This window comes from Methylorubrum suomiense, from assembly GCF_022179765.1.
In the GTDB taxonomy this organism is placed as follows: domain Bacteria; phylum Pseudomonadota; class Alphaproteobacteria; order Rhizobiales; family Beijerinckiaceae; genus Methylobacterium; species Methylobacterium suomiense.
Genome location: NZ_BPRE01000018.1, coordinates 1 through 102,569 on the forward strand (window position 1 = coordinate 1; position 102,569 = coordinate 102,569).

The window sequence follows — 102,569 nt, forward strand, 5'->3', positions numbered from 1 at the left end:
CGGCGCCAACATCCTTAACGGCGGCGGCGGCGCCGACACGATGATCGGCGGGGCCGGCTCAGACACCTTTGTGTTCTCGACGGCGCTGGGCGCGGGCAACGTCGATCGCATCACCGACTTTTCGGCTGCCGACGACACGATCCACCTCAGCAAGGGCGTGTTCACCGCGCTTTCGGGTGGAACGCTCGCGGCGAGTGTGTTCAAGGACCTAAGCGTCAGCGGCGCGACCGTCGATGCCGACGACCGAATCCTCTACAACAAGACCACGGGTACGCTGTCCTACGATGCCGACGGCAGCGGATCGGGGGCGGCGGTACAGTTTACCATTGTCGACACGAAGGTGACGCTGACCTACGTCGACTTTCTCGTAGCGTGAGCCTCTCATTAGTCTAGGCGGTGATCACCATCGCCTCGGCTGACCAGATAACGGTTCTTAAGGGTATACCCTGGAGGAACAGCGTAGCTGAAACGATGATAGCTGCCCCGGCTACGCTGTCGCTCACGCGACGAAAAAGTTGGCATTTGGCACGACGGCCAGGGGCCCCCTCTACACGAAACTGCAATCTCAGCTGGCACGCTCGACCTGATCCGCCCCCACTGAAGTGGTCCGCCCTGAGGTATGGCCTGCGGGCCAGGACGAGGACGCACAGATGGGAACGAAGCGGCACAGGCCGGAGGATGTGGTCGCCAAGCTGCGGCAGGCAGACGTGCTGATCGCGCAGGGCCAGAGCGGGGCCGACGTGATCCGATCTCTCGGTGTGACCGAGGTGACCTACTACCGTTGGCGCAAGGAGTTCGGCGGCCTGAAGACGGATCAGGTCCGGCTGATGAAGGGTCTGGAGGTCGAGAACCAGCGGCTGCGCAAGGCGATTGCCGACCTGACGCTCGACAAGCCGATCCTGCAGGAGGCGGCTCGGGGAAACTTTTGAGCTCTGCGCGCCGACGTGCCTGTGTCGAGCACATCGTGGAGAGGATGAAGGTATCCGAGCGCCGGGCCTGCCGGGCGCTCGGCCAACATCCCTCATCCTGAGCCTGTCGAAGGATCGACACAGCGCAAGGTGCCGCGGGGCAGAGACGACGAGGCCACGTTAACCGGCGATCTCGTCGCGTTGGCTGAGAAGTACAGCCGCTACGGCTATCGGAAAATCAGCGCGTTGCTGAAGGCGGCCGGCTGGTTGGTCAACGACAAGCGCGTGGAGCGGATCTGGCGGCAGGAAGGCCTGAAAGTCCCTGCCAGGCAGCCCAAGCGCAGCCGCATCTGGGACGGAGACGGTTCCTGCCTGCAACTGCGAGCGGAGCACCGGGATCACGTCTGGTCCTACGACTTCGTCGATGCGCGCATCCATGACGGGCACAAGTTCCAGATGCTCAAAGTCGTTGATGAGTTCAGCCGCGAGTGCCTGGCGATCCGGGTCGCGCGCAAACTCAAGGCGGCGGACGTGATCGACGTGTTGTCCGACCTGTTCATCCTGCGCGGCGTGCCTGGCCACATCCGCTCGGACAATGGTCCAGAGCTCATCGCCAAGTCGGTACAGACCTGGATCGCCGGTGTCGGTGCGAAGACCGCCTACATCGCACCCAGCTCACCATGGGAGAACGGCTACGTTGAGAGCTTCAACGCACGGCTATGAGACGAGCTGTTGGACGGTGAGATCTTCTACACACTCAAGGAGGCGCAGATCGTGATCGAGAGTTGGCGACGACACGACAACAGTGTGCGCCCGCATTCCTCGCTCGGCTACCGACCACCGGCCCCAGAGGTGTTCGTGCCTGCTTTGTCAGCTTGGCCGGCTGCGCTCAACCGACCGGCTCAGCCGGCCAAGCTAACCGTGGCGCAGAGGCCGACACTGCACTAACTTTGAACTTGGACCACCGCATGGGGGCCGATCAGATCAAAACGCCGTCCGGATCGAAATGGAGCGGGCGCGGCCGCCCATCGGGGCCGATGACCATGATCGTAGGGGTGCCCGCAGGGACATGCTGGTTCACGGCGACGACTTTTCTCTGAGGCGGTCAGCCGGGCTATCCCCGGCACAGGGTACGCAACGGAGGGGGGATCAGCGCCGCGTCGGCAGGCGCTTGAAGCTGCTTTGACGCTCGACCTTCGGGGCCGGCGTGGTGCGCGCGAGGTCACGTGCAAAATGTGGGAACAGCGCCAGCGCCTCGCGCAGGTGATCGACCTTGACCGTGCGGCTGCCCGCGGCATCTGCGAGCGCGCGAGCGGTGGGTAGCACCTTGCCGATGCCATCCGCGTGGCGGACTTCCGCCAGCGCGCGGCACAGCCGGAATGCCTCCGGGCCCTCGACGTCGTACTGGCCGGCGATCAGGTCCGCGTCGGCGTCGAGGATGCAGTCGATCTCCTCCCGGACCGGCAGGCGCCGGGCGATCTGCTGGATGGCGGCCTTCTGCGAATTGACGAGCTTGAGCGCTTCGTCGTTGCCGAGGAACAGCATCTGAACGCGGGCCTGCTCGCTGATCGCCAGCAGGTCGCGCGCCGCGCGCAGGCTGAGGTTCTGCGCCTCGTCGAACAGCAGGATAGGCGGGAAGGGACCGGCATCGCTGCACAGACGCTTAAGCGTCGCGGCTACGCCGTAGACCGTGGGGACACCCAGGTGTGGAGCCACCTCCTCCAGCAGCGCCATGGTCGAGTTACCCATGACGCCGGTGACGGTCACGAGGCCGACGGGAGGCCCTTCCATCGTCCCGGAGCGGCGCACGGCCTCCTCCAGCGCGCGCGTCTTGCCGACGCCGGGCGCCCCGACCACAAGCCCGTTGTGGCCGAACCGCTGACACCGGTCGATCGCAGCGAACACGACGCTTGCTGCCGAGGTCATGACGAACGGGGTGTCCCGGCTGGCCTGCATTTGGCAGCGGGCCTCGAGCGCCGCCTTCCTGGCGGCTTCGGTCTCTCGCTTGGCGGCAAGTTCGGCGCGCCTCTGCACGACCCGCTCCTGATAAGCCTGTTCGGCGCGCTCCTCCTCCAGGCGCTCCAACTCGCGCTCGTGAATGCTGCGCTGCATGTAGAGGGGGAGGTGGGCGTATCTGGGATCGAGCGTAGGGGTGAGATCCTTCACAGCAAACCTCTAGTACGTTTGGCGCGATCCAGGGCGGCCCTGAGCTTGGCCTCCTTGGCCTCGCGCTCACGGTCGCGCCGCGCGGTCGGGTTTTCCACGATGCGGCGGCCTATCTCGGCGCGATCCCCGCCCAGCTCGATCGTGCCCTTGCTCCCCGGCATCGGCGGCGCGGGCTGACGACGGCCGGAGGCGATCATCTCCGCCTTTACGTCGATGGAGTTGAGGTCGGCCGCCTCGGCCCGGATCGCATCCCGGGCCACGCCCTTGCGGCGGGCGGCCTCCTCGGCTCCGGCTGGATCGAGGCGGGAATAGACCCGGTCGGGGAGGGCGATGCCGATAAGCGCGCCCTTCGCCGTCAGCACCGGCACCGCCTGCCAGCAATGATACTTCGGCAGGTGGACGCTGACGCGCTCGCCGGTGTGGCGGGCCAGCTCGTCGCAGTGGAACAGCTCACCGCCGACGCTGATCTTGCCGTCTACTACCTTCCGGCTGGCCTCGGTCGAGAACGCCGTCATCAGCGCCAGCTGATCCACGTCTGTGCGCTGCCATCCGGCCTCGACGGCCACGGCGTAAGCCTGTTCGGGTGAGCGGCTGGCAAGGTCGCCCATCTGCCGCTTGGTGTTGTAGAAGGTGAGCAACCCGCGGAAGTCGTTGGCGAAGTCCTCGAACGTGCCATCGAATGGGGAGGGCGCTTGGCCGAAATTGGCCGAGCGGGCGTTCATCCGGTCACCGCCGATGTAGCCCTTGAGGGGCGAGAGGATCAGCTGTTCGATCGTGCGGAACGCGCCCTCCAGGATGCCTTGGCGGCGGCATTGTAGGGGGTGGCGCGGATCAGCGGCTTGCCGCGGTCGAAGGCCTCACAGTCGAGGCCCGCGAGCTTAAGGGCGTCGGGTAGGAACTCGGCGAAGCGGTACTCGGACCCGTTGTCGAGGTAGAGCATCGCCGGCATGCCCCAATGCGGGTCCTGCGTCAGGGCGATGAAGCTGTCGATCAGGTCCGCGTTGCGGATCGCCGTGCCGGGCTCGCACAGCACGAGGTCGATCCGTACTCGGCGGGTGGCGGCGTCGAGCCAAGCAATGCCCTTCGGGGTCGCGAGCGAGCCGTCCGAGCGCGCCACATAGACGTCGAAGTGATGCACGTCGCCGAACACGAGCTGCATCGGCGCGAGCCCGGAAGAGGTGAGGCGGGTGCGGGTGCGCTTGTCGTCCCACGCCTTGCGGTCGGTGCGGTACTCGTGGACGCGGCGGGCACTCCGGCCAGCTTCGACGACGGCCTTGGGTAGCTCACAGGCCGGCATGATCGTGGCGAAGTCGCCGCCGATCCCGGCCTTCAACGTCAGTTCGGCAAGGTGCTCCCCGGCTAGGCGCTGGACGACGCTGTAGGCCGCGCCGCCGCCCCACAGGTCGCGGATGCGCTGGCGGACCCGGCGGGCGATCGCCTCGCGGGCGTCGTCGTCCAAGGCGGTGGTGGCCGCGTCCCACCGGCGGGTGAGGATCGGCAGGCTTTCCGCCCTCACCTCGCGACGCTTACGCATCAGGCCGCGGATGCCGTTGATTGTGGCCTTGCTGACCTTGCGCTCAATGTCCCGCATGCTCGGGGTGAACGGCCGTCCGTTCGGCCCCATCGTCTCGACGCCGGCCAGCGCCTTCATCGCGGCGACGCGTTCGCGCGATCCCTTGGGGCAGGCGAGGGGGGTGCGAAGAAAATAGGTCCACCACTCGGCGCGTCGCTTGTCCCCTATTTCTCCACGTGCCGGTGGTTGAATTCGGGACACTGCCCAATAGCGGGTAGGAGGGGTTACGGCCTCCCGCCGGTACCCTAGAAACTTTCCGGCCAGACTCTCAGCGCCCGGTTGAGATCGCGTCGCCCAATTTCTATTCATTTGAGTGTCGGTGGACGAAATCGGGGCACTGCCCAAAAGCGGGTAAGAGGGGTCACGTCCTCTCGCCGACACACCATTGTGACGAAACACCTTTACTCTCGAGCGGCCCCACAGGCCCCATTAGGCTGCATCTGTCTCGATTTCGCCGCGCACTCCTAGAAATTCAGAGATAGTAATTCACCTTCGCGGGACAGCTCTGCAGGCTTTGAACCGTGGTCGAAGCACACGTAGCAGATCAGCTCATGAATTTTGCAAAAAACGGCTTTTCACACAACAGTTCTAGCCACGTTTTTTCTTCACGCAAACGGTGCCGTCTCCGATGCTGGGGGAGGAGGCTTGCACCCATGTGCGGAAACTGGTCGTTTTCCGCACATCCCTTTTAGATGGAGAGCGCCCGAGTTGAGTAGGAAACGGGCTTTGGCGCTGCTGCTGAAACAAGGCGTTCGAGCCGGTAGAGATCGGTCCAGTTTGAATGCGCTCGTAGCCAACCAAGCGCGGGCTGGCATCGACCGTCCACGTGGCACGAACGGCGCTGACGCCACTTCCGATCGAGGAACGTGGGGCGTGGTATGCTCCTGATTCCACGCAGGAGCGTCTATAGCGGCCAGCGCAGGAATCCACCCGCCAGCCCTCAAGCGATGGCACGCGCCGCGTCCCGCACCTGTCGCGTGGCCATGTCGACCCGCCCGCTGGCTGCCGCAATCCTATCTATCCCGGCAGCGATCCCCGCTGCACCTTGCGAGGCAGTCTGCATGCTTCCCGACATCTCACGGGTCACAGCGGACTGCTCCTCGACCGCCACCGCGATCGCCGTCGACACCTCGTCCAGCGCCCGGATCGTGCCCTGGATCGAGCCGATCGCCTCGACCGCTTCCTGCGTTGCAGTCTGCGTGGCGCCGATCTGTCCGCGGATCTGATCCGTCGCCCGGGCCGTCTGTTCGGCCAGTGCCTTCACCTCCGCCGCCACGACCGCGAAGCCCTTGCCCGTTGCTCCGGCCCGCGCCGCTTCGATCGTCGCATTCAGCGCCAGCAGGTTCGTCTGGCTCGCGATGTTCTGAATCATCGCCACCACCTCCCCGATCTGGGCGGCCTGTCCGCTCAGACCGGCGACGATGCTCCCGGTGCGCTGCGCCTGCTCCACCGCCTCGCCGGCCATCCGAGCGGCGTTGCTTACCTGCTGGCTGATCTCGCCCACCGAGGCCGACAATTCCTCGGCCCCGGCCGCCACAGCATGGATGTCGCCGGACACTCGGCCAACCATGGTGGCCGCGTCGGCCGTCTGCCGCGTCACATTCTCGACCTCCTGCCCGATCGCATCAAGATCGATGCCAATCGCCCGCTGTGCCTTGGCGCGCCGTCGCCGCTCCAGCACCTGTGCGGTCACGTCGGTGGCGAACTTCACCACCTTGACCACGCGCCCGTCCTCGTCAGTGATCGGATTATAGGTTCCCTGGATGAACACCGCGCGCCCACCCTTGGCGAGGCGGTGAAACTCGGCCGTCTGGAACTCGCCGCGGGCGAGCGCTTCCCAAAAGCCGCGGTAGCCGGCACTCGCTCGCTCGGCCTCGTCCACGAACATGCTGTGATGCCGACCCCGCAACTCGTCGAGGCCATAGCCCATCACGGCGAGGAAGTTGGTATTGGCGTCGAGGATGCTTCCGTTGGGATCGAAGGAGATGACGGCCTGCGAACGGTGGAGCGCCGCGATCTGGCCGGCGAGGTCGAGATCGAGCGCCTTCTGCACGGTGACATCGATGGCGACCTTGACGATCCTGACCACGCGCCCGTTCCGGTCGCGCACCGGATTGTAGCTCCCCTGGATCCATACCACGCGCCCGCCCTTGGCGATCCTCTTGAATTCGGCGGCCTGGTAGGTGCCGCTGCGCAGGGCATCCCAGAAGGCGCGATACTCCAGACTGGCGCGGTAAGCCGGCTCTACGAACACGCTGTGGTGCTGCCCCTGTACCTCCTTCAGCGTGTATCCCAGAAGGGTCAGGAAATTGCCGTTGGCATTCAGGATCGTGCCGTCAGGGCGAAACGCGATGACGGCTTGAGAGTCGCTGATCGACCCAAAATTTGCAGCTGCACCAGATGACACAAAATCGAGCATCTTCGGTTCCTGTGCGAGGATCTACAGGTTCATGTCACTTAAATACACATCGTTAAATAACATTAAACGGCCCTATCAATTGATAGTTGGGCGGTGGCTCGTACGGTCCACATCGAAGCGAATGACCGTTTCCATTTGCAAAATACACCCATTGGGGGTCAGGGTTGTATGGGCGGGATTTAGGCTTGATTCTCCAATAAATCAGCTCCGACCACTCTCGCCGATGCGATTTGGATGTACCCCCCGGCGCACCATCGGCCTTGGTCTGTGTTGGATATCGGCCAGGACCATGCAAAGCGAACCATTCACAGGGAACTGGTCTTGTGGGAGGGCCTTAAAGCGGACATCGTAAGGGTCCGCATAGGGTCGAAAGCAGCGGTTCAAGCCGGCGCGTCGAGAGTTGGCTTCTAGCGCAAAACGGTCGCGTGCCTCCGAATTTGATTTCCTTACAGCGGTTCTGCACGCATCTAAGTGGCTGGAGAACGGTCGTTTTCTGTATACAGGCTAATTTCACGATCTGGTGCGCTTCGCGACCCGGCGGAACGGATGTTGCCCGGTGCAGTCGCACATCGACCGCTGCATGGAGAGCCGCCATGAGCAGCAGAACGGACAAGATCAAGGGTCTGGACAATGAGGCCGCTGGCAACATCGAGCAGGGTATCGGTAAGACAACCTGCAATGAGAATCTGCAGGCCGAGGGTCAGGCGCTTAATTACAGTAAGTGACGGGTTGACCCGCTGCGGATCGATCAGCTCCTCGGCGCCTGCTAACTTACTTGCAGGCGCCGGAAGAGCGTCAGGCGAAGTGGAAGTCGCTGGCCGACAGTGACTTTAGTGCCACGTTCTGCAGGGTGAGACTATCGTCGATGCCCGCCGTGATCACGACGTCGGCGCCTACTTGCATGGCCTTACTCCGGACCTCGGCGAAGTTGGCAAACACCGCATCGTCGAATTGGATCTCATCGGCGCGTGCCCGGAAGTCGCTGACCACGTCGTGGCCGAAGCCCTTGTTGAACACGAACGTGTCCGAGCCCAACCCGCCGGTGAGTATGTCATCGCCCGCCCCGCCGATTAGCACGTCCTTGCTATTGCCGCCCCGCAGGACGTCGTCGCCATTGCCACCGGCCAGGATCATCGCGTCGTTGATCCCGAACACCTTGCCCAGAACCGTCTTGCTCGTGGTGAAGCTCAACGTATCGTTGCCCTCGCCGCCCTGGACGTAATTCTGCAGGCCCGTGGCCACGACTGTGGCGGTCAATTGGCTCTTGGCCGTGCCGCCGTGTCCGTCGCTCACCGTGTAAGTGAAGCTGTCCTGCGGCACGAGCCCAGGATCGAGCAACTGCTTGATCGTGCCTTTGATAGTCGAGGCGTAGCTGTAGCTGCCGTCCGTGCCGATGCTCAGAGTGCCGTATTCGCCTTGGATCACCCCTGCCTTGCCCGACGTGAGCGAGACGCTCTTGCCCTCGAACTCGACCGCTGTAACCGCCAGCTTGAACGAGGAATCGATGGCGGTGTCGTTTGCCAGAACCCCGCGGGCGGCCTCGACCGTCGTCTTGCCAAGCAAGCCGACGCCAACGAGATCGGCCTGGACGGTGGGCGGGTTGGCGATGCCGGTCAGATCGACGGACAGCGTTTGCTGGCTCTGGTTGCCGGCGAGATCGGCCACGGCGTAGGTGAACACGTCGCTGGCCTTCTGGCCTGCATCGAGCCGATCATAGCCGCGGCCGAGCGTGTAGCTGTAGCTGCCGTCGGCGTTGAGCGAGAGGCTACCCTGCTGGCCCAGCAGCACCAGCGGTGTGCCGGCGGAGATGGCCTGGAGGCCGGCAGTGGTCGCGATCCCGGCTTTGGCACCGACGAGCGTCAGGCCGGCGCTCGGCGTGAGGTTGTCGCTGTCATTGCCCAGAACGCTGCTCGCACCCTTGATCACGGCACCTGCGACTTGGCCAGCCTTGGCCCCGACTGTCAGCGCGTCGGCCACCGCCGTGGGGCCTTGCGTGTCGACGACGAGGATGCCGGCCGGGTTGATCCCGCCCGAGGGCAGCGCGGTGGGCTCCTGACTGCCGACGTCGAGGATGGTCCCACCGTTGAGGCTGAGGCCGGTCACAGTAAGGTCGGCCGCATTCTGGCCGGCCAGGACCGTGTGCGTGAAGACCAGCGTGTTCGTGCCCGACCCGGAGAGGTAGACGGCCGTGCCCCCGCTGTTGAGCGTAAGGCCGGGCGTGCCGGTGATTGTCACAGGTTCGCTCAGGCTGACGAGCAGCTCGACACTCTCGCCGGCCTTGAGCGTGCTGTCGTTGGTACCGTAGGCGATGCCGGTGACGACCGGGATCAGATCGACGGCTGCGGAGACGGTTTTGGCATCGGAGGCGAGGCTACCGTCGCCGACGCTGACGGTGAAGCCGGCCGTGCCCGCCCGGGTACCGTCCTGGCGGAAGCCGACGGCGCCACTCGCAAGCTGTGCCTGGGTGAAGCTGGTGACGACAGCATCGTTCACCACTACGTCGCCGTGGCTGGTGCCGGTCACGGCGTAGACTAGGCTCGCGTCGGGACTGTCGATGTCGGTCGCGGTCAGGTCCGCGCCCGTCAACATCACGGTCCCGCCCTGCAGGACCGCGATGGCGCCATCTCCGGACAGCGTGGGTGCGTCGTTGACCGGCGTCACGACGAGTTCGAACGTGTCGGAGGTCGAGAGCGAACCGTCCGAGGCCGTGATGCGGACGGTCAGGCTGCCACTCCAATCCTGCGGCGGCGTGCCCGAGAGCGTACCGGTCTTGGCGTCGAACGCGACCCAGTCCGGCAGGGGCGAACCGTCGGGGAACGTGGCTACCAACGACAGCGCGTCGCCATCGAGATCCGTGAACGTGCCGGCTGGCACGGTGAAGCGGAAGTGCGTGTCCTCCGGGCTTCTGAAATCCTCGAGCGGGATCGCCACGACCGGCGCATCGTTTCCGGGCGTGACCGTGACGGCGATGCCGGGCGCAACCCCGGTGTAGGTGCGCAGTGTACCGTCGTGCGCACCGACGACGAGGTCGAGCCGTCCGTCGCCGTCGAGGTCGACGAAAGTCGGGACGCTATAGGAGCCGACGTCGATGCCGGCGAAGGGGTTGGCCGCATCCGTGGCCTGCGTGTAACGGCCGTCTGTGTCGCGCAGGTAGGTGCGCAACGTACCGTCGTACGCCCCGACGACGAGGTCGAGCTGCCCGTCGCCATCGAGGTCGACGAAAGCCGGGGCGCTATAGTTTCCGACGTTAATGCCGGCAAAGGGGTCGGCCGCGCCGGAGGCACGCGTGAAGCGGCCGTCTGAATCGCGCAGGAAGGTGTGGAGCCTGCCGCCCTCTGCCCCAACGATGAGGTCGAGCCGCCCGTCGCCGTTCACATCGGCAAAGGCCGGAGCGCTTTCCGTAGGAGTTCTGATGTTGGCGAAGGGATTGGCCGTATCGGAGACTTTGGTGAAGGTGCCTTTCTCGCTCCCCAAGAAGGCGCGCAGGAAGCCGTCGAACTCCCCGAGCACGAGGTCGAGCCGCCCGTCGCCGTCTATGTCGGTAAAGGTTGGCCTGCTGAGCCTCCCGGCGTTGATGTTCGGAAAGGGGTCGTCAGCTGCACCAAGGGCTTGGGTGAAGGCGCCGCCTTCGTCGCTCAGATAGGTGCGCAGGTTCGAACTGTAGAAGCCTCCGAGAATGAGGTCGAGCCGTCCGTCACCGTTAATGTCGGCGAACGTTGGAAGGCTGTGATTACCGACGCCGATATGGCCGAAGGGGTTGTTTGCGTCGGATGTCGGGCTAAAATTAGATATGGCCCGCGCTCCGGCGGCGTCGACGACCTCGATGCTGAGTGTGCGGGTCTGGGTCGGCGTGTCGGAGACGTTGGCGTAGGTCAGGTGCTCAATTACTGCCTCGACCGCCGCCGCCGTCGCCGTACTGTTGAACGCGACAGAGAGGGCGCTGCCCAGGCCGCCGGCGACAGTGCCGATCACGGTGCCCTGATAGAGCACGTTCGTGCCCGACAGGCCGATGACGTCGTCTATGGCTAGTCCGACGCGGTCCTCGGCGAGCAGACCGGAGACGGTCAGCTTGCCGCCAGCGAAGTCGGCATCCGCGAAGCTGACGTCGACGTCGAGCCGCTGCGGCGCAGCGTTGACCGTGTTCTCAGCAAACGTAGCCGTTGCGTTCAGCCCGCGCAGCACTCGTGCGTCGTTCTCGGGCGTGATGGTGACGACGATGTCGGATTGCACGTGCCCATTGGCTGCGTCGACGATGTCGAGGGTAAGCGTACGCGTCGAGGTTGGCGTGTCCGAGATGTTAGAGTAGGTCAGGCGCTCGATCAGCGCCTCGACCGCGAGTGCGGTGGCTGCGGAGTTGAAAGAAACGGTGAGGGGCCTGCCTTGGCCGCCATCGAGCTTGGCGATTTCAGTGCCGTTGTAGAGAATGGTGCTGCCCGAGAGCCTGATGGAACTGCCCGTGGCGATGCCGATACTGTCCTCGGCAAGCAGGCCGCTGACGGTCAGGGTGCCACCGCCGAAATTCACGTCGATGAAGCTGATATCGGTGTCGAGCCGCTGCGGCGCGGCGTTGACCGTGTTCTCGACGAAGGCCACAGCGGGGGTGAGCCCGGTAAGCATAGGTGCCTCGTTCTCGGGCGTTACCGTTACGCCGATGTCGAGCCCAGCTGCGGTGTAGCTCCGCAGCGTGCCGTCATACGCCCCGACAACGAGATCGAGGCGGCCGTCGCCGTTAAGGTCGATTGGAGCGGCCGGAGCACTGTATATACCGACGTCGATGACGGCGAAGGGGTCGGCGGCGCCGGTGGCTCGGGTGAACGTGCCGTCCGCGTTGCCAAGGTAGGTCTGTAGGGTGCCAAAAGTGCTACCGACGATGATGTCGAGGCGACCGTCACCATTCACGTCGGATAGGACAGGTGCCATATTGGGACCTGTGCCGAGGGAGGGATTAGCAACGCCGGTGGCTCGGGTGAACGTGCCGTCCGCGTTGCCAAGGTAGGTCTGCATCGCACCCAGAGACTCCCCGACGACGAGGTCGAGGCGGCCGTCGCCGTTCAGGTCGCCTAGAGCCGGCGCACTAGCAGCGCCGACATCGATGAAGGCGAAGGGGTCGGCGGCGCCGGTGGCCTGCGTGAACGTGCCGTCCGCATTGCGCAGGTAACTGCGCAGCATGCCGTCGAAGCCCCCAACGACAAGGTCGAGGCGGCCGTCGCCATTCAGGTCGGCAAACGCTGGGCTACTGATAGAGCCCACGTCGATGCCAGCGAAGGGGTCGGCAGCGCCGATGGCCTGCGTGAACGTGCCGTCCACATTGCGCAGGTAACTGCGCAGCATGCCGTCTTGGTCCCCAACGACAAGGTCGAGGTGGCCGTCGCCGTTCAGGTCGGCAAACGCCGGTTTGCTTTTAAGGCCAACGTCAATGCCGGCGAACGGGCTGGGCGCGTCGTATATCGTGTTGACGCCGTCGGACGTCATGTTGAAGCCGTCGGATGATCTGATGAAGCCGGCGAGCGCGCGCCCGCCTAAGGCATCGACCACGTCGAGGGTGAGTGTGCGGGTGGGCGTCGGCGCGTCAGAGTGGTTGGCGTAGGTCAGGTGCTCGATCACCGCCTCGACCGCCGGGGTGGTGGCTGCGGCGTTGAAGAGCACGGTGAGGGTGTTACCTTGACCGCCGGTGAGTTGGCCAATGACGGTACCGTTGTAGCGTATAGCGGTGCCCGACAGGCTGATGACGTCATCCGTGGCAATGCCGACGCGGTCCTCGGCAAGTAGACCGGAGACGGTCAGCGTGCCGCCGCCGAAGTCCACGTCGATCAAGCTGACATCGGTGTCGAGGCGCTGGGGCGTGGCGTTGACCGTATTCTCGGCGAACGTCACGTCACGGCTCAAGCCGATCAGACGCGGGGTGTCGTTGGCCATGTCGCGTTTATCCCCCTCAGCATCCGTCGGATCTGCCTATCGCCTGCCGCCCGTGTAACCAGGATTTGAGCAGACGCGCGTTCTCCGATCTCAGGCTTGGCGTCATAAGGCAGTTCCGCTGGATCGCGATGCCGTCAGCGTCCCAAGACTGTCGCCAGCGTCCCAATCGTGCGGCCGATCGGGAACCCAGTCCTCGCTGCATCTCAAGGTGCTCGACCTCCGATATGACTGCGCTGCCTTTCCTGACCCTCGACACCCGCCTGTTGCCGCCCGCGCAACGGCTCGCCGCGTGGCGAGCCGCCATCCCGAACTACGACGCCCATCCGATCGAGGGGGCCGAGGCGGCGTTCGGCGTCTTTGCCCGGGCATGGCTTCTGGGCGACATCATCGTCACCCACACCACCGTGTCGGCCGTCTGCTTCTCACGCAGCACCGAGCGACTGCGCGCGGACGGGGCCGACACCTACAATCTTCACATCCTTCTGCAGGGGTCGGGGTCGGGCGATGTCGACGGGCGGGCGCTGAGCGTCGGACCGGGCCAGCTCGTCGGCTTCGATCTGAGCCGGCCCTTCACGGTCCTGAGCGAACCGAGCGAGAGCGTCTCGATCGTCATCGGGCGAGCGACCCTCCAGGACGCCGCGCGAGCCGAACCCGACCTGCACGGCCACGTTTTCGAGGGCGCCGCCGGCCTTCTGCTGGCCGACCATTGCCTCGCGCTCACCCGCCATCTTCCCGCCGCGACCACGAACGATGCGGCGCCGATCGTGCGAGCCACCCTGGCCCATGTGGTCGCCGCGCTCCCGGCAGCCCGATCGCGCCCGACGACCGGCGAGGCCGGCGCCACGCGCATCCGGCACGAAGTGCGCCGCTACATCGATCGCCACATCGGGTCGGACGACCTGAGCCCGGAAACCATCGGACAGTCGCTCGATCTCTCGCGGACGAGCCTCTATCGGAGCTTCCAGCCGGTCGGCGGCATCGCCGCCTTCATCCTGAGGCGACGCCTCCAGGCCGTGCGCACGCTCCTGCTCCATCCGAGCGAAACCCGCCCGATCAGCGACATCGCCCGCTCGCTCGGGTTCACCTCCAACTCCCATTTCGCGGCTGCATTCCGCAAGGAATACGGTTGCTCCCCCCGCGACGTGCGCGCTCATCAACGCATCCCCATCGATCCCGGTGAGACGCATGGGGACGTCAGCAGCCAGTTCCAATCGTGGATGGTGCGTTGAGACTGCTTGCGTTGATCAGATCTGCTTGGCCACAGCACGCTCTGTAATGTGCCCTTGTGCGGACGCCTCCGCGGATTTCGGGGCCGTTCTACGTTGAGAGATGTGCGAAACTCTTGATTTGTGATTTTAAGCTATGGGGTAATAATGGTTGTTTGCTTCCGTTGGTCCTGGTCCCATTCGTACAACTGATTTCCTGCATTCAATTCGCGCTGAATCAGGGCTAGGATCTCTGTCTGCCGGCAACTTGATAGCGTCACCTATTACAACCCCATCAAAGCCGGATGTCGGGCGCTTCTGCTTCGGGGCGGCTCTCGAAACCGGTCCAAAGGTCGGCGACGTAGCCAATGTCAATGGCGATCCCACCCTGCAGTTTGATGTCGAGGGCATAGCACTTTCCCAAAAAGCCGGCGGCGACGAAATAGACGTCCCCCTGTCTTACATTCCTCAAATCTGCCCGGATCCGGTCGTAAGCCTCGAACAGATGCCCGTCCCGCCGCATCTCACCTTCCCGCTCCTCTGGATCGCTTGCCGGGGGAGGGATGGTATACGCCTTGGCCACCGTGACCCCGAGTTTGACTGCCAGCAGCTTGGCCAGATCGGTGCGGCTCGTGATGAGATAGATTGTTCCGGCCTGCTGGGCGATCTGTGACAGGATCCTCCTTTCCTCCATTCGGATGCAGATACTGACATCCACCTTGGGAATACGTCCCTGCGGATCGCTTTCTCGAACGGCATGAACCGCTTCGAGGCAATTGACGTAGGTCCGGATGTTTCGGCATTTCATTTCGTCGACGATCCAGTGCCACGGGGGAACGCCCAGAAGATCGCTTTGTACAAGATCCCTTTTGATGTCGGCGGCGATCTCCATAACCCGGTTGAGCGCCGCGGCGTCATCTCGGCCGAACCAGCGTTTCACGAAGTAAGACATATGGCCGCTGCACAAGGATTCGGCATCATCGCGAATGTTCTGGAAGATGGTGACCTTGCCCCTTGTTTACCCCTGTTAATAACCAGTGTCCGTTCTGGTTCTGGTCCTGCTTGGACCGGGCTGCAAACGCGTTCGGGGTGAGCCCGCCGAGGCTCGTGTGAGGGCGGCAGGTTGGCCTGCTGCCAGTTTGGTGGACACCGTTCTAGCGTCCGGACTCATAACCAGTAGCTGACGGTCGCGGCGAGACAGATGGCGGCGAGGTAGTTGGTCGCCGAGCGGTCGTAGCGGGTGGCGATCCGGCGGAAGTCTTTCAGGCGACCGAACATCCGTTCGATAGCGTTGCGGCCCCGATAAAGCACGGGTGAGAAGCACGGCTTCCAGCGCCGGTTGATCTTGGGCGGGATGTTGGGCGCAGCTCCAGCCGCCTCGATCTGTCGGCGGATGGCATCGCTATCGTAGCCTTTGTCGGCCAGCACGATGCGGCAGGCGGGCAGGCGCTCCAGCAACACCGCGCCGGCCGAGCAATCGGCGGCCTGCCCGCCGGTCAGCAGGAAGGCGAGCGGGCGGCAGGCGCGGTCGGTGAGCGCGTGGATCTTGGTCGTGCGTCCACCCCGCGAGCGGCCGATGGCCTGACTTTGCTCCCCCCTTTACCCCCGGCGGCGCAGCGGTGCGCCCTCACGGCAGTGGAGTCGATCAGCACCTGGGAGGAGGGTCCACCGGCCTGGGCCAGCGTCTCGAACAGTCCGACTCAGATCCCCTTGGCCGCCCAACGAACGAAGCGGTTGTAGAGCGTCTTCTTCGGCCCGTAGACGTCCCGTGGCGCATCCGTCCAACGTCCGCCGGACTTCAGTACGTGGACGATGCCACTGATCACCCGCCGGTCGTCCACGCGCTCCTTGCCCCGCGTGTCAGTCGGCAGGTGCGGTGCGATCTTCGCAAACTGCTCGTCCGTCAGCCAGAACTGATCCATCGGCTCCTCCTGGGGACCCGTGAATCACACCCGCGCCATCCGCGCCACCGTTATGGGTCCGGACGCTAGAGCTGTTGCCGATCAGGTTGGATCGAAGTTGTCGTAACCGGCTGCAGCGAGGCAGCTTCGGCAGGCTTTTGGTGTGAGGCTGTCGAAGGCTGAGTGGATGGCCGCCTTCAAGTCTGATCCGCCCCCCTGTGAGTGGTCCGCCCTGAGGTATGGCATGCGGGCCAGGACGAGGACGGACAGATGGGAACGAAGCGGCACAAGCCGGAGGATGTCGTCGCCAAGCTACGGCAAGCGGACGTGCTGATCGCGCAGGGCCAGAGCGTAGCCGATGCGATCCGAGCTCTCGGCGTGACGGAGGTGACCTACTACCGCTGGCGCAAGGAGTTCGGCGGCCTGAAGACGGATCAGGTCCGGCGGATGAAGGACCTGGAGCTCGAGAACCAGCGGCTGCGCAAGGCGATCGCCGATCTCACGCTCGACAAGCTGATCCTGCAGGAGGCGGCAAAGGGAAACTTCTGAGCCCCGCGCGCCGACGTGCCTGTGTCGAGCACATCGTGGCGACGATGGACGTGTCCGAGCGTCGGGCTTGCCGGGCGCTTGGGCAGCATCGCTCGACACAGCGCAAGGTGCCGCGGGGGAGAGACGACGAGGCGGCACTGACCGCCGATCTCGTGGCGTTGGCCGAGACGTACGGCCGCTACGGCTATCGGAAGATCAGCGCCTTGCTGAAGGCGGCGGGTTGGCTGGTCAACGACAAGCGCGTGGATCCTTCGACAGGCTCAGGATGAGGGGATCTGGCGACGCGAGGGGCTGAAGGTGCCGGCCCGGCAGCCCAAGCGCGGCCGCATCTGGGACGGGGACGGCTCGTGCTTACGGCTGCGGGCGGAGCATCGCAATCACGTCTGGTCCTACGACTTCGTCGAGGCGCGCACCCATGACGGGCGCAAGTTCCGGATGCTCAACGTGGTCGACGAGTTCACCCGGGAGTGCCTGGCGATCCAGGTCGCGCGCAAGCTCAAGGCGGCGGATGTGATCGACGTGCTGTCCGACTTGTTCATCCTGCGCGGCGTGCCCGGCCACATCCGCTCGGACAACGGTCCGGAGTTCATCGCCAAGTCCGTGCAGGCCTGGATCACCGGCGTCGGCGCCAAGACCGCCTACATCGCGCCGGGCTCGCCGTGGGAGAACGGCTATGTCGAGAGCTTCAACGCACGACTACGGGACGAGCTGTTGAACGGTGAGATCTTCTACACGCTCAAGGAGGCACATATCGTGATCGAGAGCTGGCGACGACACTATAACGGCGTGCGCCCGCATGCCACACTTGGCTATCGACCGCCGGCCCCGGAGGTGTTCGTGCCAGCCATGTCCGCTTGGCCGGCTGCGCTCACCCGACCGGCTCCGCCGGCCAAGCTACCCGTGGTGGAGCGGCCCACCGTGCACTAACTTGGACCTTGGACCACTGCGTGGGGGCCGATCATGTGTCGCTTCGTTCCCATCTGTCCGTCCTCGTCCTGGCTCGAAAGCCATACCTCAGGGCGGACCACTTCAATGGGGGCGGATCAGAGCGGATAGCGCTCGCCGTTCGGACCGATCTTCATGATCGGCTGCGCGTGCGCTCCGGCATTCGACGGGACGGGGAGGGGAGATGCCTGTGCTGCCATGATGCCTGCCTCACGAGAGAGATGGAAAGCTGGCCGGGTTGGCCCCGGCTCGGGGTACGCAACGAAGGGGGATCAGCGCCGTGTCGGCAGGCGCTTGAGGCTGCTTTGGCGTGCGATCTTCGGAGCCGCCTTGGCTCCCGCCAGATCGCGCACGAAATGCGGGAAGAGAGACAGCGCCTCATGCAGGTGTTCGGCCTTCACCGTCCGGCTGCCAGCGGCCTCGGCGACGGCACGCGCGATCGGCAGGACCTTTCCGATACCGTCCGCGTGTCGGGCCTTGGCCAAGGCACGGCACAGCAGAAGAGCCTCCGGCCCTTGCACGTCGAACTGAGCAGCCAGCAGATCCGCATCCTCGTCGAAGATGCAGTCGATTTCCTCCCGCACCGGCAGACGTCGGGCGATCTGCTGCATGGCGGGCTTCTGCGAGTTGACGAACTTCAGCGCCTCGTTGTTGCCGAGGAACAGCATCTGGACGTTGGCCTGCTCGCTGATCGCCAGCAGATCGCGTAATATCAGTAGGCTGAGGTTCTGCGCTTCGTCGAACAGCAGTACGGGGCAGGAACTGGCCAGCGTGCAGAGAAGCTTGTGCGTCTGAGCGACGCCGTAGACCGTGCGCACGCCCAGGTGAGGAGCGACGGCCTCAAGGACCGCCATCTCCGCTTTGCCCATGACACCCGTGACGGTCACGAGGCCTACGGGCGGCCCATCCATCGCGTTGGAGCGGCGCACAGCCTCTTCCAGCGCGCGCGTCTTGCCGACGCCGGGCGCGCCGATCACGAGCCCGTTGTGGCCGAACCGCAGACACTGATCGATCGCGCCCAGCACGATGCTGGCCGCCGAGGTCATGACGAACGGGGTGTCCCGAGCTTCCTGCGCTTGGCGGCGGGCCTTGAATGCCGCCTTCTGAGCAGCCTCGGCCTCGCGCTTGGCGGTAGCCTCCGCGCGCATCTGCGCGATGCGCTCCTGACACCTGCGCTCTTCGCGCTCTTGCTCTTCCTGCGCCAACTGGTGCCGGATGATGTTGCCCTGCATGTAGCGGGAGAGGTGGGCGTACTTCGGATCGATGTTGGCGAGGCGTTCGCCGTACTCGCGAGCCCGGCGCTTGTCCTGCTCGAACTCGTCCTGGCGCTTGAGGACGTTGCGCTGCATCTGCGGCGTGCGGTCAGAGAGGTCGGTCACAGCAGGCCTCGCATGCGCTCGCGGCGTTCGACGGTGGCCCTGAGCCTGGCCTGCTTCGCCGCGTGCTCGCGGTCGTGTTGGGCGCCGGGGGCTTCCCGCACGGCCCGCCCGATCTCGGCGTCTTCCTCGCGCAGGGTGATGTTCGCGCCGATCGGCGCCGGCTTGGGCGCGCCGGCCCGCTCGGCCGAGCGCCGCATGCGCTCGCCAAGGTCGAGGGGTCGCGCCGTCGCAGCCAGGGCCTTGACGGTCGCCTTCGCCGCCCGTTCGCGCTCCGATGCCTCGACGGCGCCGTCTCTCGACAGGAAGGGGAACGCGGCGTCCTCTTGGGCGACCCCGATCAGCGTGTTGTCCATGGTGAACACCGGGACGGCGTTCCACGTGGTGTACTTCGGCAGGCGGATGGTGACGCGCTCGCCCTCGTGCCGGAACAGCTCGGGGCAGTAGAACACACCGCCCTTGGCCTCGATCTTCCCTTGGCGGACGATGCGGGTCTCGGCGGTGGAGAACGCCATGAACAGGGCGTTCTCGTCGGCGGTGGTCCGCGTCCAGCCGTCCCGTACCGCGCTGTGGTAGGCATCGTTGGGGGAGAGGCCCTTGAGGCCGCCCGACTGGGGCCGGCTGTTGTAGTAGCCAAGGCGGCCGTTCACTTCGTCTCGGTAAGCGTCGATCCCGAGGCCGTAGGGGGTCGGCGCCCGGCCGACGTTGGCCGTCTTCGACTTCATGCGGTCGCCGCCGATGTAGCCGGGCAACGAGGCGAACAGGGTCCGCTCGATGATGCCGAAGGCTCCCTCGATCAGGCCTTTGGCCTGGGCGTTGTAGGGGCGGGCCTTCACGATCGGCGAGCCGTGGTCCAGCAGCTCGCCGCGGAACCCCGTGAGTTGCATCGCGTCCTTCAGGAACTCGGCGAACAGGTATTCGGACCCGTTGTCGAGGTAGAGCATGGCCGACATGCCCCAGGCCGGGTCACGGACCATGTTGAGGAAGCTGGCGATCAGGTCGGCGTTGCGGATGCTGGTGCCAGCATCGCACAACACCACGTCCCAGCGGACGCGGCGGGTGCCAACATCCTTCCACGCGATCAGCTTCGGCGTGGCCGTAGTGCCGTCAGCCCGCTCGATCAGCGTGTCGGTGTGGTGCACATCGCCGAGCACGAGCCCCATGGGCGGGATGCCGGCGGTGCTCCGGCGGATGCGGGGCCGGGCATCCTCGAACGCCTTGCGGTCGTGCTTGAATTCGTAGCCGCGCCGCACCCGCTTGTCCCGTTCCACGAAGGGGCGGGGGAGGGCGCAGGCTTCGACAAGGGCTGTCGCGGTGCCGGCGAAGCCAGCGGCGGCGGTGAGGTCCTGAAGCCGCTCGGAGGCGAGGCGCATCACGTCGCCGAGGCTGGCGTTGCTCGCCCACAGGTCGCGCACGTCCTGCCGTACCTCGGCGGCGATCCGCTCACGGGTCTCCGGGTCGAGGTGCGCCGTGGCTTGATCCCATTTCCTGGTCAGGATGAGCTTCGGGGCGGTGCCGGTGCGCTTGCTCCGGCCCAAGGCGGCCATGTCGCCGTCACCGTAGCGCTCGATCCACCGCTGGATCGTGCGCTCAGGGACGCGCTCGCGGCGCTGGTGGACAGGGTGATAGTGCTCGCGCCCGGCGATCTCGCGGACGGCCGAGGCACGCTCCGATGTTCCGGCCTTGGCCGCGAGGGCAGGGCGGATCACGCTGAAGCGCCATTCGCGCAGCTCCAGAGCGGCATCGGTGCGCAGAGGCTCGGGCTTCAAGCGCTGTTGAAGCTCCTGCCAGCGGTGTTGAAGGTCGAGAGGGAGACTGTCGAGGCGGACCTCGTATATACGCCCCGCTCTGCCGCCACGGCCATGCTGTTCAACAACACATAGACGGCAGCCGCGCCATTTGTAGGCATCGCGCCGCAAGCTTGCCTGAAGCACTTCGTGTGCGCTCTGTCTGCCGATATGAGCACAGTTGGCAAGTTCCTGAGTGGTAAGCCAATGTTTCATGGGCGGTATCCTGCCAATCGGACCGCCAAATCTCTGCGAAGCTCATCGATGAGCGCAGCTTGCATCTTGTCGCCAAGTGAAGAAACTTTTATAATAAATACGCCAGTAGGTTTTAAATCGTGGTTATAGAATTGAGAAAATCGAAGCCGCCTGCCGTGCCATTTGTAGCGGCGTGACTTGGCTGTTCTGGCCATTGCACGGCGAACTGCGCGGACACCTATCCCGGCTGCAAAGGCCACATCTTCGACCTCTACGCTAAAGTCGATCATGAGGCCGGTCGCAGGATTGATGGGTGTCAGCACCATCAGGCAGCCGTGCTCAATACTTCGGTCAATATCCTGGCGCGAAGTTCTCGGGCTTTTTTGCCCTGAGACTGACCACGCAAAGCACTGTAGGCCAGTTGACGACTGATGCCCCGCGACTTGAGCCAAGCGTTCAGCGATGTTCCTTCGGCGATCAGCGCGCCACGGACACGGTTGTACTCACCTTCGTAGGCCAGCAGGCTGTCGTGCGGCACAACGTCCATGGTAGGCTCCAACAACATGTCACGACATGGTGGATGACACTTTTTGCAATGTCACGCAATACGGCAAATGAGGCTGATGCCGAAATTGATCGGCTCAAGCGCGAGCTGAACGTTGAGCTCGATCGCGAGCTGGCAGAGGAACTGGGCTTGGACCCTTCCACGGTCGCCGGTTGGCGCCGCCGGGGCAGCGTCCCAGAACGATACCGCATGCGCGTACTCCGCATGGCGGATCAAAGCGCAGGCAGAGCTACCAAGCTGTCGTCTGCTATCTCTCTTCGGGAGGCATATATTTTTGCCCTAATAAGGCACGCGGTATTCGCCTACCCAGATGCCGGGTTCGGTTTGGCAAATTATGAGGCGACATATTTCGGCTTTAGATTAGCAAATCTTCATTATTATTTGAAAAGGCGATTTGGATTGGAGGCTGATCCAGACAAGTTGCGGGCCCTTTACGAAGGGCTTCTCCGTGAGGTCGAGGAAGCGGACATACCGGTCTGGCTGGAAACCATCGGCTCCTGACTCTTACCCTACCAATCACCCTACCAATTGCGGAGCCTTGAAACTGCGCCCGACCAAAACACCAAATCGCATCAGTAAGTTGTCGATAAATGGCGCTGGTACGCCCCGGGGCAGGGCCTTACCAATTGGGTACCTGCCGAATATTATCTAAGTCTCTGATTTGTGTATGACTTTCTATAAGCTGACGCCATTTTGCGATAGCAGCCCAGCGCCACTTTTCGATTTCGCCCCCATCAGATCTCCGCCCCAACGGCCACCAAAGGCGTTCGCATAAGATATATTATGGAACATGATGTCGAGGGCAGGGTCGCCCGGCGCCGTATGGTCAAGATCATTAACCATGATTCCCTCGCATTTGAGCGAAGATTGCGAGGGAATCGGATCGGTTCGATCCGATGATGCCTCACGGTCGGAGAGCGACATTGCATGAAATTGCAGATTGGCAACTCCAGGTCGGCACTTGTGGCATGATCATGCATAACGTATTCAATTTGGGCGGTAGGCGCGGCGCACTCTCGCAATCGTCACAATTCCCGGGCAACACGGCCAGACCGATGATCGCGATCAAGCGCTTCACCCCGTTTCACGCCGAGCCTCGCTCCATGCCGCTCCGCCCGCTCCTCGGCTTGATGCCGCTCGCCGCGCTGGCCATCGCCGGCATCGGCCCGGCCCTCGCCCAGCCCGACGCGCCGCCGGTCACGGGGCAGGCGCCGACCGAGCGCGTGGCCGAGCGGGTGCCGGCCAAGCTCGCCCGCCTCGCCTCGATGCTCGGGCAGGATGGCGACGTGCGGATCGTGGCGTTCGGCTCGTCCTCCACGGAAGGGGCGGGCGCGTCCTCGCCGGCCATGGCCTACCCTGCCCTGCTGGAGCGCGACCTCGAGGAGCGGCTGCAGATCGGTGCGTCGAGCCGGCGCTCGATCACCGTGATCAACCGCGGCAAGGGCGGCGACACCTCCGAGGAGATGGCGAAGCGCCTGGAGCGCGACGTGCTGGCCGAGCGGCCCGACCTCGTGATCTGGCAGACCGGCAGCAACGATCCCTTGCGCGGCGTGCCGGTGGAGCGTTTCGTCGAACTGACCCGCGCCGGCATCCAGGCGATCCGGGCCACCGGCGCCGACGTGGTGCTGATGGACCAGCAATGGTGCCGCAAGCTCTCCGGCGTCGACGGCGCCGAGCGCTACGGCGAGGCCCTGCACGCCCTCGCCGCCGAACTGAACGTCCCGGTGATCCGCCGCCGCGCCCTGATGCAGTCCTGGGTCACGCACGGCCTGATGACGCCGGCCCAGATGATCGGCCCCGACGGCCTCCACATGACCGATGCGGGCTATCGCCAGCTCGCCAAGGCGGCCGCCGCCCAGATCCTCGTCGGCGCCGGCCTGATCCAGCCCACGCTGGCCCGGAACTGAACCGGAGGAGGGACCTCTTTCCAAGAGGTCCCGAAGCCCCCTCCCCGCACACCATGCCCCACACCGAGCTGACCGAGGCGGCGCTCGCCGCCTTCCTCGACGCGTTCTACGGCAAGGTCCGCCGCGATCCGCTGATCGGGCCTGTCTTCGCCGGCCGGATTCCGGACGCGGATTGGCCGCATCACATGGCCCGGGTGACCGATTTCTGGTCCTCGGTGCTGCTGAAGACCGGCCGCTACAAGGGCAACCCGTTCGGCCGCCATCTCGGCATCGGCGGGCTCGCCCCGGACCACTTCGCCCGCTGGCTCGGCCTGTTCGAGGAAACTGCGGCGGAGTTTTTCGACGCTCCTCTTGCCGGGGACATCGCCGGGCGGGCGCACCGGATCGGCGACAGCCTCAAAGCGGGTTTGTTCTTCCGGCCCGATCTCGCGGGCGTACGGTGAGACGCCGTCCCCCCAGTCGCTCCGACCCGCGCCCGCATCCTGAGGTGCCGCGTCAGCGGCCTCGAAGGAGGGCTCCCGCTCGCACGCGAGCCCTGGAGCCCTCCTTCGAGGCTGCGCTTCGCTCCGCCTCTCGGGGTGAGGCGGTCGGGTGTGAGAAACCGGGCAGGCCGACGCTCTACAGATCCACCGCGACGCTCAACCCGTCATGCGCCGGCACCACCCCCGGCGGCAGCTTCCTGGCCAGCGTCGCGTAGTCGAGATCGGTGTGGAGATTCGTCAGGATCGCCCGCCGGGGCGCGACCTCCTCGATCAGGGCGAGGGCGTCCGAGACCGAGTAATGCGACGGGTGAGGGATCTCGCGCAGGGCGTCGATGATGAGCAGGTCGAGGTTGCGCAACTCCGCCTTGGCGGCCTCCGGCATCAGGCTCACGTCCGGGGCGTAGGCTGCCGGGCCGAAGCGGAAGCCGTGGGCGGCCTCGTTGCCGTGCTCCATCCAGAAGGCCACCGCTTCGATCGTGCCGCCGGCACCGTCGATCGTCACGGGCTCGCCCGCGCGCAACTCGTGCAGGTCGAGGATTGGCGGATAGGCGCTGCCCGGCGGCGTCTCGAAGGCGTAGCCGAACCGGGCCGTCAGCAGCGTGCGGGTGAGGGGATCGGCATGGACCGGGATGCGCCGGCGCATCTGAATCACGAGGGGGCGGACGTCGTCGATACCGTGGGTGTGGTCGGCATGCGCGTGGGTGTAGAGCAGGGCGTCGAGGCTGGTCACGCCCGCATCGATCAGTTGCTCGCGCAGGTCCGGCGAGGTGTCGACCAGGACCGTCGTCGGTGCCCCCTCCCCTCGCGCTTCCCCTTGCCGCTCGCGACGCTCGACCAGCAGCGAGCAGCGGCGGCGGCGGTTGCGCGGGTCGGACGGGTCGCAGGCGCCCCAGCCGGAGCCGACCCGCGGGACGCCGCCCGACGAGCCGCAGCCGAGGATGCGGAGCGTCAGGCTCGCCATGGGCCCTCCCCGATCGTCATGCGGACACGCCCTCAAGGGCCGCCGCCTTCGTGAACAGCCGGTAGAAATTGCCCGTGGTGAGCGCGGCGAAATCCTCGAATGGCAGGTCGAGGGCCCGTGCCAGCACGCGCGCGGTGTCGGCGGTGTAGGCGGGCTCGCAGCGCTTTCCCCGATGCGGCTCCGGCGCCAGGAACGGCGCGTCGGTCTCGACCAGGATGCGGTCGCGCGGGACGCGGCGGGCGATGTCGCGCAGCGCGTCCGAGCGGCGGAAGGTGACGATGCCGGAGAACGACACGAACAGCCCCAGTTCGACCCCGACCTCGGCCAGCCGCGCGCCCGACGAGAAGCAGTGCAGCACCGCCTTGAACGGGGCGCGGGCCATCTCGTCGGTCAGCACCGCCTCCATCTGCGCGTCGGCGTCGCGGGAATGGATCACCAGCGGCAGGCCGGCGCGGCGGGCGGCCTCGATATGGGCGCGCAGCACCCGCTCCTGCACGGCCTCCGGTGCGGCATCCTCGTAATGATAGTCGAGCCCGGCCTCGCCGATGCCGACGCAGCGCGGGGCCTCGGCCAAGGCCGCGATCGTGTCGGCGGGCACGTCCGGTTCCTCGGCCGCGCCGTGCGGGTGGGTGCCGACCGTGTACCAGACGGCGGGGTTGGCCTCGCTGATCGCCCGGTAGCTGTCCGCCTTGGCGACCCGGGTCGAGATGGTGACGAGCCGCGTCACCCCCGCGGCCGCCGCGCGGGCGACGACGCCGGGGATGTCCTCGGCGAAATCGGGGAAATCGAGATGGCAGTGGCTGTCGACCAGCATGGATTCTTTTGAGCGGGGAGGGCGTGAGGGAGACGGAGGCCGTCAGGCCGCTGCCTCCGGTTTCTCGAAACGCGGGAAGATCGGCGCCGGTGCCGGAAGCGCCGTGCCGGGCGTCAGGCGATGGGCCTCGTCGGCGAAGGCGAAGCTCCGCGCGTCGGCCGGCACCGCCAGGAGATCCAGGAGCGCCGCGCCCGCCGTCGGCACGAAGGGCTGCACCATGATCCCGACTCGGCGCAGGGTCTCGACGGTGACGTAGAGCACCGTCTCCATGCGGGCCGGATCGGACTTGCGTAAGCGCCACGGCTCTTCCGACGCGAAGTAGCGGTTGGCGTCGGCCACCACGGTCCAGATTTCGGACAGGATCGTGTGCAGCGCCAGATCGCGCATCAATCCCCTCGCCTTCTCCGGCAGGGCCGCGGCGGCGGCGAGCAAGCGGGTATCCGCTTCGCTGAGGGCGCCCGGCTGCGGCACGGCGCCGGACAGGTTCTTGGCGATCATCGAGAGCGAGCGCTGGGCGAGATTGCCGAGATCGTTGGCGAGATCCGCGTTGATGCGGTTGATGATCGCCTCGTGGCTGTAATTGCCGTCGCCGCCGAACGGCACCTCGCGCAGCACGAAGTAGCGCAGGGCATCGACCCCGTAGGTCTCGGCCAGATCCATCGGATCGACGACGTTGCCGAGCGATTTCGACATCTTCTCGCCCTTGGAGAGCAGGAAGCCGTGGCCGAAGACGCGGGCCGGCACCGGCAGCCCCGCCGACATCAGGAAGGCCGGCCAGTAGACCGCGTGGAAGCGGACGATGTCCTTGCCGATCACGTGCACGTCGGCCGGCCAGAAGCGGAAGCGCGGATCGCTCTCGTCGGGGAAGCCGCAGACCGTGAGGTAGTTCGTCAGGGCATCGACCCAGACATACATGACGTGGGCCGGATGCCCCGGCACCGGCACGCCCCAATCGAAGGTGGTGCGGCTGATCGAGAGGTCCTTGAGCCCCGAGCGCACGAAGCTGGCGACCTCGTTGAGGCGCGTCTCCGGGCTCAGGAAATCGGGGCGCTCGGCGTAGAGCGCGAGCAGGCGATCCTGATACTTCGACAGGCGGAAGAGGAAGTTCTCCTCCTCCATCCACTCGACCGGGGTGTCGGTCTTGATCGAGCGGCGGCTTCCGTCGGGGCCCACGACGGTCTCGGCCTCGTCGTAATAGGCCTCGTCGCGCACCGAGTACCAGCCGGCATATTTGGCGAGATAGATGTCGCCATTGGCCTCCATGCGCCGCCACAGCTCCTGGGCGGCGGCGTAATGGTCGGCCTCCGTGGTGCGGATGAAGCGGTCGTAGGCGCAGTTCAGCCGGTCGGCCATGGCCTTGAAGCGCCCGGCCATGTCGTCGACGAAGGCCCGCGGGCTGATCCCGGCCCTGGCCGCCGTCTGCTGGATCTTGAGACCGTGCTCGTCGGTGCCGGTGGAGAACAGCACCTCGCGCCCGTCGAGGCGCTGGAAGCGCGCGATCGCGTCCGTGGCGATCACCTCGTAGGCGTGGCCGATATGCGGCGCGCCGTTGGGGTAGGAGATCGCCGTGGTGATGAGGAAGGGCTGCCTCGCCGTCTCGCTCACGTATGATGTCCCGGCTGGTTCGAACATGGACCGAGGGGCCTTGTGGCGCGCCGCGTCCCGCGACGCAACCGAGGCGAGGCGGAGCGCGGTGCTGTCAGAGCGCCGGACGCACGCTGGCGGCGGAAAACCGCCCGATTCCTGGTGGACGGGGGATCCGAAGCGCACGGGGACACGCCGCCCCGGACCGTCCCCGAGACCCCTGCCATGATCACCCGCCTCGTCAGAGGATTGTCGTCCCGCTCCGCGGTGCCGCTCGTCGCGACGGGCCGCGCCCCGGCGGCGCCCGTCGCCGTCGGTACCCGCGCGGCGGGCCTCTCCAACATCCAGGTCCTGCGCGGGCTCGCGGCGAGCGCCGTGCTCGTCCACCATACGGCCCACTACGCCGAGGCCCTGCGCGGCGCCGGGCGGCCGATGCGGGCCCTCGACGCCATGCTCGGGCTGTGGGGCGTGGCCCTGTTCTTCGCGATCTCCGGCTTCCTGATGGCCGGGCTCGTCCTGCGCGACCGCCCCCTCGCCTTCCTGTCCCACCGGATCGCGCGGATCTTCCCGACCTATCTCGCCGTGGTCGCCCTGTTCGCCGGGCTGTTCGCCGCCCTTGGCCTCGGCTTCGGCAATCTCACGCCGCTGACATTGTCGCTCGCGCCGGCCGGCCCGCGCGCCTACCCCCTCACCGTCGAGTGGACGCTGGTCTTCGAGACGAGCTTCTATGCCGGCCTGTTCCTCGTGGCGCTGGCCGGCCTCGCCCGCCGGATCGTGCCGCTGGCGCTCGGCTGGCTCGGGCTCATGGCCGCCGCCTTCGTGATGCTGCCGCAGGGCGCGGTCGACCTTACCCTGCCGCCGCTCTACCTGCTGCCGCTGTCCGGCGCCTGCATCCCCTTCGCGGGCGGCCTGCTCCTGCCGCGCCTCATCACGTCCGGTCGGCTGCGGCCCGCCGCGGGTCTGCTGGCGCTGCCGCTGGCGGCGGCCTGCCTGCTGGTGGAGATCGACGCGGCGCGCTGGCTCGGCGGGGCCGCCGCAGTGCTGCTCGTGGGCGCCGCCGCGACCGGACCGCAAATTCGGGGCGAGGGGCCCCTGTCCCGGGCGGCGCTGGCCCTCGGGGATGGGAGCTACGTCCTCTACCTCGTCCACGTCCCGGTGCTGTGGCTCACGGCCCAGGCCCTGCCCGCGTCCTGGCCCGGATTCGCCTATGGGCTCGTCGGAATTGCCGCGGCGCTCGGCCTCGCCGCCCTGCTCGGCCCCCTCGACGGAGCGCTCTACCGGCACCTGCGCCGCCGCATCGATGCGGCCTCCCCCCGGAGCCTGCGGTGGGGCCTCACCCTCTACCTCCTGCTGTTCTTCGGTTGTGCCGCCTGGGGCAGCATCGAGACCGCCCGCAACGATCTGCGCGAGAGCCGGGCACGGGCCGCCCTCGCCGGGCTTCCCCCGGAGGCGTGGTCCGGCCGCGAATCGGCCGAGGCCGCGCTCACGGGCCGCGACCTCGGCCTGCCGGCCACCCTGCGGGGCGCGCTCGAAGCGATCGAGCCGGTCTCGCCGACGGAGGCGATCGTGAGCGGCTTCGCCTACGATCCGGCGCGGCCGGAGCGCGGGATGATACTCGCCCTCTATTGCGGCGGGCGGCTCGCGGGGCTCGACCGGCCGCGGCGCCTGCGCGCGGATCTCACTGCCCGCCCCGGCTTCGAGGGCGCCGGACGACAGCGGATCGGCTACCGGATGCGCATCCCGCGCGCGGCCTGTCCGGGCGATGCCGTCCCGCTCGCCATTGTCGTCGACGAGGACGGGCGCATGGCCGCGCTGCCCGGGACGGCCGGCCGGTGATGCGCCGGTTTGGGGCTTACCGGCCGGCAGCCGCCAGCGTCTCGAAGGCCGCGAGCACCAGGGGACGGCGGTCGAGATTGTAGATCGCCGCCTCGCGGGCGGCGGCGCCGATGCGCTCGGCGGCCTCGACCAGCGGCAGGAGCCGGGCCGGGCCCTCCCCCTGGCGGCGGTCGATCTCGGCGGCGACATGGCGCTGGATCGCGTCGAGCACGGCCGCGAGCAGGGGCTCGGCATCGCGGGCGGCGAGGCTCTCGCCGAGCTTCAGGACGCGGCGCCAATCCGGGTCGGGCAGGCCGGCGAGCAGGCTCGACACCTCCGCCTCGATCCCCTGCGTCGCGGGATCGAGCAGGGCCACCGCCCGCGCCACCGAGCCCTCGCAGAGGGCCGCGGCGCGGGCGAGCGCCGCCGGATCGGGCCGGGGGAAGGGGGCCGGAAAGCCCTCGATCACGGTGCGCACCTGCTCTTCGGCCAGCGGGCGCAGGGTCAGGGCGCGGCAGCGGGAGCGGATCGTCGGTAGGAGCCGCCCCGGCGCGTGGGACACGATCAGGAAGATCGCCCGCGGGGGCGGCTCCTCGATCATCTTCAGCAGCGCGTTGGCGCTGTTGGCGTTGAGATCCTCGGCGCTGTCGACGATGCAGACGCGCCAGCCCCCCTCCCCGCCCGCGGTGGTGGCGAACAGGGCGAGCGCCTCGCGGGCGGCATCGACGGAGATGCGGGTCGGCAGGGTCTTGGCGCCCGGCGCCTGGACCCGGCGCAGTGCGATCAGGTTCGGATGCGACAGGGCCGCCACTTGGCGGGCGGCCGGATGGTCCTCGGGCAGGTCGAGGCGGTCGGGGGCGGGCAGCGTGCGCGGATCGGCGACCAGACGCCGGGCGACGCGATAGGCGAGCGTCGCCTTGCCGATGCCGACGGGGCCGCCGATCAGCCAGGCATGATGGAGGCGGCCGGCGGCCAGAGCCTCGGTGAAGGCCGTCTGGGCCGCCCCGTGGCCGACGAGGCGGGTCTGCTCGCGCGGGCGCGGCACGTGGGCGAGATCGCCGGCTTCGGCCTCCGTGACGGCGGGCGCCTCCTTGCGGGCGCGGCCTCCCTCAGGCGGCATGGTCGCGGTCTCCTTCCCGATCCCCTGCCCGATCCCCTGCCCGATCGCCGTCACGGTCCCCCGGGCTCGTCTCGCCGGGCAGGAGATCGGGCCGGAGGGCGGCAAGGGCCGCGCGGATCGCCGCCTCCACCGCGTCAGGGCCGGGCTCGGCATCGATCACCCGGCAGCGCTCCGGCTCGGCCTCGGCGATGGACCGGAAGGCCGCCCGCAACCGCTCGTGGAAGCCCAGCGCCTCGGCCTCGAACCGGTCCGGCGCCTCGCCCCCCTCCCCGCTCCTGCGGCGGGCGCGGGCGAGGCCGGCCGGTGCCGGCAGATCGAGGATCAGGGTCAGGTCGGGGCGCAGGGCGCCGAGCGTCACCCGCTCCAGGCTCGCGATCAGCGCCGGATCGAGGCCGCCCGCCGCGCCCTGATAGGCCCGGGTGGAATCGGCGAAGCGGTCGCACAGGACGATGGCGCCGCGCTCCAGCGCCGGGCGGATCAGCGCGTCGATATGGTCGATGCGGGCCGCGGCGAAGATCAGCGCCTCGGCGAAGGGGCCGAACGGTTTGGCCACGCCCCGGAGCAGCGCCTCGCGATAGCGTTCCGCCCGCTGGGTGCCGCCGGGCTCGCGCGTCGTCACGACCTCGCGCCCGCTCCGTTCCCGCAGGGTGGCCGCCAGTCGGGCGATCTGGGTGGACTTGCCCGCCCCCTCCCCGCCCTCGAAGGTGATGAAGACGCCCCGCGGCGCATCGCTCGACATGAAAAGCGGGCTAGCACAGGGTGGGCCGGCGCGACAGCGCAGGTGGCGGGCAGGGGGAGACGCCGAACGCTCTCTATCGTGATTCCGGGTTCGCCTCCGGCGCCCGGAATCACGGCAGTGGATTGTCCGAAGTTGGCGGCGATGGCGCTCGCGTCGGACCGCGGACGCTCAAACGGCAGGCGCCGTCGTCAGCCATTTCCGCATCGCGTCGAAGGTGGCGATGCCGGCCGCGAAGGCAGGGGCTTCCTGCGTTGGAGGAAGGCCGTCCAGCCGCTCGCGGAAACGCCGCCAGAGCGGCCCGGCCTCGCGGCCCCGGCCGGCGTAATAGGCGAGCGGGGCCGCCTGCCCGTGCAGGCCCCCGACATGGCGCCCGATGACGAGACCGCCGAGGGTCGAGCCCTCCAGCACGTAGAGCGCGCCGAAGGCCGCGCCCTCCCCGTCGAGGACGGGGGCGTCGGGCGCGGGCAGGGCGTCGCGGGCCGCTTCGTCGAGGCCGAGGGCGGCGAGATCCGTGTCGAGGGCCGCGAGCCGCCGCCGGGGCGCGAGAAAGTCCGCGTCGGAGAGCCCTGCGGCGATGGCGGGCTCGTAGGCGGCGTGGAAGCCCCGCAACCGGGCCAGCAGCGCGCGGTAGCCGGGAAGCGTCGCCACCTTGTCCTGCCAATCGAGATCGCGTTCCAGGGCGGCATGGGCATCCGCCGTGGCCTCGCGCAGGCGGGCGTGCAGGGTCTCGCGCTCGCTCACACCCGGCTCCGGCTCAGACGTGAACGGTGAAGCAGGCGCCGCCCGCATTCTCGGCCTCGATACGGGCGCCGATCTGCTCCAGCATGGCGCGGACCAGCTTCATCCCGAGCCCGGTGCCCTGCGCCTTGCGGCTTTCCCAATCCGGCGGCATGCCGTCGCCGTCGTCGCAGACGGTGAGCCGCACCGCCCCTTCCCCGCTGCGGCCCTCGCCCGATGCGGGCGCCGCCCCCTCCGTCCCCTCGCTCCGCCGCTCGCCCTTCACCGTCACGGTGATATGCGCGCCCTTGTCGGGCCGGCTCGCATATTTGAACGCGTTGGTGACGAGTTCGGTGGTGATGAGCGAGAGCGCCACGGCGTGGCGATAGGGCACCATCAGGCCGGCATCGGCGGTCAGCTCGACGCTGTGCTCGTCCCCCGCCATCCCGGCGAGGTCGTCGCAGAGCGCCTGGATGGTCTGGCCGAGATCGACCTCCTCCAGGCTGTCGCCCTGGTACAGGCTGTCATGGACGCGGGCCACGCTCATCACCCGCGCCGAGGTCTCGGAGAAGGCTTGGCGGGCGGCCGGGTCGGCGATCTGGCGGCGCTGCATATGCAGGAAGGCCGTGACGATCTGCAGCGAGTTCTTGACCCGGTGGTCGATCTCGCGGGTCAGGAGATCCTTCTGCTCCAGCAGGCGCTCCTTCTCGGCGAGCAGACCGGTCAGCTCGGAGATCTTGCGGCGCTGGCGCAGGACCACGCCGTCCACGGCCTCCGCGAGCTGCTGGGCGAGATCGACCTTCCACGGGGCGAAGGGGATCGAATGGCCGCGCCGCTCCTCGACCCAGCGCTCGAACGAGCGCCGCGGCAGCACCGCCACCGGCCCGCTGCCGGGCAGGACCGGCTTTCTCGGATCGCCGCCCCAGGTGACCGTGCTCGGCACTTCCGGCTTGAACCACAGGAGCAGGTGGCGCCGCTGGGCCCCGACGAACACCGCGAGCAGGCCGCTCGCGATCTCGGTATAGGAGGCGGCCGGCGCATGGTGCAGCGCCAGCGTGTCGGTGACGAAGCTTCGCGCCTCGGCGGGCAACTCCGCCCGCAGCCACTCGGTGAGCGCTCCGATCTGCGCCTCGTCCGGCGCCGCACCCGCCCGCCACACGGTGTCGTCGGAGACGATCGCCGCGCCGGTGGCGGCGAACAGGTCGATCAGCGCCGGACTGCCCTGCATCAGGGTGTCGGTGAAATCCTCGGTGCTGGTCAGCCGCCGCACCAGCTGACCCTGGATATCGAGATGATGCTGGCGCTCGCTCCAGAGCGCCTTGCCCTCGATCTCCTGCACCCGCATCGCGAAGGCGTCGGTCAGGACGGTCGCCGCCGCGCGGGTCTCCGGGGCGACGTAGTGCGGACGGCGGTGATGGCCGATCATCAGGCCCCACAGCCGGTTCTCGACCATGATCGAGATCGACATCGAGCCGTCGACGCCGAGATTGCGCTGGTATTCGAGATGGATCGGCGACAGCGTGCGGTTCTGGGCGAAGGTCAGGTCGATCGGCGCATTGCCGGCGGCCCGATCCGCCACCAGGGGCACCGGCACGCAGTCGCGGTCGATGACGAAGCGGCTCTTGGCCTTGGTGTAGAGCGCGCGCGCCTGGGCCGGGATGTCGGAGGCGGGGAAGCGTAGGCCGATCAGCGGGCGCTGCCAGTCCGGCACCATGTCCTCGGCGATGGCCTCGCCGTTCCAGTCGGTGTCGAAGCGGTAGACCAGCACCGATTCGAAGCCGGTGACCGCACGGATCTCCAGGGCGGCGATCTGGGCCGCCTCGGTGAGGCTCTCGGCGGCGCGCAGGCGGGTCATCGCCAATTCGGTGTCGAGGGGGCTCGCGGCGCAAAAGTCCTCGGCCCGCTCGGGGGCGAGTTCGAGTTCGACGATCACCCGACCGAGATGGACATGGGCGACGAGATGAAAGCTCTCGCCCCGGGGCGGCAGGCTGACCGTGCGGCGCAGCACCCGCCCGTCGGTGAGGCTGTGGGCGGCGATCCCGTCGCGGAGGGCGGACACGATTCCCGTCGGCAGCACCGCGTCCAGATGCTGCCCGGTCGGCGGGAACAGGGCGGGCGGCAGCACGTCCGCCGCGTTGGCGCTGAAGGCGAGGATCTCGAAGCTGCCCGCGTCGGCGGCGAGCATCACGGCGTTCGGCTGGATCGAGCCGGGGATGTGGATCGGCTCGCGCTCGCACAGGCCGGGATCGACCGGCTCGGCCCGGCTGCGCTGGGCGATGGCCGCCAGCACCGCCTCGCGGGAGGGGCCGGAGGCGATCTGCTCCAGGGGGCTGATGGCGAGCCAGGTGCGTCCGTCCGTGCCGGGCATCAGGCCGATGCGCGCCCGCAACGGGGCGGGAAGTCGGCCGAACACGAACTCGAAGGTCTGCGCGCCGACGCTCCCGCGCTGGGTCCCGAGGAAGCGGCCGTAGAAGCCCGGAACGCGGGCGCTCGGCATGAGATCACGGAAGAAGTTGCGTCCCACCATCGATTCGGGGGCGAAGCCGCACAGGCTTCCCGCCGCCCGGTTGCAGGCGAGCACGAGCCCGGCCGGATCAAGAGCGAGAAGCCCCGCCTCGATCGCGTCCATTTGGGCTGTCGTCAGGGCATCGAGATCGACGGGCAGATCGATCGAGACAGAGTCCGACCCCGTGGCCGTCCCTTTGGCCGCTCCCGTGATCGCTCCCTTGGTGTGCATCTGCGACGGATCGACCATTACGCTGCCCGATATGCCTGCCGCAGGCCTTGTGCGCAATCCTTCTGTCGGAAAGATCCCCCGTGCGAGGCTAAACCGGCATATGGCCAAGTTGTTGAGCTCACGGAACTTTGTATGCAAGCGCACAGAGTGTGCATATCGAAGCGGACCGCCTCCTGCGGCTCATGATCGGCCCGGTGCTGCTGGTTGGGCCGCGCGCTCCCTAGGCCGCCCCGGATGCGCTCACACGCCGATCCGGTGCCGTGCCGGCCGCCGCCGAAGGGCGGCCCCGAACCTTAATGATGAAGATGCTCCGATCGTTCATCGACTGCAGAAGGGGCGGGGCGCGGATCAGCCGTCCCGATCCATCAACTGACCGAGCGCCGTGTCGAGCGCTTCCTCCAGGGTCGGGTGGTAGAAGGGACGGTCGCGGAAGGCCGCCACGTCGAGACCGTCCTGCACGGCGTAGGCGACGAGATGGGCCAGATGCTCGACCTCCGGGCCGATCATCTCGGCGCCGACGAGGCGTCCGCCGGGCTCGGCATAGAGGCGCAGGCCTCCCTGCGCCCGGTCCATGGCGCGCGCCCGGCCCTGGTCGCAGAAATCCGCGCCGCCGACGCGGTGGCCCGCGTCCTCGTCGAAGCCGCCGCCCACCACCGCGATCTGCGGATCGCTGAACACCATGGCGAGCATCACCCAGCGCTCCGGCCGCTCGACGCCCGCACCGGCGGCGAGGCGGGCGGCGTTGCGTCCGGCGATCTTTCCCTGGCGGCTCGCCTCGTGCAGGATCGGGCGATCGGCATTGGCGTCGCCCGCGATGAACAGGGCGGTGCCCTCGCATTGCAGGGAGCGGGCGTCGAAGGCGGGGCTGCCGCGCTCGTCGAGCTGGGCGCCGGTGCGTTCGAGGCCGATGCCCCGCACGTTCGGCGGCCGTCCGGCAGCGGAGAGCACCCGGGCGAAACGGCCGGATCCCGATGTCGAATCCGCCCCTTCCTTCGCGCTCCAGGTCAGGTGCACGCCGTCGCCCTCCGCAGCGCCGGATTCGACTTCCGCGCCGAGATGGAGATCGAAGGCGCCGGAGAAGATCTCGCGGGCCGCAGCCGTCAGGTCGGGATCCTTCAGGCCCCCCAGGCTGTCACCGGGATCGAACACGCTGACCCGCACGCCGAGCCGGGCCATGGCCTGGGCGAGTTCGAGCCCCACCGGCCCGGCACCGAGCACCGCCAGGGATTCGGGCAGGGCTTCGATCTCGAACACGGTGTCGGTGGTGAGCACGCGCTCACCCAGGTCGTGCAGCGGCTCGGGCACGCTCGGGCTCGACCCGGTGGCGAGCACCGCGGCCTTGAAGCGCAGGCGCGTGTGGTCGCCCACCCGCAGGCAATCCGGTCCCTCGAACACCGCCCGGCCGGTCAAGCGCGATTCCGCCGGCAGATCGTCGAGCCCCTCGAACACGGACGCCACGAAGTCGTCGCGCAGGCTGCGCATCCGCCGCAGCACCGCAGGGCCGTCGATCTCAACGCCCCCGACCCGCACGCCGAACCCCTCCGCGCTCCGGGCGACATGCGCCGCCTCGGCCGCACTGATCAGGAGCTTCGACGGCATGCAGCCGACGCGGGCACAGGTGGTGCCGCCCGGCCCCTGCTCGATCAGCACCGAGCGCGCGCCCTCCTTGAGGGCGGCGCGATGGGCGGCGATGCCGGCGGTGCCGGCACCGATGATAGCGACGTCGCAGACGATCTCGCGCATCGGATCAGGCCGACATGGTCAGGACGGCGCCGCCATCGACGCGCACATTCTCGCCGGTGATGAAGCTCGCCTGCTCCGAGCAGAGGAAGGCGACTGCCGCCGCGACCTCCTCCGCCCGTCCGCGACGCTTGGCGACCATGCCGGGGCGCTTCTCCTCGAGGAAGCTCTCGATCGCTTCGTCGAACGAGACTCCGAGTTCCTCGGCCCGCTTCTCCATCATGGCATCGGTCATCGGCGTGGCGATGAAGGCGGGGGCCACCGAATTCACCAGAACGCCGTCCGGCCCGTAGGCCTTGGACAGGCCCTTGGTCAGGTTCATCAGGCCGGCCTTGGCGGCGCAGTAGGGCAGCTCCTAGACATAGGGCTGGACCGCGTCCTCGGAGGTGAAGAGCACGATGCGCCCCCATTTCTGCGCGCGCATGCCGGGAATGAAGGCGCGGGCGACCCGCACCGCCCCCATCAGATCCGCCTGGATCGTCGAGAGCCAGCCATCGTCGTCGATGTCGAGGAAGTCGCCGGTGGCGCCGGTCACGCCCGCGGCGTTGACGAGGATCGACGGCTTCGCGTCGAAGGCGCGGTCGGCGAAGTCGCGCAGCTTGAGGGCGCCCTCGTTGGAGGAGAGATCCGCTTGGCAGGCCTTGACTTCGCCGAGCGCGGACAGCCGCTGGGCGGCCTCCTGCAATTCCGTCTCCTTCAGGTCCGAGAGGACGACGCGGACGCCCTCGCGCAGGAGATATTCGGCGGTGGTATAGCCCATACCGGAATCGCCGCCGGTGATCACCGCGACGCGACCGCTGATACCGAGATCCATGAGAGAGGTCCTTTCCGGCCGGCGGGCGCCGACGCGGCCATCCTGCGTTAAGTTCGCGGGCCAACGGGAGGCGTTCACGATCGTTCCGCCCGGTCCCGCCGCTGCGGCGATCAGACCGGGATGGGGCCCGCATTTGCCCGTGGCCCGCACGCCACGCTAGGATCGGTCGGCTTGCCCGTATGGCGATCTTCGAAGGATCCGGGAGGATGCGACGATGAGCGAGGCGATGACGGACGCGCTGCCGTCGACCCGGGGCGGTGTGGTCGCCTACCTGACGGTGGACGGGGCGATGCGCGCGGCCGAATTCTACCGGCAGGCCTTCGGGGCCGAGATCGCGGCCGCGATGCCCGTGGACGAGAAGGGGCGGACCATGCACGTCCACCTCACTCTCAACGGAAGCTCGCTGATGCTCTCCGACGCCTTTCCCGAGTACGGCCATCCGCTCCAGGCACCGCAGGCCTTCAACCTGATGCTGCCGGTGGACGACATCGCCGCGTGGTGGGATCGTGCGGTGGCGGCCGGCGCCACGGTGGTGACGCCGTATCAGGAGATGTTCTGGGGCGACGTCTACGGGCAACTGCGCGACCCGTTCGGCGTGACCTGGGCGATGAACCAATCGAAGCGGCCGACCTGACCGGGCTTCTGCGCCGCCTCACACGCCGGCGGTCGCACCCGGCCATCCGGCATGACCCCGCTCACGAGGAGTTGGAGCCGAGGAGCCCCCGCATGACCGAGGATGCCGACGATCCCCGCGATCTCGTCCTGACCCGCCTGATCCACGTGCCGCGCCGCGCCCTGTGGCGGGCCTGGACCGAGCCGGACTTGCTCCGGCAGTGGTTCGCCCCGAAACCCTACACGACCCCGGTCGCCGAACTCGACGTGCGGCCCGGCGGGACGAGCCTCATCGTGATGCGCAGTCCCGAGGGACAGGATCTGCCCAATCCCGGCGTCTATCTGGAGGTGGTGCCCGAGGCGCGCCTCGTCGTCACCGATGCCTATACCCGTGCCTGGGTGCCCTCCCCCAAGCCGTTCCTGACGGTGATCCTCACCTTCGCGGACGAGGCCGGCGGCACCCGCTACACCGCGCGGGCCCGCCACTGGACGCTCGAGGACCGTGCCACTCACGAGGCCATGGGGTTTCACCAGGGCTGGGGCCTCTGCGCCGACCAGCTCGAAGCGGTGGTCAAGGGGCTCGGTTGAGCCCACGGCGAGGTTTCGAAGGGACAAGTTCTTTCGCGGGTCCAGGGCAGAGCCCCGGCCTTCCGTCAGACCGGCTCGACGCGGTAGCGCAGCCAGACGGTGCCGTCGTCGAAGGGTTCGAACGCCGTGCGGGTGAGGCGCAGGCGTGCCCCCATCGAGTCGGCCTCCTCCCCGTCGAAGTCGAACAGGGCCGGCGTGCCGAACACGCCGTCGACGGCCGGCGCCAGGAGCAGGCTCAACTCGTCGATCAGCCCGGCCTTCAGGAGCGAGCCGTTGATGCGTCCGCCGCCCTCCACCAGGAGCCGCTCGATGCCGAACAGGGCCTTGAGCTTCCTCAGCGCCAGGGCGAAATCGACCTCCCGCTCGCCCGCTAGGATGTAGGACTGTCCCCCGGCGCGCAGGCGGCGCAGGCGGTCGTCGGAGGCTTGGTGCGTCGTCACCACGACGACGTGGTCGCCGGTGATGTCGTTGCGCGCGCCCCAATCCATCGCGCCGCGCGCGTCGAGCGCCACCGCGTAGCCGGAGGCGTCGGCCTTGGCCACATGGTCCTCCCGTGAGACCGGCTCCTCCGGCGGGGCCTCGGGCAGCGGCTGCGCGCTGTCGGCGTAGCCCTGCATGGTGATGCGTCCGCACATCCAGGCGTCGCCCCCGAGCGTGCCGTGGACTTCCTCGTAATGGGCGTCCGCATCGACCGTCTTCCAGCGCCGCACCTTGATGCGCCCGTCGACGGACGTGGTCATGTGGCAGACGGTATAGGGACGGTCTGGATGGGACTCGCTCATGAAACGTCGATCCGGCTCGGTTCGGGGTTCGTCTGAACTAGAGCGACCCTGAGCGATGTCCCAGCCGCGTCCGTCAGCCGCGGCGGCTCATCTTGCCCGCCATGCCCTCGCAGCAGCAGCCCTTGCCGCCCTTGGAATCGGCGCGGCTCATGCTCATGCCGCTCTTCATGCTCCCCTTCATATCCCCCTTGGCACAGAGGCCGGCCTTGCCCTTGGCGCCGCCGCAGCAGCTCATCGCCAGGGCCGGCGCGGCGCCCAGCAGCAGCAGGGCGGCCGCACCCGCAACGAGTGTCTTCACGATGTCGTCTCCGTCGGAATTTTTGGCGTCTTCGCCGTCGAGGACGCTGCACCTTCCTACCGTGGCAAGGTCAAGTGCGAGGGAGACAAGCATCGTGGAAGGAAGATCTCAGCCTTCCTTGGGCTCCGAGGCAAGATAGGCTTCGAAATACGCGATGGTCTTGGCCAAGCCCTCGCGCAGGGAGATCGTCGGCTCCCAATGCAGCACCGCGCGGGCCCTGGCGATGTCGGGCCGGCGCTGGCGCGGATCGTCCGGCGGCAGCGGCCGGTGGATGAAGGTCGATGACGAGCCGGTGAGGTCGCGCACGGTCTCCGCCAGCTCGCGGATCGTGAACTCGCCCGGATTGCCGATATTGATCGGGCCCGTCACCTCGGGACCGGTCGCCATCATCCGCAGCATCGCCTCGATCAGGTCGTCGACGTAGCAGAACGAGCGGGTCTGCTGGCCGTCGCCGTAGAGGGTGATGTCCTCGCCCTTCAGCGCCTGGACGATCAGGTTGGAGACCACGCGCCCGTCGTTGGGATGCATGCGCGGCCCGTAGGTGTTGAAGATGCGCACCACCTTGATCGGCACCTGGTGCTGGCGGTGGTAGTCGAAGAACAGCGTCTCGGCGCAGCGCTTGCCCTCGTCGTAGCAGGAGCGGAAGCCGATCGGGTTCACCCGGCCCCAATATTCCTCCGGCTGCGGATGCACCTCCGGATCGCCGTAGACCTCCGAGGTCGAGGCCTGGAGCACGGTCGCCTTCACCCGCTTGGCGAGGCCGAGCACGTTGATCGCCCCGTGGACGCTGGTCTTCGTCGTCTGCACGGGATCGAACTGGTAATGCACCGGCGAGGCCGGGCAGGCGAGATTGTAGATCTCGTCCACCTCGACGTAGAGCGGGAAGGTCACGTCGTGGCGCATCAGCTCGAAGGACGGATGATCGAGCAGGTGGGCGACGTTGCGGCGCGCGCCGGTGAAGAAGTTGTCGACGCACAACACCTCGTGGCCCTGCGCCAGCAGCCGCTCGCAGAGATGCGAGCCGAGAAAGCCGGCGCCCCCCGTGACGAGGATCTTCTTCATCGTGCCGTAGCGCATCGTCGCCGCTTTCCGCAGTCTCTTCTTCGACCTCGGCCGATCTCGCCGATCGGTTTTCCGGGTCGTCCTTCCGGGTGACCTTGCCGGTCGTTCTCGCCCCGCCAGTCCCGGGGCGCACCATGCCCGGCGGCGGCGGGCGGCACAACGTGGTCCGCCCCGTCCGGCTCCGATAGGCTCCCCGGCCTCGAGATCGATGCGGAGACGGAACCGATGGCGCGCTACGTCGCGGAGGTGGAATGGGCCTTGGGCGAGGGCGAGGATTTCGCCGCCGGCCGCTACGGCCGCGGCCATCGCCTGCGCTTCGACGGCGGCGTGGTGCTGCCGGGCTCGGCCTCGCCCCACGTCGTCGGCAAATGGGCCGATCCGGCGGCGGTCGATCCCGAGGAGATGCTGGTGGCGGCGCTCTCGTCCTGCCACATGCTGAGCTTCCTCCACGTCGCCCGCCTCGCCGGGTTCAGTGTCGGCGCCTACCGCGACCGTGCGGAGGGGGCCATGGCCGAGATCGCGCCGGGGCGGCAGGCGGTGACGCGGGTGGTGCTGCACCCCGCCATCGACTGGGCCGGGTCGGCACCCGACGCGGACCGGCTGGCGGCCCTCCACGCGGAGGCGCACGCGGCCTGCTTCATCGCCAATTCGGTGCGGGCGGAGGTGATCGTCGCTTGAGGGCCGAGCTGCGTCCTCGTCGCGATGCGCCCTTGTGGCGATGAGCCCTTGGCGTGGCGGCGTCCGCCGGTGCATGTCCTGAGGCCGCCGCATCTTCGAGGACACGCCATGACCGACCTGACGCTCGCCGCTGCCCAGACCATCGTGGCAACCGCGCTGAGGACCGCCCGCGAGCGCGATCTGAAGCCGCTCGCGGTCGTGGTCTACGACGCCCGCGGCGCCCTCAAGTGCCTCGCGGCGGAGGACGGCACCTCCCTGCGCCGCACCGAGATCGCCCGCGGCAAGGCCAACGGGGCGCTGGCGCTCGGCCTCGGCTCGCGGGCCATCGCCAAGCGGGCCGAGGAACAGCCGCATTTCGTGGCCGCGGTGAGCCATCTCGTCGGACCCGACGCCCTGGTGCCGGTGCCCGGCGGCGTGCTGATCCGCGACGCGCAAGGCCGCCTGCTCGGCGCGGTCGGCGTCTCCGGCGACACCTCGGACAACGACGAGATCTGCGCGCTCGCCGGCATCGAGGCGGCCGGACTCGCCGCCGAGACCGGCGCCTGACCCGCGTGGCGCGGCCCGACCGACGCCGCTGGCTGCGGGGAGGCGCCGCCTTCGCCGCGGGGCTGGTGCTCCCTCCGCTCGCCGCGGGACCGGCGCGGGCGGCGGACGCGCCGGTCTATCGCCGGGGCAACGACGCGGATCCGGAGACGCTCGATCCGCACAAGACCTCGACGGTGGCCGAGGCGCATATCCTGCGCGACCTGTACGAGGGGCTGCTCACCTACGACAATCGCGGTGCCATCATCCCCGGCGCCGCCGCGCGCTGGAGCGTCTCCGACGACCGCCTGACCTACCGCTTCGCCCTGCGCCCCGACGGGCGCTGGTCGAACGGCGATCCCGTCACGGCCGAGGATTTCCTGTATTCCCTGCGCCGCATCCTCGATCCGAAGACGGCGGCGAAATACGCCGAGGTGCTGTTCCCGATCCGCGGCGCTGCCGCCGTCAATACCGGGGAAGCGCCCCCCGAGACGCTCGGCGTGTCCGCCCCGGACCCCGGCACGGTCGAGATCGGGCTGGCCGAGCCGGTGCCCTACTTCCTCGAACTCCTGACGCACCAGACGGCCTTGCCGGTCCACCGCCCGACGCTCGCCCGCTGGGGCGACGGCTTCACCCGGCCGGGCCGCGCCGTCACCAACGGGCCCTACGCTCTGGTCGATTGGGTGCCGAACGACCGCATCACCCTGCGGAAGAACCCGCATTTCCGCGATGCGGGCGCGATCCCGATCGAGCAGGTCGATTTCGTGCCGACCCCCGACCTCGCGGCGGCGGTGCGCCGCTACGCCGCCGGGGAGATCGACTCGCTCGCCGATCTCCCCGCCGACCAGATCGCCTCGCTGAGGGCGCGCTTCGGCGCACAGGTGCGGCTCGGGCCGGGGCTCGGCCTCCTCGCCATCGGGGTGAACACGCGCAAGAAGCCCTTCGACGACGCGCGGGTGCGCCGCGCCCTGTCGCTCGCCATAGACCGGGAGTTCCTGAGCGCCGCCGTCTGGGGCGAGACCATGGCCCCGGCCTATTCCTTCTGCCCGCCGGGTCTCGACAACGCCCTGCTCTCCCCGCTCCTGCCCGGCCGCGAGGATGGACCGATCGACCGCGAAGAGCAGGCCCTGCGCCTTCTGAGGGAGGCGGGGTTCGGCCCCGAAAACCCGTTGCGCGTCGAGTACCGGTTCAACGTCACCGACAACAACCGCAACACCGCCATCGCCCTGGCCGATGTCTGGCGCGGCATCGGCGTGACGACCCGCTTCGTCGCCACCGACGCCAAGACCCATTTCGCCTATCTGCGCGACGGCGGCGATTTCGACCTCGCCCGCATGTCCTGGATCGCCGACTATTCCGATCCGCAGAACTTCTTGTTTCTGCTGCGCACCGGCAACGATGGGTTCAATGCCGGGCATTGGTCGAATCCGCGCTTCGACGGGCTGCTGACGGCGGCGGCGCAGGAGCGCGACGTCGCGAGCCGCGCCCGGATGCTGTTCGACGCGGAGGCCATCGTGCTCGACGAACTGCCCTGGATCCCGGTGCTGCATTATCGCTCGAAGGCGCTGATCTCGCCCCGGCTGCACGGCGTGCACGAGAACATCCGCAACGCCGCCCCCACCCGCTACCTCTGGCTCGATCCGTGACCGCCCTGCTCCTGCGCCGGCTGGCGCAAAGCCTGCCGACGCTATTCCTCGTGATCGCCGGCAGCTTCTTCCTGATCCGGCTCGCCCCCGGCGGCCCGTTCGATCTGGAGCGCCCGCTGCCGCCCGCCGCCATGGAGAATCTGCGCCGCGTCTACGGCCTGGACGCGTCGCTGCCCGAGCAGTTCGCCCGCTACCTCGCCGGTCTCGCCCGGGGCGATCTCGGGCCCTCCTTCACCTTCCGCGATCTCACCGTCGCCGATCTCTTCGCCCGCGGCCTGCCGGTCTCGGCGACGCTGGGGGCGCTCGCTCTGGTGCTGGCGCTGGGGCTCGGCCTCGCGCTCGGCAGTCTCGCCGCCCTCCGCCGCGGAGGGCTCGCCGACCGCTGCGTCGGGCTCATCGCCTCCCTCGGGCTCGCGGTGCCGAACTTCGTCGTCGCCCCCCTCCTTCAGATCGGGTTCGGGCTCGGGCTGGCATGGCTCCCCGTCGGCGGCTGGGGCGGGGGACATCTGAGAAACCTCGTCCTGCCGGTGATCACGCTGGCGCTCCCGCATGCCGCCGGCATCGCCCGGCTTACCCGGGCCTCGCTCGCCGAGATGCTGGTGCAGCCGCATATCCGGACGCAACGCGCCATGGGGTTTTCGCGCGGCCGCGTCGCCCGCCATGCGCTCCGCGGCGCGTTGCTGCCGGTCGTGGCCACGCTCGGCCCCCTCGCCGCCGGGCTGATGACCGGCTCGGTCGTGGTCGAGACCATCTTCGGCCTGCCCGGCATCGGCCGCTACTTCGTCGATGGGGCGCTCAACCGCGACTACACCCTGGTGATGGGCACGGTGGTGCTGGTGGCCATCCTCGTCCTCGTCTTCAACCTGATCGCCGACATCCTGGCCGCCCTCCTCGATCCCCGCGTGAGGGCCGCCGCGTGAGCGCGTCGCTGGCCGCCCTCGCCCGTCGCCGCCTCGCCCGCGATCGCGGCGCCGTGGCGGCGTTGATCGCGCTGGTCGGCATCGCGCTCGCCTGCCTGATCGGCCCGTTCCTCACCGGCCATGCGCCGGAGCGGATCTATCCCGATTTCGTGCGAACCGCCCCGAGCCTGTCGGCTCATCCGACGCCCGGCGAGGTGCGCCCGGCCCTCGACAGGCTCGCCCTGCGCATGCGCGTCACCCTGGAAGACGTGCGCCCCGAGGGCGATCGTGTCCGCCTGACGCTCACGGCGCCGAAGCCCATCGACGCGCGCAACCTCGTGCTCCTCCCCCGCTCCGACCTGTTCGGGACCGCGACCGTCGTGGAGCGGTCGCCGGACGACACCAGACTCGTCGTCGAGGCGCCGGTGCGGCGTCTCCATTTCTGGCTCGGCACCGACATGCTCGGGCGCGACCTGCTCACCCGCTGCCTCGTCGCGGGCCGGATCTCGCTCCTGATCGGGCTCGTCGCGACGCTGGTCGCCCTCTCCCTGGGGGTGGCCTACGGCGCGGTCGCGGGCCTCGTCGGCGGGGGGCTCGACGCGCTGATGATGCGCGTGGTCGACATCCTCTACGCCCTGCCCTTCGTGTTCTTCGTCATCGTGCTCCTGGTGTTCTTCCGCGCCGGCCTGTGGCTGGTGCTGGTGGCGGTCGCCGCGGTCGAGTGGCTCGACATGGCCCGCATCGTCCGCACCCAGACGCTCAGCCTGAAGAGCCGCGACTTCGTCCGCGCGGCCTATGCGCTCGGGGCCGGTACGGGGACGGTGCTGGTGCGCCACGCCGTGCCCAACACGCTCGGGCCGATCATCGCCGCCGCGACCCTGCTGGTGCCGCGGGTGATCCTCCTCGAGAGCTTCCTGTCCTTCCTCGGCCTCGGCGTGCAGGAGCCGGCGACGAGTTGGGGCGTGCTGATCGCCGAAGGGGCGCGGGCGCTGGAGGCCGCGCCCTGGATGCTCGCGGCGCCCGCGGGCCTTCTGGTGCTGACCCTGGTGGCCCTGAACCGCCTCGGCGACGGCCTGTCGGACGCCCTAGACCCGCGACTGTGACGTCCGTAACCCCACGGACGTCATCCCGGGGCCGCGCAGCGGAACCCGGGATCGACCCGTGATGCGCGGCTATGAAAGGCGTCGTGGCCGATCGTGGATTCCGGGTTCCGCCATGCGGTCCCGGAATAGGGGTGAACGGCGCGAAAGTCGGCGGCGCGACCGCTTATCCTTGACTTCCCCCCTCCCCCGTGAATGGTGCCGGCCTCATTCTCAAGAGCCCGCCATGCACCGTTACCGTACCCACACCTGCGGGGCGCTCCGCCCGTCCGACGTCGGCGGAAGCGTCCGCCTGTCCGGCTGGTGCCATCGCATCCGCGACCATGGCGGCGTGCTCTTCATCGACCTGCGCGACCATTACGGCCTGACGCAGTGCGTGATCGACACCGATTCCAAGGCCTTCAAGGCGGCCGAAATCGTCCGCTCGGAGTGGGTGATCCGCATCGATGGGCGCGTCCGCACTCGGCCCGCGGGCACCGAGAACCCGGACCTGCCGACGGGGGCCGTCGAGGTCTATATCGACGATCTCGAAGTGCTCGGGCCCGCGGGCGAACTGCCGCTCCAGGTCTTCGGCGATCAGGAATATCCGGAGGAGACGCGGCTCAAGTACCGCTTCCTGGATCTGCGCCGGGAGAAGCTGCACGCCAACATCATGAAGCGCGGCGCGATCGTCGATTCGCTCCGCCGCCGCATGCGCGAGGGCGGCTTCTTCGAGTTCCAGACGCCGATTCTGACCGCCTCGTCGCCCGAAGGCGCCCGCGACTACCTCGTCCCGTCGCGGGTCCATCCCGGAAAGTTCTACGCGCTGCCGCAGGCCCCGCAGCAGTTCAAGCAGCTCACGATGATCGCGGGCTTCGACCGCTACTTCCAGATCGCGCCCTGTTTTCGCGATGAAGATGCCCGCGCCGACCGCTCGCCGGGCGAGTTCTACCAGCTCGATATCGAGATGAGCTTCGTCACGCAGGAGGACGTGTTCCAGGCGGTCGAGCCGGTGCTGCGCGGCGTGTTCGAGGAATTCGCCAACGGCAAGCGCGTCACGAAGGAATTCCCGCGCATCACCTACGCCGACGCGATGCTGAAATACGGCGTCGACAAGCCGGATCTGCGCAACCCGCTGATCATCGCCGACGTCACCGACGAGTTCGCCGAGGACGCGGTCGAGTTCAAGGCGTTCAAGGGCGTCATCAAGGCGGGCGGCGTCGTGCGCGCGATTCCCGCCACGGGGGCCGCTGGCCAGCCCCGCTCGTTCTTCGACAAGCTCAACGACTGGGCCCGCTCCGAGGGCGCGCCGGGCCTGGGCTACATCGTGTTCGAGGAGGAGGGCGGCGCGCTCACCGGCAAGGGGCCGATCGCCAAGTTCATCCCCGCCGATATCCAGGCGCGGATCGCCGCGAAAGCCGGCGCCAAGGCGGGCGACGCGGTGTTCTTCGCCGCCGGGACCGAGGCCAAGGCCGCCGGCCTCGCCGGCAAGGCGCGCATCCGCATCGGCGACGAATTGAACCTGTCGGATAAGGACCAGTTCGCGTTCTGCTGGGTCGTCGACTTCCCGATGTACGAGTGGAACGAGGAGGAGAAGCGCATCGACTTCTCCCACAACCCGTTCTCGATGCCCAATTTCGAGCGCGAGGACTTCCTGGCGCTCGGCGAGGCGGATTCCGAGAAGATCCTCGGGATCAAGGCGTTCCAGTACGACATCGTCTGCAACGGCATCGAGCTGTCGTCCGGCGCCATCCGGAACCACCGCCCCGACGTGATGGAGAAGGCGTTCGCCATCGCGGGCTACGGCCGCGACGTGCTGGAGGAGAAGTTCGGCGGCATGCTGAACGCCCTGCGCCTCGGCGCCCCGCCGCACGGCGGCATCGCGCCGGGCGTCGACCGCATCGTCATGCTGCTCTGCGAGGAGCCGAACATCCGCGAGGTCGTGCTGTTCCCGATGAACCAGCGCGCCGAGGACCTGATGATGGGCGCCCCCGCCGAGGTCACGCCGAAGCAGCTGCGCGAGCTGCGTATCCGGCTGAACCTGCCCGAGAAGAAGGGGTGAGGCAGCCTCCAAACCCTCCCCCCTCCACGGGGGAGGGGGGAGGAAGCGGGGCGGCCCTCACCGCCGTCGTCGTCGCCCATGACAGCGCCGACGCCCTGCCCGACTGTCTCGCGGCCCTGAATCGCGAAGGCGTCCCGGTCATCGTGGTGGACAATGCCAGCCGCGACGCCTCCGTCGCGGTGGCGCGGGCGCACGGCGCGCGGGTCGTCGCCCATCCCCGCAACGAGGGCTATGGCCGCGCCAACAATATCGGCGTGCGCGCCGCCGCGGACGCCTCCCACGTCCTGATCCTCAATCCCGACCTGATCCTCCAGCCCGGTGCCGCCGCGGCGCTGATCGCGGCCGCGCGGGCATGGCCCGATGCGGGTCTCCTCGCCCCGCGCATCCACGAGCCGGACGGGCGCTTCTTCTTTCAGCCCCGCTCGCTGCTCGCCCCCTACCTAACCAATCCGAAGGGCCTGCGCGCCCTGCCCGAGGGCGATGCCTGCGCCCCGTTCCTGGTGGGCGCCTGCCTCATGGTCGAGCGGGCCCTCTTCCTCCGACTCGGCGGGTTCGACGAGAACATCTTCCTGTTCTACGAGGATGACGACCTCTGCCGCCGGGTGGCGGATGCGGGCCGCGCCCTGATCCACGTCCACGGCGCCGTGGCGCTGCACGGGCGCGGGCGCTCCTCGGCGCCGCAGCCCGGCCGGGTTCTTCGGACGCGCTGGCACCAAGCGTGGTCGCGGGCCTACGTCTCGCGCAAATACGGCCTGCCGAACCCGAGCCTCGGGATGCTCGCCGCCAACGCCCCCAAGGCCCTGCTCTCCGCCCTCATCCTGCGCCGCGCCGGCATCGAGCGCTACGGCGGCTCGGCCCTGGGCGCGCTCGCGGCCCTGCGCGGCGTCTCGGCGCTCGCCCGCGAGGGGCTCGCGCCGTAACGGACCGCCCGGCGCAGGCCCTGCGGCGTTTGCGGCGGCGGGCGGCGTCCGTGCGGGCATGGTGGAGCCCCCTGCCCCGCCCTAGCTCACCTCTGGGAAAACGTGGAGCGCGACGGGGACATCCGGCCGCGATCAGCGTTTCCCGAAGCATTCCCCCCGTCGAGCGGCGTCCGAGCCCCCGGCTCGCCCCAATCCGCCCACAGGAGCACGAGCGAAGCGCGCATGAAGGTCGTCGTGGATCTCAACCGCTGCCAGGCCTACGCCCAATGCGTCTACGCGGCGCCGCGGCACTTCGTGCTGCATGGGCGCGAGGCACTGGTCTACGACCCCTCCCCCGACGAGGCCGCCCGCGCCGAGATCGAGCGGGCGGTCCATGCCTGCCCGGTCCGGGCCATCACCGCCCTGCCCGACCCGGCCGGAGAGACGAAGTGACCGCAGGCCCGTCCGGCCCCCCCGAGCGGATCCTCGTCGTCGGCGCCTCGCTTGCCGGCCTCTCCGCCGCCCATGCCCTGCGCGCGGAGGGCTTTGCCGGGGCGCTAACCCTGGTCGGCGACGAGCCGCACGCGCCCTACGACCGGCCGCCGCTGTCGAAGCAGGTGCTGCGCGGGTTGTTCTCGCCGGACACCACCCTCCCGCGCCGTCCGGAGCTGCGCGCGGAGTTCCGCCTCGGCACGCCCGCGAGCCGCCTCGACTGCGAGGCCCGCACCGTGACGCTCGCCGACGGCTCGACCCTCCCCTACGATCGCCTGCTGATCGCCACCGGTACCCGGGCGCGACCCTGGCCGAACCCGGAGGAGGCGTCGCTCGACGGCGTCTTCACCCTCCGCACCCGCGACGATGCGGCCCGGCTCTCGGCACGGTTCAAGGCGGGTCCGAAGCGCGTCGTCCTCGTGGGCGGCGGCTTCATCGGCTTCGAAGTCGCCTCGACCTGCCGCGACCTCGACATCCCGGTCAGCCTGCTGGTGCGCGACGGACAACCGCTCGCCGCCGCTCTGGGGCCGCGCCTCGGCGGCCTCGTCGGGACGATCGCGCAGGAGCGCGGCGTCGATCTGCGCCTGGGGGCCGAGATCGAGCGGATGGACTCCGAGGGCGGCCGCCTCACCGGCGTGACGCTGAAGGACGGCGAGCGGATCGAGGCCGATCTCCTCGTCGCCGCGATCGGCGCCGTTCGCAACGTCGCGTGGCTCGAAGGCTCGGGCCTCGCGGCGGACGAGGGCGGCGTGCTCTGCGACGGCTATTGCCGGGCGATCCGCGCGAACGGCGACATCGTCCCGGACGTGTTCGTGGCCGGCGACGTGGCGCGCTGGCCGAACCCGCATCAGGGCGAGGCGCTGGTCGCCGTCGAGCATTGGGGCAATGCGCGGGCGCAGGCCGAGGCGGCCGCGCGCAACATGCTGGCCGGTCCCGCGACCGGGCTCACGCGCCACGATCACCTGCCGGATTTCTGGTCGCAGCAATTCGGGCTGACGATCAAGCTCGTCGGGCTGGCCGACGGCGCCGACAGCCTCGCCGTCGTCCACGGCTCGCTCGACGCGCGCCGCTTCGTGGCGCTCTACGGGCGCGAGGGCCGCACCGTGGCGGCGGCCTCGATCGACAGCGCCCGCTGGTTGCCGGCCTACGAGGCCGCGATCCGCGAGGGGGCGCCGTTTCCGCCGATCGAGGGCGCGATCGACCAGCCTCGCCTCCGCATTGAGGAGCCGTGACGTGAGCTGCACCACGCTGTTCGAGCAGGTGCTCGACCCCGACAACCGGGCGAACCCCTACCCGCTCTTCGCGCAGTTGCGGCGCCAGCCGGTCTGCCGGCAGGAGGACGGGACCTACGTCGTCAGCACGCATGCCGAGATCGCCCGGCTCGTCTCGGATCCGCGCATCAGCTCCGAGGATCTGCCCGACCCCCAGAAATTCCGCTGGACCGGGCATCCGATCACCGACCTGTTCGTGCGCCCGATCCGCGCCGAGATCCGGCGGCGCCACCAGCCCTTCATCTTCCGCGATCCGCCCGACCATGACCGGTTGCGCGGCCTCGTGATGCGCGCCTTCTCGCCCGAGCGGGTACGGCGCATGCGCGAGGAGACCGCCGACCTCACGAACGAGCTAATCGGGAAATTCGCAGGCAAGGCGCAGATCGATCTCGTCGACGACTTCTCCTATCCGCTACCCGTCACGGTGATCTGCAAGCTCCTCGGGGTGCCGCCGGAGGACGAGCCGCAATTCCAGGGCTGGGCGACCCAGCTCGCCACCGCCCTGGAGCCGAACCAGCGCGCCGACGAGGAGACGCAAGCCAAGAACGAGCAGTGCTTCACCGAGATTTCGGACTTCCTGCGCGACCTGATCGCCAAGAAGCGCAAGGAGCCGCAGGACGACATCCTCACCGACCTCGCCAACGGCACCAAGCCGGGCAACGCCTCGGGCGACGATCCGGACGAGGACGGGGCGGAGACGATGAACGATTTCGACCTGATCGCCACCGCCGTCCTGCTCCTGGTCGCCGGTCACGAGACCACGGTGAACCTGATCACCAACAGCGTGCTGACGCTGCTGCGCCGTCCCGAACATTGGGAGCGGCTGCGCGACGATCCCGGCATCGCCCCGCGCCTGATCGAGGAGATGCTGCGCTACGAGCCGCCGGTCCAGTATCGCACCCGTCTGGCGGTGGCCGATATCCCGATCGCCGGGGTGACGATCCCGAAGGATGCGCCGGTCGTGCTGCTGCTCGCCTCGGGCAACCGCGATCCGGCCCGCTTCGCCGATCCCGATCGGTTCGATCCGGACCGGCCCGACAACCGTCATCTCGGCTTCGGCGGCGGCCTGCATTACTGCGTCGGCGCGCCGCTCGCCCGGATCGAGGCCGAGGTCGCCCTCGTCTCCCTGGCCCGCCGGCTGAAGAACCCGCGCCTCGTCGAGGATCCGCCGCCCTACCGGCCCGGCGCATCGCTGCGGGGGCCGCGGCATCTGTGCCTCGCCTTCGACGGGATCGCCGACGCGTGAAGGCCGCTCGAAAGGCGACCGATCGGCACGGTGTCCGGTCGGTCGTTGCCTGGACATGAGCGACGCGGCGTCACCGCTGCGCCATTTGAACGGATCCCACCCCCTTCGGCGCGTTCGGCGCTCCCTCCGCCTCCGCTCTCGCCCCGGGGGCTCAGGCGCTGATCTTCATCGGCGCCTCGGCGAAGAGGCTCCGCAACCGGGCGCGGTCGAACTCCGAGGCCGTCGTCGCGGCCGGTCGTGCGAACAGGTAACCCTGCATCTGGTCGCAGCCCAAGTCCCGCAGCATCCCGAGCTGCTCGGCGGTCTCGATGCCCTCCACGGTGACCTGAAGGCCGAGATTGTGCCCGAGATGGGTGATCGCGCGCACGATGGTGAGCGAATCCGCGTCCTGCCCCAGGCGATGCACGAAGGATTGGTCGATCTTGATCTTGTGGAACTTGAACCGCTGCAGGTAGCTCAGGGACGAGTAGCCGGTGCCGAAATCGTCGAGCGCGAGGCGCACGCCGAGCCCCCGCAGGTCGGTGAGCACCGCCACGGCCGTGTCGGCATCCTGGATGAACACGCCCTCGGTGATCTCCAGCACCAGCCGGCTCGGCGTCAGGCCATGGCGGGCGAGGGCCGCCGCCACGAGCGCCGGCAGGTCGGATTGCCGGAATTGCTTCGGTGAGACGTTGACGGAGACGCGCCAGGGCAGCGGCCAGGCGGCGGCCGCGGCGCAGGCGGTGTCGAGGACCCACTCGCCGATCCGCGCGATCTGGTCGGTCTGCTCGGCGAGCGGAATGAAGGCCGCGGGCGAGATGAGGCCACGGATCGGGTGCTGCCAACGCACCAGGGCCTCGAAGGTCTCGATCTCCCCGGTGCTGCCGTTGACGATCGGTTGGTAGAACAGCCGCAACTCGCCGCGCCCGATGGCCCCGCGCAACTCCTGCTCCAGCGCCCGGCGGTTCTGGAGCTGCACGTCCATCACCGCTTCGAAGAAACGGAACGCGCCGCGCCCCTCGTCCTTGACCCGGTAGAGGGCGGTGTCGGCGGCCCGCAACAGGGCCCCGGCGGTGGTGCCGTCGCCGGGGAACAGGGCGATGCCCGCCGAGCTGCCGATCTCGACGCGGTTCCCGGCGATCCGGAACGGGATCCCGAGCACGGTCACGAGCCGCCCGGCGATCTCGGCCGCCTGTTCGGGCATGGCGATGCCCGGCAGCACGGCGACGAATTCGTCGCCGCCGATGCGGGCGAGGGTGTCGGTCGGGCGGAGCGCCGCCCGCATCCGCTCGGCGACCTGGACCAGCAGCGCGTCGCCGGCGGCGTGGCCGTGGACGTCGTTGACCGGCTTGAACCGGTCGAGGTCGAGATAGATCACGGCGAGCTGCGAGCCCTCGTCGGCCGCCACGCCGAGGGCGTGGACGAGGCGCTCCTCCAGCAGGGTGCGGTTCGGCAGGTCGGTCAGGGCGTCGTGCAGGGCAAGATGGCGGATCCGCGCCTCGTCGCGGCGACGCTGGCTGAGATCGCGCAACGCCACCGCGGTCGCGGGACGGCCGAGATAGGTGATCGCCCGGCACGACAGTTCCACCGGCACCTGCGCGCCCGAGCGCGTGCGGATGTCGAGCTCCTCCGGGAAGCGGTCCTGCGGGTCGCAGCGCTCCCGTCGCAGCAGGGCGGGAATGGCGGAATCGGCGAAGAGGTCGAACAGCGGACGGCCGATCATGGCCTGGGCCGGCATCGCGAACAGGCGCGTGCCGGCCTCGTTGATCTCCAGCACGCGCCCGTCGCGATGGAGCAACAGGGCCTCGTGGGCGAGGTTGCTGAGAAGGCGCATCCGGCTCAGCTCGTCCAGGCGGCGCTGCGTCAGATGCCGCTGCGTCAGCAGCGCGCTCAGCCCCGCGGCCAGCACGGCGAGGCTGACGAGCCCGACGACGCGGCCGAGCTGCGTCGAGCCCACGACGAAGCCGCCTTCCACCGGCGCCAGCGGCGCGACGGTCAGGCCGGTCATGCCGGTGAAGTGAAGGCCGCAGATCGCGAGCGTCAGCCACAGGGTGACTTCGAGGCGCCGCCCGAGCCGCGACAGCTCGTCGGCCCGAAGGAGGGCCAAAATCGCCAGCGATCCGCAGATCGCCAGCGAGGCGAGGACGTAGCCGGGATCGAAGTGGAGCAGGCTGTTCGCCCCCATCGCGCCGACGCCGAGATAATGCATGCCGGCGATCGCCGCCCCGAGGAGGAGGCCGGCTCCCGCGAGCCCGAGCGTCGTCGCGCCCATCCGCTCCCGGACCATCAGGGCCATGAGCGTTCCACCGATCGAGACGGCGATCGAGACGGCGGTCGGAATCAGGGCGTAGGCGGCCTGTGTCCCCGGCCGGAAGGCCAGCATCGCCACGAAATGCAGCGACCAGACGCTGCTGCCGAAGACGAGGGCGGCGGCTCCGAGCCAGGGGAGGACCCTGCGCCCGCGCAGCCGCGCGGCCTGCGCCATCAGCGTCGCGGTCGAGAAGCAGCCGAGCAGGCAGATGCCGGCCGAGAGCGCCACGAGGCCGAGGTCGTGCTCCTGCGCGATGCAGGCGACGATGCTGAACATAGATGGACCATCGTGATCGCCCGAACCCCCACTCAGCTCTCGGGGATGGCCATTAATACGGTGCTACGATTCGGGTCTTCACGAGAATTTTTCGGCGCAATTCGAGTATTTGCTCAAAGATACCGCGTAACTGGGCGGAATTGTCGCAACGTCACGCCTCTATTGATGATCGCTTCGCTCGAATGATCGAGGCTTCCGTGCCGTGCTCGGATCGATTGTTGAGCGGGGCGGTGCCAAGTGGCGACGGCACATGAAAATGCCGCCCCGGACTTCGATCCGGGGCGGCGCAAATCCTTCCGGTGAGCCGGCATCCACTTGGTCGGACGATGACCTAGTACTTGCGCACCAGCGGGGCCGGGGCGACGCTCGCCGGGCTGTCCCAGGCGTAGCGGAAGCCGACCGAGACGAGATCGGCGCTCACATCGGCGATGGCGGCGAAGGGAATGCCGACATCGAAGTTGCGGCCCGGCCCGGCGAGGATCCGGTTCTTGCCGACGAAGAGGTGGGCGTAGCTGGCATTGAGGGTCAGCTTGTCGTTCCAGCGGTAGCTGGCGCCGACGGAGGCGATGATGCGGTCGCCGTCGGGCAGGCGCACCGAGCGGTTCGACGTGTCGATCGGCCCGTCCTCGTAGGCGAGGCCGCCGCGGACCGTGAGGTTCGGCGACCAGTCATGTTCCAGGCCGACGGAGTAGAAGTAGGAGTCTTTGAAGTTGAGCGGCAGGTGGCTGACCGTGGTGCCGGTCAGGTTCGAGACGATGCCGATGTCGCCGATTCGCGACCAGTTGTCCCATTCGAAGCCCAGATTGATGCGGGTGACCGGGTTGATCGCCTGGGTCAGGCCGACACTGAGCTTCTCCGGCGTGTTGAGGTTGGCCCTGATCGAGCCGAACACGTTGGCCAGAGCCGGGTTGGGAAAGCCGATCGAGCCGTCGATGTCGTGGTGAACCGAGGAGCGGTAGCCGATGCCGAGCACGGTGCCGTCCCACGGGGTGATGGTTGCACCGGCGGTCCAGCCCACGCTCCACGACTCGCCCTTGACGAAGGAGGGCGGGTAGAGCGCCGGGGACAGGCCGGGCACCGGGATGGCCTGACGCAGCGTCAGCCGGAAATACTCGATATTGGCGCCCACGCCGATCGAGAGCCAATCGGTCACCCGGTAGCCGATCACCGGGTTGAACGCGAGCGAGAAGACCCGAGAGGAGCGTCCGTAGACCGAGCCGGCCCAGTCGGGGCGGGGCTTGGTGACGAGACCGAAGGGCGTGCCGGTCTGGAGGCCCAAAGAGAGGCGGTCGGTGAGCTGGTAGCTGGTCGCGCCCGCGGGCAGCACCGCGCCCTGGCCGATCTCGCCGGAATCGCCGAAGGGCAGCAGGAAGGGAGCGGTGCCGACCGTCGGCCGGATCTCGCCCGTCAGGTTGACGAAGGTGAGGCTCTGCTCGGAGGTGAAGCCCGGCCGCATCGTCACGGTCGCGGGGTTCCAGAAGATCGAGGACACGCCCGCCGCGCCCGATGCCGCGCCCGCGAAGGCGAGGCCCAGCCCCTGAGTGCTCTGTTCCCGCAAGCCGAAGGCACCGGCCTGCACGTCCGTCGTGGCACCGATCGATGCCGCGATGATCCCGGCGATGGTGATCGCCCGGGTCGTCCCCCCCGTCATAGTCGTCCGTCTCCGCGTGTCTTGTTCGTCATCGGAAGCGACGATCGAATCGATCGGTGCCACCTGTCGAGGGTTCGGATGGCAGCCTTACCAAATAATAAACAAATGTAACTTTAGCGCGACGGTTGTGCCCGGAGCCGTCTGTCATGACGGCAACGACGCGGGCGCGGCCTGACGAGGGGCCGGTCGGGAACCGGACCGAGCGGTGTCGGCGTTGCCTCGATCAAGAGCGGCCGCGCGCCCCGTCCCCACGATGGCCATGCGCGTGGGCCCGTCGCGGCAGAGACGCGAGGAGATCCGGCGATGAAACTGATCCGGCACGGCGAGAGCGGGGAGGAGAAGCCGGGGCTCGTCGATGACGGCGGCGGCCTGCGCGATCTCTCGGGCGTCCTGCGCGATCTCGCCGGGCCCGGCCTGTCGCGCGAATCCCTCGACCGGCTCGCCCGCCTCGATCCCGGGAGCCTGCCGCTGCTCCCGGCCGGCACCCGCCTCGGCCCCTGCGTCGGCGGCACCCGCAATTTCGTGGCGATCGGCCTCAACTTCGCCGACCACGCCGCCGAGACCGGCGCGGCGATCCCGGCGGAGCCGATCCTGTTCAACAAGGCGCCCTCCTGCATCGTCGGCCCCAACGACACGGTGATCCTGCCGAAGGGCTCGGCCAAGACCGATTGGGAGGTGGAACTGGCCGTGGTGATCGGCGCCCGCGCGTCCTACGTCCACGCCAACGAGGCCCTGCGCTACGTCGCAGGTCTGTGCATCTGCAACGACCTGTCGGAGCGCGAATTCCAGATGGAGCGCGGCGGCACCTGGACGAAGGGCAAGGGCTGCCCGACCTTCGGGCCGCTCGGCCCCTGGCTGGTGACGCTCGACGAGATCCCGGACCTGAAGAACCTCTCGATGAGCCTCGACCTCAACGGGCAGCGGATGCAGACCGGCTCCACCGCCACCATGATCTTCGACGTCGCGCAGATCGTGGCCTATGTCTCGCACTTCATGATGCTAGAGCCCGGCGACGTCATCACCACCGGCACGCCGCCGGGCGTCGGGCTGGGCATGAAGCCGCCGCGCTTCCTCCGCAGCGACGACGAGATGATGCTGCGCATCGCCGGCCTGGGCGAGCAGCGCCAGCGGGTCGTGGCCTTCGACGACTGGACCGCGAAGGTCGCGGCGGGCGAGCCGACGAATTGATGATCAGCCCTTGAGGTGGAGGCGTCGGTACGGAGGCCGGAGGGATTCAGGATGGCTATGGCCGAAACGGCGCCGTCCGGCGGTTCTGCTCCGCGAGGAGGCGGCCGACCACGCCGTCGCATTGCGCGGTTTGCCCGTGACATTCGGCGAACATCTCGATCTTTACCTGCCCGTCTTCTTGGACGATCTTCCGGCAGATATAGGCCGATGGTTGAGCTCCCCTCGCCTTCCACAGGGACCACAACATCAGGCGTTTTGGATCGCTGACCTCGACATAAGTCGGGGTCTTGCGCGCCACCTCCACGCCCAGTTCGGCCTCAAGGGTGGCCACCATATCCTCGAAGGGCAAAACCTCTCGCCCGCAGAGCTGTCGGGCTCCTGCGGGGAGCGGAAGTAGTACCACGAGCGCCATCATAACGGAGGTTCTGGGAGAGGCGCGCATCGAAAGTCTCGGCCGTACCGCAGCTTTGGTATCAAATACGCCTTCTGATTGCAATACGGCCCCGCTTCAGTCACGGATGCCAGTTGGGGTTTCCCTCCCTCGGATGAGCCTGAAACAGCCCTGACGCTTCTCGGGATCGCCCTTCGCGGCCATCCCGCGATGACGGGCGGCGGGATTGGGGTGGCGCCTGGGCGTGCTGTGCCGCAGGCATCCCAAGGCAAGGCTTGATTTTTCCGCCGCCTTCGCTCTCAAAGGTGCGCATGAGCGACACCGTGGTCCCCCTCGCCTCCCCCGCCGCTGTCCCGGCCGCCATTCGGCATGATTGGACGCTCGCCGAGATCCAGGCCATCCACGACATGCCACTGCTCGACCTCGTGCATCGGGCGGGCTCTGTGCATCGGGCCCACAACGATCCGGCCGACATCCAGCGGGCCGCCCTGCTCTCGATCAAGACCGGCGGCTGCCCGGAGGATTGCGCCTATTGCCCGCAATCGGCCCACCACAAGGGCGCGAACCTGCCGCGCGAGCGGCTGATGCCGGTCGATGCCGTGCTGAAGGAAGCCGCCGCGGCCAAGGCCAACGGGGCGCACCGCTTCTGCATGGGCGCGGCGTGGCGCAAGCCGAAGGACGGGCCGGAATTCGACGCGGTGCTGGAGATGGTGCGCGGCGTGCGCGGCCTCGGCATGGAGGCCTGCGTCACCCTCGGCATGCTGACCCAGAGCCAGGCGCAACGCCTCGCGGAGGCCGGGCTCACCTCCTACAATCACAACCTCGACACCGGCCCCGAATTCTACGGCGACATCATCTCGACCCGCACCTACGAGGACCGGCTTCAGACGCTGGAGCACGTGCGCGAGGCCGGCATCGGCGTCTGCTGCGGCGGCATCGTCGGCATGGGCGAGCGGGTGCGCGACCGGGCGGAGATGCTGCAGGTGCTCGCCAACCACGCCCCGCATCCCGAGAGCGTGCCGATCAACGCCCTCGTCGCCGTCGAGGGCACCCCGCTGGAGGACCGCCCGCCGATCGATCCGCTCGACCTCGTGCGGATGTGCGCCACCGCCCGCATCGTCATGCCGAGAGCGCGCGTGCGTCTCAGCGCCGGGCGCAAGAGCCTGACCCGCGAGGCCCAGATCCTGTGCTTCCTGGCGGGCGCCAACTCGATCTTCTACGGCGAGCGCCTGCTCACCACCGCCAACAACGAGGCGGATGCCGATGCCGAACTGCTCCGCGACATCGGCGTGCCGGTGCCGGGCCTGACGCTCGCGGCGGCGGAGTAGCCGCCGCTCAGGGGCTTTCACGCTCCTTCGGGTGGAAGCCAGAGTATTTGACGCGACGGTGACAGCCGAGGCGTGCGAATGGCGCCTCACGCGCGTTGCTCCGGCCCTTCATGCGGTTCGGCCGATGCAACGTCCCGGATAGCGGGGTCCGCGCGTTCCTGCTCGAAGGACGGCGCTCGCCGGATCGGCGAGGACGTCAGGCGGCCTTCGCCTGGATCGCCCGATCCGGGATGACGATGCGGAAGCAGGCGCCGTTGGCGGTCTCGTCGAGGCCCAGCGTCCCGCCGTTGAGGCGCACCAGTTCCGAAGCGATGGCGAGGCCGAGGCCGGTGCCGCCGGGGCGGGTCGAGCCCTGGAAGGCGGCGAACAGGTTGGCCCGCGCGCGGGGTGGCACGCCGGGACCGTTATCGACGACGAGGATCGTGACCTGGCCCGCGCCGCGGGAGCCGTCGCGCAGACCTTCGATGACGACGCTCGCGTCCGTGGTGCGCGCCGCCGCATGGGCCTGGACCGCATTCCGCACCAAGTTGGTCAGCGCCCGCAGGAGCTGCTCGGGATCGGCGTCGATCTCGAGATCGGCGGGCGCGCACACGCTCACCTCCACCCCCGCGGCCGGCATCAGGCCGCTGAGATCGGTCAGCTCGTCGAGGAGCGGAGCCAGGGCGACCATGCGGCGCTGGGCGTTGGGTTCGGTCGCCCGGCCGTAGGCGAGGGTCGCCTCGCAGAAGCGGATCGCCCGGTCGAGGGTCGCCACGAGGCGCGGGGCGACGCGCTGCACCACCGGGTCCGACACCGTCTCGAACCGGTCGCCGAGGAGTTGGGCGGTGGTCAGCAGATTGCGCAGTTCGTGGTTGATCTTGCTCACCGAGAGGCCGAGTTCCGCCAGCCGGCGCTTCTGGCGCAGCTCGCCGCCGAGTGCCGCCTTCATCCGGGCGAGCGCGGTCTCGGCCTGTCCGATCTCATCGGTGCGGCGCGAACAGGCCGCCGGGCGGTCGAAGCGCTCGGGATCGTCCGCGAAGGCGGCGATGTTGCGGGCGAGCTGAAGGACCGGCCGCACGATCGACCGTTGCAGCACGAAGAACACGAGGCCGGCCGCGATGGCGGCGATGACGGCGCAGGCCGCGAGCAGGCGCAGGGCGAAGGCGATGAGACGGCTGCGCAGGGGCGCCTCGTCGAGCAGGATCTCGACCGCCCCGACGCCGCCCTGCCCGCCCCCGACCGCCCGGATCGGCGCGTCGGCGGGAAACAGCAGGGTCCGGAAGGCGCCGCGGATGGAGCCTTCCCAATCCTGCACCCGCAGATCCACGGTCTCGGCGACGGACTCCGGCATGGGATCGACCGAGAGCAGCCGCCAAGCCTCCCCGTCGCGCACCGCGATGGCCCGGGCGCCCAGGCCGGTCAGCAGGCGCCGGGCGAGATCCTCGGAGACGTTGCCCTCGGGCGCGGCGCGCAGCACCAAGGCCGCGACCTGGGCCGCCGCCACGCGATCGGACAGGCGCGATTGCCGGTAGCTCGCCAGGAGGGGGACGAAGACCAGGATCTCGGCCAGGACCACGAAGGCCACGGTGAGCAGGAAGAGCCGGCCCGACAGGCCGAGGCGCAGGCGGGAGAGCGGGCGGAAGCCGGGGGCTTCCACCTTGAATGCAGTCCCGGCCGATGCCTCACAGTGCAAGGGAAGGGCGGCGGAAGCCGCCGATTCGTGCCGGTCCGCTCGTTCCGGGGTGCCAACCCGGCGCGAGAACGGAAAGCGGGGCCGTCTCAAGAGTTACCCGTAGTTGTGATGGTTCGATGAGAGCGGCGCGTCCTTGCGGGGCCTCTGGCGAGGCTCTCTGAGGCTAGAGGGTGTGCGCCACTCGCTTGTGCGCAAGTCTTATGCGCGGAGCGTCCGCCGCTCAACCCGTCTGCGCAGATAAACCGACAGCAAGGTGAAGCCCGCCAGGCCCGCGAGCGCGGCGAGGAGGGTCGGGCTGACCAGGGAGCGCAGGTCGAGGCCGACCGCGCAATCGCTGCCGCCGGCGGCGAGGCAGGCATCCCGGGTGGTGTCCCGGGCGGTCAGCACCTCGTCCAACCCCGAGCCCAGGCCCGAGAAGATGAAGGCGCCGGGAATCAGGCCGAGCAGGGTGGCGAGGAAGAAGCTGCGGAACGAGACGCCGAAGGCCGCCGGGGCGAGGTTGGTCATCCAGAACGGGAAGATCGGCAGGAGCCGCAGGGTCAGGACGTAGCCGAAGCCGTCGCGGCGGAAGCCCTCGGCGAAGCGGCCGAGGCGTGCCCCGGCCCGGCGCCGGATCAGGTCGCCCGCGGCGAGCCGCCCGATCGAGAACACGATCATCGCCCCGGTCGTCGCCGAGCCGACGGAGATCAGGGCGCCGGTGAGCGTGCCGAACAGCAGGCCGGACAGGGCGGTGAGGGCGACGGTGACGGCGGGGATCGAGACGACCACGCCGCAGACGAAGACCAGGACGGTGAGGGCGATCGCCCGCACCGGGTCCTCGGCGACGGCGGCCTGGAGCGAGGCGCGGGCCTCGGAAATGCGGTCGAGATCGAGGAGTTGCGCGCCGCCCGCCGCGGCGATCCCGAGGGACAGGGCCAGCAGCACCGCGAGCGGCAGCCAGCGCAGCCAAGCACGCCGCCGGGGCCCGGCCTCCGTCATCGGACGATCATCGGTGTCGAAAGGACAAGTCCTTTCGCGGGTCCGGGGCGGAGCCCCGGTCGAACGGGAGAGCGGGGCGCCGCCCAGGGCAGATCCCCCTGGCCTCGCCAAGGGGATGGTCCCTTCGGAAACCCGTGACGGTCCATCACCCGGGCTTGCGCATCCGGAGGATCTTGAAGAAGCCGCCGGGGAAGGTCGGGGCGAGGCCCACCACCTCGACGCCGTTGCGACGGGCCCAGGCCTCGATCCGGGTCGCCTTGAAGTCCGAGGACCAGCCGATCTTGGTGCAGAGCGGAGCGACGATCTCCTCGACGCGGGCGACCGGCCCGTTCGACTGGCCGAAATGGTTGGCGAGGACGATGCCGCCGCCGGGGCGCACCACCCGCAGGAATTCGGTGAGCGCGGCCTCCGGATCCGGCACCAGGGTGATGAGGAACTGCGCCACCACCGCGTCGAAGCTGGCATCCTTGTAGCCGAGGCGGCACACGTCCATGACCTGCAGGCCCTTGACGTGGCTGAGCCCCCGGCGGGCGACCTTGCGGCCGGCGCGCTTGAGCATGTCCTCGGAGAGATCGACCCCGCAGACGAAGCTGTCGCGGGGATAGTAGCCGAGCGACAGGCCGGTGCCGACGCCGGCCTCCAGCACCCGCGGCCCGTGGGCGACGGCGGCCTGGACGGCGGCGCGGGCGGCGGGCTCGGTCAGCTTGTCGTAGACCACGTCGTAGACCGGCGCCCAGCGGGCATAGGCCTTGCGCATCAGGTCGGTGGTCGGCCCGGCCTCGGGCGCCCGCTCTCTCAGCATCTCGTGCGTGACCCTTTATCCAGTCGTCCCGTCGCGCCTCGAGCCGGGCGGAGGCCGGGACGGTGCGACGGGATGTGAGGTGTCGGAAAACCGGAATGCGACGGGCGAAGCCCGCAGGTTCTCACGGAGACGTCCACGACGGCTTCCATCAAGCCGCCTCGGCCGCCCCCGCCTGCAACGCGCCGATGCGCCGGATGGTGCCGCCGCCGAGCACGCGGGCGCGGGGGCCGTCATCTTCGTAGATCACGCAGGCCTGACCCGGTGAGACCCCGTCCTCGGGGGCGGCGAGCTCGACCTCGGCATAGGCCTCGGCGGCGTTCCACGACAGGCGCGCGGGCCGCGGCTCGCGGGTGGAGCGCACCCGGACCGCCACGGGCAGGTCGGTCAACGCCTCGGGGGCGCCCTCCCCCAGCCAGTTGAGGTCGGTCAACCGGATGCGGCGGGTGGCGAGCGCGGCGCGCGGGCCGACGACGACGCGGGCGGTCTCGGGCTCGAGCCGCACGACGTAGAGCGGCTCGCCGACCGAAAGCTTCAGGCCCCGGCGCTGGCCGACGGTGTAGTGGACGATACCCTGATGCTCGCCGAGCTGGCGGCCTTCGAGATCGACGATGGCGCCGGGGCGGGTCGCCTCCGGCCGCAGCTTGGCGATCACGTCGGCATAGCCGCCCTGGGGCACGAAGCAGATGTCCTGGCTATCGGCCTTGTCGGCGACGGTCAGTCCCAGCTCGCGGGCCAGCGCGCGGGTCTCGTCCTTGGGCCGCTCGCCGAGGGGGAAGCGCAGGAAGGCGAGCTGCTCGGGCGTCGTCGCGTAGAGGAAGTAGCTCTGATCGCGGGCGGGATCGAGGGCGCGGTAGAGGGCGCGCCCGCCCCCGGGGGCGGGCCGGCTCGCGACGTAATGGCCGGTGGCGAGGGCCTCGGCGCCGAGGTCGCGGGCCATGCCGAGGAGATCGCGGAACTTGACCGAGCGGTTGCACTCGACGCACGGGATCGGCGTCTCGCCGGACAGGTAGCTCTCGGCGAAGCGGTCGATGACCGACTCGCGGAAGCGGTCCTCGTAATCGAGGACGTAATGGGGAATGCCGAGGGTCTCGGCCACGCTGCGCGCATCGTGGATGTCGCGGCCGGCGCAGCAGGCGCCCTTCCGGTGGGTCGCGGCGCCGTGGTCGTAGAGCTGGAGCGTGACGCCGACGACGTCGTAGCCCTCGCGCTTCAGCAGGCCGGCCACCACCGAGGAATCGACGCCGCCCGACATGGCGACGACGACGCGCGTCTCGTGCGGAGGCTTCGGAAGATCGAGCGAGTTCATGGCCGTGATGGGGCCCGTGCGGGCCGTCGCGAGGGCGCGAGCGGGCCGGGGCCCCGGCGCGCGCGTCTGCCGTGTCTATAGCGATCCCGGTCCGGACTTTCCAGGGACGTCGCCGCAGGCAGAGTCGGCAAAACCTGCCGCCCGGGCGGCATTTTTCGCTGCGCCGGTGCGCGGTGATGTTCGAGGGGTAAGAAATTTCTTCGATCCGTGAATGGGTTAAGCGCCGGCCTGACTGGCGCGGGGCTTGCGCCGGGCTCTCCGAAGAGAGGTCGAGGCATGACGGTCGCGCGCACGGACAAGATGGAGATGTCGGTCAGGCCGCTGGCGCGGCCGACCGCCCAAGCCCGCGCGGCCGAATCCCACGAGCGCTTCAGCCTCCTGCAGGAGGCGGCCGACACCGATCGTGCGGAGCGGCGGGCACAGGGACGGCAGATGGCCGACCAAGCAGATGACGCTCGGCGCGCCGAGATGCGGACCGCGGAGGCGCGCGCTCTGACGGCGCGGCGCGATGCCCGCACGCCCGACGCGGAGGGGAGCCTCGCGAGGACCGTCAGGGAGAACGCGAAGGAAGGCACGAAAGCCTCCGGATCCGCGGGGAACGCGCATTCGCCCGGATCTGCCGATGCCCCGAAGAAACGGGCCGAGGAGCCCGCGGCGAACCCGGCCTCCGATACGACACGGCGGAGCGACGACCGGACCGGGGCGACGAAGGGCACCGGGGCGACCGATCCGGCGAGCGCGGCGAATCCCGTGGCGAAGGGGACGGGAGACGGAACCGTCGCCGACGAGCCGGGCCTCGGCGCGACGGCGGGGACCGGGACGGCCCAGCCCGGATCGGTCGAGAGCGAGGGACAGGACGGCGACGCGACGGAGGACCGCGCGAAGGAGAGCGAGGCGGCCGGGATCGGTGACCGTCCGCCGGAGGGGGCTGCCGGGCCCGTGCTCCTGCTGGTCCCCTCCCCCGTGGCGGCCTCGATCCAGGCCGCCCCGGAGGCGGCGGGATATGGCGGGGCCGGGACGGCGACGGATCCCGCCCTGGCATCGTCCCAGCCGGGCGCAGCCCTTGCCGCTCCGCTTGGCGCCCCCAGTGCGGCGGCAGCCGGTGCGGCCACGGCCGGAACCGCGGTTCAAGGCGAGATCGTCAAGGGTGAGGCGGCCAAGGAGGAGGTCGCGACGGGTCGGACGGCGAAGGCCGAGACCGCCCAGGGCGAGGGCGCCAAGGGTGACGTGACCGGAGGCGCCGGCACCGATGCGAAGGGGTTCGAGGCGATCCTCGCGGCCGCCGGAAGCGGCAGCGAGGCGGACCTTGCCCCGGCGAGCGCCCCCTCCCCCGCTCCCCCCGCTGCCGCCACCCCCGGCGGCCCTGCGGGGTCATCTTCGGCGGAGACCGCGACCGGGACGGCGAGCGCGCCCGCGCAGCCCGCCCCGATCCCCCTCGGCGCCGTGCCGATGACGATCGGCCTGCGCTCGCTCGCGGGCGCCAGCCGCTTCGCGATCCGCCTCGACCCGGTCGAACTCGGGGCGATCGAGGTGTCGCTCGATCTCGACCGGGCCGGCGGGCGGGCGCGGGCCCATCTCACGGTCGACCGACCCGAGACTCTGGCCCTGCTCCAGCGCGACGCGGGCGTCCTGCAGCAGGCGCTGGCGCAGGCGGGCTTCGAGGCGAACGAGGGGATCGCCCTGTCGCTGCGCAGCGAGACCGGCGGTCAGGACGGACAGAATGCCGGTCGCGACGCCGACCGCGGCAACGATTCCGGCGCGCGCGGCCGGCCAGGGGCCGTGACCGGCCGCGAGGCGGACATCAGCGCCATCAACCCATCCGCCTTCCGCCGCCTGCGCGCGGCGGGCGGCCTCGACATCCGCATCTAGGAATCACGCCATGGCCGCCGGCATCGCCAGCAGTACCAGCACGAGCATCACGAACGCCACGGCCACCACCACGGCCGATACCAAGGCGATCGCGGGCAATTTCACGCAGTTCCTGACCCTGCTGACCACCCAGCTCAAGAACCAGAATCCCCTCGATCCGATGGACACCAACCAGTTCACCCAGCAACTGGTGCAGTTCGCGGGCGTGGAGCAGCAGCTCAAGACCAACGACCAGTTGGGCACGATCCTGGCGAACTCGAAGGCCTCCGCGACGGCCTCCGCCTCGAGCCTGATCGGCCGCACGGTGGTGGCCGACGGCGCTACCACCGACCTCACCGACGGTCAGGCGAGCTGGACCCTCAATCCGGCCCGCGCGGCGGCCCGGGCGATCATCACGATCAAGAGCGCGGATGGCAGCGTGGTCGCCGCCAAGACGACGACGCTCAAGGCCGGCTCCCAGACCTTCGACTGGAACGGGGCCTCGACCTCCGGCCTCACCGTGAAGGACGGCCAGTACACGATCACCGTGGACGCCATCGATACCACCGGCGCGAAGGTCGACGTCGACACCAAGGTGAGCGGTCAAGTCGATGGGGTCGATCTGAGCGGATCTGAACCGGTGCTGACGATCGGCTCCGCGCGAGTTCCGGCGTCGGCGGTGAAATCCCTTGTCGCATCAGGATCTTGATGCAATGCAGCAAGGCTTTTCCACATCCCCCCTTGAACGACGAATCGCATTCGAAGGACCGACTTCAAGAACTTTTAAGCGGAGACAAGTAGCTTGGCTCTCGACAGGTCAGTCGAGTGTAGAGCGTATCATGACTGAGACCCCCCGGCCCCGTGTGAAATATGTGATTGGGCCCGACGGCAGCCCCCTGACGATCGCCGATCTTCCTCCCGTTTCCACCCGCCGCTGGGTCATCCGCCGGAAGGCCGAAGTCGTCGCCGCGGTGCGCGGCGGTCTGCTCAGTCTGGAGGAGGCCTGCCAGCGCTATACCCTGACCACCGAGGAATTCCTCAGCTGGCAGTACTCCATCGACCAGCACGGTCTCGCCGGCCTGCGCACCACGCGCATCCAGCATTACCGGCACTGATTTCCTTCAAACGGACGCGCCGGTGCAGGGTTTGTCCCGCAGCCGGCCGCGCACCGAGCCTTCAAGAGCCGCCTGCGGAGACGCATGGCGGCTTTCGCCGTTTTCGGGCGGCCGCGTCGGGCCGCATTAACTCCCCGCTAACCACCACCTGGGCAATTCTTGCCGGGTGGGCGCCGGTCGCGCCCGCGCCTCCTGCCGTGGGCCGCGACCAACCGTGAAGCCGATCCTCGAACTGGTGACGAAGCTGGGGCCCGCGCGCATCGCCGCGATGGCGGCCGTGACGCTGACGCTCGTCGGCTTCTTCGCCTTCGTGATCCTGCGGGTGTCGCGCCCGGATATGGGCGTGCTGTTCTCCGACCTGTCGATGCAGGATTCGTCCGCGGTCATCCGCGAGCTGGACGCGCGCGGCATCGCCTACGAGACCCGGGGCGACACGGGACAGACCGTGATGGCGCCCAGGGCCGACCTCGCCAAGCTGCGCATGGATTTCGCCGGCAAGGGCCTGCCGAGTCAGGGCGGCGTCGGCTACGAGATCTTCGACAAGGGCGACGCCTTCTCCTCGACGAGCTTCGTCCAGAACGTGAACCACCTGCGGGCGATGGAGGGCGAGCTCGCCCGCTCGATCCGCGCCATCGGCCGGGTCCAGGCCGCCCGCGTCCATCTCGTCATGCCGGAGCGTCGCCTGTTCGAGCGGGACCGCGAGGCGCCCTCGGCGGCGATCGTGGTCAAGCTGATGGGCGATCTCGACCCGAGCCAGGTGCGCGCCATCCGCCATCTCGCGGCCTCCGCCGTCGAGGGCCTGAAGCCCGAGCGGGTCTCGATCGTCGACGAGCGCGGGCGGCTCCTCGCCGACGGCGCCCGCGGCGCCGAGGCCGAGGGCGCCGGCCTCGTCGAGGAGCGCCAGAGCGGCATCGAGCGGCGCCTGCGCTCGCAGATCGAGGAGATCGTCGCGGGCATCGTCGGCCAGGGCCGGGCCCGGGTACAGGTCGCCGCCGAGATGGACCTCAACCGGGTCGAGAGCCGCTCGGAGAGCTTCGATCCCGAGAGCCGGGTGGTGCGCTCGACCCAGACCCGCTCCGAGAATTCGCTGACCGGGGGCGGCGAGGGGCAGGTCACCGTCGGCAACGAGCTGCCCGGCGCCAACCAGAACCAGGGGCAGCCCGCGCAGAAGGACACGAGCCAGAAGAACGAGGAGACCACGAATTACGAGATCTCCCGCGTCACCCGGGTCGAGACCCTGGAGGGCGGGCGCCTGAAGCGCCTCTCGGTGGCCGTGGTGGTCGACGGCGTCTACGCCCCGGGCGCCGACGGCAAGCCGGCCTACCAGCCGCGTCCCGCCGCCGAGATCGAGCGCATCGCCGCCCTGGTGCGCACGGCGGTGGGCTTCGACAAGGCCCGCGGCGATCAGGTCGAGGTGGTCAATCTGCGCTTCGCCGAGATGCCCGTCGCCGCCGACCTCGCCGAGCCGGGCCTGCTCCAGTCCCTCCTGTCCCCGAGCAAGGAGGAGGTGATGCGGATGGTCGAGCTCGCGGTTCTGAGCCTCCTCACCCTGATCGTCCTGATGGCGGTGGTGCGCCCGCTCCTCAAGCGCGTGCTGGCGTCCGAAGTGCCGATGGTCGCCCTCGCCGGCCCCGCCGGGGCCCTCGCCCTCGCCGGGGCCGAGGTCGGGGGAGAGGTCGCGGAAGCGGGCCGGGCCAGCGACGCCAACCGCTTCCTGGAGCTGGCCAAGATCAACGGCCAGGTCCAGGCCGAGACGGTCGAGCGCGTCGTCGACATGGTGCGGGCGAGCCCGACCGAGACGGTCGAGGTGCTGCGCAACTGGATCCATGATCATTGAGCGGGGCGGGATGAGCAGCCATCACGAACAGCGAGGTGAGCCGTGTCCGCGGGCGTGAACTTCACCGCCGCCATGGAGAGCATCGATTCCTCCGCGGCCTTCGCGCAGATGTCGGGGCCGCAGCGGGCGGCGGCCCTGCTGCTGCTGCTCGGCGAGGAGGAGGGCGCGCCGATCTGGCAGCGACTCGAGGAGGAGGAGGTCAAGATCGTCTCGCATGCGATGGTGCAGCTCGGCTCGCTCGAGGCCGGCACCGTCGAGAAGCTGATCGTCGATTTCGTCTCGCGCCTCTCCTCGGGCGGGGGCATGACCTCGAATTTCGAGCGCACCGAGGCGCTGCTGCTCAAGATCTTCCCGCCCGAGCAGGTCTCCTCGATCATGGCGGAGATCAAGGGCGCGAGCGGACGCCGCGTCTGGGGCAGCCTCGTTCAGATCGATCCCGAGATCCTCGCGAACTTCCTGCGCAACGAGTACCCGCAGACCGTCGCGGTGGTGCTCTCGAAGGTGCGCGCCGACTACGCGGCGAAGGTGCTGACCATCCTGCCGGAGGAGTTCGCCATCGACGTCCTCAACCGGATGCTGCGCATGGAGACGGTGCAGAAGGAGGCCCTGCGCCATATCGAGGAGACCCTGCGGGTCGAGTTCGTCTCCACCATCGCCCAGACCACCCGCCGCGACGCGCACGAGCTGATGGCGGACGTGTTCAACGCCTTCGACCGCCAGACCGAGACGCGCTTCCTCGCCGCGATCGACCAGGCGAACCGCGGCTCGGCCAAGAAGATCCGCCAGCTGATGTTCACCTTCGAGGATCTGCTCAAGCTCGATCCGGGCTCGGTCCAGACCCTGATGCGCAAGGTCGACAACGACACCCTGTGCCGGGCGCTGAAGGGTGCCGAGGAGCGGGTGCGGGGCTTCTTCATGGGCCAGATGTCGAGCCGCGCCGCCAAGAACCTCAACGACGAGATGGGCTCGATGGGCCCGATTCGCCTCAAGGAGGTCGACGAGGCCCAGGCCCGGATGACCGAGCTCGCCAAGGAGCTGGCCGAGAAGGGTGAGATCATGATCGCCAAGAACGGCGGCGAAGAGGAGCTGGTCTATTGATGCGCGCCTCCCGCCCCTTCCTGTTCGACACCGATTTCGGGCGCCAGCGCGGTCCCTCCCCGGCCGAGGCCGAGGCCGCCGCGCAGGTCGCCGCGGAGCGCGAGGCCACCGCCGCCGCCGCGCATGCCCGCGGCCTGCAGGAGGGCCGCGCCGAGGCCGCCGCCCAGGGGCAGGCGCGCCTCGCCGATGCCCTCACCCGGGTGGGGCTGGCGGCCGCCGGCCTGATCCATCAATCCGATGCCCGCGACGCCGAGCGCGAGGCGCAGGCGCTGGCCTTCGCCACCGCCCTCGCCAAGCGGATCGCGGGCGAGGCCCTGGATGCCCGGCCCCTCGCCGGCGTCGAGGAGGCCGCCCGCGCGGCGCTCCGCCACCTGCGCGGCGTGCCCCACCTCGTGCTGCGCCTGAACGAGAGCCTCGTCGAGGACGCCGAGACGCTGATGCGGCGGCTCGCCCGCGAGCACGGCTTCGAGGGCCGCCTCGTCGTGCTGGGCGAGCCCGACATGCCGCCGGGCGATGCCCGCCTCGAATGGGCCGATGGCGGCGTGGTGCGCGAGCGCGCGCGCATCGAGGCCGCCCTGGCCGAGGCCCTGGCCCCCTGCACCGCTTCTGAGATCTGAGGCCGCCACTCCCATGTCCAGCGACGATTTCAGCCTGCCCCAGCTCAACGAGACCGACCTCACCTACGACGAGGGCGGCCCCGGCTCGGTGCGCGACGTGCCCACTTCGCCCAAGAGCGCCGCCGATCTGGAGCAGGTCTTCGACGTGCCGGTGGTGGTCTCGGCGGTGCTCGGCTCCTCCCGCATGCCGATCGGCGATCTGCTGCGCCTCGGCCCCGGCACCGTTCTGGAGCTCGACCGCAAGGTCGGCGAGGCCATCGACATCTTCGTCAACAACCGCCTCGTCGCCCGCGGCGAGGTCGTCCTGGTCGAGGAGCGCCTCGGCGTCACCATGACCGAGATCATCAAGAACGATCACTAGTCGCTTCGATCGACGCTTCTCCTATCCAACCCCCTCATCCTGAGGTGCCGGAGCGAAGCGGAGGCCTCCTTCGAGGCCGCTGACGCGGCACCTCAGGACGAGGGGAGTGGGTGGGAAGGGGCGGTCCGAACGGACGTCGCGAACAGAACTCGGAGAACCCACCATGCGGCTCCTCATCGTCGGACGGCTCTCGAGCGAGCTCGTCACCGCCTCGAAGATCGCCATGCACCGGGGCGCCTCGGTGACCCATGCGGAGGGCGTCGAGCAGGGGCTCGCGGTCCTGCGCGCCAAGGGCGGAGACCTCGTCATGGTCGATGTCGGGCTCGACATCGCCCGCCTGGTCCGGGCCCTGGGCGAGGAGCGCATCCGCACGCCGGTGATCGCCTGCGGCATCGCCTCGGATGCCCGTGCCGCGGTGGCGGCGATCCAGGCCGGGGCCAAGGAATACATCCCCCTGCCCCCGGATCCCGATCTGATCGCGGCGGTGCTGGAGGCGGTGGCGGCGGATGCCCGCAGCTTCGTCTGGCGCGACCCGTCGATGGAGCGCGTCGTCAAGCTCGCCGAGCAGGTCGCCCGCTCGGAGGCCTCGGTGCTGATCACCGGCGAGAGCGGCACCGGCAAGGAGGTGCTGGCCCGCCACGTCCACGCCAAGTCGAACCGCGGCAGCCGCCCCTTCGTCTCGGTCAATTGCGCGGCGATCCCCGAGGCGCTGCTCGAATCCGAGCTGTTCGGCCACGAGAAGGGCGCCTTCACCGGCGCAGTGGCCCGGCGCATCGGCCGGTTCGAGGAGGCCAACGGCGGCACGCTGCTCCTCGACGAGATTTCCGAGATGGACGTGCGGCTGCAATCCAAGCTGCTGCGCGCCCTGCAGGAGCGGGTGATCGACCGGGTCGGCGGCGCCGCCCCCGTCAAGGTCGACATCCGGGTGCTCGCGACCTCGAACCGCAACCTCGCCGAGGAGGTCAAGAAGGGCACGTTCCGCGAGGATCTGTTCTACCGGCTGAACGTCGTGCACCTGCGCCTGCCGCCTCTGCGCGAGCGCCCCGCCGACATCCTGGAACTGGCCGCCCACTTCGCGCGCAAATATGCCGAGATCAACGGCGTGCCGGTGCGCGCCCTCGACCGGGCGGCGCAGGGCCTCGTCGCCCGCAATCCCTGGCGCGGCAACGTGCGCGAACTGGAGAACACGATCCACCGCGCCGTGCTGCTGGCCCAGGGGCCCGAGATCGGCCCCGACGCGATCCTGAGCCCGGAGGGCGAGTCGCTCGGCCAGCCCGCCCCGACCGGCCCGGTCGAGCGGGCGGCCAGCCTCGCCGAAGCCGCCACCCGCGGCCTCGTCGGCCGCACCGTGGCCGATGTCGAGCGCGACCTGATCCTCGACACCCTCGACCATTGCCTGGGCAACCGGACGCATGCCGCGCGCATCCTCGGCATCTCGATCCGGACCCTGCGCAACAAGCTCAACGAATACGTCGATGCCGGCGTGACCGTGGCCGAGCCCGGCGGGGTGCGGGCGATGGCGGCTTACGGCTGAATCGGCGTCAGGCGGCCTCCCGCCGCCGGGTTGCCAGCGCGTTCTCGTCCGCCTGCCCTGCGCCCCAGAACTGCGCGACGCTGGGCCCGTTGCGCACCAGCGGGTCGCGGAACCACGAGCGGATCTCGTGCGGCCAGACCCGGCGGCCCATGCGGGTGTACCAGCGCATGGCGTGCGACAGACGCGGGTCGCGATTGAGATAGATGCGCCTGAGCGCCTTCGGTCGGGCCTGGAGAATGACCTCGATCAGCTTGAACCAGAGCAGCACCCGCCAGGGCGGCATGTGGCGGGTCGCGAGCACTTGATGCTTGTAGTCCCAAAGCCGCCGGTCGGTCTGGATCACCCGGCGCTCTTCCACAGTGCGAAAGTAGGGTGTCCAGCGGTGGGGCGTGACGTAGAGCATCTGGATCTGGTCCGGATCGTAGGCCAGGAGTTGCCGCAGACCCCGCCAGTAATCGCGGTCGCGTTCTTCCTCGAAGCCGACCACCCAGGTCGCCATCGAGAGAATCCCGTTCTCTCGCAACAGACGGATTGCCTCGCGGTCGGTCGTGGTGGTGGCGCCCTTCCGGATCAGGTCGAGGGTCGCCGCGTCGGTGCTCTCGAGTCCTAGAAGGAAGCGCACCCAGCCGGCGCGCTTGTAGAGCGGCAGGATGTCGGCGTCGCGCACGATGTCGTCGGCGCGGGTTGAGCCGACGAGGATCAGGTCGACCTCCTCCGCGATCAGCGCATCGAGAAAGCTGCGCCAGACCTTCTTCGAGACCGTCGGATTCTCGTCGGCGAAGTTGATCACCCGGACACCGTGCTCGCGGTGGAGCCGGGCAAGTTCCTTCGCGAAGCGGACCGGATCGCGATGGCGCCAACGGGTCCAGAAGCCGCGCTGGCCGCAATAGGTGCAAGGATGCGGGCAGCCGCGGGAGAACTGCACGACGACGGCGCGCAGGCCACCCCAATAGCTGTAGCGGGCATGGTCGATCAGCTCCCAGCCGACCCGATAGGCGTCGAGGTCGCGGATCGGTGGGGCCGGCGGCGTCTCCCGGATCACGCCGCCGTCGCGGAAGGTGAGGCCGGGGATGGTGCCGAGGGGCTGTCCGGCCGCGAGCGCGGCCATGAGCCGGCGCGCGGTTTCTTCACCCTCCCCGCGCACGATGACGGTGACGTGCGGCTCGGCCTTCAGGATCTCGCGTGCATGGTATGTCGGGAAAACGCCCCCGTAGACGATGTGGACGTCCGGCATCGCCGCCGCCACGCTGGCGGAAACCGCAGCGATGACCGGGTGGCCCGAGGTCGAGCCGGAATGGCCGAACAGCACCGCCTCGGGCGCGGATGCCACGATCCGTGCGACCAAGTCGGGGATCGGCATGGGGCCGAACTCGCCGTCGATCAGAGAGACCTCGTGTCCGTCGTCGATCAGCGGCCCACCGATGGCGAGCAGCCCGAGCGGCGGCAGGTGATCGTCGGGAATCCGGCTGCCGATCGCCGGATGCGGCACGTTCACGAGCAGAATATTCATCGGGGGCTCCCGGACGTGAGGGAGGGTTCGCGGAGGCTGTCACCTCCGCGTTTCGGCCGCGCCGAGGCGGCTCGGCAGTGCCGGTAATGTCGTGTCAGGCCGCTTCCGGCACCCGCGGTGCGTTCAAGCCCCCGAACCGTCGATCCCGCGCGGTGAAGTCGGTCACCGCCGCGGCCAGATCGCCTTCCCCGAAATCCGGCCACATCCGGTCGGTGAAATGCAGCTCGGCATAGGCCGCCTCCCAGAGCAGGAAGTCGGATAGGCGTTGCTCGCCGCCGGTGCGGATCAGGAGATCGACGTCGCCGGCCTCGCCCAGGGCTTCGCTCATCGCCTCGCGGGACAAGCCCTCCGGCCCGAGCCGGGCGGCCGCCGCGAGAATCGCGTCGCGGGAGGAATAGTCGACGGCGATGCGCAGGCTCAGTCGCGTGCCCGAGGCGGTCGCGGCCTCGGCCCGCTCGATCGCCGCAGGAATGCCCTCGGGCAGGCGGTCGCGCCGGCCGATCACCGTGAGCCGGGTGCCGGTGCGGGCCAGCCGCTCGGTCTCGCTGCGCAGATAGGCCCGGAGCAGGCGCATCAGCCCGCCGACCTCGTCGGCCGGGCGGCGCCAGTTGTCGCTGGAGAAGGCGTAGAGCGTCAGCGTGCCGATGCCGAGATCGGGGGCGGCCTCCGCCACGCGCTGGATCGTCTTGACGCCGGCCCGATGCCCTGCCCCGCGCGGGAGGCCGCGGGCGCTCGCCCAGCGGCCGTTGCCGTCCATGATGATCGCGGCATGAAGTTTCGGTCTGCGCTCGAAACTGCTTTGCATTGTAAAGCTCCGCGGCACAATCAGTCGATGAGAACAGAAAACCGTTAAGGTGGTGCGAAATCGCGGCCGGTCAGGCCGGTTCGGCGAGGCCCGCAGCCTTCTTGTCGCCCGCCTTCTTGCCGCCGGCCGTCTGGGCGTCGCGCACCACCTGCTCCAGCACCGCGAGGTACTCGAGGAAGCGGGTTCGGCCCGAGGGCGTCAGTCGGCACAGGGTCTGGGGGCGGTTGTGGTCGTAGCCCTTCTCCAGATCGACGAGGTCGGCCTCCTGCAGCACCGCGAGGTGGCGGCTCAGATTGCCGTCGGTGAGCCCGCACAGGCGCTTGAGATCGGGGAAGGCGAGGCCGCGGGGATGCGCGACCAGGGAGGTCAGCACCGAGAGCCGGGCCCGTTCATGGATGACCCGGTCGAGCCCTTCGTAGGAGAAGCGCGCTTCGCGAGCGTCAGGCATCGATGCCTCCCTCGTTCTGGCCCGGCTGGCAGTGGACGATGACGGCGAGCCCGCCCTGGCCGACCGCGAAGGGCAGACCCATCAACCAGGGCGAGAGGTGATGCGTCTCGCTGGCCAGCGCCAGCACGGCGAGCCCGGCGAGCAGGTACCAGGCGCCGACGAGCTGCATGGGGCGGGGCAGGATGCGGATCGAGGCGAACAGCCCGAGCCCGACCAGCACCTGCCACAGGCCCGGCAGCATCCACAGCCCCTCGGGCACGAAGCGGGCGAAGACGAGCCCGAGACACAGGCCCGCCCCGCCCGCCGGCAGAAACCCCTCGATGGCGTTGAACACCATGGCGTCGGCGAAGCCCGAATGGACCTGGCGGGAGCGCCGCACCGCCTCGAAGCCGATCAGCCCGCAGGCGGCGATGGCGGCGGCGATCCACAGCCCGAAGAAGGCGACGGGCCGCCCGGTCGGATCGTCGAGGAACAGCGATTGCCCGGCCGCCACCGCCAAGGCCAGCCCTCCGGTCGCCGCCAGCGTCGCCGTTCCGAGTCCGCGGAAGGCGGTGTCGCGCGCGATCTGCATCCGGATCGCGACGATGTCGGCAAGGGCCCTGTCCAGATCCTGCATCACGCGCCCACCCCCGTGGCCGAATTCACTTTGCATCGCAAAGTACACGCGGAGGCAGAGCCGTCAAGCGGGGGCCGAGTGCGGAGAGGCACGCCCGCCTCGCGGGGAGCCTGGCTCCCCGCGCCTTCCCCCGACGAGGCGGCATGCGCCTCGCCGGATGGCGCTCACGCCTCCGCCCGCAGGGCCGCGAGGTCGAGCCGACGGGTGACCATGGCGAGGGTGCCGTCCGGGTTCCGCGGCCACTCGGCCTCCGGGCGGTCGCGGTAGAGTTCGACCCCGTTGCCGTCGGGATCGCGCAGGTAGAGCGCCTCGGACACACCGTGGTCGCTCGCCCCGTCGAGGGGGATGCCGGCGGCCTCGACCCGGCGCAGGGCGTCGGCGAGGGCGGCCCGATCGGGATAGAGGATCGCGAGATGGTAGAGCCCGGTGGTGCCGGGGGGCGGGGGCGTCCCGCCCGCGCTTTCCCAGGTGTTGAGACCGATATGGTGGTGGTAGCCCCCGGCGGAGACGAAGGCCGCCTGGCTGCCGTAGCGTTGCGTCAGGGCAAAGCCCAGCACGCCGCCATAGAAGCCGAGGGCCCGCTCCAGATCGGCCACCTTCAGGTGGACATGGCCGATGCGGGTCTGCGGATGGATCGATCCGGTCATGGTCCCCTCCCCCTGGTCTCTTAGTCCCGCCGCAGGGCGTAGGCGCCGCCGCCGAGCCCGGCCTGGACGAGGAGCATGACCGCCCAGAGGCCGGCGAATTCCCAGCCGCCGCCCGGATTCTGCGCGAAGAAGCCGTTGGCGCCGTGCACGGTGACGATGGCGCCCACTAGGATCGGCACCAGGGCGAGCGCCACGATCCGCGCGTAGAATCCGAGGATCAGGGCGAGGCCGCCGAGCGCCTCCGCGGCGATCACCGCGTAGCCGAGGGCGGGCGGCAGGCCGAGGGAGCCGAAGAAGGCGGCGGTGCCCGCCGGGGTGAACACGAACAGCTTCAGGCCCGCATGGGCCAGGAACAGGCCGCCGAGGGTGAGCCGCAGCAGCAGGGCGGCGTAGGGGGCGGTGCGGGATTCGACGCCGGCTTGGGCGGGCAGGGGCGCGGTCAGGGCGGTCATGGCAGTCTCCTGTGAGCATGGTCGGCAATGAGGCGATCCTGCACCGGGGGCTTTCTTGCGATAATCAGGAGATTTCGCCATTCATCTCACATCGTCAGAGTGAGGTGGGCCGATGCTCGACCGGGTGACCGGGATGCAGGTCTTCGTTCGGGTGGCGGCCCTCGGCAGCTTCTCCGCGGCGGGCCGGGCGCTCGGCCTGTCGCAGACCGGGGTGACCAAGCACGTGGCGGCGCTGGAGGCGCGGCTGGGGGCACGGCTCCTCCACCGCACGACCCGGCGCCTGACGCTGACGGAGGCGGGCCGGACCTATCTCGAGGCTTGCGAGCGCATCCTGGCGGAGATCGCGGAGGCGGAGGCCGGCATCGGCGCCGAGGCCCTGGAGGCGCGCGGCACCCTCCGGCTCAACGTGCCGCTCTCCTTCGGCGTCCGCCGGATCGCCCCGGCCCTGGCCGCCTTCTGCGCCGCGCATCCGGCCGTGACGGTGGAGCTCGGCCTCAACGATCGCCGTGTCGATCTGATCGAGGAGGGCTGGGATCTGGCCGTACGGATCGGGCCCCTGGCCGATTCGAGTCTGATCGCCCGCCCTCTCGCACCCTGCCGCCTCGCCCTCTGCGCTGCCCCCACCTACCTCGCCCGGCACGGCCTGCCGCGAAGGCCTGCCGATCTGGGCCGGCACAATTGCCTCGGCTACACCCTGGCGGCGGAGGGACACTGGACGTTCGACGGGACGCCCGTTCCGGTCACCGGGACGCTGCGGGCCTCGAACGGCGCGGCCCTGGTCGCGGCGGCGATCGAGGGGCTCGGCCTGATCTACCAGCCGACCTTCCTCGTCGCCGACGCCCTGCGGGCCGGCACGCTGGTGGCCCTCGACCTCGGCGCCCTGCCCGTCCTGCCGATCCACGCCCTGATGCCGCCGGGCCGCCGCCCGGCCAAGACGCGGGTCTTCCTCGCCGCCCTGACGCAGCTCTTCGCGGGCGAGCCGGATTGGGACCGGGACTTGCCCGAACCGGTGCGGGGTGAGAGCGATCAGACCCGGCGGACGGGGCCGGGATAGCGTGCGAGAAGCCCATCCGCGGTCAGCAGCGTGAGCCCCTCTACCAGGGCCTGGGCAACGAGGAGCCGGTCGAAGGGATCCTTGTGGATCAGAGGCAGGGTTTCGACAGCCACGGCGTGTGATCCGAGGACGGTGAGTTCCTCATACCCATTCGCGATCAGTCCGTGGCGCAGCATCCGGCTATCGATCCGGAAATCGGGCCGCTTGAGGCTACGCTTGATCGCGATCTCCCACAGACTCGCCACGCTGAAGATGAGAACGTTGGTGGTGTCCTCGATCAGAACACGGGCTGCCGGAGACAGGCGGCTGGAGCCTTCGGCGACCCAGATCAAGAGATGCGTGTCGAGGAGGAGCCTCACGGCTCTGCCTTGCCCTTGTACGCGCCCTCGAACATCCGAATAATTTCATCCTGGAACATCGTGTCGAAATCGTCGGGCACGGAGATCTGACCGGCCAGGAACCCGATCCGCCGGGCGCGCGGGGCCTCCGCTTCGGCCGGGACGACCCGGACCAGGGGGCGGCCGTCCTGCGCGATCACGAACGCTTCGCCGCGGGCGGCTTCCTCGACCAATCGGGACAGATCGGCCTCGGCCTCGCGGAGGCTGACCGTTTTCATGGCGGTCTCCATGGATGAGAGCGGGTCGACGGTATTCGGTGCCATTCGGCCCGGCAAGCGCGTCCACGTGAGCCGCAGCGTTCATACCCTTGAACTCTTCCGCCGAGCCCCGGTCCGGCCCATATTGGTCCCATGCCCGCACCGAAGAAACCGCGCGCCGCCCCTGCGCGGGCTGACAAGCCCGAGCTGAAGCCGCTCGACGAGCATCTCGCCGCCCTGCTCAGCCCGGCGCTCAACCGCGAACGCCTCCGGATGCCCGAGGCCTTGCCGGAGCCGCCCCGGAAAGAGCGCGGCCGCACGGGCGAGGCCAAGGCACATGCGAAGGCAAATGCCAAGGGGCGTGCGAAGAGCGAAGGGACGGGTGAGGCGACCGCCGCGAAGCGGATCGCGCAGGACGGTTTCGCCGAGGCGCCGCAGGCGGGCTTCGCCCTGGGCGATGCGGCCGATGTCGATCCGCGCCTGGCCCAGGCCCTCGGCCTGATCCCGCCCGATGACGGGCCGACCCCCGGCAACGGACCGGAGGAGACGCCCTCGCTGGCCACGGAGGGGGTGTCCGCCACCGTCGAGGCCCTCGAACGGCTCCTCACCGAGGGCAACCCGCTGTTCAAGAATGGCGAGGCCTGGGTGCCGCACCGGCCCGAGCGGCCGGCGAAGTCCGAGGGCGGCTACAAATTCACGCTGAAATCCGATTTCACCCCCGCAGGCGACCAGCCGACCGCCATCGCGGCGCTCGTCGAGGGCGTGAAGGCGGTCGAGCGCGATCAGGTGCTGCTCGGCGTCACGGGCTCCGGAAAGACCTTCACGATGGCCAAGGTCATCGAGGAGACCCAGCGCCCGGCCCTGATCCTGGCGCCGAACAAGACGCTCGCCGCCCAGCTCTACGGCGAGTTCAAGAGCTTCTTCCCCGACAACGCGGTCGAGTACTTCGTCTCCTACTACGACTACTACCAGCCGGAGGCCTACGTCCCGCGCTCGGATACCTTCATCGAGAAGGAATCCTCGATCAACGAGCAGATCGACCGGATGCGCCACTCGGCCACCCGCGCCCTGCTGGAGCGGGACGACGTCATCATCGTCGCCTCCGTGTCCTGCATCTACGGCATCGGCTCGGTCGAGACCTACACGGCGATGTCGTTCACGGTGTCGCTTGGCGAGAGGATCGAGCAGCGCCAACTCATCGCCGACCTCGTGGCGCTCCAGTACAAGCGCATCCAGTCCGACTTCGCCCGCGGCACGTTCCGCGTCCGCGGCGACGTGATCGAACTCTGGCCGGCCCACTTGGAGGATCGCGGCTGGCGCATCGGCCTGTTCGGCGACGAGATCGAGTCGATCGTCGAGTTCGATCCCCTGACCGGCAAGAAGATCAACGAACTGAAGTTCGTGAAGGTCTACGCCAACTCGCACTACGTCACGCCGCGCCCGACGCTGCAGCAGGCGATCAAGGGCATCAAGACCGAGCTGAAGCTCCGCGTCGAGGAACTGACGAAGATGGGCCGGTTGATCGAGGCCCAGCGCCTGGAGCAGCGCTGCACCTTCGACATCGAGATGATCGAGGCGACCGGCGCCTGCAACGGCATCGAGAATTACTCGCGCTACCTGACCGGGCGGAAGCCCGGCGAGCCGCCGCCGACCCTGTTCGAGTACCTGCCGGATAACGCCCTCGTCTTCACCGACGAGAGCCACGTCACCGTGCCGCAGATCGGCGGCATGTACCGGGGCGACTTCCGCCGTAAGGCGACGCTGGCCGAGTACGGCTTCCGCCTGCCCTCCTGCCTCGACAACCGCCCGCTGCGCTTCGAGGAATGGGACGCGATGCGGCCCCAATCGGTCCACGTCTCGGCCACGCCCGGCAAGTGGGAGATGGAGCGGACGCAGGGCGTCTTCGCCGAGCAGGTCATCCGCCCGACCGGCCTCGTCGATCCGGTGATCGAGATCCGCCCGGCCCGCTCCCAGGTCGACGACCTCTTGGGCGAGGTTCGCGCGGTCGCCCAGGCCGGCTACCGGACGCTGGTGACCACGCTCACCAAGCGCATGGCCGAGGACCTGACCGAGTATCTGCACGAGAATTCGGTGCGGGTGCGCTACATGCACTCCGACATCGACACCCTGGAGCGCATCGAGATCATTCGCGATCTGCGCTTGGGTGCCTTCGATGTCCTCATCGGCATCAACCTGCTGCGCGAGGGCCTCGACATCCCCGAATGCGCCCTGGTCGCCATCCTCGATGCCGACAAGGAGGGCTTCCTCCGTTCCGAGACCTCGCTGATCCAGACCATCGGCCGCGCGGCCCGCAACGCCGATGCCCGCTGCATCCTCTACGCCGACAGCATCACCGGCTCGATGGAGCGGGCGATGGCGGAGACCGAGCGCCGCCGCACCAAGCAGCTCGCCTACAACGAAGAGCACGGCATCACGCCGCAATCGGTCAAGCGCGGCATCGCGGACATCCTCGAGAGCGTCTACGAGCGCGACCATGTCCGCGTCGATACCGGGCTCGCCAAGGACGCCATCACCGTCGGCCACAATCTCAAGGCCGTCATGGCGGATCTCGAGAAGCGGATGCGCGCGGCGGCCGCCGACCTCGATTTCGAGGAGGCCGCCCGCCTGCGCGACGAGCTGAAGCGCCTCCAGGCCACGGAGCTGATGGTCTCCGACGATCCCATGGCCCGCCAGGGCGATGTCGAGCGCGAGGCCGGCCGCTACGGCCAGAAGGGCAGCCGCATCGCCAAGCCGACATTGGACAATATGGGCCCCGGCACCGATCGCGAATTGCCCGCCGGCGCCGTGCCCTGGCAGGAGCGGCCCAAGGCGCGCTCGACGCAGGGGCTGGGCGGTCAGAAGCCCCGCTACAAGGGTGGCGGGGGACGCAAGCGCGGCTGAGGCGGGCGCCGTCCGGAATCGATCGTACCGGATCGCGTCGCCGCCGCGCGCGATGACGATCTCGGCCTCGCCGAGGGCGGTCGGCCGGAAACGGGCCGGGACCGGACCTTGCCTGAAACTCGGTCAGGCCGACGTCGGAACCTCGGCCTCTGGCGCCGGATTGGCGTGTCAGACCCTGCCCGCAGCGGGCCGCCCTTCATCGGCTGCGCGGGTGCTGCCTGATGGAGTCCCCGATGCGCGCCCTCCTTCGACGCCCCCTCGCGGCCGCGTGCCTCGCCGCCGCCATCCTGCCCGGCGCCGCGCTCGCCCAGACCGTGGCCAATCCGAACGATCAGCCCACCGCCGGCACCCTGCCGTCGGGAACCAGCACCCTGCCCCGCCAGGATCCCGCCCCCGACCGGCCGTCCGGCGACGTGCGGGCTCCCAGCGCGATCCGGCCCTCGACCTCGGTGGTGCCGGACGGCGGCAAGACCCGCACCAACCCCCTCGACCATCTCTCCGCGCGCTACCGCTCCAACCAGGAGAACTGATCCAGCCGTGAGACCGGATGGACGCTCCGGCTGTTGAGGCGGCCTCGATCGATGCTGCGATCGTTCCCACCCTCCCCCTCATCCTGAAGTGCGGAGCGAAGCGCAGCCTCGAAGGCCCCCAGGAATCGTGCGCGACCCAGCGCCGTCCTTCGAGGCCGCTCGCGCGGCTCCTCAGGATGAGGGGATGGATGGGGCGAGCCGCGCCTGTTGGCTGTGTCTCGCAACCGCGGCCCAGCCGCGCGTGTTGGACGACGATTGGACAAGGGAGAGCCGCATGGGATTGCTCGATCAGGTCATCGGCGGGGTCGTCGGACAGGTTTTGGGCGGAGGGCGTGGCGGTGCTCTGTCCTCGCCCATCGTCAAGGCGCTGCTCATGCTGCTGCTCGCCAAGGGCGCGAACGGGGGGCTCGGCGACATTCTGGGCCGCCTCGGCGGGCAGGAGGGGCCCGAGAGCCGGCACCCCATGCCCGACCCCGGTGCCGGCGACGGCGATCTCGGCGGATTCAACCAGAGCCGCCGCAGCGGGCCTCCCGCCCAGGGCGGTTCCGATCTCGGCGGCGAGTTCGGCGACTTGGCCGGAATGCTCGACGGGCCGGGTGACGGACGGAGTGATCCGGGCGAGCGCGCCCCCGGCGCCGGCCCCTATGCCCGCCTCGACCGGGACGAAGCGGACCAGGCCGGGCAAGAAGCTGCGGGTGGGCTGGGCGGCCTGATCGAGCGTTTCGAGCGCGGCGGCCTCGGTGACGTGATCGGCTCCTGGATCGGCCACGGGCCGAACCAGACGGTCCAGCCCAATCGCCTCGCCGAGGCGCTCGGCCCCGACACCGTCGAGACGCTGAGCCGCGAGACCGGCCTGTCGCGCGACGACCTGCTCGGCCAGCTCGCGCAGGCCCTGCCCGGCGTCGTCGACGCCCTCACGCCGCAGGGCCGTCCCCCGAACCGGGAGGATGCCCGCGGCTGGTAGGAGGCGTCCATGGCCTACGAGCTGCACTATTGGCCGATGATCCAGGGCCGGGGCGAGTTCGTCCGCCTCGCCCTCGAACAGGCCGGCGCCGAATATGTGGACGTGGCCCGCCTGCCCCACGAGGAGGGCGGCGGGATCGAGGCGATGATGGATCGGCTGGAGGACGAACCGCTCCGCCCGCCCTTCGCCCCGCCCTTCCTGCGGGACGGTGATCGCGTCATCGGCCAGACCGCGGCGATCCTGCTCTATCTCGGCCCCCGCATCGGCCTCGTCGGTGAGAGCGAGGCCGACCGGATCTGGACGCATCAGATCCAGCTCACCATCGCCGACATGGTGGCGGAGACCCACGACACCCACCATCCCGTCGGCGTCGGCCTGTATTACGAGGACCAGAAGCCGGAAGCCCTGCGCCGGGCACGGGATTTCCGCGAGAACCGCATGCCGAAATTCCTCGGCTGGTTCGAGCGGGTGCTCGTCCGCAACCCGGCCGGGCCGGACCATCTCGTCGGCGCCGCGATCTCCTACGCCGACACCTCCCTGTTCCAACTGGTCGAGGGTCTGCGCTACGCCTTCCCCCACGCCACCGCCCGGGCGCTGGACGCGGTGCCCCGCGTCGCCGCCCACGCGGCGCGGATGGCCGGCCAGCCCCGGATCGCCTCATATCTTGCAAGCGAGAGGCGCCGGCCGTTCGGCGAGGCAGGCATCTTCCGCCGTTACCCGGAACTCGATCCCGCATAAGCGCCGCCGGTCGCCGCGGACCGTGCCGTCGGTCCTGCCTCGGACGAGCAGGGACGAGGGATGCGCCCCTCGGTCGCTGTCGGGAAGCGTGGCTGCACTTATCTATGTCAGCCACACACCAGTTTTGCCGTGGTAGGATGGCGGCTGTGACCGAGACCGACAGCCTGCGCCGCTCCGAAGAATCGAACATCGCGGCTGCCCCAGCCCCGGAGGCCGAAGCCCTCGCCCGCGTTCTGGATGCGGCCGGGCACGGCCTGTTCACGCTGGACGTGGCGAGCGCTGTCCTTCGCCCGAACCTGGCCTTCTGCCGCCTGCATGGTCTGCCCCCGCGGGAGGCGTTTCCCGTCGCGACGGTGGAGGCCCTGGCCTTCCCCGAGGACGGAGCCGCCTTCTCCGAGAGCGCGGAACCCGGCGACACGCTCTACCGCATCCGGCGGGCCGATACCGGGGCGGTGCTCCGCCTCCGGCGCACGCTCGTCGCCGAGCGCGATGCGGCGGGCCGGCCCCTGCGATGGGTCGGCGTCGTGCGCGACGTGACGGCGGAACGCGACCACGAGACCGAACTGGCCGAGCGCGAGCAGCATTACCGGACCCTGTTCGAGCAGATGGACGAGGGCTACTGCGTCATCGAGTTTCTCGATGGGCCGCACGGGCCCTCGAGCGATTACCTCCATGTCGAGGCCAACCGCGCCTACGCGCAGCATGCCGGCATCGAGAACGTCGTCGGCCAGCGCCTGCGCGAGTTCGTCTCCCCGGAGGAGGCGGAGGGCTGGGTCGCGCTCTACGGCGACGTCCTGCGCACCGGTCGGCCGATCCGGGTCCAGCGCGAGCTGGTCGCCACCGGCCGTTACTTGGAAGTCGCCGCCTTCCGCATCGAGCCGCCGAGCCTGCGGCGGGTCGCGGTGCTGTTCCAGGATGTCACCGCCCGCAGGCGGATGGAGCAGCAGCTCCACGTCAAGGCCGCCGATCTCGAAGCGGAGGTGACAGCGCAGAGGCGCGACCGCGACCGCGTCTGGGCGCTCTCGCCGGTGCTGAAGGCCGTGACGGCGCCCGACGGCCGGATCGCGGCGGTGAACCCGTCCTGGACCCGGGCCCTGGGCTGGCCGGCCGCCGAATCGCTCGGCCGGATGCTGGAGGAGTTCGTGATCCCCGAGGAGCGGGCGATCCTCTCCGACGCCCTCGCCCGGCTCTCTGCCGGTCCGCCGATCCGGCGGGAACTCGAACTCGAACTGAGCTGCCTTTCCGCCGTCGCGGAGCCGCGGCGGGTGCTGTGGACCATCGTGCCGGAGGACGGCCTGCTCTACGGATTCGGCCGCGACATCACCGAGCAGCGCCACGCCGAGGAAGCCCTGCGCCAGTCGCAGAAGCTGGAGGCGGTGGGCCAGCTCACCGGCGGCGTGGCCCACGACTTCAACAACCTGCTCACGATCATCCGCTCCTCGGTGGAGTTCCTGCGCCGGCCCGAGCTGCCGGAGGCGCGCAAGGCCCGCTACCTCGACGCGGTTTCCGACACCGTGGACCGTGCCGCGAAGCTCACCGGCCAACTCCTCGCCTTCGCCCGGCGCCAAGCGCTCAAGCCCGAGACCTTCGACGTCTGCGAGCGCCTGCGCGGCATCTCGGAAATGCTCGATTCCGTGACCGGCGCCCGCATCCGGGTCGTCACCGATCTCCCCGGCGGTGCCTGCTACGTGCGCTCCGATGCGAGCCAGTTCGAGACGGCGCTCGTCAACATGGCGGTCAATGCCCGCGACGCCATGGACGGCGAGGGCGTCCTGACGCTGCGCCTCGACGCGCCCATCGCCCTGCCGCCGATCCGCGGCCATGCGGGGGCGGCGGGGGCCTTCGTCGCCGTCTCGGTGACGGATTCCGGCACCGGGATCGCGACCGCCGACCTGATGCGGATCTTCGAGCCGTTCTACACCACCAAGGAGGTCGGCAAGGGCACCGGTCTCGGCCTGTCCCAGGTGATCGGCTTCGCCAAGCAATCGGGCGGCGACGTGGATGTGAAGAGCCAGCCCGGCGCGGGCGCCACCTTCACCCTCTACCTGCCCGAGGTTCCGGCCCCGGCCGACGATCCCCCCACCCGCCGCGACGCCGCGCCCGGCGGCGAGGCCGGCACCTTGCGCGTCCTCGTGGTGGAGGACAATCTGGAGGTCGGCCGCTTCTGCACGCAGATCCTGGAGGATCTCGGCCACCGCCCCGTCTGGACCGAGAACGCCGAGGCGGCGCTCGCCGCCCTGGCCGGATCGACGGAGCCGTTCGACGCGGTGTTCTCCGACGTGGTCATGCCGGGCATGGGCGGCATCGCCCTGGCCCGCCTGCTCCGCGAACGCTTTCCGGACCTGCCGGTGGTGCTCACCTCCGGTTACAGCCACGTGCTGGCCCAGGACGACGCGCACGGCTTCGACCTCCTGCGCAAGCCTTACTCGGCGCAGGAACTGGCGGCGATGCTGCGTCAGGTGGTCGGGCGGTAAGGCGAGGCTTCAGCCGCCGCCGGCGGTGTCGGGCGAGCCGGCATTGCCGATCGGCTGCTCCGGCTTCTCGGCGTTGCCGGCGGTGCCGGGATTGTTGGTGACGTTCGTGGCGCCCGTCACGCCCGGCGCGGCCGTGCCGAGAGAACCCGGACCGCCATTGTCGACGCCGCCGGGCTGGACGACCGTGGTGGCGCCGTCGGCGGGGCCCAGGGTCCGCGGAGGCGCGGGCTGCTTGATCTCGGCGGGACCCGCCTGGGCGTGGGCGGCGGTCGCCAGAGGCAGTGCGAGGGGCAGCGCGAGGGCTGCGCGGAACAGCGGCTTCATGGAGGCACCCGTTCGGTTCGTCGGCACGTGCAAGCCGGGGAACCAACGCGAGCGATCGGGGAACGTTCACGCCGCGCCGCCGGTGCCGGATTCCCCGGCCGGCGGCGATGCGAGGAGGGCCTGCCGGGGCGGCCGACACTCCTCCGTCTTGGATATTACTGGCCGGCCGGCTTGTTGGCGGGCGGGGTCGCGGGGGCCGGAGCCGGCGGCGCGCTCGGCTGGGTCGGTGCGGTCGTAGCCGGTGGTGGGGGCGGAGGCGGGGGTGCGTCCTTCTTCTCGTCCTTGCAGGCGGCGAGGCCGAGAGCGAGGAGGCCGAAGACGGGCAGAAGCCGGGCGATACGCATGGTGGGCGATTCCTCCGTTCGTTGTCCGTGGGTCGAACAACGGGGGCGGGAAAACCGTTCCGGGGGCGATCACGACTTCGGCATCACCTGACACACCTCACAGAAGAACGTCGAGCGTCCCCCCTGCACGATCCGCGACACGTGACCGGTGCAGCCCCGGGCCTGGCAGGGGAAGCCGGTGCGGTCGTAGACCCGGAAGACGTGCTGGAAGCCGCCGCTCTGGCCGTCGGGGCGGGCGTAGTCGCGCAACGTCGAGCCGCCGGCGGCGACCGCTTCGGTCAGCACCGCCTTGATCTCCTTCGCGAGTTTCTTGGCCTTCGGCGTCGGGCCGCCGTCGGGCTTGGCCAGGGCGCCGGCGGGCATCGCCGGGTGCAGGCCGGCCCGGTGCAGGGCCTCGCAGACATAGATGTTGCCGAGGCCCGCGATCAGGCGCTGGTCCAAGAGCGCGGCCTTCAGCGGCGTGATCTTATGGCGGAAGAGGCGGGCGATGGCCGGGCCGTCGAGGGCCTCGCTCAGGGGCTCGATCCCCATGGCGGCGAAGTGGCGGCAGCGTTCGAGATCCTGCGTCGGCACCAAGTCCATGAAGCCGAAGCGGCGGGCATCGTTGTAGGTGACGGTCGCGCCGGTCTCGAAGGCCATGACCACGTGGTCGTGCTTGGGCACGCCGAGCGCCCCGTCGAGGTAGAAATCGCCCGGCGACAGGTTCGAGCCGTCGGGCATGGCCACGTCGAAGCGCCCGCTCATGCCGAGATGCAGGATCAGGCTCTCGCCGGAATCGAGCGCCGCCGTCAGGTACTTGGCGCGGCGGGTGAGATCGAGCACCCGGCGCCCCTCCAGCCGCTCGGCGAAGCGCTCGGGGAAGGGGAAGCGCAGGTTCGGCCGGCGTAAGGTGACGCGGGAGATCCGCGCTCCGACCATCGCGGGCGCGAGGCCCCGGCGCACGGTCTCGACTTCGGGCAGTTCAGGCATTTTCTGGGACGAGGCTTCGGAAACGGGATGCCCCACCCCTCCCCTCATCCTGAGGTGCCGCGAAGCGGCCTCGAAGGAGGGCTCCAGAGAGCACCGCGCGGTCTGGGGCCCTCCTTCGAGGGCGACGCTTCGCGCCGCCACCTCAGGATGAGGGGAAGGGGTGGGAGGCGATCGAGATTATAAGCGGTGTCGGCGCGCGCCGCACCGCCGCCTTCCGTCACGGGCGCTCCCCCTGCCGCATGGCGGTTCCGGCGCGCTTTCGCTATGAGGCTCGGCCAGGGGTATCGGACGCGCGGGCGGCACGAAATCGGATGAGCGGCAACACCACCGGAAGCGGCCCGGACAGGGCCGGCGAGGACACCGCCGATTTCGGCTACGAGCGCGTCCGGCTGTCCGAGAAGCAGGCCCGGGTCGACGACGTGTTCCGCTCCGTCGCCCGCCGCTACGACCTGATGAACGACCTGATGTCGGGCGGCCTCCACCGCGCCTGGAAATCGCACCTGATCGGCATGCTGCGCCCGTCGAAGACGCGGCCCCACCGCCATCTCGACGTGGCGGGCGGCACCGGCGACATCGCCTTCCGCACCCTCGAGGCGGGCGGGCCGGACACCCACGTCACCGTGCTCGACATCAACGAGGCGATGCTGCGGGTCGGCGCCGAGCGCGCGGGCGCGAAGTATGACGGCCGCATCGATTTCGTCACCGGCAATGCCGAGACGCTGCCGCTGCCCGACAACAGCTTCGACAGCTACACCATCGCCTTCGGCATCCGGAACGTCCCGCGCATCGATGCGGCGCTCCGGGAGGCCCGCCGCGTGCTCAAGCCCGGCGGGCGCTTCCTGTGCCTGGAATTCTCCCGCGTCGACCTGCCGGTGCTGGAGAAGATCTACGACGCCTATTCCTTCCACGTGATCCCGCGCATCGGCGAGCGGGTGGCGGGCGACCGGGAATCCTACCAGTACCTCGTGGAATCGATCCGCAAGTTCCCCTCCCCCGGCGCCTTCGCCGCCATGATCGGGGCGGCCGGGTTCTCGCACGTCACCCATCGCCGGCTGTCCGGCGGCATCGTCGCGATCCACTCCGCCTGGAAGATCTCTTGATCTCTGTCCAGCCTCAGATGCTGGCGGCCGTGTCCGCGGTTGTGAAGCTCACTTCGGCCTTCGCTCCGCCCGGTGCCTCGGCTTCCGCACGCCTCCGCCCTTCGGCGTTGCCGCCGCGCGGGGTCCGGCCATGCTAGGCGCGGTCTTCCACCTCGCCCGCGGCGCCCATGTCGGCTTCGTGCTGGCCCGCGAGGGCGGGCTCGCGCTGATCGACGCGGATCAGCTGCCGCCGCATCTGCGCTTCGCGCTGCGGCTCGGACGGGCGCTGGAGCGGCGCGGCATCGCCGCCGATCCCGGCGCGAGCCCCCTCGAACGGGCGCTGACCCGGCTCGGACCGTCCTACGTCAAGTTCGGCCAGTTCCTGGCCACCCGCCCCGACATCGTCGGCATGGCCGCCGCCCGCGATCTCGAGCGGTTGCAGGACCGGGTGCCGCCCTTCCCGCAGGGCGTGGCCATGCGGGTGGTGGAACAGGAATTCGGCAAGCCGGTCTCGGCCCTGTTCTCCGCCTTCAGCGAGCCGGTGGCGGCGGCCTCCATCGCCCAGGTCCACAAGGCGACCGTGCTCGACGCCGACGGCACGCAGCGGACGCTCGCCGTCAAGGTGATGCGGCCCGGCGTGCGCGAGCGCTTCGCCAAGGACATCCAGGCGATGCGCTTCATGGCGCGCGTCGTCCAGGCGCTGCTGCCCGATGCCGAGCGTCTGCGCCCGCGGGAGGTGGTGGAGATCCTCGCCCGCTCCGTCACCATGGAGATGGATTTCCGTCTCGAGGCGGCGGCGATGTCGGAACTCGCCCAGAACACCGCGGGCGACGCGGATTTCCGGACGCCGCGCCCCGAATGGGCGCTGACCGCGCGGGACGTGCTCACCAGCGAGTGGATCGACGGCATCCGCCTCAACGACCGGGCCGGCATCGTCGCGGCGGGCCACGATCCGAAGGCCCTCGGGCGCACGGTGATCCAGTCCTTCCTCCGGCAGGCGATCCGCGACGGCTTCTTCCACGCCGACATGCATCCCGGGAATCTGTTCGTGGACCGGGACGGGATCCTCGTGGCGGTCGATTTCGGCATCATGGGCCGGCTCGGCCATGCCGAGCGGCGCTTCCTCGCCGAGATTCTGCTCGGCTTCATCACCCGCGATTACCGCCGCGTCGCCCAGGTCCATTTCGAGGCGGGCTACGTGCCCCGCCACCATTCCGTCGACGACTTCGCCCAGGCGATCCGGGCGATCGGCGAGCCGATCCACCAGCGCCGGGCCGACGAGATCTCGATGGCCAAGGTGCTGACCCTGCTGTTCGACGTCACCGCCCTCTTCGACATGAGCACCCGCACCGAGTTGGTGATGCTCCAGAAGACCATGGTGGTGGTGGAGGGCGTCGCCCGCTCCCTCGATCCGCAGCTCGACATGTGGACCGGCGCCGAGCCGGTGGTGCGCTCGTGGATCACCCGCCATCTCGGCCCCATCGGCCGACTGGAGGGCGGGGCCCGCGCGGCGCTGACCCTCTCCGAGGTCGTCTCGGACATCCCCGACATCGCCCAGCGCATCCGTCGCATCATGATCCGCCTCGACGAGGAGGGCTCGCGGGACGTCAAGGCGCTGGAGCGGATCGCCCATCTCGAGCAGCGCCGGGCGGTATGGTCGACGCTGGCCCTCTGGGCGATCGCGGTGGGAGCGCTGGTTCTGGCGTTCCGCTAGAGCCGACGCCCATGGGGCGCGGCGTGCGGAGATGGCGATCGCGATCCGGGCGGTGCTGACCGGGCGTGTCGCGCCCGCCTGGCGGATGCTGGACGCGCCGGCTGGACGGCGCGAGAGCGCCGCCGGATCGGCCTGACGGCCCGGCCAGTCCCCTCCGGAGCGCGCCGTTGCGAACCGCCCGGGATTTCGGATCCAGGACGATTCTCCCGATTGCTGTGCTGTATCGGCGTCTTCCGAAAGCCGGCATTCACCTTCGGGCCGAGCCCTAGTCCCGATCGAGCGTGATGTCGGGGGCTTCGGGATTCTTCATGCCGACGACGTGGTAGCCGGCATCGACGTGAAGGATCTCGCCGGTCATGCCCTTGGACATGTCGGAGACCAGATAGGTGGCGGTCTCGCCGACCTCGTCGATGGTCACGGTCCGGCGCAGGGGCGCGTTGTACTCGTTCCACTTGAGGATGTAGCGGAAATCGCCGATGCCGGAGGCCGCCAGGGTCTTGATCGGGCCGGCCGAGATCGCGTTCACGCGGATCTGCTTGGGGCCGAGATCGGCGGCGAGGTAGCGCACGGACGCTTCGAGGGCGGCCTTGGCGACGCCCATGACGTTGTAGTGCGGCATCCACTTCTCGGCGCCGTAATAGGTCAGCGTCAGCAGCGAGCCGCCGTTGCGCATGATCTTCTCCGCCCGCTGGGCGATCGCCGTGAACGAGTAGCAGGAGATCAGGAGCGACTTGGTGAAGTTGCCCTCGGAGGTCTCGATATAGCGGCCGGTCAGCTCGTCCTTGTCGGAGAAGGCGATGCAGTGGACCACGAAATCGATGCCGTCCGGAAACACTTCGGCGGTGGCCGCGAAGACGGCGTCGATCGAGGCCGGGTCGGTGACGTCGCAATGGCCGACGACCTTGGCGTTCAGCTCCTTCGCCAGCGGCTCGACCCGCTTCTTGAGCGCGTCGCCCTGATACGTGAAGGCGAGTTCGGCCCCGTGCTGCGCGGCGCTGCGGGCGATGCCCCAGGCGATCGAGCGGTTGTTGGCTACGCCCAGCACCAGCCCGCGCTTGCCCGCGAGCAATCCGCCCGCCTTCTGATCCGACATGCGTCACCTTCGCTTCGGCCAAACGGTCGGCCCTGCCGGAGGCCGCCGCGCCAGGCCGCTTCCTTAGCGGAGGCCCGCCGGAGGGGAAAGCCTGAAGGTCACCATCGGGAGAGAGGCCGTTGGATCGGCTTCTCCCACCCATCCCCCTCAGGATGAGGGGGCCTTGGCCCGAGACGGCCTGCCTACGCCGTCCCCGCCTTCGCCTCGCGACGGCGGCGGGCATATTCGGCCAGGGCCGCGTCCTCGCCCGCCGGCAGGGTCACGGCGGTGGTCGCTAGAAGGTCGCCGCGGCTGCCGTCCTTCTTCGGCAGACCCTTGCCGCGCAGGCGGAAGGTGCGTCCGGAGCTCGTCATCGCCGGCACCTTCATCTCGACCGCGCCGGTCAGCGTCGGCACCCGCAGGGTCCCGCCCAGCACCGCGTCCTCCAGCGGCAGATCGACGGTGGCGCGCAGGTCGGCGCCCTCCACCTTGAAGACCGGATGCGGCAGCACGCGGATGGTCAGCAGCGCGTCCCCGGGCTCGCCGCGCGGGCCGGCCTGACCGCCCAGGCCCCGGAGCCGGATGGTCTGCCCGTCGACGACCCCCTTGGGGACCATCACGTCGACGTCCCGCCCGCCGGGCAGGCCGATGCGCATCTTCTCCTCGCCCGCGATCTGCTCCAGGGTCACGCTGAGCTCGGCCGCGACGTCCTCGCCGCGGGCCGGTCCGCCCCGGCCCGCCCCGGGACCGGCGCCGCCCGCGCGGAACGCCTGATCGAAGATGTGGCTGAGAAAGTCCTCGCCGACGCCGCCGGGACCCGCACCGCCCCCGCCCCCGCTCCGGCGCGTGAAGCCCTCGAAATCGAAGGCGCTGCCCCGGCCGCCGCCGCCGAAACCGGAGAAGCCCTCGAAGCCGGACGCGCGGGGCTTGCCCTCGCCGTCGATCTCGCCGCGATCGAACTGGCCGCGCTTGTCCTTGTCGCCGAGGATCTCGTAGGCGGTGTTCGCCTCGGCGAACCGCTCCTTGGCCTTCGGGTCCTTGTTGCTGTCGGGGTGGTAGGCCTTGGCGAGCTTGCGGAAGGCCTTCTTGACCTCGGCCTCGCTCGCGCCTTTCGGCACGCCCAGCACTTCGTAGGGGTTTCGCATCGGGGATCTTTTGAAGGGGTCAACCGTCGAGGGATACGGCCTTGGCCGCCTCGCTTCAACGTGGGAAGGTCGTTGCGGTTCTGCAACACCCTCCGCGCCCCCACCGGACGGCGGAAATTCTCCCGCAATCCGATCAAGTCAGGATTTGGCGGAGCGCAGCCGCTTCAGTTCCCATTCGCCGCCGGTGAGCTTGCAGCCGGTGCCGCGCAGGAAGCGGCTCTTGCCGCCGGAGCCGCTCGTCCCGCCGTCGTTTCCGGCCACCACCGTCGCCAGAAAATCGCGGCAGATCTCGTCGCCGGCCACGTAGGGCAGGCCGGTCGGGTTGACCGAGCCGCGCATGGCGGTTTCCGGGTTGTCCCACTTCACCGGACGCCCGTTGCCCTGCGGATCGAGGGCCGTGGTCAGGGCGCTGTGGGCGCGGCGCCAATCCTCGTCGCCGAGATCCGGGCCGAAGCGCGTCGGCCGCTTGGCGATGCTGCCGGTCACAAGCGGTTCGGGCGCCGGCGCCTCCTTCGTCTGGAACGACAGCACCGGTCCGCTGCATCCGGCGCAGGCCGCGACGACGAGACCCGTCGCCACCCACGCGAACGCCGCCGGGACATCCCGGACGAGCTCTTTACACCGACGCAGACGCATTACACCTGAACTCGAGGCAGACTAAAGGGTCCGTCTAGGGTGTGATGCCCGTGCCGGTGCCCCCCGACCCGGATGCCACAGGGGTGAAAATGGCCATCGATCGGTTAAGAGAGGGTGAGCCGGCGGGCGCCGGGGTCGATTCAGGCGACTTCACGTTGTCGTCAGACCCCTTCGCCCTGTTCCGGGTCTGGATGGCGGAGGCCGAGGCCGCCGAGCCCGAGGACGCCAACGCCATGGCGCTCGCGACCGCGGATGCGGACGGCCTGCCCGACGTGCGGGTGGTGCTGCTCAAGGGCTTCGACCGGCGCGGCTTCGTGTTCTACACCAACGCCCAATCCGCCAAGGGCGAGCAACTCGCGGCCAATCCGCGGGCCGCCCTCGTGCTGCATTGGAAATCGCTGCGCCGTCAGATCCGCGCCCGCGGGTCGATCGCGCCGGTGACGCCGGCGGAGGCCGATGCCTATTTCGCCAGCCGTCACCGGGACAGCCGCATCGGCGCCCTCGCCAGCCAGCAATCGCGCCCGCTCGCGGACCGTCCGACCCTGATGGCCGCCGTCGCGGAGCTCTCGGCGAAGTACGAGAACGGTCCCGTGCCGCGTCCCGAACATTGGCGGGGCTTCCGCCTCGATCCGGTGCGGATGGAGTTCTGGCAGAACGGCGATTACCGCCTGCACGATCGGGTGCGCTTCACCCGCGACGGCGATGGCTGGTCCCGCGCGCGCCTCTATCCCTGAGGCAGGTCCAGCAGGGCGCGGATCGCGCCGATCAGCTGGTCCTCGGTGTAGGGCTTGCGGATGAAGCGGCCCTGGGACGGCACGTCGCCGTCCTTGGGCCTCACCTTGCCCGAGGTGATGATGATGCCGATCCGCGGCGAGCGCCGGTGGATGCAGGCGGCGAGCTTGATGCCGTCGATGCCGAGCGGCATGTCGATATCGGTGACGACGATCCGGATGCCCACCTCCCGGTCGAGGATGCGGATCGCCTCGTTGCCGTTGGTGGCCTCGCGCGTCGAGAAGCCGGCATCGCCGATCATCGTCACCGCGGCGTAGCGCGTGACGGTGTCGTCCTCGACGACGAGCACGGTCGGCCCGGGCAGCGCATCGCTCAAGCTTCCTGTCCCCGCCGCTCGCGACCCGCCCGGCTCCGCGCTCGCATGGAACGCCCGGCCGGACAACCTGCCCTAACGGCGATCCGTCCCCCATCGATCCGCGTTCCGCGCCCCCGGATCGCGGAATGACAGCCGGGCAATCCCGTCCGGTCGTCCTGGGCCGATCCGCCCCGGAGGGGTCTTTCGCATTGCAGCGTCGACCCTGGATTTCCGCCCTCGCGCAGCTTAGACCTGGGGGCGGACAGGCCCCTCACGCGCCGCCGCGCGAACGGGGTAGCGAGGGACCAGACTTGGCCTCATCCAACGAACGTCGACGGGTGATGCTGCTCACCGGCGCGAGCCGGGGGATCGGACACGCCACGGTGAAGCGCTTCTCCGCCGCGGGCTGGCGCGTCATCACCTGCTCGCGCCACCCGTTTCCCGAGAATTGCCCCTGGGAGATGGGACCCGAGGATCATCTCCAGGTCGATCTCGCCGACGCCGCCGACACCGTGCGCGGCGTGCGGGAGGTGGCCGAGCGGCTGGCCGCCGAGGGCGGGCTGCTGCACGCGCTCGTCAACAATGCCGGCATCTCGCCGAAGGGCCCCGACGGCGCGCGGCTCGGCGCCCTCGCCACCGAATATGCCGACTGGGCCCGCGTGTTCCAGGTCAATTTCTTCGCGCCGATCCTGCTGGCGCGGGGTCTGTGCGATGAGCTGAAGCGGGCCCGCGGCTCGATCGTGAACGTCACCTCCATCGCCGGGTCGCGGGTCCATCCCTTCGCAGGCGCGGCCTACGGCACCTCGAAATCGGCGCTTGCCGGGCTGACGCGGGAGATGGCCGCGGATTTCGGGCCGCTCGGGGTGCGGGTCAACGCGATCTCGCCGGGCGAGATCGACACCTCGATCCTCTCGCCCGGCACCGACAAGCTGGTGGAGCAGATCCCCCAGAGGCGCCTCGGCACCCCGGACGAGGTCGCCAAGGCGATCTACTTCCTCTGCACCGAGGCCTCCTCCTACGTGAACGGCGCCGAACTCCATATCAACGGCGGCCAGCATGTCTGACCGCCGGGCGGCCCTCGCCGCCCTGCTGTGCCTCGCCGCCCTCCCCGCCTCCGCCGAGCCCGCCGCGCCGCAGGTCGAACTCCTCGCCCTTCCCTTCCGCGTGACGGCGATGCGCGGCCCCGGCAGCGAGGTGGCCCTGGCAGTAGCGACCTCGGGCCTCCTGCCCGTCGCCCACGCGAGCGCGGGCGCCGACCCCAAGCGCGCGCCGAAGCCGGCCGAAGGGCCGGTGCCGGTCGTCGTGGTCTGGGGCGAGGACGGCGGCGCGGTGATCAGCCTCGATGGCGGAACCCTGCGCACCACCCTGGTCGGCGCCGAGGCGATCGAGGGATTCGCCGCCGCCGAGACGCCCCGCGGGGCGGTGCCGGGCTCGCGCCAGGCGCAGCTCGGCCCCCTCAGCGCCTATCTCACCGGCCCGACCCGGGCACTCGGCGGCGCGCCCGGCCAGGCGGCGGGCCTGACCATCCGCGAGCGCCAACCGCTGGGCGTCACCGCCGAGCCGAAACCCGTGCCGGTGACGACCCAGACGCTGACGCCGGGGCCGGACCAGGTCTTCGCCGGCCGCAGCCCGCGCATCGCCACCCTCGACGGCCGGCCGGCGGTGATCGCCGTGACGGCCCAGGGCACGGCGGGATCGAGTCTCGCCATGGCGATGAAGAATTCCGAAGGGGATGCGGCCCAAGGCGCGGCCAAAGGCGCGGGCAAGAGCGCGGTTTGGAGCCTGTCGGCGCGGACGCCGCCGCAAGCGGGCGGCAAGCCCGACGGCGCGCCGCTGAGCCTTGCCGGCATCGCGGCCTTTTCCGGGACGGGTGCGTCCGAGATTGCCGCCCTGCGGGCGCCCGACGGCGAGGGCGTGCTTCAGCTCTGGCGCTATGCCGGAGGCGCCCTGACCCTCGCGGGCGCGTGGCCGGGCTATGCCGGGCCGGGGCTCGGCGAGGCGGGGGATCTCGCTGCCGTTCTGCCGGCGGACCCCGCCCCGTCGCTGGTCCTGCCGCTGGCGGGCCGCACCGCGCTCGCCCTGCTCTCGCTCAAGGGCGGGGCCCCAACCGAGCGGCTGCGCCTGCCGCTCCCCGCCCCGGCCGCCTTCGGCGTGGCGGTGCTCGGTGCGGGATCCGGCCCCTGGACGATCCTCGTCGGCCTCGCCGACGGACGCCTCGCCACGGCGCGGGTGACGCCGTGAGCGCGGATGCCGGCGTGCCCGCCGATGACGGTCGCCTGTTTCCGGCCCGCCCCCTGATCGGCGTCTCCATCGCGGTGATCCGGGATGGGCGCGTCCTGCTGGCGCAGCGCGCCAACGAGCCGATGCGCGGCGTCTGGACCCTGCCCGGGGGGCTCGTCGAGGCGGGCGAGCGCCTCGCGGAGGCAGCCCTGCGCGAACTGGAGGAGGAGGTCGGCAGTTGCGCCGAGGTGGTGGGCGCGAGCCTGACGCCGACCGAGATCCTCCTGCGCGACGAGGACGACCGCCTGCGCCATCATTACGTGATTCATCCTCACGCCGCCCGGTGGCGCGCGGTGGAGCCGGCGCCGGGGCCGGAGGCGCTCGCCGTGCGCTGGGCCCGGCTCGACGAGGTCGAGGGCCTCGCGACCACGCCGGGCTTGATCGACACCCTGCGCGAGGCGTTCGCGCGCGTATCCCCGTCGGGAGAGGAGACGGCATGAGAGGGCCGGCGAGGTTTGTTCTGGCCGCGCTTCTGGCGTTCGGCGCCTTCGCGCCCGGCCCCCTCACGGTCGCCTCCGACGCGCTCGCCCAGCAGCGCGGCGGGTCCGCCCGCGCACCGGCCAAGCCGGCCGAGAAGGAGAAGGAACCCCCGCCCCCGGCCGAGCCGCCGCCCGCGCCCTACGATCGGGATCTGCTGCGGCTGTCCGAGATCGTCGGGGCACTCGCCTTCCTGCGCAATCTCTGCGCCGCCCCGGATGCCGCCGAATGGCCGAGCCGCATGAAGGCGATCCTCGACACCGAGGGCGTCACGCCGGCGCGGCGCGACCGGTTGGCCGGCGCCTATAATCGCGGGTTTCGCGGCTACAGCCTGACCTATCGGATCTGCACGCCGGCCGCGGGCGAGGCCGCCCGGCGCTACCTCGCCGAGGGCGAGCGCCTCTCCCACGCCATCGCCGGCCGCTTCGGCGGCTGAGCGCCGCTGTCGATCCGGCGCCGTCCCCGCACGACGGCGATCCCTCCCCTCACCCGCCCCGGGCCCGGCGGATGTCCGAGGCGCTCTGTGACCCCTGTGCCACAGACCCGAGCCCTTACGAAAAACCTTCGCAATCGAGCGTCCGCGTTAACCTCTCCGCAATTCCCTGCTTTCCGGCCCGTCCGCGACGCCGTATCGTGTCGATGTCTTGCCGGCATCATGTCGGCCGGGAATTGAAGACTGCGCCATGATCCATGACCCCGCTCCGTTCGAATCCGATCCGGAGAGCAAGCGCGCCGCGCTGGGCCTCGTGACCGAGGCTTTCGCCGAGGGCTGCCTCGACGGGATCGACGGCGATTGCATGGCCCAGGCCGCCCTGTTCGCCGCCTTCCAAGAGCTCGTCGCCACCTATGGCGAGGACGCCACCGCCCGCTACGCCGAGACCCTGCCCGAGCGCATTCGCGGCGGCGGCTTCACGACGACTCTGCAACATTGACGAAGATCACAGCGCCCCGGTGATGCGTATTCGCGCAACCGGGGTCGCCCTTTGATCCGCCGGCCATCGCTTTCCGATCAGAGCGATCCGGATGCCGATAAAGATCAAATCAACAACAAGTTAATACAAAAAATTTTGCCGATAATTCTTTCGTCCTCGGACGAAAACGATGTTTCTCATTTTCTGTATGCAGCGAGACGTTGTGTCGTGCAATTGTAGCGATATGTCTTCCATGGCTTTCGCCAACTGCATGTAGGGTTAGCGTGATGCGTTTTGCGATCAAGTATCGTCGAATCGACCCGGAAGTCGTTCATCCCTCCCAGATCTTGGCAACCGATATCGAAGGTCAGCGCTTGGCGGGCAAACTGGTGCGGAGCCTCGCGGGCGTCTTCGAGGAGCATGGCTGCGACCTGCCGCCGATGACCCATTGGTTCCGCAGCCGCAACGGCCTGCACCTCATCTGGGCACAACCGCAATAGGGCCCGCCGCCCTCACCCGGTCGGCAGGGCCTCCTCGAACAGCACCGCCTCGCCCCGCGACGGGGTCACCAGCTCGCCCTGCCACATCACCGGCACGCCGCGCACCACGGTGCCCACCGGCCAGCCGGTGACGGTGAGCCCGTCATAGGGGGTCCAGCCGCATCTCGAGGCGATCCATTCGTTGCGGATCGTCTCGCGGCGCTTGAGATCCACCACCGTGACGTCGGCATCGTAGCCGAGGGCGAGCCGTCCCTTGCGGGCGATGCCGAACAGCCGCTTCGGCCCGGCGCTCGTCAGATCGACGAGGCGGGCGAGGGAGAGCCGGCCCGCCGCCACGTGGTCGAGCATGATCGGCACCAGCGTCTGCACGCCGGTCATGCCGGAGGGCGAGTCGGGATAGGGCTTGGCCTTTTCCTCGAGGGTATGCGGCGCGTGGTCGGAGCCGAGCACGTCGACGATTCCGAAGGTTAGACCCTGCCAGATCCCCTCCCGATGGGCGGCGTCGCGCACCGGCGGGTTCATCTGCACCAGGGTGCCGAGGCGGGCATAGGCCTCGCTCCCGTCGATCGTCAGGTGGTGGGGCGTCACCTCGACGCTCGCCACGTCCTTCGCGGCCCCCAGGATTGGCATCTCGTCCGCCGTCGAGATGTGCAGGATGTGGATGCGCGCCCCGGTCTCGCGGGCCAGCGCGATCAGCCGCTCCGTCGCCTTCACGGCGACCTCCGGCGAGCGCCAGACCGGGTGCGAGGCCGGATCGCCGGGCACGCGCAGGCCCTTGCGCTCCCGCAGCATCGGCTCGTCCTCGGAATGGAAGGCGGCGCGACGGCGGATGTTCTTCAGGATCGCGCGCACGCCCGCATCGTCCTCGACCAGCAGAGAGCCGGTGGAGGAGCCGATGAAGACCTTGATGCCCGCCGCCCCCGGCAGCCGTTCCAGGACGGCGACCTCGTCGGCATTCTCGTGGGTGCCACCGACCCAGAAGGCGAAGTCGCAATGCATCCGGTGATGGGCGCGACTGACCTTGTCGGCGAGCGCCTGCGCCGTCGTCGTCTGTGGGTTGGTGTTCGGCATCTCGAACACCGTCGTCACGCCGCCCATCACGGCGGCGCGCGAGCCCGTCTCCAGGTCTTCCTTGTGATCGAGGCCGGGCTCGCGGAAATGCACCTGGCTGTCGATGACGCCGGGCAGGAGGTGCAGGCCGCGGCAATCGCGCCGCTCGGCCGCCGCCGCGTTCGCGAGATCGCCGATGGCGGCGACGCGGCCCTGGCGGATGCCGAGATCGGCGCGGTGCGCGCCGTCGTGGTTCACCAGCGTGCCGCCGGCGAGGACGAGATCGAAGGGGGTGTCCATCGGGGCTCTTCCTTGGCTCGGCCGTTCTTGGCTCGGCGTTCTTGGCGCGACTCGGGGCTCGGGCGATTGAGGCCGGGATAGGCGCGGCTTATGTCAGCTGCCGAGACCATGCAACGCCGCCCCGAACGGTCGCCCTCAGGAGAGACCATGCCGATCGCCCTGCTGCCGGACCGCGCCGTCGTCACCGTCACCGGCGCGGACGCGACCCCCTTCCTCCAGGGCATCCTCACCTGCAACGTCGAGTCTCTGCCCGAAGGCGAGGCGCGCCTCGGCGCCCTGCTGACGCCGCAGGGCAAGATCCAGTTCGATTTTCTCGTGTCGCGCGACCGCGAGGGCGGTTTTCGCCTGGATGTCGCGGCCGAGCGGGTGCCCGATCTCGTCAAGCGGCTCGGGCTCTATCGCCTGCGCGCCAAGGTGGGAATCGCCGCCGATCCGACCCTCGGCGTCGCCGTGGCATGGAACGGAGCGGAGACGGCGGCCGAGACGATCCGGATGCGCGACGGGCGCCTGCCCGCGCTCGGCGAGCGCCTCTACTTCGCGCTGGGCGCCTTCTCGGCGGATGCCTCGGAGGACGATTACCACGCCCACCGCATCGGCCTCGGCGTGCCGGAGGGCGGGCGCGACTTCGCGTTCATGGATGCCTTCCCGCACGAGGCGCTGATGGACCAGCTCGGCGGCGTCGACTTCCGGAAGGGCTGCTATGTCGGCCAGGAGGTGGTCTCGCGCATGCAGCATCGCGGCACCGCCCGCACCCGCATCGTGCCCCTGGTCTTCGCCGAGGGAGCGGCTCCGGCGCCGGGGACCGAGGTGGTGGCGGGCGCCCGCAGCCTCGGGGTGACCGGCAGCATGGCGGGTGGGCGGGGGCTCGCCACGATCCGCCTCGACCGCCTCGGCGATGCGCTGGCCGCCGGCGAGCCGGTGCGGGCCGACGGCCGCATCGCGGGCGTGGAGAAGCCGGCCTTCGCGACCTTCGCCTTCCCCGCCGACACGGCCGCCGCCGGATGAGCACGGCGCCCGACGGCCTGATCACGACCCATCCCGACGGCTGCCCGCGCTGCTGGTGGCCGGGGCTCGACCCGACCTACGTCACCTATCACGACACCGAGTGGGGCGTGCCGGAAGACGATTCCCGCGCCCTCTACGAGAAGCTGATCCTCGACGGTTTCCAGGCCGGCCTGTCCTGGATCACCATCCTGCGCCGCCGCGAGGGGTTTCGCCGCGCCTTCGCGGGATTCGAGCCGGAGCGCGTCGCCCGCTTCACCGAGGCCGATGTCGAGCGGCTGATGGGCGATGCCGGTATCATCCGCAACCGCGCCAAGATCCGCGGCGCCATTGCCGGGGCCCAGGCGTGGCTCGCCATCGAAGAGGCCGGACCCGGATTCTCCCGCTTCCTCTGGGATTTCTGCGACGGCCGACCGATCCAGACGAATCCGAAGACCCGCGCAGACATCGCGACCGAGACGGAAGTCTCGAAAAAAATGGGCAAGGCCCTGAAGCAGAATGGCTTCACCTTCGTCGGCCCCACCATCGTCCACGCCTTCATGCAGGCGGTCGGCATGGTCAACGACCATCTCGTCGGCTGTCATCGCCACGCCGTCTGCGCCGCCCTCGGCGAGCGCCCCCGCCCGTGAACGCGCCGACGCGAACGCCCAAGAAACCGCGCGCCTGGCAGCGGATGCTGTCGGGCCGGCGGCTCGACCTGCTCGATCCCTCCGCCCTCGATATCGAGATCGCCGACATCGCCCACGGCCTCGCCCGGGTGGCCCGCTGGAACGGCCAGACCGCGGGGCCGCACGTGTTCTCGGTCGCCCAGCACTCGCTGCTCGTCGAGGCCATCGGCAACGCCCTCGCTCCCGGGCTGAGCCCGCCGGAGCGGCTGGAATTGCTGCTGCACGACGCCCCCGAATACGTGATCGGCGACATCATCTCGCCGCTCAAGAACGCCATCGGCGACGCCTATCGCACCGTCGAGCGGCGCCTGCTCGCGGCGATCCGCCAGCGCATCGGCCTGTCCGCGCCAAGTCCCGCCCTCGCCCGCCTCGTCAAGCGCGCCGACCGGGTCGCGGCCTATTGGGAGGCGACCCGGCTCGCGGGCTTCTCCCTGGTCGAGGCCGACCAGATTTTCGGGCGTCCCCCGGCCTTCTCCGATACGGCGATGCCGGAGATCGAGGCGCTGCTCACCCCCCGCCCGACCGCGGAGGCCGAGGCGGCCTATCTCGCCCGCCTCGGCGCGCTTCAGGCGAGCCTCTGACCGTCATGCCCTGCCTCTATGTCTGCCCGCTGTCCCGGCTGCCCGAGACGCTCGCGGCGAGCGGCGCCCGCCACCTCGTCACCCTGGCGACGCTCGGGAGCCCGGGACTTGCCATCGAGCGTCCGGCGGGGATCGCCCCGGAGCATCACCTGCGGGTCGGGTTCAGCGACATCGTCGCCCCGATGGAGGGCCACCTGCCGCCGGGCGAGGCGCATGTGCGGGCCGTCCTCGATTTCGCGTCGGCCTGGGACCGTCGGCGCCCGCTGGTCCTGCACTGCTATGCCGGCATCAGCCGTTCGACGGCCGCCGCCTACGCGGTGGCCTGCGCGCTCGCCCCGGAGCGGGACGCGGCGGAACTCGCCCAGGCTTTGCGCCGGCTCGCCCCGAGCGCCACGCCGAACCGCCTGTTCGTCGCGATCGCCGACCGTCTGCTCGGGCGGGACGGCCGCATGAGGGCCGGGATCGCCGCGATCGGCCGGGGCGCCGAGGCGTTCGAGGGCACGCCCTTCCGGTTCGTGCTGGATGAGGGCACATTCCCACCGAAGAACGCCGGTTCGCCGCAAGAAGGGGCGACACGACAAGGGTGACCCGTCCCGATGCGATCGGTTTTGGAGACGGTTCCGGGGCGCCGCCGATGCCCGAATAGCCTCGGCTGACGCTGCCCCGCGCGCGTCTTCCATCGGCATCGAGGGCTTCGACCTCCTTTATCCGCTCGCATCAACGTGGCCCTGGATCGGTCGCACGCAATCCATCCGGGCTTGTGCGACCCGTGCCGGACCGTCATAACCCGCGCGACGGGGGGATCGGCCGGGGACATCGGGATGAACGCTCAACGACCTGCCGCGCCCGCGGAGGCGCTGCCGGACGATCTTCCGTTCGAGCGGGCGATGGAGCAGCTCGAAGAGATCGTGCGCCGGCTCGAACGCGGCGACGTGCCCCTCGACGAATCCGTGGCGATCTACGAGCGCGGCGAGGCGCTCAAGCGCCATTGCGAGGCGCTGCTGAAGCGGGCCGAGGCCCGCATCCAGACCATCGCGATCGGGCCGGACGGCCGGGCCGCCGGGACCGCGCCGCTCGATATCGACTGAGCGGCGGATGCATTTGGCACAAAGCGAAGACCCTCATCGCGCGCGACGGTTCGCGCGCTGTTTCTCACTTCGGGCATGAGGCTGCTCCGGTGGCACTAGCGGACACGACGATCCTCGAGGGTCTTGAGACGCCTGACCGGCTGCGGCTCCTGCCGGAGAGCGAGCTGCAGAAGGTGGCGGACGCGGTGCGCGCCGAGATGATCGACGCGGTGTCGGTCACCGGCGGCCATCTCGGCTCGGGGCTC

Annotated in this window: 94 protein-coding genes and 4 pseudogenes; 52 read left to right on the forward strand and 46 right to left on the reverse strand. The window is 69.5% G+C overall.

From position 1 onward, the window contains the following. Nucleotides 1-376: M10 family metallopeptidase C-terminal domain-containing protein (locus tag MFF26_RS22330; protein WP_283207420.1), on the forward strand; the 376-nt coding region annotated here is incomplete at its 5' end. Between the two features lie 274 nt (nucleotides 377-650). Beyond that, nucleotides 651-1,856, forward strand: a pseudogene (locus MFF26_RS22335) (IS3 family transposase). A gap of 201 nt (nucleotides 1,857-2,057) precedes the next feature. Here the strand turns inward: MFF26_RS22335 and MFF26_RS22340 are convergent. The 4 genes from MFF26_RS22340 to MFF26_RS22355 form a co-directional block, all read right to left on the reverse strand. Beyond that, on the reverse strand, nucleotides 2,058-3,074 hold the full coding sequence (locus MFF26_RS22340) for an AAA family ATPase (protein ID WP_238308574.1): 1,017 nt from the start codon (nucleotides 3,072-3,074) through the stop codon (nucleotides 2,058-2,060). Then, nucleotides 3,071-3,712, reverse strand: coding sequence for a hypothetical protein (locus MFF26_RS22345; RefSeq protein WP_238308575.1), 642 nt, complete (start codon nucleotides 3,710-3,712; stop codon nucleotides 3,071-3,073). Before MFF26_RS22345 ends, MFF26_RS22340 begins: the two co-directional genes overlap by 4 nt. Nucleotides 3,713-3,834: 122 nt before the next feature. Beyond that, the gene (locus tag MFF26_RS22350; protein ID WP_238308576.1) at nucleotides 3,835-4,725 is read right to left on the reverse strand and encodes a hypothetical protein; all 891 of its coding nucleotides are present in this window, start codon (nucleotides 4,723-4,725) and stop codon (nucleotides 3,835-3,837) included. Nucleotides 4,726-5,587: 862 nt separating this feature from the next. Further along, nucleotides 5,588-7,066, reverse strand: coding sequence for a methyl-accepting chemotaxis protein (locus tag MFF26_RS22355; protein WP_238308577.1), 1,479 nt, complete (start codon nucleotides 7,064-7,066; stop codon nucleotides 5,588-5,590). 593 nt (nucleotides 7,067-7,659) lie between these two features. Here MFF26_RS22355 and MFF26_RS22360 point away from each other — a divergent pair. After that, on the forward strand, nucleotides 7,660-7,791 hold the full coding sequence (locus tag MFF26_RS22360; protein ID WP_373324520.1) for a CsbD family protein: 132 nt from the start codon (nucleotides 7,660-7,662) through the stop codon (nucleotides 7,789-7,791). Between the two features lie 70 nt (nucleotides 7,792-7,861). On the opposite strand, the gene MFF26_RS22365 is transcribed toward MFF26_RS22360, so the two are convergent. After that, nucleotides 7,862-12,982: an FG-GAP-like repeat-containing protein gene (locus MFF26_RS22365; protein WP_238308578.1), complete on the reverse strand. Its 5,121-nt coding sequence runs from the start codon at nucleotides 12,980-12,982 to the stop codon at nucleotides 7,862-7,864. Nucleotides 12,983-13,206: 224 nt separating this feature from the next. On the opposite strand from MFF26_RS22365, the gene MFF26_RS22370 reads away from it, so the two are divergent. Continuing rightward, the gene (locus MFF26_RS22370) at nucleotides 13,207-14,211 is read left to right on the forward strand and encodes a helix-turn-helix domain-containing protein (RefSeq protein ID WP_238308579.1); all 1,005 of its coding nucleotides are present in this window, start codon (nucleotides 13,207-13,209) and stop codon (nucleotides 14,209-14,211) included. Nucleotides 14,212-14,482: 271 nt separating this feature from the next. Here MFF26_RS22370 and MFF26_RS22375 read toward each other — a convergent pair whose 3' ends face one another. Continuing rightward, complete coding sequence (locus tag MFF26_RS22375; protein ID WP_238308580.1) at nucleotides 14,483-15,139, reverse strand: hypothetical protein; 657 nt, start codon at nucleotides 15,137-15,139, stop codon at nucleotides 14,483-14,485. Nucleotides 15,140-15,354: 215 nt separating this feature from the next. Then, a pseudogene (locus MFF26_RS22380) lies at nucleotides 15,355-16,109 on the reverse strand (IS5 family transposase). Between the two features lie 249 nt (nucleotides 16,110-16,358). On the opposite strand from MFF26_RS22380, the pseudogene MFF26_RS22385 reads away from it, so the two are divergent. Beyond that, nucleotides 16,359-17,564: pseudogene (locus tag MFF26_RS22385) on the forward strand (IS3 family transposase). Nucleotides 17,565-17,854: 290 nt separating this feature from the next. On the opposite strand, the gene MFF26_RS22390 reads toward MFF26_RS22385, so the two are convergent. The 4 genes from MFF26_RS22390 to MFF26_RS22405 all read right to left on the reverse strand — a co-directional run bounded on the left by MFF26_RS22390 (nucleotide 17,855) and on the right by MFF26_RS22405 (nucleotide 21,487). Beyond that, a complete protein-coding gene (locus MFF26_RS22390; protein ID WP_238308581.1) occupies nucleotides 17,855-18,961 on the reverse strand; it encodes an AAA family ATPase in 1,107 nt (368 codons plus the stop codon). Then, the gene (locus tag MFF26_RS22395; protein WP_238308582.1) at nucleotides 18,958-20,727 is read right to left on the reverse strand and encodes a Mu transposase C-terminal domain-containing protein; all 1,770 of its coding nucleotides are present in this window, start codon (nucleotides 20,725-20,727) and stop codon (nucleotides 18,958-18,960) included. Before MFF26_RS22395 ends, MFF26_RS22390 begins: the two co-directional genes overlap by 4 nt. A 230-nt stretch (nucleotides 20,728-20,957) precedes the next feature. After that, entirely contained in the window at nucleotides 20,958-21,266 is a 309-nt protein-coding gene (locus MFF26_RS22400; protein ID WP_238308583.1) for a hypothetical protein, read from the reverse strand. Beyond that, a complete protein-coding gene (locus tag MFF26_RS22405; protein ID WP_238308584.1) occupies nucleotides 21,266-21,487 on the reverse strand; it encodes a hypothetical protein in 222 nt (73 codons plus the stop codon). The genes MFF26_RS22400 and MFF26_RS22405 overlap by 1 nt, the downstream gene beginning before the upstream one ends. A gap of 33 nt (nucleotides 21,488-21,520) precedes the next feature. Here MFF26_RS22405 and MFF26_RS22410 point away from each other — a divergent pair, with 33 nt between their 5' ends. The 3 genes from MFF26_RS22410 to MFF26_RS22420 all read left to right on the forward strand — a co-directional run bounded on the left by MFF26_RS22410 (nucleotide 21,521) and on the right by MFF26_RS22420 (nucleotide 23,855). After that, nucleotides 21,521-22,006 (forward strand): helix-turn-helix domain-containing protein, encoded by a 486-nt coding sequence (locus MFF26_RS22410; RefSeq protein ID WP_238308585.1) that lies wholly within the window; start codon nucleotides 21,521-21,523, stop codon nucleotides 22,004-22,006. Between the two features lie 602 nt (nucleotides 22,007-22,608). Further along, nucleotides 22,609-23,412 (forward strand): SGNH/GDSL hydrolase family protein, encoded by an 804-nt coding sequence (locus tag MFF26_RS22415; RefSeq protein WP_137831692.1) that lies wholly within the window; start codon nucleotides 22,609-22,611, stop codon nucleotides 23,410-23,412. A gap of 53 nt (nucleotides 23,413-23,465) precedes the next feature. Then, complete coding sequence (locus MFF26_RS22420; RefSeq protein WP_137831691.1) at nucleotides 23,466-23,855, forward strand: group III truncated hemoglobin; 390 nt, start codon at nucleotides 23,466-23,468, stop codon at nucleotides 23,853-23,855. Between the two features lie 175 nt (nucleotides 23,856-24,030). On the opposite strand, the gene MFF26_RS22425 is transcribed toward MFF26_RS22420, so the two are convergent. The 3 genes from MFF26_RS22425 to metG are packed head-to-tail and all read right to left on the reverse strand — an operon-like array spanning nucleotide 24,031 to nucleotide 27,274. Next, complete coding sequence (locus tag MFF26_RS22425; protein ID WP_137831690.1) at nucleotides 24,031-24,855, reverse strand: MBL fold metallo-hydrolase; 825 nt, start codon at nucleotides 24,853-24,855, stop codon at nucleotides 24,031-24,033. Between the two features lie 16 nt (nucleotides 24,856-24,871). After that, nucleotides 24,872-25,669 (reverse strand): TatD family hydrolase, encoded by a 798-nt coding sequence (locus MFF26_RS22430; protein WP_137831689.1) that lies wholly within the window; start codon nucleotides 25,667-25,669, stop codon nucleotides 24,872-24,874. A gap of 42 nt (nucleotides 25,670-25,711) precedes the next feature. Beyond that, entirely contained in the window at nucleotides 25,712-27,274 is a 1,563-nt protein-coding gene (gene metG, locus MFF26_RS22435) for a methionine--tRNA ligase (protein WP_373324521.1), read from the reverse strand. Nucleotides 27,275-27,478: 204 nt separating this feature from the next. Here metG and MFF26_RS22440 point away from each other — a divergent pair, with 204 nt between their 5' ends. Further along, nucleotides 27,479-29,089: an acyltransferase family protein gene (locus MFF26_RS22440; RefSeq protein ID WP_238308587.1), complete on the forward strand. Its 1,611-nt coding sequence runs from the start codon at nucleotides 27,479-27,481 to the stop codon at nucleotides 29,087-29,089. A 16-nt stretch (nucleotides 29,090-29,105) separates the two neighbouring features. Here the strand turns inward: MFF26_RS22440 and MFF26_RS22445 are convergent, their stop codons facing one another. The 6 genes and pseudogenes from MFF26_RS22445 to MFF26_RS22470 form a co-directional block, all read right to left on the reverse strand. Beyond that, entirely contained in the window at nucleotides 29,106-30,188 is a 1,083-nt protein-coding gene (locus MFF26_RS22445; RefSeq protein ID WP_238308588.1) for a DNA polymerase III subunit delta', read from the reverse strand. Beyond that, nucleotides 30,178-30,927 carry a dTMP kinase gene (gene tmk / locus MFF26_RS22450; protein WP_238308589.1) on the reverse strand — a complete coding sequence of 250 codons (750 nt, stop codon included), beginning with the start codon at nucleotides 30,925-30,927 and terminating at the stop codon, nucleotides 30,178-30,180. The genes MFF26_RS22445 and tmk overlap by 11 nt, the downstream gene beginning before the upstream one ends. A gap of 168 nt (nucleotides 30,928-31,095) precedes the next feature. Beyond that, entirely contained in the window at nucleotides 31,096-31,668 is a 573-nt protein-coding gene (locus MFF26_RS22455) for a biliverdin-producing heme oxygenase (RefSeq protein WP_373324522.1), read from the reverse strand. A gap of 13 nt (nucleotides 31,669-31,681) precedes the next feature. After that, the gene (locus MFF26_RS22460) at nucleotides 31,682-34,399 is read right to left on the reverse strand and encodes a histidine kinase dimerization/phosphoacceptor domain -containing protein (RefSeq protein WP_373324523.1); all 2,718 of its coding nucleotides are present in this window, start codon (nucleotides 34,397-34,399) and stop codon (nucleotides 31,682-31,684) included. Nucleotides 34,400-34,729: 330 nt separating this feature from the next. After that, the gene (locus tag MFF26_RS22465; protein ID WP_238308592.1) at nucleotides 34,730-36,124 is read right to left on the reverse strand and encodes a dihydrolipoyl dehydrogenase; all 1,395 of its coding nucleotides are present in this window, start codon (nucleotides 36,122-36,124) and stop codon (nucleotides 34,730-34,732) included. Nucleotides 36,125-36,128: 4 nt separating this feature from the next. Beyond that, nucleotides 36,129-36,935: pseudogene (locus MFF26_RS22470) on the reverse strand (SDR family NAD(P)-dependent oxidoreductase). A gap of 214 nt (nucleotides 36,936-37,149) precedes the next feature. Here MFF26_RS22470 and MFF26_RS22475 point away from each other — a divergent pair. Both MFF26_RS22475 and MFF26_RS22480 read left to right on the forward strand, forming a co-directional pair. Further along, nucleotides 37,150-37,569, forward strand: coding sequence for a VOC family protein (locus MFF26_RS22475; protein WP_137831177.1), 420 nt, complete (start codon nucleotides 37,150-37,152; stop codon nucleotides 37,567-37,569). Between the two features lie 92 nt (nucleotides 37,570-37,661). Then, on the forward strand, nucleotides 37,662-38,135 hold the full coding sequence (locus MFF26_RS22480) for an SRPBCC family protein (RefSeq protein ID WP_137831176.1): 474 nt from the start codon (nucleotides 37,662-37,664) through the stop codon (nucleotides 38,133-38,135). A gap of 65 nt (nucleotides 38,136-38,200) precedes the next feature. Here the strand turns inward: MFF26_RS22480 and MFF26_RS22485 are convergent, their stop codons facing one another. The 3 genes from MFF26_RS22485 to MFF26_RS22495 all read right to left on the reverse strand — a co-directional run bounded on the left by MFF26_RS22485 (nucleotide 38,201) and on the right by MFF26_RS22495 (nucleotide 40,292). Then, complete coding sequence (locus tag MFF26_RS22485; RefSeq protein WP_137831175.1) at nucleotides 38,201-38,917, reverse strand: RibD family protein; 717 nt, start codon at nucleotides 38,915-38,917, stop codon at nucleotides 38,201-38,203. A gap of 73 nt (nucleotides 38,918-38,990) precedes the next feature. Next, on the reverse strand, nucleotides 38,991-39,215 hold the full coding sequence (locus MFF26_RS22490) for a hypothetical protein (protein ID WP_238308593.1): 225 nt from the start codon (nucleotides 39,213-39,215) through the stop codon (nucleotides 38,991-38,993). A gap of 108 nt (nucleotides 39,216-39,323) precedes the next feature. After that, complete coding sequence (locus tag MFF26_RS22495; RefSeq protein WP_238308594.1) at nucleotides 39,324-40,292, reverse strand: UDP-glucuronic acid decarboxylase family protein; 969 nt, start codon at nucleotides 40,290-40,292, stop codon at nucleotides 39,324-39,326. A 210-nt stretch (nucleotides 40,293-40,502) separates the two neighbouring features. Between MFF26_RS22495 and MFF26_RS22500 the strand changes: the two genes are divergently transcribed. From MFF26_RS22500 to MFF26_RS22545, 10 genes are all read left to right on the forward strand, one after another. Then, nucleotides 40,503-40,955, forward strand: coding sequence for an OsmC family protein (locus MFF26_RS22500; RefSeq protein WP_238308595.1), 453 nt, complete (start codon nucleotides 40,503-40,505; stop codon nucleotides 40,953-40,955). A gap of 108 nt (nucleotides 40,956-41,063) precedes the next feature. Next, nucleotides 41,064-41,501: a GlcG/HbpS family heme-binding protein gene (locus MFF26_RS22505; RefSeq protein ID WP_137831171.1), complete on the forward strand. Its 438-nt coding sequence runs from the start codon at nucleotides 41,064-41,066 to the stop codon at nucleotides 41,499-41,501. A gap of 5 nt (nucleotides 41,502-41,506) precedes the next feature. Then, nucleotides 41,507-43,123 carry a peptide ABC transporter substrate-binding protein gene (locus MFF26_RS22510; RefSeq protein WP_137831170.1) on the forward strand — a complete coding sequence of 539 codons (1,617 nt, stop codon included), beginning with the start codon at nucleotides 41,507-41,509 and terminating at the stop codon, nucleotides 43,121-43,123. Beyond that, on the forward strand, nucleotides 43,120-44,043 hold the full coding sequence (locus tag MFF26_RS22515) for an ABC transporter permease (RefSeq protein WP_137831169.1): 924 nt from the start codon (nucleotides 43,120-43,122) through the stop codon (nucleotides 44,041-44,043). Before MFF26_RS22510 ends, MFF26_RS22515 begins: the two co-directional genes overlap by 4 nt. Further along, nucleotides 44,040-45,125 carry an ABC transporter permease gene (locus tag MFF26_RS22520; protein WP_137831168.1) on the forward strand — a complete coding sequence of 362 codons (1,086 nt, stop codon included), beginning with the start codon at nucleotides 44,040-44,042 and terminating at the stop codon, nucleotides 45,123-45,125. The genes MFF26_RS22515 and MFF26_RS22520 overlap by 4 nt, the downstream gene beginning before the upstream one ends. A gap of 223 nt (nucleotides 45,126-45,348) precedes the next feature. Beyond that, on the forward strand, nucleotides 45,349-47,163 hold the full coding sequence (gene aspS / locus MFF26_RS22525) for an aspartate--tRNA ligase (RefSeq protein ID WP_238308596.1): 1,815 nt from the start codon (nucleotides 45,349-45,351) through the stop codon (nucleotides 47,161-47,163). Further along, on the forward strand, nucleotides 47,160-48,083 hold the full coding sequence (locus MFF26_RS22530; protein ID WP_137831166.1) for a glycosyltransferase family 2 protein: 924 nt from the start codon (nucleotides 47,160-47,162) through the stop codon (nucleotides 48,081-48,083). Before aspS ends, MFF26_RS22530 begins: the two co-directional genes overlap by 4 nt. A 222-nt stretch (nucleotides 48,084-48,305) precedes the next feature. Beyond that, complete coding sequence (locus MFF26_RS22535) at nucleotides 48,306-48,515, forward strand: ferredoxin (RefSeq protein WP_137831165.1); 210 nt, start codon at nucleotides 48,306-48,308, stop codon at nucleotides 48,513-48,515. Beyond that, the gene (locus MFF26_RS22540; protein ID WP_137831164.1) at nucleotides 48,512-49,786 is read left to right on the forward strand and encodes an NAD(P)/FAD-dependent oxidoreductase; all 1,275 of its coding nucleotides are present in this window, start codon (nucleotides 48,512-48,514) and stop codon (nucleotides 49,784-49,786) included. Before MFF26_RS22535 ends, MFF26_RS22540 begins: the two co-directional genes overlap by 4 nt. Nucleotide 49,787: 1 nt before the next feature. Beyond that, nucleotides 49,788-51,071 carry a cytochrome P450 gene (locus tag MFF26_RS22545; protein WP_137831163.1) on the forward strand — a complete coding sequence of 428 codons (1,284 nt, stop codon included), beginning with the start codon at nucleotides 49,788-49,790 and terminating at the stop codon, nucleotides 51,069-51,071. A gap of 151 nt (nucleotides 51,072-51,222) precedes the next feature. Here the strand turns inward: MFF26_RS22545 and MFF26_RS22550 are convergent, their stop codons facing one another. Next, complete coding sequence (locus MFF26_RS22550) at nucleotides 51,223-53,637, reverse strand: bifunctional diguanylate cyclase/phosphodiesterase (RefSeq protein ID WP_238308597.1); 2,415 nt, start codon at nucleotides 53,635-53,637, stop codon at nucleotides 51,223-51,225. Nucleotides 53,638-53,968: 331 nt separating this feature from the next. Further along, nucleotides 53,969-55,288, reverse strand: coding sequence for an OmpP1/FadL family transporter (locus MFF26_RS22555; protein ID WP_137831161.1), 1,320 nt, complete (start codon nucleotides 55,286-55,288; stop codon nucleotides 53,969-53,971). Nucleotides 55,289-55,591: 303 nt separating this feature from the next. Here MFF26_RS22555 and MFF26_RS22560 point away from each other — a divergent pair, with 303 nt between their 5' ends. Beyond that, nucleotides 55,592-56,476, forward strand: coding sequence for a fumarylacetoacetate hydrolase family protein (locus tag MFF26_RS22560; protein WP_137831160.1), 885 nt, complete (start codon nucleotides 55,592-55,594; stop codon nucleotides 56,474-56,476). Nucleotides 56,477-56,531: 55 nt separating this feature from the next. Here the strand turns inward: MFF26_RS22560 and MFF26_RS22565 are convergent, their stop codons facing one another. Continuing rightward, a complete protein-coding gene (locus MFF26_RS22565; protein ID WP_238308598.1) occupies nucleotides 56,532-56,807 on the reverse strand; it encodes a hypothetical protein in 276 nt (91 codons plus the stop codon). Nucleotides 56,808-57,178: 371 nt separating this feature from the next. Between MFF26_RS22565 and bioB the strand changes: the two genes are divergently transcribed. Beyond that, entirely contained in the window at nucleotides 57,179-58,195 is a 1,017-nt protein-coding gene (bioB, locus tag MFF26_RS22570) for a biotin synthase BioB (protein ID WP_137831158.1), read from the forward strand. A gap of 196 nt (nucleotides 58,196-58,391) precedes the next feature. Here bioB and MFF26_RS22575 read toward each other — a convergent pair whose 3' ends face one another. The 4 genes from MFF26_RS22575 to mnmA form a co-directional block, all read right to left on the reverse strand. Further along, nucleotides 58,392-59,831 carry a sensor histidine kinase gene (locus MFF26_RS22575; RefSeq protein WP_373324524.1) on the reverse strand — a complete coding sequence of 480 codons (1,440 nt, stop codon included), beginning with the start codon at nucleotides 59,829-59,831 and terminating at the stop codon, nucleotides 58,392-58,394. 234 nt (nucleotides 59,832-60,065) lie between these two features. Further along, nucleotides 60,066-60,845 carry a TVP38/TMEM64 family protein gene (locus MFF26_RS22580; protein ID WP_137831156.1) on the reverse strand — a complete coding sequence of 260 codons (780 nt, stop codon included), beginning with the start codon at nucleotides 60,843-60,845 and terminating at the stop codon, nucleotides 60,066-60,068. A 145-nt stretch (nucleotides 60,846-60,990) separates the two neighbouring features. Then, a complete protein-coding gene (locus MFF26_RS22585) occupies nucleotides 60,991-61,647 on the reverse strand; it encodes a class I SAM-dependent methyltransferase (protein ID WP_137831155.1) in 657 nt (218 codons plus the stop codon). A 148-nt stretch (nucleotides 61,648-61,795) separates the two neighbouring features. Next, nucleotides 61,796-62,953 carry a tRNA 2-thiouridine(34) synthase MnmA gene (mnmA, locus tag MFF26_RS22590; protein ID WP_137831154.1) on the reverse strand — a complete coding sequence of 386 codons (1,158 nt, stop codon included), beginning with the start codon at nucleotides 62,951-62,953 and terminating at the stop codon, nucleotides 61,796-61,798. Nucleotides 62,954-63,229: 276 nt separating this feature from the next. Between mnmA and MFF26_RS22595 the strand changes: the two genes are divergently transcribed. From MFF26_RS22595 to flbD, 8 genes are all read left to right on the forward strand, one after another. Next, a complete protein-coding gene (locus MFF26_RS22595; RefSeq protein WP_238308599.1) occupies nucleotides 63,230-64,822 on the forward strand; it encodes a flagellar hook-length control protein FliK in 1,593 nt (530 codons plus the stop codon). Nucleotides 64,823-64,832: 10 nt separating this feature from the next. Continuing rightward, nucleotides 64,833-65,510, forward strand: a complete 678-nt coding sequence (locus MFF26_RS22600; RefSeq protein ID WP_137831381.1) for a flagellar hook assembly protein FlgD — start codon at nucleotides 64,833-64,835, stop codon at nucleotides 65,508-65,510. A 130-nt stretch (nucleotides 65,511-65,640) separates the two neighbouring features. After that, nucleotides 65,641-65,916, forward strand: a complete 276-nt coding sequence (gene sciP, locus MFF26_RS22605) for a CtrA inhibitor SciP (protein ID WP_056238806.1) — start codon at nucleotides 65,641-65,643, stop codon at nucleotides 65,914-65,916. A gap of 214 nt (nucleotides 65,917-66,130) precedes the next feature. After that, complete coding sequence (fliF, locus tag MFF26_RS22610) at nucleotides 66,131-67,753, forward strand: flagellar basal-body MS-ring/collar protein FliF (RefSeq protein WP_137831382.1); 1,623 nt, start codon at nucleotides 66,131-66,133, stop codon at nucleotides 67,751-67,753. A 42-nt stretch (nucleotides 67,754-67,795) separates the two neighbouring features. Next, nucleotides 67,796-68,851 carry a flagellar motor switch protein FliG gene (gene fliG / locus MFF26_RS22615; protein WP_137831383.1) on the forward strand — a complete coding sequence of 352 codons (1,056 nt, stop codon included), beginning with the start codon at nucleotides 67,796-67,798 and terminating at the stop codon, nucleotides 68,849-68,851. Next, nucleotides 68,851-69,468: a FliH/SctL family protein gene (locus MFF26_RS22620; protein WP_137831384.1), complete on the forward strand. Its 618-nt coding sequence runs from the start codon at nucleotides 68,851-68,853 to the stop codon at nucleotides 69,466-69,468. The genes fliG and MFF26_RS22620 overlap by 1 nt, the downstream gene beginning before the upstream one ends. A gap of 13 nt (nucleotides 69,469-69,481) precedes the next feature. Continuing rightward, nucleotides 69,482-69,829 (forward strand): flagellar motor switch protein FliN, encoded by a 348-nt coding sequence (fliN, locus tag MFF26_RS22625; protein ID WP_137831385.1) that lies wholly within the window; start codon nucleotides 69,482-69,484, stop codon nucleotides 69,827-69,829. Nucleotides 69,830-69,992: 163 nt separating this feature from the next. Then, complete coding sequence (flbD, locus tag MFF26_RS22630; protein ID WP_137831386.1) at nucleotides 69,993-71,363, forward strand: sigma-54-dependent transcriptional regulator FlbD; 1,371 nt, start codon at nucleotides 69,993-69,995, stop codon at nucleotides 71,361-71,363. Nucleotides 71,364-71,370: 7 nt separating this feature from the next. Here flbD and bchE read toward each other — a convergent pair whose 3' ends face one another. From bchE to MFF26_RS22660, 6 genes are all read right to left on the reverse strand, one after another. Further along, nucleotides 71,371-72,873 carry a magnesium-protoporphyrin IX monomethyl ester anaerobic oxidative cyclase gene (gene bchE / locus MFF26_RS22635; protein ID WP_137831387.1) on the reverse strand — a complete coding sequence of 501 codons (1,503 nt, stop codon included), beginning with the start codon at nucleotides 72,871-72,873 and terminating at the stop codon, nucleotides 71,371-71,373. Nucleotides 72,874-72,967: 94 nt separating this feature from the next. Continuing rightward, nucleotides 72,968-73,678 carry a di-trans,poly-cis-decaprenylcistransferase gene (locus MFF26_RS22640; RefSeq protein WP_137831388.1) on the reverse strand — a complete coding sequence of 237 codons (711 nt, stop codon included), beginning with the start codon at nucleotides 73,676-73,678 and terminating at the stop codon, nucleotides 72,968-72,970. 70 nt (nucleotides 73,679-73,748) lie between these two features. Continuing rightward, nucleotides 73,749-74,126, reverse strand: a complete 378-nt coding sequence (locus tag MFF26_RS22645; protein ID WP_137831389.1) for a transcriptional regulator — start codon at nucleotides 74,124-74,126, stop codon at nucleotides 73,749-73,751. Further along, nucleotides 74,119-74,742 carry a hypothetical protein gene (locus MFF26_RS22650; protein WP_137831390.1) on the reverse strand — a complete coding sequence of 208 codons (624 nt, stop codon included), beginning with the start codon at nucleotides 74,740-74,742 and terminating at the stop codon, nucleotides 74,119-74,121. The genes MFF26_RS22645 and MFF26_RS22650 overlap by 8 nt, the downstream gene beginning before the upstream one ends. Nucleotides 74,743-74,906: 164 nt before the next feature. Continuing rightward, complete coding sequence (locus tag MFF26_RS22655) at nucleotides 74,907-75,389, reverse strand: VOC family protein (RefSeq protein WP_137831391.1); 483 nt, start codon at nucleotides 75,387-75,389, stop codon at nucleotides 74,907-74,909. A gap of 20 nt (nucleotides 75,390-75,409) precedes the next feature. After that, a complete protein-coding gene (locus MFF26_RS22660; RefSeq protein WP_137831392.1) occupies nucleotides 75,410-75,841 on the reverse strand; it encodes a DoxX family protein in 432 nt (143 codons plus the stop codon). Nucleotides 75,842-75,953: 112 nt separating this feature from the next. Between MFF26_RS22660 and MFF26_RS22665 the strand changes: the two genes are divergently transcribed. Further along, nucleotides 75,954-76,895, forward strand: a complete 942-nt coding sequence (locus MFF26_RS22665; RefSeq protein ID WP_137831393.1) for a LysR family transcriptional regulator — start codon at nucleotides 75,954-75,956, stop codon at nucleotides 76,893-76,895. On the opposite strand, the gene MFF26_RS22670 is transcribed toward MFF26_RS22665, so the two are convergent. Beyond that, a complete protein-coding gene (locus MFF26_RS22670) occupies nucleotides 76,868-77,254 on the reverse strand; it encodes a type II toxin-antitoxin system VapC family toxin (protein ID WP_137831394.1) in 387 nt (128 codons plus the stop codon). The genes MFF26_RS22665 and MFF26_RS22670 overlap by 28 nt on opposite strands. Further along, nucleotides 77,251-77,511 carry a type II toxin-antitoxin system Phd/YefM family antitoxin gene (locus MFF26_RS22675; RefSeq protein WP_137831395.1) on the reverse strand — a complete coding sequence of 87 codons (261 nt, stop codon included), beginning with the start codon at nucleotides 77,509-77,511 and terminating at the stop codon, nucleotides 77,251-77,253. The genes MFF26_RS22670 and MFF26_RS22675 overlap by 4 nt, the downstream gene beginning before the upstream one ends. A 132-nt stretch (nucleotides 77,512-77,643) precedes the next feature. On the opposite strand from MFF26_RS22675, the gene uvrB reads away from it, so the two are divergent. The 5 genes from uvrB (at nucleotide 77,644) to MFF26_RS22700 (ending at nucleotide 85,097) form a co-directional block, all read left to right on the forward strand. After that, nucleotides 77,644-80,391, forward strand: a complete 2,748-nt coding sequence (uvrB, locus tag MFF26_RS22680) for an excinuclease ABC subunit UvrB (RefSeq protein ID WP_137831396.1) — start codon at nucleotides 77,644-77,646, stop codon at nucleotides 80,389-80,391. 233 nt (nucleotides 80,392-80,624) lie between these two features. Continuing rightward, nucleotides 80,625-80,921: a hypothetical protein gene (locus tag MFF26_RS22685; protein WP_238308600.1), complete on the forward strand. Its 297-nt coding sequence runs from the start codon at nucleotides 80,625-80,627 to the stop codon at nucleotides 80,919-80,921. A 274-nt stretch (nucleotides 80,922-81,195) separates the two neighbouring features. Continuing rightward, the gene (locus tag MFF26_RS22690) at nucleotides 81,196-81,885 is read left to right on the forward strand and encodes a YidB family protein (protein ID WP_137831398.1); all 690 of its coding nucleotides are present in this window, start codon (nucleotides 81,196-81,198) and stop codon (nucleotides 81,883-81,885) included. A 9-nt stretch (nucleotides 81,886-81,894) separates the two neighbouring features. Next, nucleotides 81,895-82,623, forward strand: a complete 729-nt coding sequence (locus tag MFF26_RS22695; RefSeq protein ID WP_137831399.1) for a glutathione S-transferase — start codon at nucleotides 81,895-81,897, stop codon at nucleotides 82,621-82,623. 164 nt (nucleotides 82,624-82,787) lie between these two features. Then, nucleotides 82,788-85,097 (forward strand): PAS domain-containing protein, encoded by a 2,310-nt coding sequence (locus MFF26_RS22700; RefSeq protein WP_238308605.1) that lies wholly within the window; start codon nucleotides 82,788-82,790, stop codon nucleotides 85,095-85,097. Nucleotides 85,098-85,106: 9 nt separating this feature from the next. On the opposite strand, the gene MFF26_RS22705 is transcribed toward MFF26_RS22700, so the two are convergent. From MFF26_RS22705 to mutM, 3 genes are all read right to left on the reverse strand, one after another. Further along, a complete protein-coding gene (locus MFF26_RS22705) occupies nucleotides 85,107-85,421 on the reverse strand; it encodes a hypothetical protein (protein WP_137831401.1) in 315 nt (104 codons plus the stop codon). Between the two features lie 155 nt (nucleotides 85,422-85,576). Next, entirely contained in the window at nucleotides 85,577-85,765 is a 189-nt protein-coding gene (locus MFF26_RS22710; RefSeq protein WP_238308601.1) for a hypothetical protein, read from the reverse strand. Between the two features lie 69 nt (nucleotides 85,766-85,834). Continuing rightward, complete coding sequence (gene mutM / locus MFF26_RS22715) at nucleotides 85,835-86,734, reverse strand: bifunctional DNA-formamidopyrimidine glycosylase/DNA-(apurinic or apyrimidinic site) lyase (protein ID WP_137831820.1); 900 nt, start codon at nucleotides 86,732-86,734, stop codon at nucleotides 85,835-85,837. Between the two features lie 311 nt (nucleotides 86,735-87,045). Between mutM and ubiE the strand changes: the two genes are divergently transcribed. Together ubiE and ubiB are read left to right on the forward strand one after the other, a co-directional pair. Further along, nucleotides 87,046-87,834 (forward strand): bifunctional demethylmenaquinone methyltransferase/2-methoxy-6-polyprenyl-1,4-benzoquinol methylase UbiE, encoded by a 789-nt coding sequence (gene ubiE, locus MFF26_RS22720; RefSeq protein WP_137831819.1) that lies wholly within the window; start codon nucleotides 87,046-87,048, stop codon nucleotides 87,832-87,834. Between the two features lie 130 nt (nucleotides 87,835-87,964). Then, nucleotides 87,965-89,527: a 2-polyprenylphenol 6-hydroxylase gene (gene ubiB / locus MFF26_RS22725; RefSeq protein WP_137831818.1), complete on the forward strand. Its 1,563-nt coding sequence runs from the start codon at nucleotides 87,965-87,967 to the stop codon at nucleotides 89,525-89,527. Nucleotides 89,528-89,792: 265 nt separating this feature from the next. On the opposite strand, the gene fabI is transcribed toward ubiB, so the two are convergent. The 3 genes from fabI to MFF26_RS22740 form a co-directional block, all read right to left on the reverse strand. Beyond that, on the reverse strand, nucleotides 89,793-90,620 hold the full coding sequence (fabI, locus tag MFF26_RS22730) for an enoyl-ACP reductase FabI (protein WP_137831817.1): 828 nt from the start codon (nucleotides 90,618-90,620) through the stop codon (nucleotides 89,793-89,795). 182 nt (nucleotides 90,621-90,802) lie between these two features. Next, a complete protein-coding gene (locus tag MFF26_RS22735; RefSeq protein ID WP_238308602.1) occupies nucleotides 90,803-91,744 on the reverse strand; it encodes a DnaJ C-terminal domain-containing protein in 942 nt (313 codons plus the stop codon). Between the two features lie 138 nt (nucleotides 91,745-91,882). After that, nucleotides 91,883-92,380, reverse strand: a complete 498-nt coding sequence (locus MFF26_RS22740) for an RT0821/Lpp0805 family surface protein (protein WP_137831709.1) — start codon at nucleotides 92,378-92,380, stop codon at nucleotides 91,883-91,885. An 89-nt stretch (nucleotides 92,381-92,469) separates the two neighbouring features. Between MFF26_RS22740 and pdxH the strand changes: the two genes are divergently transcribed. Then, nucleotides 92,470-93,114: a pyridoxamine 5'-phosphate oxidase gene (pdxH, locus tag MFF26_RS22745; protein WP_137831713.1), complete on the forward strand. Its 645-nt coding sequence runs from the start codon at nucleotides 92,470-92,472 to the stop codon at nucleotides 93,112-93,114. On the opposite strand, the gene MFF26_RS22750 is transcribed toward pdxH, so the two are convergent. Beyond that, on the reverse strand, nucleotides 93,105-93,488 hold the full coding sequence (locus tag MFF26_RS22750; protein ID WP_137831708.1) for a response regulator: 384 nt from the start codon (nucleotides 93,486-93,488) through the stop codon (nucleotides 93,105-93,107). The genes pdxH and MFF26_RS22750 overlap by 10 nt on opposite strands. 320 nt (nucleotides 93,489-93,808) lie before the next feature. Between MFF26_RS22750 and MFF26_RS22755 the strand changes: the two genes are divergently transcribed. The 6 genes from MFF26_RS22755 (at nucleotide 93,809) to MFF26_RS22780 (ending at nucleotide 97,635) form a co-directional block, all read left to right on the forward strand. Beyond that, the gene (locus MFF26_RS22755) at nucleotides 93,809-94,531 is read left to right on the forward strand and encodes an SDR family NAD(P)-dependent oxidoreductase (RefSeq protein WP_137831712.1); all 723 of its coding nucleotides are present in this window, start codon (nucleotides 93,809-93,811) and stop codon (nucleotides 94,529-94,531) included. Next, nucleotides 94,524-95,708, forward strand: a complete 1,185-nt coding sequence (locus tag MFF26_RS22760; RefSeq protein ID WP_238308603.1) for a hypothetical protein — start codon at nucleotides 94,524-94,526, stop codon at nucleotides 95,706-95,708. The genes MFF26_RS22755 and MFF26_RS22760 overlap by 8 nt, the downstream gene beginning before the upstream one ends. Then, on the forward strand, nucleotides 95,705-96,187 hold the full coding sequence (locus MFF26_RS22765; RefSeq protein WP_171015613.1) for an NUDIX hydrolase: 483 nt from the start codon (nucleotides 95,705-95,707) through the stop codon (nucleotides 96,185-96,187). Before MFF26_RS22760 ends, MFF26_RS22765 begins: the two co-directional genes overlap by 4 nt. Further along, nucleotides 96,184-96,660, forward strand: a complete 477-nt coding sequence (locus MFF26_RS22770; protein WP_137831706.1) for a TIGR02301 family protein — start codon at nucleotides 96,184-96,186, stop codon at nucleotides 96,658-96,660. The genes MFF26_RS22765 and MFF26_RS22770 overlap by 4 nt, the downstream gene beginning before the upstream one ends. Nucleotides 96,661-96,907: 247 nt before the next feature. Further along, entirely contained in the window at nucleotides 96,908-97,156 is a 249-nt protein-coding gene (locus tag MFF26_RS22775) for a hypothetical protein (protein ID WP_056238899.1), read from the forward strand. 266 nt (nucleotides 97,157-97,422) lie between these two features. Further along, on the forward strand, nucleotides 97,423-97,635 hold the full coding sequence (locus MFF26_RS22780) for a hypothetical protein (protein ID WP_137831705.1): 213 nt from the start codon (nucleotides 97,423-97,425) through the stop codon (nucleotides 97,633-97,635). Between the two features lie 12 nt (nucleotides 97,636-97,647). Here MFF26_RS22780 and MFF26_RS22785 read toward each other — a convergent pair whose 3' ends face one another. After that, the gene (locus tag MFF26_RS22785) at nucleotides 97,648-98,985 is read right to left on the reverse strand and encodes a dihydroorotase (protein WP_137831704.1); all 1,338 of its coding nucleotides are present in this window, start codon (nucleotides 98,983-98,985) and stop codon (nucleotides 97,648-97,650) included. Between the two features lie 147 nt (nucleotides 98,986-99,132). On the opposite strand from MFF26_RS22785, the gene ygfZ reads away from it, so the two are divergent. The 6 genes from ygfZ to MFF26_RS22815 form a co-directional block, all read left to right on the forward strand. Continuing rightward, nucleotides 99,133-99,990 (forward strand): CAF17-like 4Fe-4S cluster assembly/insertion protein YgfZ, encoded by an 858-nt coding sequence (gene ygfZ / locus MFF26_RS22790; RefSeq protein ID WP_137831703.1) that lies wholly within the window; start codon nucleotides 99,133-99,135, stop codon nucleotides 99,988-99,990. Continuing rightward, nucleotides 99,987-100,616 carry a DNA-3-methyladenine glycosylase I gene (locus tag MFF26_RS22795; RefSeq protein ID WP_137831702.1) on the forward strand — a complete coding sequence of 210 codons (630 nt, stop codon included), beginning with the start codon at nucleotides 99,987-99,989 and terminating at the stop codon, nucleotides 100,614-100,616. Before ygfZ ends, MFF26_RS22795 begins: the two co-directional genes overlap by 4 nt. Nucleotides 100,617-100,660: 44 nt before the next feature. After that, a complete protein-coding gene (locus MFF26_RS22800) occupies nucleotides 100,661-101,236 on the forward strand; it encodes an HD domain-containing protein (RefSeq protein ID WP_137831710.1) in 576 nt (191 codons plus the stop codon). 5 nt (nucleotides 101,237-101,241) lie between these two features. Beyond that, the gene (locus tag MFF26_RS22805; protein ID WP_238308604.1) at nucleotides 101,242-101,823 is read left to right on the forward strand and encodes a tyrosine phosphatase family protein; all 582 of its coding nucleotides are present in this window, start codon (nucleotides 101,242-101,244) and stop codon (nucleotides 101,821-101,823) included. Between the two features lie 234 nt (nucleotides 101,824-102,057). Continuing rightward, nucleotides 102,058-102,324: an exodeoxyribonuclease VII small subunit gene (locus tag MFF26_RS22810; protein WP_137831701.1), complete on the forward strand. Its 267-nt coding sequence runs from the start codon at nucleotides 102,058-102,060 to the stop codon at nucleotides 102,322-102,324. An 89-nt stretch (nucleotides 102,325-102,413) separates the two neighbouring features. After that, nucleotides 102,414-102,569, forward strand: a 156-nt coding sequence (locus tag MFF26_RS22815; RefSeq protein ID WP_238308154.1) for a 1-deoxy-D-xylulose-5-phosphate synthase N-terminal domain-containing protein, incomplete at its 3' end; no start/stop codon positions are given.

Bases quoted from the DNA above. Each gene is read 5' to 3' on its own strand.
- sciP (WP_056238806.1), top strand. From the start codon at position 65,641: ATGACTGAGACCCCCCGGCCCCGTGTGAAATATGTGATTGGGCCCGAC.
- MFF26_RS22810 (WP_137831701.1), top strand. From the start codon at position 102,058: ATGAACGCTCAACGACCTGCCGCGCCCGCGGAGGCGCTGCCGGACGAT.
- MFF26_RS22370 (WP_238308579.1), top strand. From the start codon at position 13,207: ATGACTGCGCTGCCTTTCCTGACCCTCGACACCCGCCTGTTGCCGCCC.
- MFF26_RS22440 (WP_238308587.1), top strand. From the start codon at position 27,479: ATGATCACCCGCCTCGTCAGAGGATTGTCGTCCCGCTCCGCGGTGCCG.
- MFF26_RS22775 (WP_056238899.1), top strand. From the start codon at position 96,908: ATGATCCATGACCCCGCTCCGTTCGAATCCGATCCGGAGAGCAAGCGC.
- MFF26_RS22480 (WP_137831176.1), top strand. From the start codon at position 37,662: ATGACCGAGGATGCCGACGATCCCCGCGATCTCGTCCTGACCCGCCTG.
- MFF26_RS22405 (WP_238308584.1), bottom strand. From the start codon at position 21,487: ATGGACGTTGTGCCGCACGACAGCCTGCTGGCCTACGAAGGTGAGTAC.
- MFF26_RS22685 (WP_238308600.1), top strand. From the start codon at position 80,625: ATGCGCGCCCTCCTTCGACGCCCCCTCGCGGCCGCGTGCCTCGCCGCC.
- MFF26_RS22645 (WP_137831389.1), bottom strand. From the start codon at position 74,126: ATGCCTGACGCTCGCGAAGCGCGCTTCTCCTACGAAGGGCTCGACCGG.
- MFF26_RS22560 (WP_137831160.1), top strand. From the start codon at position 55,592: ATGAAACTGATCCGGCACGGCGAGAGCGGGGAGGAGAAGCCGGGGCTC.
- fliN (WP_137831385.1), top strand. From the start codon at position 69,482: ATGTCCAGCGACGATTTCAGCCTGCCCCAGCTCAACGAGACCGACCTC.
- MFF26_RS22505 (WP_137831171.1), top strand. From the start codon at position 41,064: ATGACCGACCTGACGCTCGCCGCTGCCCAGACCATCGTGGCAACCGCG.
- MFF26_RS22695 (WP_137831399.1), top strand. From the start codon at position 81,895: ATGGCCTACGAGCTGCACTATTGGCCGATGATCCAGGGCCGGGGCGAG.
- tmk (WP_238308589.1), bottom strand. From the start codon at position 30,927: ATGTCGAGCGATGCGCCGCGGGGCGTCTTCATCACCTTCGAGGGCGGG.
- MFF26_RS22675 (WP_137831395.1), bottom strand. From the start codon at position 77,511: ATGAAAACGGTCAGCCTCCGCGAGGCCGAGGCCGATCTGTCCCGATTG.
- MFF26_RS22550 (WP_238308597.1), bottom strand. From the start codon at position 53,637: ATGTTCAGCATCGTCGCCTGCATCGCGCAGGAGCACGACCTCGGCCTC.
- MFF26_RS22585 (WP_137831155.1), bottom strand. From the start codon at position 61,647: ATGCTGAGAGAGCGGGCGCCCGAGGCCGGGCCGACCACCGACCTGATG.
- MFF26_RS22475 (WP_137831177.1), top strand. From the start codon at position 37,150: ATGAGCGAGGCGATGACGGACGCGCTGCCGTCGACCCGGGGCGGTGTG.
- MFF26_RS22460 (WP_373324523.1), bottom strand. From the start codon at position 34,399: ATGGTCGATCCGTCGCAGATGCACACCAAGGGAGCGATCACGGGAGCG.
- MFF26_RS22365 (WP_238308578.1), bottom strand. From the start codon at position 12,982: ATGGCCAACGACACCCCGCGTCTGATCGGCTTGAGCCGTGACGTGACG.
- MFF26_RS22755 (WP_137831712.1), top strand. From the start codon at position 93,809: ATGCTGCTCACCGGCGCGAGCCGGGGGATCGGACACGCCACGGTGAAG.
- MFF26_RS22410 (WP_238308585.1), top strand. From the start codon at position 21,521: ATGACACTTTTTGCAATGTCACGCAATACGGCAAATGAGGCTGATGCC.
- bchE (WP_137831387.1), bottom strand. From the start codon at position 72,873: ATGAATATTCTGCTCGTGAACGTGCCGCATCCGGCGATCGGCAGCCGG.
- mnmA (WP_137831154.1), bottom strand. From the start codon at position 62,953: ATGAACTCGCTCGATCTTCCGAAGCCTCCGCACGAGACGCGCGTCGTC.
- flbD (WP_137831386.1), top strand. From the start codon at position 69,993: ATGCGGCTCCTCATCGTCGGACGGCTCTCGAGCGAGCTCGTCACCGCC.
- MFF26_RS22400 (WP_238308583.1), bottom strand. From the start codon at position 21,266: ATGGTGCTGACACCCATCAATCCTGCGACCGGCCTCATGATCGACTTT.
- pdxH (WP_137831713.1), top strand. From the start codon at position 92,470: ATGGCCATCGATCGGTTAAGAGAGGGTGAGCCGGCGGGCGCCGGGGTC.
- MFF26_RS22620 (WP_137831384.1), top strand. From the start codon at position 68,851: ATGCGCGCCTCCCGCCCCTTCCTGTTCGACACCGATTTCGGGCGCCAG.
- MFF26_RS22655 (WP_137831391.1), bottom strand. From the start codon at position 75,389: ATGACCGGATCGATCCATCCGCAGACCCGCATCGGCCATGTCCACCTG.
- MFF26_RS22355 (WP_238308577.1), bottom strand. From the start codon at position 7,066: ATGCTCGATTTTGTGTCATCTGGTGCAGCTGCAAATTTTGGGTCGATC.
- MFF26_RS22595 (WP_238308599.1), top strand. From the start codon at position 63,230: ATGACGGTCGCGCGCACGGACAAGATGGAGATGTCGGTCAGGCCGCTG.
- MFF26_RS22535 (WP_137831165.1), top strand. From the start codon at position 48,306: ATGAAGGTCGTCGTGGATCTCAACCGCTGCCAGGCCTACGCCCAATGC.
- ubiE (WP_137831819.1), top strand. From the start codon at position 87,046: ATGAGCGGCAACACCACCGGAAGCGGCCCGGACAGGGCCGGCGAGGAC.
- MFF26_RS22465 (WP_238308592.1), bottom strand. From the start codon at position 36,124: ATGCGCGAGATCGTCTGCGACGTCGCTATCATCGGTGCCGGCACCGCC.
- MFF26_RS22780 (WP_137831705.1), top strand. From the start codon at position 97,423: ATGCGTTTTGCGATCAAGTATCGTCGAATCGACCCGGAAGTCGTTCAT.
- MFF26_RS22430 (WP_137831689.1), bottom strand. From the start codon at position 25,669: ATGCTGGTCGACAGCCACTGCCATCTCGATTTCCCCGATTTCGCCGAG.
- MFF26_RS22805 (WP_238308604.1), top strand. From the start codon at position 101,242: ATGCCCTGCCTCTATGTCTGCCCGCTGTCCCGGCTGCCCGAGACGCTC.
- MFF26_RS22710 (WP_238308601.1), bottom strand. From the start codon at position 85,765: ATGCGTATCGCCCGGCTTCTGCCCGTCTTCGGCCTCCTCGCTCTCGGC.
- MFF26_RS22495 (WP_238308594.1), bottom strand. From the start codon at position 40,292: ATGCGCTACGGCACGATGAAGAAGATCCTCGTCACGGGGGGCGCCGGC.
- MFF26_RS22785 (WP_137831704.1), bottom strand. From the start codon at position 98,985: ATGGACACCCCCTTCGATCTCGTCCTCGCCGGCGGCACGCTGGTGAAC.
- ubiB (WP_137831818.1), top strand. From the start codon at position 87,965: ATGCTAGGCGCGGTCTTCCACCTCGCCCGCGGCGCCCATGTCGGCTTC.
- MFF26_RS22665 (WP_137831393.1), top strand. From the start codon at position 75,954: ATGCTCGACCGGGTGACCGGGATGCAGGTCTTCGTTCGGGTGGCGGCC.
- MFF26_RS22660 (WP_137831392.1), bottom strand. From the start codon at position 75,841: ATGACCGCCCTGACCGCGCCCCTGCCCGCCCAAGCCGGCGTCGAATCC.
- uvrB (WP_137831396.1), top strand. From the start codon at position 77,644: ATGCCCGCACCGAAGAAACCGCGCGCCGCCCCTGCGCGGGCTGACAAG.
- MFF26_RS22770 (WP_137831706.1), top strand. From the start codon at position 96,184: ATGAGAGGGCCGGCGAGGTTTGTTCTGGCCGCGCTTCTGGCGTTCGGC.
- MFF26_RS22445 (WP_238308588.1), bottom strand. From the start codon at position 30,188: ATGCCGCCTGAGGGAGGCCGCGCCCGCAAGGAGGCGCCCGCCGTCACG.
- MFF26_RS22735 (WP_238308602.1), bottom strand. From the start codon at position 91,744: ATGCGAAACCCCTACGAAGTGCTGGGCGTGCCGAAAGGCGCGAGCGAG.
- MFF26_RS22740 (WP_137831709.1), bottom strand. From the start codon at position 92,380: ATGCGTCTGCGTCGGTGTAAAGAGCTCGTCCGGGATGTCCCGGCGGCG.
- MFF26_RS22415 (WP_137831692.1), top strand. From the start codon at position 22,609: ATGCCGCTCCGCCCGCTCCTCGGCTTGATGCCGCTCGCCGCGCTGGCC.
- MFF26_RS22760 (WP_238308603.1), top strand. From the start codon at position 94,524: ATGTCTGACCGCCGGGCGGCCCTCGCCGCCCTGCTGTGCCTCGCCGCC.
- bioB (WP_137831158.1), top strand. From the start codon at position 57,179: ATGAGCGACACCGTGGTCCCCCTCGCCTCCCCCGCCGCTGTCCCGGCC.
- MFF26_RS22690 (WP_137831398.1), top strand. From the start codon at position 81,196: ATGGGATTGCTCGATCAGGTCATCGGCGGGGTCGTCGGACAGGTTTTG.
- MFF26_RS22375 (WP_238308580.1), bottom strand. From the start codon at position 15,139: ATGTCTTACTTCGTGAAACGCTGGTTCGGCCGAGATGACGCCGCGGCG.
- MFF26_RS22350 (WP_238308576.1), bottom strand. From the start codon at position 4,725: ATGAAGGCGCTGGCCGGCGTCGAGACGATGGGGCCGAACGGACGGCCG.
- MFF26_RS22705 (WP_137831401.1), bottom strand. From the start codon at position 85,421: ATGAAGCCGCTGTTCCGCGCAGCCCTCGCGCTGCCCCTCGCACTGCCT.
- MFF26_RS22555 (WP_137831161.1), bottom strand. From the start codon at position 55,288: ATGACGGGGGGGACGACCCGGGCGATCACCATCGCCGGGATCATCGCG.
- MFF26_RS22600 (WP_137831381.1), top strand. From the start codon at position 64,833: ATGGCCGCCGGCATCGCCAGCAGTACCAGCACGAGCATCACGAACGCC.
- MFF26_RS22580 (WP_137831156.1), bottom strand. From the start codon at position 60,845: ATGACGGAGGCCGGGCCCCGGCGGCGTGCTTGGCTGCGCTGGCTGCCG.
- mutM (WP_137831820.1), bottom strand. From the start codon at position 86,734: ATGCCTGAACTGCCCGAAGTCGAGACCGTGCGCCGGGGCCTCGCGCCC.
- MFF26_RS22650 (WP_137831390.1), bottom strand. From the start codon at position 74,742: ATGCAGGATCTGGACAGGGCCCTTGCCGACATCGTCGCGATCCGGATG.
- aspS (WP_238308596.1), top strand. From the start codon at position 45,349: ATGCACCGTTACCGTACCCACACCTGCGGGGCGCTCCGCCCGTCCGAC.
- MFF26_RS22425 (WP_137831690.1), bottom strand. From the start codon at position 24,855: ATGGCGAGCCTGACGCTCCGCATCCTCGGCTGCGGCTCGTCGGGCGGC.
- MFF26_RS22420 (WP_137831691.1), top strand. From the start codon at position 23,466: ATGCCCCACACCGAGCTGACCGAGGCGGCGCTCGCCGCCTTCCTCGAC.
- MFF26_RS22800 (WP_137831710.1), top strand. From the start codon at position 100,661: ATGCTGTCGGGCCGGCGGCTCGACCTGCTCGATCCCTCCGCCCTCGAT.
- MFF26_RS22795 (WP_137831702.1), top strand. From the start codon at position 99,987: ATGAGCACGGCGCCCGACGGCCTGATCACGACCCATCCCGACGGCTGC.
- MFF26_RS22640 (WP_137831388.1), bottom strand. From the start codon at position 73,678: ATGCAAAGCAGTTTCGAGCGCAGACCGAAACTTCATGCCGCGATCATC.
- MFF26_RS22360 (WP_373324520.1), top strand. From the start codon at position 7,660: ATGAGCAGCAGAACGGACAAGATCAAGGGTCTGGACAATGAGGCCGCT.
- MFF26_RS22485 (WP_137831175.1), bottom strand. From the start codon at position 38,917: ATGAGCGAGTCCCATCCAGACCGTCCCTATACCGTCTGCCACATGACC.
- MFF26_RS22500 (WP_238308595.1), top strand. From the start codon at position 40,503: ATGGCGCGCTACGTCGCGGAGGTGGAATGGGCCTTGGGCGAGGGCGAG.
- fabI (WP_137831817.1), bottom strand. From the start codon at position 90,620: ATGTCGGATCAGAAGGCGGGCGGATTGCTCGCGGGCAAGCGCGGGCTG.
- ygfZ (WP_137831703.1), top strand. From the start codon at position 99,133: ATGCCGATCGCCCTGCTGCCGGACCGCGCCGTCGTCACCGTCACCGGC.